The sequence below is a fragment of the Streptomyces sp. NPDC098781 genome, assembly GCF_044759995.1.
GTDB lineage: Bacteria > Actinomycetota > Actinomycetes > Streptomycetales > Streptomycetaceae > Streptomyces.
The window spans coordinates 224,321-337,156 of sequence record NZ_JBIWAK010000002.1 but is presented as its reverse complement, the minus strand read 5'-3'; the positions used below and the strand labels follow the sequence as shown (position 1 = coordinate 337,156).

Below are 112,836 nucleotides of genomic sequence, written 5' to 3'. Positions count from 1 at the left end.
GGTGATCGACAACGCCGGGTTCTTCCACGCCGGTTCGGATCCGCGGACCGTCTCCGACGCCGAGCTGTACGACCGGCTGGTCGAGGAGTTCCCGAAGTGGCTGGTGGCGGCGCGGGCGCAGGGGATCGTACGGCCCTCCTGACCGGGAGGTTCGGCCCGTCGGCCCTGTTGGCTCAGCCCCTACCGCCGTGTAACCCTGAGGTGATCCGGCGGGAAGGCGACGACGTATGGACGGCGCACGAACGGGGAACGAGGCGGCGGCGCGGCGGTCCGCGCCGCCGGGCAAGGGCGAGCGGGTCGCCGACTGGGCCGACGGGCGGCTCGGGCTCTACGCGCTGGCCAAGGCCAACATGCGCAAGGTCTTCCCGGACCACTGGTCGTTCATGCTGGGCGAGGTCTGCCTCTACAGCTTCCTGGTGCTGATCCTCACCGGCGTCTACCTCACCCTGTTCTTCGAGCCGAGCACCGCCGAGGTCGTCTACAACGGCACCTACGAGCCGCTCAACGGCGTGCTGATGACCAGGGCGTACGAGTCCACGCTCGACATCAGCTTCGATGTGCGCGGCGGGCTGCTGATCCGGCAGATCCACCACTGGGCGGCGCTGGTCTTCGTCACCGGCATGCTGGTGCACATGATGCGGGTGTTCTTCACCGGCGCCTTCCGCAAGCCGCGCGAGCTGAACTGGGTGTTCGGCTGGACGCTGCTGATGCTCGGCATCATCACCGGCCTGACCGGCTACTCCCTCCCCGACGACCTGCTCTCCGGCACGGGCCTGCGGTTCGCGCACGGCGCGATCCTGTCCATCCCGATCATCGGGACGTACGCGGCGTTCTTCCTCTTCGGCGGGGAGTTCCCCGGGGAGGACTTCATCGCGCGCCTCTACCCGATCCACATCCTGCTGCTGCCCGGGATCATGCTGGCGCTGGTGGCCGCCCATCTGATCCTGGTCTTCTACCACAAGCACACGCAGTACCCCGGCCCCGGACGCGACCAGAAGTCCGTCGTCGGCATGCCCTTCCTGCCGGTGTACATGGCCAAGGCGGGCGGCTTCTTCTTCCTGGTCTTCGGTGTGCTCGCGCTCATGGGCGGCGTCGCCAGCATCAACCCGGTGTGGGCCTTCGGGCCCTATCGCCCCGACCTGGTGACCACGGGCGCTCAACCCGACTGGTATCTGGGCTTCTCCGAGGGCCTGATCCGGGTGATGCCGGGATGGGAGCTGAACGCCTGGGGCCACACGCTGGAACTGGGCGTCTTCATCCCCTTCTCGCTCTTCCCGCTGATCCTGCTCGCGCTCGGTCTGTATCCCTTCCTGGAAGCCTGGATCACCGGCGACAGACGCGAGCACCACATCCTCGACCGGCCGCGCAACATGCCCGTGCGCACCGGGCTGGGCGCGGCCTGGCTGAGCCTGTACGCGGTGCTGCTGATCGGCGGCGGCAACGACATCGTGGCCACGCATCTGCATCTGTCCATCAACTCGATCACCTGGTTCGTGCGGGTCGCGGTGTTCGTGGTGCCGGTCGTCACCTACTCGGTGACCAAGCGCATCTGTCTCGGACTCCAGCGCCGGGACCGGGACAAGGTGCTGCACGGCAGGGAGACCGGCACCATCAAACGGCTCCCGCAGGGCGAGTACATCGAGATCCATGAGCCGCTCTCCCAGGGCGAGCTGTTCACCCTCACCCAGCACGAGGAGCATCCGCCGTACGAGATCGGCCCGCGGGTCGACGCGAACGGTGTCCGGCGGCGGGTCACCGTGCACGAGCGGGTGCGGGCGAGACTGGCGGAGGCGATGTTCGGTCCCCGGTCGCGCATCCCCAAGCCGACTGAGGAGGAGTACCGGGAGATCACCAGCGGCGATCACCACCACTGAGCACCGTGTCCCTGCACTCGTCCGGGCTGCCCCAGGAGGTGCGCAGGGCTCGGGCCTTGGTCAGCCACAGCGACAGGTCGTACTCCGCCGTGTAGCCGATCGCGCCGTGCAGTTGGAGCGCGGTGCGGGCGGTGGCGTACGCGGCCTCGCAGGCGGCGATCTTGGCGGCGGCGACATCGACCGGGTCCAGGGTGAGCGCGGCGCCGAGGACGAGGGGCCGGGCGAACTCCAGGCCGACCTTCGCGTCGGCGAGGCGATGCTTCACGGCCTGGAACGAACCGATGGGGACGCCGAACTGGGTGCGCTGCTTGACGTACGCGACCGTCCTGTCGAGCAGGGCGAGTCCGACGCCGAGAGCCTGGGCGCCGGTGGTGAGACGGGCGAGGGTGAGAGCGTGGGCGGTGGGCGGGTCGGCGCTGATCAGTTCGCCGCCGGGGGTGAGGGGGGTGAGGCGGCGGGCCGGGTCGAGGGAGGCGCGCACGGGGCCATGGCCGGGGGAGAGGTACAGCCCGTCGGGGGTGAGCGCGAGGAGGGTGGTGGCCGCGTCACCGTCCAGCGCGTACGGCGCCGTCCACGCCAGCGTCGCCATGACGTCCCCGGCCGCCAGCGCCGGCAGGAGCCGCTTGGCCGGGCCGGGGTCCGGCAGCCCGGCCAGCAGAGCCGCCGCCGTGACCGTCTCCACCAGTGGTCCCGGTACCGCGTGCCGTCCTAACTCCACGAAGGCGACGGCGAGTTCGACGGGCCGGGGGCCCATCCCCTCGTAGGCTTCGGGAACGGCCAGCGCGAACACCCCGGCCTCGGCGATACGGGACCACAGCGCACGACCACCGGCATGCTCGCCCCGGCTCCACGCCCGTACGACCGCCGGGGTGTCGGCCGCCGTCAGCATGGCGTCCAGGGAGTCGGCGAAGGCGCGCTGCGCGGTGTCGAGGAGGAATCTCATCAGCGTCGGCCCTTCGGCAGGCCGAGCAGGCGCTCGGCGATGATGTCGCGCTGGATCTCGTTCGTCCCCGCGTAGATGGGGCCGGCCAGGGCGAAGACATACCGCTGAGACCAGTCGGTGTCGGCCGGCTCGCCCTCGGCGCCGAGGAGGTCGAGGGCCGTCTCGTGCAGGGCGATGTCGTACTCCGACCAGAAGACCTTGTTCAGGCTGGACTCCGGGCCGAGCGACTCGCCGTCGAGGAAGCGGGAGGCCGCGGCGTAGGTGAAGAGCTGGTAGGCGCGGGCGCCGATCAGGGCGTCGGCCACCCGGCCCCGCGCGCCGTGCGGGCTGCCCTGGGACCGCCACAGACCGTGCAGACGGTCGGCGCTCGCGAGGAAGCGGCCGGGGGAGCGGAGCATCAGCCCCCGCTCGTTGCCCGCCGTCGACATCGCGATCCGCCAGCCCTGGCCGGGCGCGCCGATCACGTCCTGGTCCGGCACGAACACGTCGTCCAGGAACAGCTCGGCGAAGGCGGGCTTGCCGTCGAGGCGGGCGACGGGGCGGACGGTGACGCCGGGGGCGCGCAGGTCGAACATCAGGTAGGTCAGGCCCTGGTGGGGCTTCGGGGCGTCCGGATCGGAACGGAACAGGCCGAACGCGCGGTCGGCGAAGGCGGCGCGCGAGGACCAGGTCTTCTGGCCCGACAGCAGCCAGCCGCCGTCCGCGCGCACGGCCTTCGACCTGAGCGAGGCCAGATCCGAGCCCGCCTCCGGCTCCGACCAGGCCTGCGCCCAGATCACCTCGCCGGTCGCCATCGGCGGAAGCACACGGGCGCGTTGCTCCTCGGTGCCGTGGTCGAAGAGGGTCGGGGCCAGGAGGCTGACGCCGTTCTGACCGACGCGGCCCGGCGCGCCCGCCGCGTAGTACTCCTCCTCGAACAGCAGCCACCGCACGAGTGAGGCGTCCCGGCCGCCGTACGCCGTCGGCCAGTTCACCACCGACCAGCGCTCCTCGGCCAGCTCGGCCTCCCACGCCCGGTGCGCCGCGAAGCCCTCCTCGGTCTCCAGGGAGGGAAGCGGATCGGACGGCACATGCGCGCGCAGCCAGGCGCGGGCCTCGGCGCGGAACGCCTCGTCGGCGCCTGAGTGGACCAGGTCCACGGTCGCCCTCCCCCTCGGAGCCCTGCGGGTCTTCCCTAACAAGTGTTTGGTAGGTTAGCGTGCCGCTATGACAAACGTCGAGGCGCCGGCGTACGTTCCCGGGCACGGAGTGCTCCGCGGACGCACCGCCGTCGTCACCGCGGCGGCCGGTGCGGGCATCGGTGGGGCGACCGCGCGCCGCTTCCTCGAAGAGGGCGCCCGCGTGCTGATCAGCGACGCCCACGCCCGGCGCCTGAAGGAGTGCGAGGCGGAGCTGGCCCGGGAGTTCGAGGGCGCGGTCGCCTCCGCGGTGTGCGACGTCACCGACGAGGCGCAGGTGCGGGCACTGTTCGACACCGCCGTGCGGGCACACGGCCGGCTCGACGTCGTCGTCAACAACGCGGGCCTGGGAGGGACTTCGACGCTCGTGGACATGACCGACGAGCACTGGTCGAGAGTCCTCGACGTCACCTTGAACGGCACCTTCCGCTGCACCCGGGCCGCCCTGCGCCGCATGCGCGACACCGGCGGCGTGATCGTCAACAACGCCTCCGTCGTCGGCTGGCGCGCCCAGGCCGGGCAGGCCCACTACGCGGCGGCCAAGGCGGGCGTGATGGCACTGACCCGGTGCGCCGCGATCGAGGCCGCCGAGTACGGGGTGCGGGTCAACGCGGTCTCCCCGAGCCTCGCCATGCACCCGCACCTCGCCAAGGTCACCACCCCCGAGCTGCTGGAGGAACTGACCGCGCGCGAGGCGTTCGGACGCCACGCCGAGCCCTGGGAGGTGGCCAACGTGATCGTCTTCCTGGCCTCCGACTACTCCTCGTACATGACGGGAGAGATCGTCTCCGTCAGCAGTCAGCGCGCCTAGGACGACAATGGACCCGTGCCGACCAAGAAGAAGCCCCAGGTGACCGCCGCGGCCGCCCGGCGCCGCGAACTCCTCGAAACCGCCGCCGAGGTCTTCGCCGAGCAGGGCTACAACGCCACCACCGTACGCAAGATCGCCGACCACGCGGGCATGCTCGCGGGCAGCCTCTACTACCACTTCGACTCCAAGGAGTCGATGCTGGAGGAGATCCTGCGGACCTTCCTCGACGAGCTGTGGAACGGCTACGACGCCGTCCTGGAGGCCGAGCTGGGCCCGCGCGAGACGCTTCAGGCGCTGGTCACCGAGTCGTTCCGGGAGATCGACCGGCACCGGGCCGCCGTGGCGATCTACCAGAAGGAGAACCGCCAACTCGTGGCGCAGGAGCGGTTCGCGTTCCTCGCCGAGTCGCAGCGCAGGTTCGAGAAGGCGTGGCTGTCCACGCTGGAGCGCGGGGTCGCGGCCGAGGTGTTCCGGGCCGATCTGGACGTCCGGCTCACCTACCGGTTCGTGCGGGACACGGTGTGGGTCGCCGCGTCCTGGTACCGGCCCGGCGGACAGCACAGTCCCGAGGAGATCGCCCGGCAGTACCTGTCGATGGTGCTGGACGGGATCGCCGTACGCACCTAACCCACTGTTCCCATCCGGGAGTTGCCATGGCCGAGGCCTACATAGTCGAAGCGGTCCGTACGCCCGTCGGGCGGCGCGGAGGAGGGCTCAGCAAGGTCCATCCGGCCGACCTGGGCGCGCATGTGCTCAAGGAACTCGTCTCGCGGGGCGGTGTGGACCCGGTGGCCGTGGAGGACGTCGTCTTCGGCTGTCTCGACGCGGTCGGGCCGCAGGCCGGGGACATCGCGCGGACCTGCTGGCTGGCGGCGGGGCTTCCCGAGGAGGTGCCGGGGGTGACCGTGGACCGGCAGTGCGGGTCCTCGCAGCAGGCTGTGCACTTCGCCGCGCAGGGCGTGCTGTCGGGCACCCAGGACCTCGTGGTCGCCGGTGGGGTGCAGAACATGTCGATGATCCCGATCGCCTTCGCCACCCGGCAGGCCGCCGAGCCGCTGGGGCTCACCGCGGGGCCCTTCGCGGGCAGCGAGGGGTGGCGGGCGCGGTACGGGGACAAGGCGGTCAACCAGTTCGTCGGCGCCGAGATGATCGCCGCCAAGTGGGGGATCAGCCGGCGGGACCAGGAGGAGTTCGCGCTGCGCTCGCACCGGCGGGCGCTGCGGGCCGTTGACGAGGGGCGCTTCGAGCGGGAGGTCGTGCCCTACGGGCCGGTCGCCGTGGACGAGGGGCCGCGCCGGGACACCTCGCTGGAGAAGATGGCCGGGCTGAAGCCGGTCATCGACGGCGGCACGGTCACGGCGGCCTGTTCCTCTCAGGTCTCCGACGGCGCGGCGGCGATGCTGCTGGCCTCGGAGCGGGCAGTACGCGAGCATGGGCTCACGCCCCGGGCCCGGGTGCACCACCTCTCGGTGCGCGGTGAGGATCCCATCCGCATGCTCACCGCCCCCATTCCCGCCACCGCCCACGCCCTGAAGAAGACCGGACTGTCGATCGACGACATCGACCTCGTGGAGATCAACGAGGCGTTCGCGCCGGTCGTCCTGGCCTGGCTGAAGGAGACCGGCGCGGATCCGGAGAAGGTCAATGTCAACGGCGGCGCGATCGCGCTGGGCCATCCGCTGGGCGCGACCGGAGTGCGGCTGATGACGACCCTGCTGCACGAACTGGAGCGTACGGGCGGCCGGTTCGGGCTCCAGACGATGTGCGAGGGCGGGGGACAGGCCAATGTGACGATCATCGAGAGGCTGTGAGGCGCCGGCAGGTGTCCTCGGCCTCCTTCATGATCCGTTCCACCAGCTCCGCGCACGACGGCAGGTCGTCGATCACCCCGGCGACCTGCCCGGACGCCATCACCCCCAGATCCGTACGGCCGTCCACCATGGACGCCTTCAGCAGCATCGGGGTGTTGGCGGCGAGCAGGACCTGGCTCCAGGTCAGGTCCTTGCCGTGGCGGAGCGCGCGGCCGTCCTGGACCATCCGGCGCCAGGTCGTGCCGGACAGTCCGCGGTAGCCCGCCGCTCTGCGGATCGCCTGGAGGAGGGCCCTCGCCCGGCCGGAGCGCTCCAGGGCGTCGACCAGGTCCGTGCGCAGCATGCGGTGGGGCAGCCCGTCCACCGCTGTCGTGACCGTGACGTCCTTGACCGTCGCCGCCAGATACCGCGCCTTCACCGCGTCCGGCACCGTCGAGTCCGAGGTGAGCAGGAACCGCGTGCCCATGGCGATGCCGGCCGCTCCGTAGGCCAGCGCCGCGACCAGTCCCCGTCCGTCGAAGAAGCCGCCCGCCGCCACCACCGGTATCTCCACGGCGTCGACCACCTGCGGCAGCAGCACCGTCGTCGCCACCTCGCCGGTGTGCCCGCCGCCCTCCCCGCCCTGCACCAGCACCGCGTCCGCGCCCCAGGCGGCGACCTTCTCGGCGTGCCGCCGGGCGCCGACCGAGGGGATGACGACCACGCCCGCGTCCGTGAGCTCGGCCATCAGCTCACGGGACGGCGCGAGGGCGAAGGAGGCGACCCGCACGCCCTCGGCGATCAGGACGCCCACCCGGTCACCGGCGTCCGAGGCGTCCGCCCGCAGGTTCACCCCGAACGGCGCGTCCGTACGGGACTTGACCTCCCGTACGGCCTCCCGCAGCCGGTCGACCGTCATCGTCGCGGAGGCCAGAATGCCCAGCGCCCCGGCGTTCGCCGTCGCCGAGACCAGCCGTGGGCCCGCCACCCAGCCCATTCCCGTCTGGACGATCGGGTGGCGGACGCCGACCAGGCGGGTCAGGGGGGTCGGCATCATGCGGCGACCTCCCGGGCGCGGGTGTTGTCCGGGTCGATCACCTCGCGGATGAGGCGGAGTTCTTCCGCGGTGGGGGGCCGGGTCTGCGGCACCTCGGCCGGGACGGTCAGCTCGAAAGCCGTTGCCTCCTTCACCTGGTCCAGGGTGACGCCGGGGTGCAGCGAGAGCAGGCGCATCGTGTGGTCGGGGGTGGCGAAGTCGAAGACCCCGAGGTCGGAGACGACGCGTGGAATGCGGTGGTAGCGGGCGTCGCCCGCGTGGTCGTATCCGACGCCGCACACCATGTCGACCTTCTCGACGAAGACCCGCCGGGAGTGCTTCGGGATCCAGTAACTGGTGGGGTTGTTCAGCGTGTTGACCGGCGCTCCGCGCACCCCGAGCAGCTGGCGCTTCGGCTTCGCCCAGTCGCCGATGCAGGAGATGTTCTGGTTGCCGTACCGGTCGATCTGGCTCGCGCCCATCATCACGTGCCGTCGGCCGCCGGTGACCAGGGCGAGGTGCTGCCGGTACGGCAGCCAGCCCTCCACCGTGCCGTCCGGAGTGACGAGCATCGCCTCGCCGTCGGTCAGCAGCAGGTCCGGCGAGAAGGTGCGGCGCGCGAGCCGGGCGCCGGCGGACGGGATCAGGCCCATCGGGCTCGCCAGCACCTCCCCGTTGTCCCGCCAGGCCTCGGCGCAGGCGATCACGCAGTACTCGGCGCGGGTGACCTCCGTCATGAGCCCTCCCCGAGAGCCGCTTGGTACCTCTGCTCGTCCCCGCCGAGATACCGCTCCGCGAACTCCGGCCAGGGCGTGGTGGCGTACGTCTTCTGGAAGGCCTCGTCCCGGCCGTAGTCGGGGGCGCAGGACGTGAAGTGGGCGCCGTTCGGGGCCTCGACGACACCCGTCACCGTGTGCCGCTTGATCAGCAGCGACTGCGGGGGCGCCTCCTTCGTCAACTCGGCCGTGTCGACGATCCGTTCGCACGAGACATAGGCCGTGTCGGCGGCCTCGCAGAACAGGTCGTCGAAGTACGGGTCGGGCCCCAGATAGCGGCCGTTGCCCTGTTGGTCGGCCCGGCTGACGTGCACCAGGGCCGCGTCGAGACGCAGGGCCGGCATCGCGACGAACGTCTCCGCGTCGTCGTACGGCGATGTCACCGTGCGCAGACCCGGGTTGACCCGCATGACGTCCGAACCGATCCCCGCGCGCACCGGCAGGAACGGCAGCCGGTGGGCGGCGGCGTGCAGCCCCCACATGAACATCGCCTCGTCGATCTCCATCAGCTCGAAGGCGCCGCGCTCGCGGGCCGCGCGGTAGTGCGGTTCCAGCGGGATGGAGTCGAGGGTGACGAAGGCGGTGACCAGCTTCCGGATGCGTCCGGCGGCGGCCAGCATGCCGACGTCGGGGCCGCCGTACGAGACGACGGTGAGGTCGGTGACGTCGGAGCGCAGCAGCGCCCGTATCAGGGCCATCGGTTTGCGGCGCGAGCCCCAGCCGCCGATGCCGAGGGTCATGCCGCTGTGCAGCCGGGACACGGCCTGGTCCGCGGTCGTCGTCTTGTCGCTCACTCGGTCACCGTCCTCTGCGAATCTCTCCCGAACCCGTCCCTGACCCGGTCGGCCACTCCGCTCAGGCCCGCCTCGAAGGTGAAGCCCTGCTCGAAGCGGTAGCCGCGGCGGACGTCGACCGGGTCGATGCCGTTGATCGCGGCCTTCGCCAGACGCAGCAGCTGCCCGTCCTTCGCGGCGATCTCCCGCGCCAACTCCAGCGCGGCAGTGCGCAGTTCACCGCGCGGCACGACCCGCCACACCGAGCCGTGCGTGTGCAGCTCGGCCGCGGTCGCCGTGCGCGAGGTGTAGTACAGGGCGCGCATCAGGTGCTGGGGGACCAGCCGGGCCAGATGGGTGGCCGCGCCCAGTGCACCCCGGTCCAGCTCCGGCAGCCCGAAGGTGGCGTCCTCGCTCGCCACGATCGCGTCCGCGTTGCCCACCAGGCCGATGCCGCCGCCCAGGCAGAAGCCGTGCACCGCCGCGACGACCGGGACCTCGCAGTCGTAGACCGCGGCGAAGGCGTCCGCGCAGGCGTGGTTGACGCCGATCAGCGCGCTGTTCCCGTCCCGCTGCAACTCCTTGATGTCCACGCCCGCGTTGAAGCCGCGCCCCTCCGCCATGAGTACGACGCAGCGGACCAGCGGATCGCGGCCCGCCGCCCGCACCGCGTCGGCCAGGGCGAACCAGCCGGCCACCGGCAGGGCGTTCACCGGGGGGAAGTCGACCGTGACGACGGCGATTCCCGTCTGCTCGGACCCCTTTTCCGGGGACGAGGTGGAGACACCCATGGCCGCATCAGCTACCTTTCCACCAAACATTTGTTAGGTGGAGGGTAGCCGCGAATGGGGCTGGACGGAAAGGTAGTTGTCGTCACGGGGGGTACGCGGGGCGTCGGCGCCGGGGTGGCGAGGGCGTTCGCCGAGGCCGGCGCCACGGTCGTGACCTGTGCCCGCCGACCGCCCGAAGTCCCCCTCGCCGGGGCCGAGTTCAGGCCGCTCGACCTGCGCGATCCGGACGCGGTACGGGCCTTCTTCGCGGCCCTGCCCCGGGTGGACGTCCTCGTCAACAACGCGGGTGGCACACCGTACCGGCGGTTGACGGACGCGGATGCGGAGCGGCACGCGCGCGTGATCGAGCTGAACCTCGTGGCCCCGCTGACGGCGTCCCTGGCCGCCCACGAACAGTTGGAGCGTGTGCGGGGCTCGGTGGTGATGATCGGCAGCGTCAGCGGGGGCCGGCCGTCACCCGGGTCGGCGGCGTACGGGGCGGCCAAGGCCGGCCTGGAGAGCCTGGCCCGCTCGATGGCGGTCGAGTGGGCGCCGCGGGTCAGGGTCAACACGCTGGTCGTCGGCATGGTCCGCACCGAACTGGCCCACCTCCACTACGGCGGCGAGGACGGCATCGCGGGCGTCTCCCGGACCGTCCCGCTCGGCCGCCTCGCCGAACCGGCCGACATCGGCGCGGCCGCCGTCTTCCTCGCCTCGGACGCCGCCGCGTACATCAGCGGGGCGAGCCTGCTCGTGCACGGCGGGGGTGAGCGGCCCGCGTTCCTGGACGCCGCGACGGTCAACAAGGAGGCATGACATGAGCCGCATGTGTGAAGGACGGGTCGTCGTCGTCACCGGGGCGGGCCGCGGGCTCGGGCGCGCGCACGCGCTCGCGTTCGCGGCCGAGGGGGCGAAGGTCGTCGTCAACGACCTCGGCGTCGGGCTCGACGGCACCCCGGCCGCGGACAGCCCGGCCCGGCAGGTGGTCGACGAGATCCGCGCGGCCGGCGGTGAGGCCGTCGCGCACGGCGGCGACGTGGCGACCGGTGCCGGCGCCGCCTCCCTGGTGGCGGCCGCGGTGCAGACGTACGGCCGGCTCGACACGCTCGTCAGCAACGCCGGGTTCCTGCGCGACCGGATGCTGGTCAACCTCGACGAGGACGACTGGGACGCTGTCGTACGCGTCCATCTCAAGGGCCACTTCCTGCCCCTCAGGCACGCGGCGGCGTACTGGCGGACGCAGGCCAAGGCGGGCCGTGCACCCCTCGCGCGGGTCGTCAACACCAGCAGCGGAGCGGGGCTGTTGGGCTCCCTCGGGCAGGGGAACTACAGCGCCGCGAAGGCCGGGATCATCGGGCTCACCCTGGTCGCGGCGGCCGAACTGGCCCGCTACGGCGTCCAGGTCAACGCGATCGCCCCGGCGGCCCGCACCCGCATGACGGAACGCACGTTCGCGCAGACGATGACGGCCCCCGACTCCGGCTTCGACGCCATGGCTCCGGAGAACGTCTCCCCGCTGGTCGTCTGGCTGGGCTCGGCCGCGAGCGAGGGAGTGACGGGCCGGGTCTTCGAGGCGGAGGGCGGCCGGATCACGGTGATGGAGGGGTGGCGGTCGGGGCCGACGGCGGACAAGGGAGCGCGGTGGACGCCGGAGGAGGCGGGGGAGACCGCTCGGAAGCTGTTGGGAGAAGCGCAGGCGCCGGGGCCGGTGTACGGGGCTTAGCCCGGGTGGCCTTCTCGGGCGCGGAGAACCGCCCGACCAGCCACAACAAACCCCCGCCCGCCCGACAACATCAAATGCCACCCCAACAGGCACTCACGTGTCGCACTCCAACACGGTCCGGCACAACCCGCAGCGCGCGCGGACGCGCCCCCGCACCGACACCCGAATCAGCTGCTGACACGTAGGACACGGAAACGACACCCGCAACGGCCCCCGGGCGTCCGGCGTGAACGCATACGGCACCCCCGGCTGGGGCCCGGCCCCGTGCTGCTCCTGCGCATGCCGCCGGTCGCGGGCGTAGCGGCGCCGACCCGCCCAGCCCGCCGCCGTCAGCGGGGGCTGCTGTTCGTCGCGGCGGGCCTCCGCCATGCCCTTCCCGTACGCCGTGTAGGCCTGGGGGCTGGTGAACCACACCGACGGGTCCTCGGCGAAGACCAGCGCCCGCTTGGCGAGGACGTACCCGAACTCCTCCGGCGTCAGATAGCCCAGCTTCTGCGAGGACGCCGAGTCCTCCCGGTAGGCGTCGAGGAGCAGCCAGCCCGCGCCCAGATACGTCGTCGCCGTGTCCGTGAGGATCTCGTTGTCGCGCGTGCCCGGGAAGGACAGTCCGAGGCGGTGCAGATACACATGCATCACCTCGTGCGCGAGGGCCGCGCCGATGTCCCGGCGATGGGTGCGGAAGCGGTCGTTCAGCTCGATGAAGTACTCCGGTCCGGCGGCGAGTTCGACGTTCGCCGCATGGGACATCTCCCGGAAGCTGACGATCATCCGGGCGTCCGGCAGCCGGTAGTGCCGTACCAGCTCATGGGCCACCCGCTGCGCGCCCAGATGGAGATCGTCCGTGTCGCAGAAGGCCACGTCGGCCGGCGCCACGCTGGTCGCGAAGGTCTGGACGGTGTCGTAGGACAGCCGTCTGTAGAGCGCGGTGATCGAGGCCCGCACCGTCTCCAGGTGCGGGAAGCCGTGCTGGACCGGTCCGCCGTTCGCCACGCCCATACCCCCAAGACGCCGTGAACCCGATTCCACTCTACGGGGATGTGAGGGGTTTTTCCCTGGTGGGGTTCCCTGCCCGGGACGTGAGATCCGTCCTTGTCATGCACGCCGTTCGATCTTCATACTCCGGGGTCGCTCAACCCCCCACGAAAGGACGAATGTTGAGCCATCACATATCCCGGAGAAACGGCATCACCCTGGCCAGGAGAGCCGCGGCGGTCGGCGCCGTCGCGCTCGCGGTGGCCTCCCTCCAGCCGGTCAGTGCGCAGGCCGCGTCCACCCGCATCGTCGGTGGGACGACCGCCGCGCAGAACGAGTTCCCGTTCATGGTCCATCTGTCCATGGGCTGCGGAGGGGCGCTCTACAAGAAGGACGTCGTGCTGACCGCGGCCCACTGCATGGAGGGGTCCGGCAACAACACCAGCATCACCGTCACCGCGGGCGTCAACGACCTCAACTCGTCCGCGGCGATCAAGGTCAAGTCCAAGAAGGTCAAGGTGGCGCCGGGCTACGAGGGCAGCGGCAAGGACTGGGCGCTCATCAAGCTCGCCCGGCCCATCGACAAGCCGACGCTGAAGATCGCCACCACGGACCAGTACAACCGCGGCACGTTCACCATCGCCGGGTGGGGCGACATGGAGGAGGGGGCCAACACGGGCACGACCAAGCTCCGTAAGGCCACCGTTCCCTTCGTCGCCGACCGCGTCTGCAAGCGGCACTACGGGAACCGGCTGGTGTCGAAGGAGGAACTGTGCGCCGGCTGGCAGAGCGGCGGCATCGACACCTGCCAGGGCGACTCCGGTGGCCCCATGTTCCGCAAGGACGATGCCGGTAAGTGGATCCAGGTCGGCATCGTCAGCTGGGGCGACGGCTGCGCCCGCACCGGTGTGCCCGGCATCTACACCGAGGTCAGCCACTTCGCCAAGGACATCGCCCGAGCGGCGTCCGCCCTGTAGGCGACCGGCGCGCGCAGGTGCGTCAGACGGCCCGGAGCACCGGGGCACCGGCCTCGCCGGAACCCCGCCGGGCCGTCCCCTCCAGCTCCAGCACCCACACCTCGTTGCGGCCCTCGCGCAGCACGGGCCCGGGGACGTACAGCGAACGCTGGGGGCCGGCCGACCAGTAGCGGCCGAGACCGAAGCCGCCCACCCATACGAACCCGCGGGTCCAGCCCGGCAGCTCCAGGCGCGCGTCCCCGACGCCCCGCACCGTGACCGTGCCCCGGTACAGCCCCGGGGCCCCGTCCCCGGGCAGCTCGCGGGAGGGCACCGCCCGGACCCGCTCGCCGTCGTCCAGCGCCTCCAGCCGCAGCCCACGCGCGCGTACGCCGTGCAGATACTGCCGCTCGTGCAGCACGCCCCCGGTGATCCCCTTGGGCTCGCCCAGCCGCGGCCCGTAGTTGACCCGCCCCAGCGACTCCACCCACAGCCGCACGCGCGCGTGCCCGGCGACGGGCTCCTTGAGGCACGCCTCGTCCTCGGACAGCACCCCGGCCCGCTCCCCGTCGACGTACACCACCGCGAGGTCCCGCAGCCCGCGCACCGTCAGCGCATACGGCTCCCTCGGCCCCGGCACCGTCACCTCGTACCGCACCAGGCCCCGCTCGACGCCCAGTTCCTCGAAGGTCGGCGGCACGGGACCGGACGACTCCGGGCCGCCCAGCGCCTCCAGTACGTCGTCCAGGGCCGTCCACGCGGTCAGGGCCACCTCGGCCCGCTCGCCCAACGGCGCGGGCGCGGGCGGGACTTCGGGCAGCGGACCGTAGGCGTACTCGGCGAGGACCTCGCGGAAGGCCCAGAACTTCTCCGTGGGGCGGCCGTACTCGTCGACCGGGGCGTCGTAGTCGTACGACGTCACATCGGGCTCCAGCGGACCGTCGTGCAGCGCGCCGCCGCCCCGGTTGGCGCCCGCCCAGCCGGCGAAGCTCGTGCCGCCGTGCGCCATGTACAGATTGACCGAGGCCCCGCACTCCAGGATCTCCCGCAGGGCCGCCGCCGCGTCCCCGGGCTCCCGTACCGCGTGCTCGCCGCCCCAGTGGTCGAACCAGCCGCACCAGAACTCCATGCACATCAGCGGCCCTTCGGGGCGGTGCCGGCGCAGGGTCTCGAACGCCTCGCGCGCGTGCGAGCCGAAGTTCACCGTCGCCAGGACGCCCGGCACCGAGCCGCCGGAGAGCATGTGGTCCTCCGGGCCGTCCGAGGTGAACAGCGGGACCGTGACGCCGAGTTGGCGCAGCAGGCCGGCCAGGCGGCGCAGATACCCGGCGTCCGAGCCGTAGCTGCCGTACTCGTTCTCGACCTGCACCATCAGCACCGGTCCGCCGCGGTCGATCTGCCGGGGCACGATCTCGGGCAGCAGCCGCCCGAACCAGCTCGCCACATGCTCCACATAGCGCTCGTCACGGGTACGCGCGCGTGCGCCCACCTCGGCCGTCAGCCAGTACGGCAGCCCGCCGTTCTCCCACTCGGCGCAGATGTACGGCCCCGGACGCACGATCGCCCACAGCCCCGCCTCCCGGGCCGCGTCCAGGAACCGGCCGAGCGCCGCCACGTCCCGGACCCGGCCCGGCGCCGGCTCGTGCAGGTTCCACGGCACGTACATCTCCACGCAGTTGAGGCCCATCGCCCGCAGCATCGCCAGCCGGTGCCCCCACTGCGCCTCGTGCACCCGGAAGTAGTGCAGCGCGCCGGACAGCAGCCGCACCGGCCGCCCGTCCAGCAGGAAGTCCTCGTCCCCCACCCTGAACTCGCTCATACGCCCCACCCTCGCCCCTGGCGCGGTCCGGGGTCCATGGACAAAGATCGGCGCTGCTTGGACCGAAGGACGCGGAAGGGAAGCGGGACGGAGGCTGCCGGATGTACCGCACCTGGATGCGCTTCTTCACCCCCGGCCCCGCCCACCACCGCCTCGGCCTGGTCTGCCTCGGCGTCGGCCTCCAGTACGGCGCCCTGCCCACCGTCGGGCCCAGGGTCCTCGACCACCATGTGGCCGTCGTGATCAGCGCCGGCGGCGGATGGTACGCCGACCCCGGCGGCCGCCGTACGACCGTCACCGCACCCGCCCTGCTGTGGCTCACCCCCGGTGTCCCGCACCACTACGCGCCCGACCCCGGAACCGGCTGGGACGAAGGCTTCGTGGACTTCACCGGCCCCGCCACCGCCTCGTACACCGACCTCGGCTACATCGAGCCCGACCGCCCCGTCGTGCCGCTCTCCGACGCCTCCGGACCGCGTGCCGTCATCGGCCGCACGGCCCGCGCCGCCCGCCGCGACAACCCCCTCCTGGAGGTCGAGACCGGCGCCGCCGTCCACGAACTCCTCGTCGCCCTGCGCCGCGCCCGCGCCGACCTCACCCCGGACGGCGACCTCGTCCTCAAGGCCCTCGCCCGCGACGCCTGTCTGCCGCTGACGGTCGCCGACCACGCCGCCCGGCACGGCATGACCCCCGCCGAACTACGCACCGCCGTGCGGCGCGGTGCCGGATGCAGCCCCAAGGACTATCTGCTCGGCATCCGCCTGGGCCGCGCCAAGGAACTCCTCGCCGCAACCGAGCTCCCCGTCGCCGCCGTCGCCCGCCGTGTCGGCTACGACGACCCCGCCTACTTCTCCCGCCTGTTCACCCGCCGTGTCGGCATCGCGCCGGTCCGCTTCCGCGCCCAGCAGGGCCGCGCCGTGCCCGGCGGCTGGAGCGACCGGGTGCCCGACCCCGAGGACCCGCCCAGGATCGAACGGACGACCGGGCATGACGGCCCCGTAGGCTGACCCCCTATGACCAGCAACATGTCCCCGGGCGACGTCGACCCCGCGGTCCGCGAGGAGCTCGCCCGGCTGCGCGACAGCATCGACAACATCGACGCGGCCGTCGTCCACATGCTCGCCGAACGCTTCAAGTGCACCCAGCAGGTCGGCCACCTCAAGGCCCGCCACCAGCTGCCGCCCGCCGACCCCGACCGCGAGGCCCGCCAGATCGCCCGGCTGCGCACCCTCGCCGAGAACGCCAAGCTGGATCCGGCCTTCGCCGAGAAGTTCCTCAACTTCATCATCGCCGAGGTGATCCGGCACCACGAGAGCATCGCCGAGGACACGGTCAACGACGCTGCGCCCACGGCGAACTGACGCCCACCGGCCCTCCCGGGGGAGTGACACCACGGCCCGCGAGGGGCATGCTGCGCTGTGCACTCCAAGCCAACTGACAAGCACTCCCCGTCAGCGCCCGGACATACTCTGTATGTCCACGCGGGAGGGACGTCGGGCCATGCCGTCGGATGCCAAGATCCTCATCGTCGACGACCACGAGGAAACGCTGTACGCCCTGGAGAGCACCCTGGCTCCGCTGGGCTACCGGCTCGCCCGCGCCACCAGCGGTGACGAGGCACTCAAGCAAGTGCTCCGCGGCCAGGTCGGCCTGCTGCTCCTGGACGTCCGGATGCCCGGCGTCAGCGGGCTGGACGTGGTGCGCTACATGCGGCGCGTCGAGCAGACCCAGAACATACCGGTCATCCTGCTCACCGGCTTCGGCGCCGACCACGAGCTGACGGCCACCGCCTTCGGCCTCGGCGTCGCCGACCTGGTCATGAAGCCCACCGACCCCTGGGCGCTGCGCACCAAGGTCCGCTACCTGTACGACGCCTACCAGCGCCACCGCGCCCTGGAGGCGGAGGTCCGGGAGTTACGTGCCCTGGTCAAGGGGCACGCCGACGCCCCGGAACCCCCGTCGCGCCCCGCCCTGCCCCACCCCGGCACCCGGGTCCCGCCCCAGCGCGACAGCCCCGCCGCGACCTCGGCCAAGGACCTGACCTGAGCCGGGCCGCACCCGGCGCCCGCCGCCGCGGACGTCGGGAACCGGACAGAACGGCGACGGAGCGGCGGCAGACCGGCGGAAGACCGGCGACGGGGAACCGGACGACGAGGAACCGGACAAAGCGCACGTAGTGATCCGGCCCTGTGCCATGTCGGCGCCATCAGGCAGCATGTCCTGCATGTCCGTACTCACGCGCGACGAAGCGCAGACCCGTGCCCAGCTCCTCGACGTCCATCGCTACACGATCGAACTCGATCTGACGACCGGGCACGAGACCTTCGACTCCCGCACCGTCATCGCGTTCACGGCACACGCCGACGCGGACACGTTCGTCGAGATCAAGCCGGCCGAGTTGCGCTCCGTCACGCTGGACGACCAGCCCCTGGACCCGCGGACCCTGGACGGGAACAGACTGCCCCTGAACGACCTCACCGCGGGTGAGCACGTCCTGCGCTTCGACGCGGCCATGCGCTACTCCCGCACCGGCGAGGGCATGCACCGCTTCACCGACCCCACCGACGGCGAGACGTACGTCTACACCCAGCTGTTCATGGAGGACGTCCAGCGCGTCTTCGGCGCCTTCGACCAGCCCGACCTCAAAGCCGTCTTCGAGCTGTCCGTCACCGCCCCCGAGGGCTGGACCGTCCTCGCCAACGGCATCACCGAGCACCTCGGCGACGGCCGCTGGCAGGCCGCGGCCACCCCGCCGATCTCCACCTACCTCGTCGCCCTCGCCGCCGGCCCCTGGCACTCGGTGCGCACCGAGCACCGCGGCCTGCCCTTCGGCATCCACTGCCGCCGCTCCCTCGCCCCCCACCTGGACGCGGACGCCGACGAACTCCTCCAGGTCACCCGGCAGTGCTTCGACCGCTTCCACGAGAAGTTCGACGAGCCCTACCCCTTCGACTCCTACGACCAGGCCTTCGTGCCCGAGTTCAACGCCGGCGCCATGGAGAACCCCGGCCTCGTCACCTTCCGCGACGAGTTCGTCTACCGCTCCGCCGTCACCGACAACGAGCGGCAGACCCGCGCCATGGTCATCGCCCACGAGATGGCCCACATGTGGTTCGGCGACCTCGTCACCCTGCGCTGGTGGGACGACATCTGGCTGAACGAGTCCTTCGCCGAGTACATGGGCTACCAGATCTGCGCCGAGGCGACCCGCTTCACCGACACCTGGGTCGACTTCGGCGTCGCCCGCAAGTCCTGGGGCTACGACGCCGACCAGCGGCCCTCCACCCACCCCGTGGCCCCCGAGGCCGTCGACGACACCGCCTCGGCCATGCTCAACTTCGACGGCATCTCCTACGCCAAGGGCGCCTCCGCGCTGCGCCAGCTCGTGACCTGGCTCGGCGAGAAGGACTTCCTCGCCGGCATCAACACCCACTTCGCCCGGCACAAGTTCGCCAACGCCACCCTCGCCGACTTCATCGACTCCCTCGCCGCCAACACCGAGCGCGACGTGCACGCCTGGGCCGACAGCTGGCTGCGCACCACCGGCGTCGACACCCTCACCCCGGCCGTCACCCGCGGCGACAACGGCACGTACACCCTCACCGTCGACCGCACCGGCAGCCGCCCGCACCGCGTCCGCGTCGGCCTGTACACCCGGGACCACGGCGACAACGAGGGCCAACTCGCCCTGCGCGAACGCCTCGACCTCGACATCCCGCAGGCCGCCCCGCAGCCCGTCGGCAAGCGCCCCGCCCTGCTGCTGCTCAACGACGGCGACCTGACCTACGCCAAGGTCCGCTTCGACGCCGAGTCCTTCGAGACCGTCCTCGCGAGCCTGTCCGGCCTGCCCGACCCGCTCACCCGCGCGGTCGTCTGGAACGCGCTGCGGGACGCCGTCCGCGACGGCGAACTGGCCGCCACCGCCTATCTGGAGGCCGCCCGCGCCCACCTGCCGCGCGAGCGGGACCTCGCCGTCGTCCAGGGCGTCCTCGCCTTCGCCACCACCCAGGTCGCCGACCGCTACCTCAGCCCCGAGGAGCGGCCCGCCGCCCTGGCCACCCTCTCCGCCCTGTGCCGCGACCTGATCCGCCGCACCGAGGACGGCGACAACCCCGGCCTGCGCCTGATCGCCGTGCGCCACTTCATCGACGCCGCCGCCCACCCGGACACGATCGCCGCCTGGCTCGCCGACGGCACCGTGCCCGGCGGACCCGAGCTCGACCCCGAGCTGCGCTGGCGGGTCCTGGGCCGGCTCGCGGTGCTCGGCGCCGTCGACGAGGCCGCCGTCGCCGCCGAGCTGGAGCGCGACCCGAGCGCCACCGGCCAGGAGGGCGCCGCGCGCTGCCGGGCCGCCCTGCCCGACGAGGCGGCCAAGGCGCGGGCCTGGGAGGCCATGTTCGCCACCGACGAGAGCACCGACCTGTCCAACTACCTCTTCAGCGCCACCGCCCGGGGCTTCTGGCAGCCCGAACAGGCCGAGCTGGTACGGCAGTACGTGCCGCGCTTCTACAAGGACGCCATCGCCGTCGCCGCCCGCCGCGGCCCCGCCATCGCCGACGCCGTCGGCCGCTACGCCTTCCCGGCGTACGCCGTCGACGCCGACAACCTGCGGCTGGGCGAGGAGTGCCTGCGCGACGGCGAACCGATCCCGGCGCTGCGCCGCAGGCTGGCCGACCAGCTCGACGACCTGGCACGGGCGTTGCGGGTGCGGGAGGGCTAGGCCCTGCGATGTAGGGCGGCACTGGGTCCCACGGCCGATGCGGTGGGCTGATCCTCCTTCCTAGGCTCGCAGGAGTCCGAAGGACGATCAGACCCGCCAAGGAGGAACCCGTGATCGCAGTGACCGGCGCCACCGGCAACGTCGGCCGTGCCCTCGTCGGACGTCTCGCCGCCGCGGACCGGCCGGTACGGGCCCTGACCCGTGACCCGGCGCGTGCCGCACTGCCCGCCGGCGCCGAGGTGGTCCGCTTCGACCCCGAGCGGCCCGCCGCCATGTTCGAGGGCGCGACCCGGCTGTTCCTGTACGTCCAGGCCGTCGGCGAGCAGACCGGGGCCCTGCTGGCGGCGGCCCGTTCGGCCGGCGTCAGGCACGTCGTCCTTTTGTCCTCCGGGATCATCCAGGAGGGCGCCGACGAGACCCATCCCATCCACGTCATGCACGCCACCGCCGAACGGCAGGTCCACGCCAGCGGCCTCGCGTGGACCTTCCTGCGCCCGAACGCCTTCGCGCTGAACGCACTCCAGTGGGCGCCGCAGATCCGGGCCGGCGACCGCGTCCGGGGTGTCTTCGCCGAGGGGATGGCCGCGCCGATCCACGAGGACGACATCGCCGCCGTCGCCGAACGCGCCCTGCTCGACGACGGCCACGAGAGCGCCGTCCACCGGCTCACCGGACCCGAGGCGATCTCCAACGCCGGTCAGGTCCAGGCGATCGGGCGGGCTCTCGGCCGCGACCTGGACTTCCACGAGGTGCCGCCGAACCAGGTGGGCCCGGACCTCTTCCCGTTCGCCCCGCCGCACATGATCCCGGCCCTGCTGAAGGCTTTCGCCGCCACGGTCGGCACGCCCCCGGAGATCACCGACACGGTGCACCGGATCACCGGCAGCCCCGCCCGCACGTTCGCCCGCTGGGCCGAGGACCACTCGGGGGACTTCCGGGACTGAGCCGGGAACGGGACGACCGTACGGACCGGGACTCGCGGGATTGAGCCGGCGCCGAGGCGGCCGTACGCACCGAAGCGCTTCTCCGCTCCGGCACCCCCGCCCCTCTACTCCCCGCCCCTCTACTCCGCTCCCTCGACACCCGCCCTCCGACACGCGTTCCCCGTACGGAAATACCCCCTTTCGGGTTCTGATCATTGGGCTTTTCGGGCGCGACCGTGCATCCGCGTACAAGCTGGAAGTCCCTCATGCCCAGCGTCCGGGAGGCCCCGATGAGCACGTCGCCGTCGCTCGCTTCAGGCCCCGAAGGTCCCCACGCCCTGCGGCCGTTGCTCGACACCGTCGTCGGCGCGCTGAGCGAGGGTGCCCGGGCGCGCGGGGGACCGCTGCCGGCGGGCGGGCCGGACGCGGTCGCCGCGCGGATGCGGGAGGCGGCAGGCGACGTACTGCCCGCCGACGGCGATCCGGACGCCCTCCACACCCTCGTCCGCGCCCTCGCGGCCACCGCCGCCGACCCCGCGGACCCCCTCTGCGCCGCCCACCTCCACTGCCCGCCGCTCGCCGTCGCCACCGCCGCCGACCTGGCGGTCTGCGTCCTGAACCCGTCGCTGGACTCCTGGGACCAGGCACCAGGCGCATCCGAGCTCGAAGGGCTGGTGACCGAGGCGTTCGCGCTGGAGGTGTACGGCACCCGGACCGCCGCCCCGGCGAGCCCGGCCGGCGCCACCCCCGCCGCCCTGATCACCACCGGCGGCACCGAATCCAACCAGCTCGCCCTCCTCCTCGCCCGCGAGGCACACGGCGCCGGCGTCCGTCTGGTGCACGGTGCCAACGCCCACCACTCGCTGCCCCGCGCCGCCTGGCTGCTCGGCCTGCCCGAACCCGTCGTCGTCCCCGCGCCGGCCGGTGCCCTGGACCCCGCCGCCCTCGACGAGGCCCTCACCGAACTGCCCGGCCCCCACCTCGTCGCCGCCACCGCCGGCACCACCGACGCCGGGATCATCGACCCCCTCCCCGAGATCGCCGCCCTGTGCGAGGCCCACCGCGCCCGGCTGCACATCGACGCCGCCTACGGAGGCGGCCTGCTCCTCAGCGGCCGCTACCGCGAGAGGCTCACCGGCCTCGACGCCGCCGACACCGTCACCCTCGATCTGCACAAACTCGGCTGGCAGCCGGTCGCCGCCGGCCTCCTCGCGGTCCGCGACCCGAGCGATCTCGCCGTCCTGCACCACCACGCCGAGTACCTCAACGCCGACGACGACACCGAGGCGGGCCTGCCCGACCTGCTCGGCCGCTCCCTGCGCACCAGCCGCAGACCCGACGTCCTGAAGATCGCCGTCACCCTCAAGACCCTCGGCCGCACCGGCCTCGGCCTACTGGTCGAGCAAGTCTGCGACACCGCCCGCGAGTTCGCCGCCCTCGTCCACGACCACCCCGGCTTCGAGCTCTACGACCGGCCCACCCTCAGCACGGTCCTGTTCCGGCCCGCACACGCCGCCGACGACACGGTCGCCGCCGTACGCCGCCGGCTCCTCACCGACGGCCGCGCCGTCCTCGGCCGGGCCCGCATAGACGGGCGCCTGTGGTTGAAGGTGACCCTCCTCAACCCCCGCACACGCCCGGACGACCTGGCCGCCCTCCTGAAACTGGTGGAAGGAAACACCCCCGGATGAGCCCGCAGAGCCCCCAGTCGAACCCCCTTGCCGACCCGCACACCGACCCCCCACGCCAGCACCCCGACACCCCCCGGGACCTCGTCGGCATCGGCATCGGCCCCTTCAACCTCTCCCTCGCCGCCCTCGCCCAGCCCCTCGCCGAACTGGACGCCGTCTTCTACGAACAGCGCACCGCCTTCGCCTGGCACCCCGGGCTCCTCATCGACGGCTCCCGCCTCCAAGTCCCCTTCCTCGCCGACCTGGTGACCCTCGCCGACCCCGCCAGCCCCTGGTCCTTCCTCAACTACCTCAAAGCCCGCGACCGCCTCTTCCCCTTCTACTTCGCCGAGCGCTTCCACATCCAGCGCGCCGAGTACGACGCCTACTGCCGCTGGGTCTGCGAGAACCTCACCGCACTGCGCTTCGGCCACCAGGTCGACGCGGTCCGCTTCAACCCCGAACGCGACGTCTTCGAGGTCGACTTCACCCGTATCGCCCCCGACGGGGAGGCCGAGGCCCTCGGCCGCACTTACGCCAGGAACATCGTCCTCGGCATCGGCACCGAGCCCCATGTCCCCGACCCGCTGCGGCCCTTGGTCGAGGCGCCGAACGTGCCCGTCATCCACGCCGCGGACTACCTCGAACACCGCGAGATGCTGCTCGCCGCCGAACACATCACCGTCATCGGCTCGGGCCAGTCCGGCGCCGAGATCTTCCTGGACCTGCTGCGCCTGCGCCCCGCCGGCCGCGAGAAGCTCCACTGGCTCGGCCGTACCGCCGCCTTCGCGCCCATGGAGTACTCCAAGCTCGGCCTGGAGCACTTCACCCCCGACTACACCCGCTACTTCCACGCCCTCACCGAACCGGTCCGCGACAAGCTCCTCGCCTCCCAGTGGCAGCTCCACAAGGGCATCGACGCCACCACCCTGGCCGCCATCCACGACGAGCTCTACCGCCGCACCCTGCACGGCGGCTGGCCCGACACCGTCCTCACCCCGGGGGTGCGGGTCCGCACCGCCGGCCGGGTCGCCACGACCAAGGTCGAACTCCACCTGGAGCACGTCCACCAGAACACCCGCTCGCGGATGACCACCGACGCGGTGGTCCTCGCCACCGGCTACCGCGAGCGCTCCCTCGACCGCATCCTCGCCGGCCTCGACCCCTACCTGCGCCGCGACAGCCGCGAACGCCCCCGCGTCGACGACCAGCACCGCCTGGTCATGGACCCGTCCGTCACCGGCGCCGGCTGCCAGGTCTACGTCCAGAACGCCGAACGCCACACCCACGGCATCGGCACCCCCGACCTCGGCCTCGCGGCCTGGCGCAGCGCCGGCATCCTCAACTCCCTGACCGGCAAGGAGACTTACCCCCTCCCCACCCGTACGGCCTTCACCACCTTCGGCCTCCAGGGGCAGGAACCCAGGATCCCCTCCGCGCGCCAGGCACCCGTGCTCACACCCCTGGTCGACATCCGGTAGGAGAAGAGTCCGTCGTCCTGTGCACCGCCCCTCCCGTCACATCGACCACAGCGCTTTCGACGCCTGTGCGATTCAAGTGAAGAAGTATGGAAGAGGGCGCGGAAAGAGCCACGTGAATATCCCAAGCATCTCCCCTCCGCCTGGGCACGCTGATATCTTCCGATTCATGTGGTGCCAACGGGGGTTCGGTTCGGCGAAGAAAGATCACTCCATTCGATTAGCAAGCGAATCACCGGTGCCGCCGGGCCGCGGGAACCCGGCCCGGGCGGTCCGGCAGCGGCTGGACTACGCCGATCACATGGGTACGGCCGCTCGGGGCGGACGGGTGGCGCCGGGTGCCTCCTCGAATCCCGGAATTCACCCGCACGTCTCTCGTTCACTTTCCGCCGACGCGCCTCCGAGCCCCGAAATGGCCGAAACGGACCGCGCCCAAACGATCTCGACGGCCATAAGGAAGCTCATAGGCGAGCTCATAGGCGAGGCCATGGACGAGGTCATGGGCAAGGTCATGTGCGCGGCCGCCGGAAATGCCACCGGAAATAGGGCATCGCGAATTCCACCGCCGCTCTCGAAAGCCGTCCGCCGTCGTATCGGCACGACCACGCACGACCGGCACGGCCCGCCCGCACGACCCCGGATCCGACCGGCCCCCATCGACGCCCCGGAACCGGCACGGCACCGTCCCATCGCACCCATCCGTACGCCGAGAGGAGGCAGACAGCCATGACCGCTCCCACCCTCAAGTGCCCGCGCTGCCAAGCGGACAACGACCCCACCTACACCACCTGCGCCCACTGCGGCACCGAACGCGCCGTCCGCTCGATGGCAGGGACGACCCCTTCCCTGTCCACCGTCCCCGCCCCGCCCGCACCCTCCCACGCCCCCCTGACGACCGCAGGCTCCCGCTTCGCCCCCGACATCACCCGGTACCTGTGCACCGCCGTGCACACCGACACCAGGTTCGCCCGCCGGGCCGTCGAGCAGATCGTGGAGGAGCCGCGCCGCGCGGTCGCCTCGTCGCCCGGCGTCGACCTCGGCTGCGTCCTCCGGCACGCCCTTGCGGCCCGCCGCCGTCAGGTCGTGAGGGACGTCCTCCTCGCCGTGCTGCTCCTGATCGTGGTGATCACCCTGCCGATCACCTTCGGCACGGCGATCGTCCTGGGCTGGCTCGCGGCCTGGATCATTGTCGCCGTCGAATCGCTCTCGGTGCACTACGGCGTGGTCGCCAAACAGCTCAGCCGAGAGAACTTCGCGCCCGACCGGGCCCCGCGGCCGACGGGCGAAGAGAACCGGCGGCGCATCGCGGAGATCGAGAAGCGCGACCGGGGCAACGTCGTCGTCTCTTCGCTGTACGCCCCCTTCGTCGGGTACGGCGCGCCCATCAGCACCTGGTCGTTCGCACTCGACACCGCGCGCCCCGAAGAAGGCAAGGACGTCCTGCCCTTCACCGTCCACGAACTCAACGACCACCTCGCCGCCCGGGTCGGTGACCTCAAGCTGCCGGGCGTCCATGTCGAGAACCTGCTGCTGGTCAACGGCAAGGACCTGCTGTACGAGGTGGACGACCGCACCCGCGCCGAACTGCTGCCCGACCCCGCCGGACCGCCCAGCGCCCGGGTCTCACCGGAGCTGCTGCGGGCCCTGCGCGAGGACGGCAAGGGCCGCGCCCGCCCCTACCTGGCGATCCGCGTCACCGGCTGGAGCGGCGAGCTGGCCGTCACCTTCTTCCTGCGATGCGCGCTGATGTCCGACCGCAAGATGCTTTTCATCGAGGGCAGCAGCTCCCTGCTCGCACCGGTGCGCGAGCGCTACCGCATCGCGGACCAACTCCTCGAATCCCCGACCTTCCGCCAGTGGTGGACCCTGGTGAGCCAGGCCGCATTCCGCGCGCCCCTGCTGCTCATCGGATCGCCGGTCTCGGTCATGGCGGGCCTGTTCGCACCGCTCAACCAGGGCAGCAAGCAGCGCCGCCAGGCACTGGAGATCCGCCACCGCACCTTCGACTACGGAGCGTCCTTCAGCCTCCGGGACGCCGCCAGCGACCAGCTCTACTACCGCTACTTCCAGCAGCTCGACCGGGAGTTGTACGCGAAGACGGTCGAACACCGGGTGCTGGACGCCCTGGTGGAGTTCCTGGAGGACCACAACATCGACACCAACGAACTGATGCAGCGACAGACCACCATCTTCAACTCCGGCCTGTACGCAGGCGGCGACGTCACCGTCAGCGGCTCGGCCGTCGGCGTCGGCGGCAGTGTCGCCGGAGTCTTCCGGCGCGGCCAGGCGGCGGGCGGCCCCGGACAACCGCCGTCGGCCGCCGCCCCCGGGGCGGCCCCGCCCGCGAACCGAGGAAGGTGACGTCATGTCAGAGACCGTTCCGAACAACAGTGGCATCCAGGCCGGCGGCGACATCCGCATCGACGACAGCGCGGTCGCCGTCAACCGCTCGACCGCGAGCACCACCGCGCCGGCCGACCCCGACCGGGAGGCCGCCATCGCCGAACTGCGCGCCGCAGCACGGCTGCTGCTGGAGCAACTGCGCACCCACCAGGACCAGTACGAGGACGGCGAGGATCTCGTCCACGCCGCCGAACAGGTCGACGCCGAACTCACCCGGGACGAACCCCGCCGCAACGCCCTGCTGCGCTGGCTGGGCTTCATCGCCCCCGGCGTCGAGGCCACGGCCGCGATCGCGGGTGACGTGGCGGCCATTCAGAACAGCGTGACCAGCATGCTCTGACCTGCTCCGGCCTGCTCTGACCTGCCCTGACACGGAAGGCCGGCGGCGCCGCCACCGGCCTTCCGTGCTCGTGCCCTGGAAGACGTGTGCCCTGGAAGAGTCGTGCCTGGAAGACGCGTGCCTAGAAGACAGGCGTACCGTTCCGCGTCAGCTTCCAGTCCACCGACGCGAAGTCCTTCGGGTCCAGCACACCCTTCGCAGTCACCCACTCCGCGATCCGGGTGCGGATCTCCGTCGACTCCGACCACAGCTCCTGCGCCGACGCCACATGCGGGAACGCGCCGCCGCCGTTGGCCCGGTAGTTGTTCACCGCGAACACGAACTTCCGGTCGTCCGCGAGCGGGGCACCGTCGTAGGCCAGGTTCTTGATCCGGGACCCCGGCGCCTGCGCGATGTCGATCTCGTACGACAGCCCGGACACGTAGTCGTAGTTGTAGTCCGGGCGGTTGCCGGCGTTCGTCAGCTTCTCCACGTCCACGGCCGCGTCGGGGGCGGTCTGCACGAAGTACTCCGCCGAGTACTCCAGGTACGCCTTGAGCTGCGCGCCCGTCATCAGCTTCGCGACCAGCGTGTTGTCGTACACGTACAGGCTCGACAGATCCCGGATCGTCACCTCGCCGGCCGGGATCTCCGAGGTACGCGAGAAGGGAGAGGCCTGCGCGATGACGGGCAGCGAGGCGTGCTCGGTCCCCGCCAGCGCCGCCTTGACCACGTCCTCCTGCACCTTGGTGATCAGGTCGATGATCGGGGCGTCCTGGTAGCGGGCCTCGACCGTGGTCAGCGTCTGCGTCGCGGTGCCGACGACCTGGTTGACGTACGCGACGACCTTGTCGTGCTCGTCCTTCAGCAGCTTGGTGATCTTCGGGTCGTCGGCGACCGTGTTGGAGTTGAGCACCGACGCCGCCACCTTCTCGACCGACCAGCGGCCCTTGGCGAAGGTCAGCTCGATGTCGAACAGCGACAGCCGCTCCGCGTAGGCCAACGGCTCCGACAGCACGACCGTCCTGCCGGTCTTGTCGTTGGTGACCTTCAGCTCCGGGATCTCCACGTGCGCGTGGCCGACCAGGATCGCGTCGATGTCCGGCACCTGCTGCGCCACCAGCGCCGCCGAGTTCTCGATGTACGGCAGCTGGTCACCGTAGGACGAGCTGCCCGAGGAACCGGAGTGCGCCGAGACGATCACCACGTCCGCGCCCATCGCCTTCAGCTTGGGCACCCACTTCGCCGCCTGCTCCTCCAGACCGGGGAAGGTCAGCTTGCCCTGCACATAGGCCTTGTCCCAGATCGCGATGCCGGGGTTGGTCAGACCGAGGACGGCCACCTTCACGGCCGGCGCGCCCGGCACCCGGAACTTCTTGATGAAGTAGGGCGGGAAGGCGGGCTTCAGCGTCTTGGCGTCCAGCGCGTTCGCACCCAGCAGCGGGAAGCGGCACTGCTCCTCGAACTTGCGCAGCGTCTCGATGCCGTAGTTGAACTCGTGGTTGCCCAGCGCCACCGCGTCGAAGCCGATGGCGTTCATGGCCTGCGCCATCGGGTGCACCGGGCCGCCCTCGGCGGTGATCGGGTCGACCTTGGCGTAGTAGTACGTCAGCGGGGTGCCCTGGATCGTGTCGCCGGCGTCGATCAGCAGCGTGTTGCGGCGGCCCCGCTCCTCACGGATCCGGTTCACCAGCGTCGACACCCGAGCCAGACCCTGCGCGTTGCCCTTGGCGTCGGTGTACTCGGCGTCCTTGAAGTAGTCCCAGTTGAAGACGTGCCCGTGCAGGTCGGTCGTGCCCATCACGGTCAGCGAGTACCGCTTCTCGCACTTCCCGGCCGCCGCCGGGACCTGAGCCGCCTGCGCCGCCGGAGCCGCAGCACCGGCGATCGCCACCCCCGCTCCGGTCACGGCGGACTTCTTCAGGAACTTCCGGCGGTTCAACGGCATGAGTGCTTCTCCTGGGCGAGTGGTCAACAGCGCACGGTTCAACAACGCGCGTAGATTCTGACCTGCTCATGGCGAGTGGGAACAGTCCTCGCAGGTTTCGATCTGATGACCCGAGGGCGCCGTAACCCAGCAAGCGATGACAGAGTGGGACGTATGACCGCCCCCTCAGAGGAACTTCAGCCGGCCGTCCCCTACGGCACCCCCGACGCCCCGCGCATCGCCGTCCGCGGCGAGGCCCACCTGGAGGTCGATCCGGAGATCGCCCGCATAGGCGTCACCGTTGCCTCCCGCGGCAAGGACCGCCGCGCCGCCCTCGACGACCTCACCCGCCGCAACGCCGCCGTCCTCGACCTCATCAAGAGCTACGGCGACGCGGTCGAACGGGTGGAGACCGGCGCCCTCTCCATCAGCCCCGAGCTCAAGGACAAGGGCCGCGGCGAACGCGTCCACGCCTACCACGGCCGCGTCCACATCACCGCCGTACTCGCGGACTTCACCGCCCTCGGCGAACTCACCACACGACTGGCCGACTTGGACCTCACCCGCGTCGACGGCCCCTGGTGGGCGCTGCGCCCCGACTCGCCGGCCCACCGGGAGGCCCGGCAGCAGGCGGTACGCGAGGCCGTGCAGCGCGCCCGGGAGTACGCCGAGGCGCTGGGGGCATCCCTGGCCGCGCTGGTCGAGCTCGCCGACATCGGCGCGGAGAACGCCCCGCCGTCCTATCCGCAGGCCCCCGGCGGCCGAATGCGCTCCATGGCCTACGGCGCCGCCGAGGACGCCGCCGCGGCCCCGCTCGACCTCGAACCGCAGCGTCAGCATGTCCACGCCCAGGTCAACGCGCGCTTCACGATGACACCGCCGCGACTCTGACGACGCGGCAATTCGAATTCCTATACGAATGCAAAGGAAGGGTGACGCGGTACGGGGGATGCTTCGAACGCTCATCGGAGCACCCCTCCGCACAATTCAACACTTGTCAATAGCCCTTCACGCAAAGGTTGTTGAGTGGTCATGCCGGACCAATTCTCTACCCGCCGGTAAGTCATAGAGTCGAAACATGCGCCGAGCGAAAATCGTCTGCACCCTGGGCCCCGCCACCGACTCGTACGACCAGATAAAGGCACTGGTCGACGCGGGAATGGACGTCGCCCGATTCAACCTCAGCCACGGCGGCCACGCCGACCACGAGGAGCGCTACCAGCGCGTGCGAAAGGCCTCCGACGAGACCGGCCGCAGCGTCGGCGTCCTCGCCGACCTTCAAGGCCCGAAGATCCGCCTCGGCCGCTTCACCGAAGGACCTGTACTCCTTGAACGCGGAGACACCTTCACCATCACCGTCGAGGAAGGCGCCGAAGGCGACCGCCACCAGTGCGGCACCACCTACTCCGGCCTCGCCGCCGACGTCAGCCCCGGCGAACGCATCCTCGTCGACGACGGCAAGGTCTGCCTGGAGGTCACCTCCGTCGACGGCCCCCACGTCCGCACCACCGTCGTCGAAGGCGGCATGGTCTCCGACAACAAGGGCCTCAACCTCCCCGGCGTCGCGGTGTCCGTACCCGCGCTGTCGGAGAAGGACGAGGCGGACCTCCGCTGGGCGCTGCGCACCGGCTTCGACGTCATCGCGCTCTCCTTCGTCCGCTCCGGCCGCGACATCGAGGACGTCCACCGGATCATGGACGAGGAGGGCCGCCGCCTCCCCGTGATCGCCAAGGTGGAGAAGCCGCAGGCCGTCGACGCCATCGACGACATCGTCGCCGCCTTCGACGGCATCATGGTCGCCCGCGGTGACCTGGGCGTGGAGATGCCGCTGGAACAGGTCCCGATCGTCCAGAAGCGCGCGATCAAGCTCGCCAAGCGCAACGCCAAGCCGGTCATCGTCGCCACCCAGATGCTCGACTCGATGATCGACAACTCCCGACCGACCAGGGCGGAGGCCTCGGACGTCGCCAACGCCGTCATCGACGGCACCGACGCGGTGATGCTGTCCGGCGAGACCAGCGTCGGCAAGTACCCGATCGAGACCGTGCGCACCATGGCGAAGATCGTCGAGGCGGCCGAGGAGGACATCCTCGCCAAGGGGCTGCCGCCCCTGACCGAGCGCAACAAGCCCCGCACCCAGGGCGGCGCGGTGGCCCGCGCGGCGGCCGAGATCGGCGACTTCCTGGGCGCGAAGTTCCTGGTCGCCTTCACCCAGTCCGGCGACACCGCCCGCCGCCTGTCCCGCTACCGCTCCCCGATCCCACTGCTGGCCTTCACCCCCGAACCGGCGACCCGCTCGCAGCTGAATCTGACCTGGGGCGTCGAGACGTTCCTCGGCCCGCACGTGGACTCCACGGACGCGATGGTCGAGCAGGTGGACGAACTGCTGCTGAAGTACGGCCGCTGCCAGAAGGGCGACACGGTCGTCATCACGGCCGGCTCCCCGCCCGGGGTGTCGGGATCGACGAACCTGGTCCGGGTACATCACATCGGGGAGGACGACAGCCCCAAGTAGTCGGCGCAGGGCCCCTCTTGAGGAGGGGCCCTTTGCTGTTGGTCAGTGCTTGGGGCCTACGTGGGTGTCCATGAGGGCGACGGAGGCTTTGCGGGCGATGGAGACATTGCGGGCGTTCGCCGGCTTCCACTCGACACCCACCTGGTCCAGTGTCGTGGTGAAGAGCCGCATGATGTCGCCCGACAGATTGGTGAAGAAGTACCGGGGGTATTCGTAGCGCTTTGGCTCGCCGCCTACGACACGGGTGGTCCAGTTGGTGATGCGGCACCCGTCGGAGTGGATGAGACCGCGGATGAACTGCCAGGGGTGGGCTTCGACGATTTCCTGCTGCCAGGGTTCGAGGGTGATGGAGCGCTCGTGCTTCTTGCCGGGGCCGTGCTGTGGGAAGAGGCTGGGCCAGTGTCGCGAGTAGCTGGTCACCATGCTGTATCCCTGTTTCTGGAGGGTGTAGACGCCGATGCCAGGACGGACCTGCTTGATGGCGTCGCGGCATTGTCGGAGAAGGCCGGGCCAGGCATCAGCGCAAGCGATGCGGAGGTGGTAGCCGGTACCGCGTGCGTGCCTGCTGATGCAGCCGTCACCGAGGTAGAGGCCGAGCAGGTAGGCGTACGCGCAGTTGTCAGCGGGCGGCCCGGGATCCGGAGTTGCCATACGGGGCATCGGCTCAAGACGGTGCTGCCAGGAGCGGATGGCAGCCCGGGATATCCCCGTCTCCTTGCTGACGGAGTTCAAGCTGCGCCCTTGGTCGACCAGCGTGAGGGCTCGCTTGCGTGTGCTGATGTCATACATGCGGCTACTGTGAGTCACTGATCGTTGCGGCGCGCAGCAAAAAGCGGATGTTCACGAGAACGTGGACATCCGCCTGAGGATGGTGACCTTCGAATTGAAGGAAAAGTGCCCCGGGTCGGACTCGAACCGACACTGTATGGGTTTTGAATCCATTGCCTGCTGCCAATTGGGCTACCGGGGCCCGGTGAATCGAAGGTTGACCTCGACCCGCTGCCCGTCCACCTTACCGCAGCTAGGTAGTCTCTTGTCAGCAGCACCCTGCCCCTGAACGAGGAGCCCCCGTGACCGCCCCCGAGTCGCCCCAGCCCGTAGACGCGCCCGACGACGACAAGTCGCACGTGCCTCCGCTGACGACCCGTGTCGTCATTGCCGAGGACGAGGCGCTGATCCGGCTCGATCTCAAAGAGATGCTCGAAGAAGAGGGGTACACCGTCGTCGGTGAGGCCGGTGATGGTGAGCAGGCCGTGGAGCTGGCCCGCGAGCACAAGCCGGACCTTGTCATCCTCGATGTGAAGATGCCGAAGCTGGACGGGATTTCCGCGGCGGAGAAGATCGCCGAGGAGTCCATCGCGCCGGTGCTGATGCTGACGGCGTTCTCGCAGCGCGACCTCGTTGAGCGGGCCCGGGATGCCGGTGCCATGGCGTACCTGGTCAAGCCGTTCAGCAAGAGTGACGTGGTGCCGGCGATCGAGATGGCCGTGTCGCGGTTCACGGAGCTGAAGGAGCTGGAGAAGGAGGTCGCCGACCTCACTCTGCGTCTGGAGACGCGGAAGTTGGTGGATCGGGCGAAGTCGATTCTTCAGACGGAGTACGGGCTGACCGAGCCGGCCGCGTTCCGGTGGATCCAGAAGACGTCGATGGATCGCCGGATGTCGATGCAGCAGGTGGCCGAGGCGGTCATCCAGGATGCCGACGAGAAGAAGGCCGGCAAGGGCTGACGTTCCCCGAGCCGCATGCATGAGTGAGGCCCGTGCCCCTGACCGGGGGGCACGGGCCTCACTCGTGGGGGCGGGGGTCAGTCCTCGCCGAGGTATGCCTTGCGTACGGACTCGTCGTGCAGGAGGTCCTGTCCGCTGCCGGAGAGGACAATCTTGCCGACCTCCATGACGTGGCCGTGGTCGGCCAGGGAGAGCGCGGCCTGGGCGTTCTGCTCGATGAGCAGGATGGTGGTGCCCTGGGACTTGAGCTCCTTGATGGTGGACATGATCTTCTGCATCATGATCGGCGAGAGGCCCATGGAGGGCTCGTCGAGCATGAGCAGTTTCGGCCGGGACATGAGCGCCCGTCCCATGGCGAGCATCTGCTGCTCACCGCCGGACAGGGTGCCGGCGGCCTGCTTCCGGCGTTCCCCGAGGATGGGGAACAGGTCGTAGGCGCGCTTGATGTCCTTTTCGATGGCCTCCTTGTCGGTGCGCAGGAAGGCGCCGAGGCGGAGGTTGTCCTCGATCGTCATGCGGGGGAAGATGTGCCGCCCCTCGGGGGAGTGGGCGAGTCCCAGTGAGACGACCTTGTGGGCGGGGATCTTCTTCAGCGACTTGCCGTCGAACTTGATGTCGCCGGACAGCGGCTGGAGGAGGCCGGACAGGGTGCGCAGGGTGGTGGTCTTGCCGGCGCCGTTGGTGCCGATGAGGGTGACGACTTCGCCCGCGTTCACCTTGAACGAGATGCCCTTGACGGCCTCGATCTTGCCGTAAGCGACCCTGAGGTCCTCGACCTCGAGCAGTGCGGTCACTTGTCATCCCCTTCCGTGGTGCTCTGCGCGTCGGCCTCCGCGGCCTCGACCTCGGCGGCTTCCGCGGTGCCGGGCTCGCCCTCGAAGGGTGTGCCCAGGTAGGCGGCGATGACGCGTTCGTCGGCCTGGACGACCTCGGCGGGTCCCTCGACGATCTTCTCGCCCTGGACCAGCACGGCGACCCGGTCGCAGAGGTTCATGATGAACCGGATGTCGTGCTCGATGACGAGGACGGCGATGCCCTGGTCCCGGATGGCGAAGATGAGCTCTTCGGCCGCCCGGGTCTCCTGCGGGTTCATGCCGGCGGTCGGTTCGTCGAGGAGGAGCAGTCCGGGCTCGCTCGCCAGTGCCCGGGCGATCTCCAGCTTGCGCTGTTCGCCGTAGGGCAGGTTGCGGGCGAGGTGGTCGGCCTTGGCTGCGAGACCGGTGAACTCCAGGAGTTCCATGGCGCGGGCCCGGGACGCCTCCTCGGCCTTCCTGAAGCTGGGCAGCCGCAGCAGGGCGGACCAGAGGCCTTCCTTGGTCCGGGTGTGCCGTCCGACCAGTACGTTCTCCAGAACGGTCATGTTGGCGAAGAGCCGGATGTTCTGGAACGTACGGGCGATGCCGGCCTGGGTGACCAGGTGCGGCTTGGGCGGCAGGACGGTGCCCTTGTAGGCGACCTTGCCCTCGGTCGGGATGTACAGGCCGGTGAGGCAGTTGAAGAAGGTCGTCTTGCCGGCGCCGTTGGGGCCGATGAGGCCGACGATCTCGCCGCTGTTGACGGTGAGGTTCACGTCGCGCACGGCGGTCAGGCCACCGAAGCGCATCGTGACGCCGGTGGCGTCGAGCACCGTTGTGGTGGTGGGTGCGGTCGTGGTGGTGGTCATGGCGGTCACGCCCCTGCCTTCGCGACGCCGGTCGCGCCTTCGGGCAATGGCTTGTCCTCCGGTACGTCGAGCTGTCCGGTCTCGTGGAATTCGAGCTGCTTCCTGCGGTCGGCGACCAGGCCCTCGGGGCGGAAGCGCATCAGCAGCATCAGCGCGATGCCGAAGAGCAGCAGCTGGTACTCCGCCATGAACTGGAGCTTGGCCGGGATCAGGTAGAGCAGCGCGGCGCCGATCAGCGGGCCGCTGATGGTGCCCATACCGCCGAGGATGACGGCGGCGAGCAGGAAGGCCGAGTTCGGCGGCACGGAGCCGGCGAACTGGTACTGCTCGGGGGTGACGCTGTACGACACGTGCGACTGCACGGTGCCCGCGAGACCGGCGAGGGAGGCGCCGAGTGCGAAGGCGAGGAGCTTGAGGCGGAAGCCGTTGATGCCCATCGCGGTCGCGGCGGTCTCGTCCTCGCGGATGGCCACCCATGCGCGGCCGATGCGGGATTCCGCCGAGCGGCGGAAGACCATTACGACGATTGCCGTGAACACCAGCATCAGCAGGTAGTAGTTGGCCGAGCGGGTCAGCTCGTGGCCGAGGACGTTGTGCGGGACTCCGAGGTTGAAGCCGAAGATCTCCAGGTCGGGGATCTGCGGGATGCCGTTGGAGCCGTTGGTGACGTCCGGGCCGCTGTTGCCGTTCAGGTTGTTCATGGTGATGCGGAAGATCTCACCGAAGCCGAGCGTCACGATGGCGAGGTAGTCGCCGCGCAGTCGCAGGGTCGGGGCTCCGATCACCACGCCGAAGATCAGCGAGGCGGCGGCGCCGGTGAGGACGGCCGCCCAGAACGGGAACTGCACGCCGATGGTGGACGACGGGGAGCCGGAGACCAGGGCGGCGGCGTAGGCGCCGACGCCGAGGAAGGCGACGTATCCGAGGTCGAGCAGGCCGGCGAGGCCGACGACGACGTTGAGACCCAGGGCGACCGTGGCGAAGATCAGGATGTTCGCGCCGATGAGGGCGAACTGGTCGTTGGTCTGGGTGAAGGGGAAGCAGATCGCCGCCGCGAAGGCCGCGCCGAGGGTGACGTTGCGGTGCTTGGCGGTCAGGGCCGACAGTCGCTTGAGCAGTCCGGCGCGGGTGACGGCGGTGAAGCCGAACGCCGCGACGATCAGGAAGCCGATGAACAGCTCGGAGTACTCGGTGCTGATGCCGTACGCGAAGACGTACAGGCCGACGCCGAAGCCGGCGGCGATGATCAGGATCTCGACCCAGGAGGAGAGTTCCTTGGCCCGGCCGGGGTCGGGGGCGGTGAGCGAGTGTCGGACACGGCCCCAGAGGTTCGGGTTCGGGTCCGACGCGTCGTAGGGCTGGTCGACGGGGAGGCCGAGGGCGCCGATCACGGCGACGAGCGCGCCGATGCCGGAGACCCAGGCGCCGGGCTCCAGGTTGACCAGGCCGCCGAGTTCCTGGGTGATGGCGCCGATGGCGTAGCCGGTGGTGCCGAACACGCCGAGGGCGGCGAGCAGGACGGGGCTGTTCTTGCCGCCGGGGGTGAGCCAGCCCAGGCCCTTGATGCCGTAGCCGGAGAGGGCGAACAGCAGGGTGAGCACGGAGCCGAAGAGGGTGAGGACCTGAAGGCCGCCCGGGTAGCCGGTGACGGTCAGGTTGCCCGGGAACTCCTCGGTCCAGGTCCAGGCGAGGAAGGTGCCTATGAGGGCGAGGGCGGAGCCGCCGACCACCAGCCCGCGGGCCGCGACCTGCGGCAGCGGGATGATGGGGGTGGCATCGGCCGTGGACACCTTGGTGGTGTCGGTGGTCTTGTCCATGGGGATCTCGGTGGTCATGTGCATCACGCCCGATCCGCGACGCGTTCGCCGAGCAGGCCTTGTGGCCTGAACAGCAGGACGAGGATGAGGAGGCTGAACGCCCACACGTCCTTCCAGGCGCCGCCGCCGAAGAGGTCCATGCCCGGGATCTCACCGACGTAGCCGGTGGCGAGGGATTCGGCGACGCCGAGGACGACACCGCCGAGCATGGCGCCGTAGATGTTGCCGATGCCGCCGAGGACGGCCGCGGTGAAGGCCTTCAGGCCCATCAGGAAGCCCATGCGGAAGCCGACCTGACCGTTTTTCAGGCCGTAGGCGACGGCGGCGATGGCGGCGAACGCGGCACCGATGGCGAAGGCCATGACGATGATGCGGTCGGTGTTGATGCCCATCAGCTTGGCCGTGTCGGGGTCCTGGGCGGTGGCCTGCATGCCGCGGCCGGAGCGCGTCTTCGTGACGAAGAGGCCCAGGGCGATCATGCACAGCGGGGCGGCTATGAGGACGAAGAGGTCACCGCGCTGGATGTTGGCGCCGAGGATCTCGATGGGTCCGCCGTGGAACTGCGGGAAGGGGTGGTCCTTCTTCGCGTCCGGGTACCACATCCACACGGCCTGCTGGAGGACGATGGACAGGCCGATGGCGGTGATGAGGGGCGCCAGTCGTGGCGCGGTGCGCAGGGGGCGGTAGGCGAACCGTTCCGCCGCTGTGCCGACGGCGACCGAGACGAGGACGCCGCCGATGATCATGAGGGGGACTGCGGCCCCGAGGCCGAAGCCCTCGGGGAGTACCAACCAGACGGTGAGGGCCCCGAAGCCCCCGACCATGAAGATCTCGCCGTGGGCGAAGTTGATGAGCTGGACGATGCCGTAGACCATCGTGTAGCCGATCGCGATGAGTCCGTACATCGCGCCGAGGATGAGTCCATTGGCCAGCTGTTGCGGCAGTTCGTTCACCGCAGGGCCTCCGTGGAGTGGTTCGGATATGGCGCCGCGCGGGAGCGCTGATGGGTGCTCCCGCGCGGCCTGGATCAATGTGTGATGGGGGAGTTTTCTCTACTCGTCCTCTGCTAGCCCAGCTTGGGCTCGCCGCTGAACTCCGGCGCCCAGGCGTTGTCCTTGACCTTGTACGCGGTCATCGTGTGGTTCGTGGTGTCACCGAACTCGTCGAAGGAGATGGTGCCGGTGACGCCGTCGAACTTGACCTTGGCCATTGCGTCCAGGACCGCCTTGCGGCCGTCCTCGGGGAGCTTGCCGTCGTTGCCCTCGACCGCCAGCTTGACGGCCTCGATGATCGACCAGGTGGCGTCGTAGGTGAGGCCGCCGTAGGCCTCGTAGTCGTCCTCGTAGCCGCCCGCCTCGTAGTCCTTGATGAACGTCTTGGCGGAGTCGAGCTGCTCGACCGGCTTGCCCACGGAGGTGGCGAGGTCGCCCTCGGCCTTCTTGTTCAGCTTCGGGAACTCACCGGAGTAGATGCCGTCGCCGCCCATGAGCGGGATGTTCTGGCCGCTGTCCTTGAGCTGCTGGCTCAGCGGGCCGGCGGCCGGGTACTCGCCGCCGTAGTAGAGGGCTTCGGCGCCGGTCTTCTTGATCTTGGCGACCACGGCGTTGAAGTCACGGTCGTCGGGGTTGATGTGGTCGGTGCCGACGATCTGGCCGCCGAACTTGGTGAAGTTCGCCTTGAAGGAGGCGGCGAGGCCCGCGCCGTAGGTCTTCTGGTCGTCGATCAGGTAGACCTTCTTCAGCTTCGCCTGGTTGTACAGGTAGTCGGCTGCGAAGGCGCCCTGGATCTCGTCCGTGGTGGCCGTGCGGAAGAAGGTCTTGAACTGGCGGACCGACTCGCCGGTCTTCCAGCCGTCGCCCTGGGTCAGCTCGGTGCCGGTGTTGGCGGGGGAGACCTGGGTGAGGCCGGCGTCGTTGAACGGCTTCTGCATCTGCTGCGAGACGCTGGAGTTCAGCGGGCCGACGACGCCGAGGACGTCCTTGTTGCTGATGAACTTCTGGGCGTTCTGCTGGCCGACGGTGGGCTGCGCCTGGTCGTCGAGGGGCTCGATCTTGAACTCGACGCCCTTGACGTACTCCTTCTTGTTGGCCGTCTTGGCGGCCAGGTCGGCGGAGTTCTTGATGCCGAGGCCGAGGGCCGACAGGTCGCCGGTCAGCGGAGCGTCGACACCGATCACCACAGTGGTCTTGTCGCCGTTGCTGCTGCCGCCGTCGTCGTCACGCGACCCACAAGCCGTGAGTGTCAGCGATCCCGCCGCGAGCGCGGCGGTTATGGCGATGATCGAACGTTGACGCACGAATCAGGTCCTTTCCCTGGCACGGCGGCTCCCCGTGGAACGCGCCGAGTCGAGCGCTGGGTCGAAGTGACTTCGAATCCGGTAGCTCGGTGACTGGCGGTGACTCTAAGCGCGTGCGGGGAACATGGAGGAGGGCCTGACCAAGGCTGTGACGCTCTTGTTATGACACGGGGTAACGCAGAGCGGTACTCGGTGGGGGGAAGAGCGGATTTCCGGCCGATTCGCCCTGTCCACATGGTGAGAACTCGCAGCGTTCGCGCGTAGCTTCTTCACGAGTGTTCACATGTTTTGGTGATTACCAGGGTCGTTGCTGGAGGCTACCAGGGGGTCTCCGGTGAAAGTTGATCGCCCTGGAGGAACTGTTGGTTCGTATTGCACCCGTATTACGCTGGGTTACGAATGTGGGCGGTGGTTCCCGAATCCAGGACTTTCATGTAGAGGGCATCGAAAGCGGAATCGCGAATTTCTCCCTCAGCCCCATGGACCCCCGGTCGGCTCGCCCTTCCGGTACCGCCGCTCGCACAAGTCCCGTGCCCTGTGGTCGATCAGGCGGTCGGCCGCCTGTGCTCCGGCGCGCTCACGCTCGGTCCGGGCCGCGTCCACGACCTCGCGCAGGATCTCGTACTGCCCGTCGGACAGCCCCATCGACTGGTAGTCGCCGTAGGTGTCGCCGGTCAGTGACCGCCGCGACCAGTAGCCGATGACACTGGTGCACAGCCGCGCGGGCGAAGTCGCCGACGGGGAGGGCGAGTTGGCGCTCGCCCCGGTCCCGGGCGCACCGGCCCGCGCGTCCGAATCGGCGCAGCCGGCCGTCAACGCGGTGGCCAGCAACGCCAGTCCGAGCGCGACCCCCCTCCGGCGGGGTCCTCCCGTCGTCATGCCTCGACGTTATGCCGTGCGGCACCCGGGTTTCAACGGCAGCCGGGAGCAAGGCGGTTGGTGGTCATGTCGTCGTCGCCGGGGCGTCGGCCTCAGTTCGTCCGCAGGTGCTCCCCGTCGCCCGGCCGAACATCCCGCAGCAGACACGTCAGCCGCGCGCTGCACACCCGCCGCCCCTGATCGTCACTGATCACGATCTCGTACGTCGCCGTCGAGCGGCCCTGGTGCAGCGGTGTGGCCACCCCGGTGACGAGGCCGGAGCGCACACCCCGGTGATGGGTGCAGTTGAGGTCGACGCCGACCGCGATCTTGGAGGTGCCGGCGTGCAGCATCGAGCCCACCGACCCGAGCGTCTCGGCGAGCACCGCGGACGCGCCGCCGTGCAGCAGCCCGTACGGCTGGGTGTTCCCCTCGACCGGCATGGTCCCCACGACCCGCTCGGCGGAGGCCTCCAGAATCTGTACGCCCATGCGCGTCCCGAGGTGTCCGGCGGAGAACAGGGCCGGCAGGTCGACGCCGAGCGCGGCGTACTCGTCGATGACCTCTTGCGGGAACTTCACGTGCTGCTGCTCGCCCATGGGTCGGCTCCGTTCGGGGTGCTCAGTCGGTACGGGTCGACTGAGCAAACGCTCAGTCGGTCGCCGATTGTTCCAGACGCACCACGACGGACTTGCTGGCCGGGGTGTTGCTGGTGTCCGCGGTGGAGTCCAGCGGGACGAGCACGTTGGTCTCCGGGTAGTAGGCGGCGGCGCAGCCGCGGGCCGTCGGGTAGTGCACGACACGGAAGCCGGGCGCCCGCCGCTCGACGCCGTCCCGCCACTCGCTCACCAGGTCGACGTACGAGCCGTCGGCGATGTCCAGCAGGCGGGCGTCCTCGGGGTTGATCATGACCACCCGGCGGCCGTTCCTGATCCCCCGGTAGCGGTCGTCCAGGCCGTAGATCGTGGTGTTGTACTGGTCGTGCGACCGCAGGGTCTGGAGCAGCAGCCGGCCCTCGGGCACCGCCGGGTACTCGACCGGGGCGGCGGTGAAGTTGGCCTTGCCGGTCGCCGTCGGGAAGCGGCGCTCGTCGCGCGGGGCGTGCGGGAGGGTGAAGCCGCCGGGGCGGGCCACGCGCGCGTTGAAGTCCGCGAATCCGGGGATCACGCGCGCGATGCGGTCGCGGACCGTCGCGTAGTCCTTCTCGAACTCCTCCCAGGGCGTGCGGGATTCGGAGCCGAGGACCCGGCGGGCGAGCCGGCAGACGATCGCCGGTTCGGACAGCAGCTGCGCGCCCGCGGGCTCCAGCCGGCCCCGGGAGGCGTGCACCATGCCCATGGAGTCCTCCACGGTCACGAACTGCTCGCCGCTGCCCTGGAGATCGCGCTCGGTGCGGCCGAGCGTCGGCAGGATCAGCGCGCGGGCGCCCGTGACGGCATGGCTGCGGTTGAGCTTCGTCGACACATGCACGGTGAGCCGTGCGCGCCGCATGGCCGCCTCGGTGACGTCGGTGTCCGGGGTCGCGGAGACGAAGTTGCCGCCCATCGCGAAGAAGACCTTCGCTTCGCCGTCGCGCAGCGCGCGGATGGCCCGTACGACGTCGAAGCCGTGCTCGCGCGGGGGCGCGAAGCCGAACTCCTTCTCCAGGGCGTCCAGGAAGGCCGGGGCGGGCCGCTCGAAGATGCCCATCGTGCGGTCGCCCTGCACGTTCGAGTGGCCGCGCACCGGGCACACGCCCGCGCCCGGCCGGCCGATGTTTCCGCGCAGCAGCAGGAAGTTGACGACCTCGCGGATGGTCGGCACGGAGTGCTTGTGCTGGGTGAGGCCCATGGCCCAGCACACGATCGTGCGCCGTGAGGCCAGGATCATGGCCATCGCCTTGTCGATGTCCGTGCGCGTGAGACCGGTCGCCGTGAGGGTCTCGTCCCAGTCGGCGGCGCGGGCGGCCTCGGCGAACTCCTCGTAACCGTGCGTGTGCTCGCGCACGAACTCCTCGTCGACGGCGCCGGACCCCGCGCCGGCGGCGCTGTCGTGCTCAGCCAGGATCAGCTTGTTCAGGAGCCGGAAGAGGGCCTGGTCGCCGCCGATGCGGATCTGGAGGAACAGATCGGTGAGCGCGGCACCCTTGAGCATGCCCTGCGGGGTCTGCGGGTTCTTGAACCGCTCCATGCCCGCCTCGGGCAGCGGGTTCACGGTGATGATCTTCGCGCCGCCCGCCTTCGCCTTCTCCAGGGCGGAGAGCATGCGCGGGTGGTTCGTGCCCGGGTTCTGGCCGGCGACGATGATCAGGTCGGCCTTGTAGAGGTCCTCCAGCAGGACGCTGCCCTTGCCGATGCCGATGGTCTCCGACAGGGCCGACCCGGACGACTCGTGGCACATGTTCGAGCAGTCCGGCAGGTTGTTGGTGCCCAGCTCGCGCGCGAACAGCTGGTACAGGAACGCGGCCTCGTTGCTGGTGCGGCCCGAGGTGTAGAAGACGGCCTCGTCGGGAGAGCCGAGAGCAGCGATCTCCTCGGCGACGATGTCGAAGGCGCGCTCCCAGGAGATCGGCTCGTAGTGCGTGCCGCCCTCGGGGAGATACATGGGGTGGGTGAGCCGCCCCTGCTGCCCCAGCCAGTACCCGCTCCTGGTGGCGAGGTCGGCGACGGAGTGCGCGGCGAAGAACTCCGGGGTGACCCGGCGCAGCGTCGCCTCCTCGGCCACCGCCTTCGCGCCGTTCTCACAGAACTCCGCCGTGTGCCGGTGCTCCGGCTCGGGCCAGGCGCAGCCCGGGCAGTCGAAGCCCTTCTTCTGGTTGACGCTGAGCAGCGTCAGCATGGTCCGCTTCACGCCCATCTGCTGCTGCGCGATCCGCAGGGTGTGGCCGATGGCCGGCAGCCCGGCAGCCGCGTGCTTCGGCTCGGCGACCTGCGGCGCGTCCTGAACCGGATCACCCTTGGGCGGCTTGGTGGCCATCGCGCACTCCCCTTCACGTACACGTGTGAGCTACATCTCCGATCCTCGCACGTGGGACCGACAACACGGCGGGGGGTCCCGGGACCTGAGATCCCCCGCCGCACGGGCCCGCACATCCCCTCCACAGGGCCGCGCCCCCGATGGGGACCGACTGTCAGTGGGGCGTGGCAGGATCGGGGGCGTGGCAGAAACAGCATCGAAGAAGACCGACAGCAACCCCGGCGGCAGCCGGCCCCGCCTGATGCTCATGGACGGGCACTCGCTGGCCTACCGCGCGTTCTTCGCGCTGCCCGCGGAGAACTTCACGACCGCGACGGGCCAGCCGACGAACGCGATCTACGGCTTCGCGTCGATGCTGGCCAACACGCTTCGCGACGAGGCGCCCACCCACTTCGCCGTGGCGTTCGACGTCTCCCGCAAGACATGGCGCTCCGAGGAGTTCACGGAGTACAAGGCGAACCGCTCCAAGACCCCGGACGAGTTCAAGGGTCAGGTCGAGCTGATCGGCGAGCTGCTCGACGCGATGCACGTCTCGCGGTTCGCCGTCGACGGCTTCGAGGCCGACGACGTGATCGCCACCCTCGCCACCCAGGCCGAGGCCGACGGCTTCGAGGTGCTGATCGTCACCGGCGACCGTGACTCCTTCCAGCTGGTCAGCGAGCACACCACGGTGCTGTACCCGACGAAGGGCGTCTCCGAGCTGACCCGCTTCACCCCGGAGAAGGTGTTCGAGAAGTACGGCCTGACGCCCGCGCAGTACCCCGACTTCGCGGCGCTGCGCGGCGACCCCTCCGACAACCTGCCGGGCATCCCGGGCGTCGGCGAGAAGACCGCGGCGAAGTGGATCAACCAGTTCGGCTCGTTCGCGGAGCTGGTCGAGCGCGTGGAGGAGGTCAAGGGCAAGGCCGGGCAGAACCTCCGCGACCACCTGGAGTCGGTGAAGCTCAACCGCCGGCTGACCGAGCTGGAGCGATCCGTCGAGCTGCCCAAGACCGTCGCCGACGTCGCGCGCGTGCCCTACGACCGCAAGGCCGTGGCGATGATCCTGGACACCCTGGAGATCAGGAACCCGTCCCTGCGCGAGCGGCTCTTCGGCGTCGACCCCGGTGCCGAGGAGGCCGAGGTCACCCCGATCGCCACCGACGGCGTGGAGATCGACGGCTCGGTGCTCGGCACCGGCGAGCTGGCGCCCTGGCTCGCCGAGCACGACGGCGAGACGCTCGGTGTGGCCACCGTTGACGCCTGGGCGCTGGGCGCGGGCTCGGTCGCCGAGGTCGCGCTCGCGGCGGCCGACGGGGCGGCCGGCTGGTTCGACCCCGCACAGCTGGACGAGGCCGACGAGAAGGCGTTCGCGGCCTGGCTGGCCGACGCCGCGAAGCCCAAGGTCTTCCACAACGCCAAGGGCGCGATGCGGGTCTTCGCCGAGCACGGCTGGAGCATCGAGGGCGTCCGCATGGACACCGCGCTCGCCGCGTACCTGGTCAAGCCGGGCCGCCGGTCCTTCGACCTGGACGCGCTGTCGCTGGAGTATCTGCACCGCGAGCTGGCACCGGCCGCCGCGGCCGACGGTCAGCTGGCCTTCGGCACGGACGACGGCGCCGAGGCGGAGGCGCTGATGATCCAGGCCCGCGCGGTCCTCGACCTCGGCGAGGCCTTCGAGGGCCGGCTCCAGGAGGTCGGCGCCGCGGACCTGCTGCGCGACATGGAGCTGCCGACGTCCGCCCTGCTGGCCCGCATGGAGCGGCACGGCATCGCGGCCGACCGGGCCCACCTGGAGGCCATGGAGCAGATGTTCGCGGGCGCCGTCCAGCAGGCGGTGAAGGAGGCGCACGCGGCGGCCGGGCACGAGTTCAACCTCGGCTCGCCCAAGCAGCTCCAGGAGGTCCTCTTCGGTGAGCTCGCGCTGCCCAAGACGAAGAAGACGAAGACCGGCTACACCACGGACGCCGACGCCCTGGCCTGGCTGGCCGGCCAGACCGACAACGAACTGCCGGTCATCATGCTCCGCCACCGTGAGCAGGCGAAGCTGCGCGTCACCGTCGAGGGCCTGATCAAGACGATCGCGTCGGACGGCCGTATCCACACCACCTTCAACCAGACGGTGGCGGCGACGGGACGCCTCTCCTCGACGGACCCGAACCTCCAGAACATCCCGGTCCGCACCGACGAGGGCCGGGCGATCCGCCGGGGCTTCGTGGTCGGCGAGGGCTTCGAGTCCCTGATGACCGCCGACTACAGCCAGATCGAGCTGCGGGTGATGGCCCACCTCTCCGAGGACGAGGGCCTGATCGAGGCGTTCACCTCGGGCGAGGACCTGCACACCACGGCCGCCTCCCAGGTGTTCGCGGTGGAGCCCGGCGCGGTGGACGCGGAGATGCGCCGCAAGATCAAGGCGATGTCCTACGGCCTGGCGTACGGCCTGTCGGCATTCGGTCTCTCCCAGCAGCTGAACATCGACGCGGGCGAGGCCCGGGCCCTGATGGACGCCTACTTCGAGCGCTTCGGCGGTGTCCGGGACTATCTGCGCCGCGCGGTCGACGAGGCCAGGGCGACGGGCTACACGGCGACGCTCTTCGGCCGCCGCCGCTACCTCCCCGACCTCAACAGCGACAACCGGCAGCGGCGCGAGGCGGCCGAGCGCATGGCCCTGAACGCCCCCATCCAGGGCACGGCGGCGGACATCGTCAAGATCGCCATGCTCAATGTGGACCGGGCCCTGCGCGAGGAGAACCTCACCTCCCGCATGCTCCTCCAGGTGCACGACGAAATCGTCCTGGAGATCGCCCCCGGCGAACGGGACGCGGCGGAGGAACTGGTCCGCCGGGAGATGTCCGACGCCGTCCACCTGAGCGTCCCGCTCGGGGTATCGGTCGGCGTGGGCGCGGACTGGGAGTCGGCGGCGCACTGATCACCGCGATGCCGGGCCGGACGTCGATCCGGCCCGGCATGCACCGCCCCCCCGGGCGACGGTGTGTGGCTCAGCCGCGCGCGTGATCAGCGAGAACGAGCCGGCGGTGCCCAGGACCCCTGGTCACCGCGGACAGCGAGACCCGGCCCCGTTGCGCGGGCAGCGAGACCCGGCCTCCTTGCGCGGGCAGCGAGACCCGGCCTCCTTGTGCGGGCAGCGAGACCCGGCCCCCTTGCGCGGGCAGCGAGACCCTTCCCACCGCACAGCGAGCCCCGTCCCACCCCGGAGGGACCCGTCACTCGCGTGGCCCCCGCAAAAGCGCCGCCCGCATGTCACGCCCGTAAGGATGCGGGCATGGGTATACGCACGCTTCACCGCCGGACGGCCCCCGCACCGGCGAACGTGAACACCGAAGACGCCCGCTCCACCGCACCGCCCTCGGTACCGCCCTTCGCCGCCGACGCGAGCACCGCCCGCATCCCCGCCGATCTCATCGGCCCCCTGCGGCGCACGGCGACAACCGTCCGTGGCTGTCTGGCCCTCGCCCGCACCGTGCTCCCAGGGTCCCGTCCCGTCCGCAGAGTCATCGTGTTCATCGGGACCGTCACCGAGCCGCAGGCCGGCTCGGCTCCCTCCCGGCCGCATCCGAGCCGGCACTGTCAGGGCCCGGAACCGGACGCCACACCCTGACGCCCACGGCGTAGAGCAGCAGCCCCAGGGCGAGCCCCGCGCCGGCCCCGAAGCACAGGGTCGGAATCAGCTCCCAGTACTTGGCGGTCGACCCCCAGTACGCCCACCAGCGCGACGCCCGGTGCAACGCGGCGACCGTGGCCAACCCGCCGATCACCGCTCCGGCCAGCCAGCGGTCCCGTACCGAGAGCACCGGGATCCCGACCGGTGCCACGGCCGGGGCCCGCCGTAGCGCCACGATCAAGAACGCGGTGATGACGACGGCCGCCACCGCCGAACCGCCGTACTGGAGATACCAGTACAGCGGTGACCCGGCGACCTCCTCGCCCAGCACGGGAAACAGCCGCATTCCCCAGCGGTCGAGATGGGTGAACGCGTCCCACACGACATGCGTCAGCCCGCCCAGCACGGCGGAGACGTACCAGCGCAGCGCGAGCGAGGGACGTACCCGCGCGCGTGGCGCCCCGCAGCGCAGCAGCGCGGCCGGGCGCGGCCGGCGCCGTGCCGGCAGCAGTGCCACCAGTGGTTCACGCAGCAGGAGCCACAGACCCACCAGCGCCCAGGCGATCACCACGTCGACCGTGAACACGCCCGCGAACGAGTGCGTGACATCGCCGAACTCCATCGCCCCGTCCAGGACACTCGCCGCGTAATAGGTCATGTCGGGAGCGAAGGAACCCGCCACCAACACGGCCGGTACGAGCGTGCTCCGGCCGGTTCCGTCGGTGCGTACGGCGGGCAGTACGGCCGCCGCATGGCTGAGCGTGAACGGCAACGGGGCTCCTCGCGGGGGGTCGTGAAGGGGCGGGGCGGCCCCGGTGTCGGCGCAGCCAGTATGAGGGACATACGACGGACAGCTCCCACATGGCCAAGCGGTAAAAATCGGGCGCCAACGGGTGACCGTGCAAAGGAAGTTGTCGTAGGGTCGCCTGGGTCGCCGCACCGGGGGGATAGCGGTCGAACAGATGAACAGCGACGAACGTGCGCCGTGAGGGCAACTGTCGCGGCGGGTCGATCGTCCCTACCAAGGGCGGGCACGGCCGGCTCGGCAGAAACAGACGGGCGCTCGGGCGTCCACGGGAGGGGTTCATTCCATGTCGGCGCAATTCGGCAGGCTCCGCAAGGGCGCGGTGAACACCACGGTCGCCGCCGTCGTCGTAGCGGCACTGGCGGCCTCGCAGGCTCCGGGAGTGACCACCGACGACGCCGGCAGAAGAGTCACCACCGGCACCCAGCCCTCACCCGACGCGCCCGCCGAGGACAGCGCCACCGGCAACTCGCCGTACTACACGGACCTGCCGCCGCTCAAGAGCCCCAACCCCTCGCCCAGCGCCGGCGCCACGCCCGTCACCCCGGGCGAGAGCGAGGCGGGCATCCCCGCGACCGTCCTCGACGCCTACAAGAGGGCGGCGACCGCGTTGCAGCAGGACAAGCCCGGCTGCAACCTGCCCTGGGAACTCCTCGCCGCCATCGGCAAGGTGGAGTCCGGTCAGGCCCGCGGCGGCCGGGTCAGCGCGGACGGCACCACGCTCTCCCCGATCCTCGGCCCGCAGCTCAACGGCGTCGGCTTCGCGAACATCAGCGACACCGACGACGGCGCGTACGACGGGGACAGTTCGTACGACCGGGCTGTCGGCCCCATGCAGTTCATCCCGTCGACCTGGGAGTGGGCCGGCCGCGACGGCAACGGCGACGGCAAGAAGGACCCCAACAACGTCTACGACGCCGCGCTCGCCGCCGGCCACTACCTGTGCCGCTTCGACTGGGACCTGTCCACCCAGGCCGACCTCGACAGCGCGATCCTCAGCTACAACAACTCGCAGGACTACCTCAACCTCGTCCTGACGTGGCTGGAGTACTACCGCAAGGGCACCCACCAGATCCCGGACGGCTCGGGCACCCTCCCGACCGACCGCAGCGACGACGCGGTCGGCACGGGTCCTTCGCCGTCGCCCACGGGCCCGAAGTCGCCGACGACGCCGAGCACCGAGCCCGGCGGCACCACCGGCCCCAGCCCGAAGCCGTCGCCGCCCGGCTCGTCCAACCCGACGCCCACGCCCACCCCGACCGACACGGTCCACCACCTGGAGAACGCGGGCACCGCGAAGCTCACCGCGATGGCGGGCGACAGCTTCACCGAGCGGATCAGCACCCGCGCCGAGACCAGGGTCGGCACCCCTGTCGCCAAGGTCCGCGTCCGCTTCACGATCGTCGGCTCCACCGACACCGTCTTCAGTACGGGTGAGAAGTACGCCACGGCCGTCACCGACGCCACCGGTCAGGCCAAGGCGCCCGCGCTCAAGGCGGGCGAGACGACCGGCGAGTTCGTCGTCCGCGCCACCCTGGTCGGCCGTTCGGTCACCCTCGACTACAAGGCCACGGTCACCGAGCGCGCCGCCGACGCCCTGGCCCGCACCAGCGACACCGCGCTGACCTGTACCGCGGGCGGCGAGTTCGCCGACCAGGTGGAGGTGAAGGCGACCTACAAGGGCGCCGTCGCCGATAAGGTCGCGGCCACCGCCACCCTCGTCAAGGCGGCGGACGACCCGGCCGAGAACGACAAGGGCCCCTACTTCAAGGACGCCGACGGCAAGACGGTTCGCACCCTGACCGGCCTGACGACCGACGCGAACGGCCTGCTCAAGCTGCCCAAGCTGTACGCCGACGACACCGCGGGCACCTACCTGCTCCGCGTCACCACGGCGGGCGGCGCGACGTTGACGGTGGAGCTGAAGGTGGAGGCCGCGCCCTCGCCCAGCCCGACCCCGACCCAGTCGGAGACCGCCTCGCCCTCGGCGAGCCCGTCCGCGTAGAGCTCACGCGAACCGACACAGGGGGCGCTCCTCCGCACCGGCGGACGGGGCGCCCCTCGTCTGTGTGTGCAACGTGTTCTCATCTCGCCCGCCCGTTGCTACGGTGCCGGACCTGACGACGTATCAGATGCGTCGGAAGTGTCGGCTCCGGAAGGCCGGGAGGCCCGTATGCGCGCCCTGATCGCCGCCGCGACCGGTCTCGCCGCCGCGCTCGCCCTGGTGTTCACCCTCACCGCGCTCGGCAGCCCGGCCGGCGAGACATCCCCGAAGCCGCTGCTGACGACGGTGCCCGCACACCCGTAACCACCCCGTCCGGGAGGGAGGCCGAGATGCGCCGCAAGGCCAGTCTGCTCCTGCTCGCCCTCGCCGTGTTCTTCGCGGCGCTGTCCCCGCTGCTGCGCTGGTACGCCTTCCCGCGCCTGGCCAAGATCCCGGCGAACCAGTACCAGGACATGGTCCTGGAAGCGAAGGACGCCACCCTCCTCGACTACGGCACCATGAAGGCCCGCAAGGTCTCCAAGGTCACCATCGTGCAGACGCTGAAGGGCAACGTCGAGGAGTCGGAGAAGATCGAGAAGACGGCCGGCAAGGACGTCGTCGTCTGGGACGGCCTGTCCTATGTCGTGGGCCCCGACGGCAAGATGGTCTCCAAGATCCCCGAGCGCTACATCTTCGACGCCCACAGCCAGGAACCCGTGCACGCCACCGGCGAGATGGTCGACGGCGATCCGGTCAGGCGGCAGGGCATCGAGTTCAAGTGGCCCTTCCTGACGGAGAAACGGGACTACGAGTACTTCGACGCCCAGGCGCGGATCACCGCCCCCATCCACTACAAGGGCACACAGGACTTCCGCGGCGTCGAGGTCTACTACTTCGAGCAGACCATCCCGTGGACCAAGGTGACGTTCCCCAGGACGATGCCGGTCGAGGGCATCACCCCGGAGTCCGTCGCCAAGACCGGCACGACCCGCTGGTACACCACGGTCCGCAAGTTCTGGGTCGAACCGCTCACCGGCGCCCCGGTCTACGGCGAGGAGATCCACCAGGAGGAACTGCGCGGCGGCAGCCTGCTGGGCGGCCGCGACAAGGTGACCGCGTTCGCCGGCCACGTGAAGATGCGCGAGGACTACATCGACCACACCGTGGACCTCGTCAAGTCCAACCGCACCCTGGTCCTGCTGCTGACGTCGTACCTGCCCTGGGGCTTCCTGGCGCTGGGCCTGCTGCTCCTCGCTCTCTCCCTCTACCTGGAGGCACGCGGCCGCCGCCCCGGCGACCCGGAACCGACGAAGGACACCGAACCGGAACCGGTCACCGCCTGAGCCGCGCGTTGGTGTGCCGGGTCGGCTCGGCGCCGGCGGGGTCCTCGGGCCACGGATGCTTCGGATAACGGCCGCGCAGCTCCGCCCGTACGCCGTTGTAGCCGTCCTTCCAGAAGGAGGCGAGGTCGGCGGTGACGGCGGCGGGCCGCCCGGCGGGGGAGAGCAGATGCACGAGCAGCGGAACCCCCGCCACGGCCGGCGATTCGTGCAGCCCGAACATCTCCTGCAACTTCACGGCGAGGACGGGCTGTTCGGGGTTTCCGTAGTCGATCCGGATTCTGGACCCACTCGGTACGGCGATGCGCTCGGGCGCCAACTCGTCGATCCGGCCCGCCTCCCCGGACGCCCACGGCAGCAGCCGGCCGAGCGCCTGCCCCGCGTCGATCCGCCCGAGATCGGCCCGCCGCCGGGCCCGCCCCAGCTCGGGCTCCAGCCACTCGTCCACGCGCGCGTGCAGCGCCTCGTCGGATACATCGGGCCACGGCTCGCCGAGGTGCAGACGCAGGAAGGCGAGCCGCTCCCGCAGTACGCCGGCGTCGGGCGTCCACCGCAACAGGCCGAGCCCTTCCTGCCGCAGCCCGTCGAGGAGGGCGTTCCGTACGAGGACGGGGTCGGCGTCGCGCAACGGCCGTGCCGTCAGCTCGATCGCCCCCAGTCGCTCGACCCGTCGTGCGACGACATCACCGTCGGCCCAGTGGACCTCCTGGCTCTCGCGGTACAGCGAGGCCGCCGCCGACCGGGCCGTGTCCTCGTCCACCGCGGCGGCGAGCCGCACGCGCGCGTGCCCCTTGCCGACGGGCCGGTCCGCCACGGCCACGGCGATCCACGGGGCACCGCGCAGCGAGCCGGCGTCGGCGAGTTCGGCGCGCGTGCCCGAGGCCATCAGGTAGGAGCCGCCGTCGGCCTTCGCGACCCGCTCGGGGAAGGCGAGGGCGGCTACGAGGCCCGCGTCGCGGTCGTTCGCCTCGGCCGCCGGCGCGCTCCCGGCGCCCGCCCGCAACCGCCGCACCTCGGCACGCCACCGCCCCGCATAGGCGTCTCCGCCCCGCCGAGCCGCCCGCAGAGCGGCCGCCAGGTCGTCCCCGTACTCCCTCGGGGGCTCCTCGCTCAGCAGCGCGACCACCTCGGCGCCCGCACCCGGCGTGTCCAGCAGCGCCCGCCCCAACCGGGGATGCAGCCCCAGCCGGGCCAGCGCGGCGCCCCGCGCCGTGGCCCGCCCCGCCTCGTCCACCGCCCCGATCGCCGTCAGCACACTCCGCGCCGCCGCCATCGCCCCGCCCGGCGGCGGATCCAGCAGCGCCAGGCCGGATGCCTCCGGATCGCCCCAGCACGCCGTCTGCAACGCGAACGCCGTCAGGTCGGCCACCTTGATCTCCGGGGACGGGAAGCGCGGCAGACGCGCGTCCTCCGCCTCCGCCCAGCAGCGGTACACCGCGCCCGGCGCCTCACGCCCGGCCCGCCCCGCACGCTGCCGCCCCGCGGCCTGCGAGGCCCGCACCGTCGTCAGCGCGCTCAGCCCGCGCGCGTGATCGACGCGGGGCTCCCGCGCCAGCCCGGAGTCGACGACCAACCGCACCCCCGGCACCGTCAGCGACGACTCCGCCACCGACGTCGCCAGCACCACCCGGCGCCGCTCCCCGCCGGCCAGCACCGCGTCCTGCACGGCCGCCGGCGCCCGTCCGTGCACCTGGAGCACCTCGACGTCCCCGAGCTCGCCCAGCTGACCGGCCACACGCGCGATCTCGCCCACACCCGGCAGGAAACACAGCACGTCCCCCGCCCGCTCGGCCAGCGCCCGCCGCACCACCGACGCCACATGCGTCAGCAGCGCCGGGTCGACCCGCATCCCGTGCGGCGGCCGTACGGGACGCGTCGGCGGCGCCCACACCACCTCCACGGGATGCGAGACGCCCTCCGCCTCGACCACCGGCGCCTCGCCGAGGAGCCGCGCCCAGCCCTGCGCGTCCGTCGTCGCCGACGCCGCCACCAGCCACAGCTCCGGCCGCAGCGTCTGCCGTACGTCCCACAGGAACGCCGCCACCGTGTCCGCGTCCAGATGCCGCTCGTGGCACTCGTCGAGGATCACCGCGTCCACGCCCGCGAGCTCCTGGTCGCGCTGCAACCGCTGGAGCAGCACACCGGTCGTGACGACCTCCACGCGCGCGTGCCGTCCGACGACCCGCTCCCCGCGCACGGTGTAGCCGACGCTCTCGCCGACCTTCTCGCCCAGCAGCCACGCCATCCGCCGCGCGGCGGCCCGTGCGGCGATCCGCCGCGGCTCGGCGACGACGACCCGCCGCGCCCGCCCCTCGCCCAGCAGCCCGGCCAGGGCGAGCGGCACGAGGGTCGTCTTGCCGGTGCCGGGCGGCGCGACCAGCACCGCGGTGCCGTGCCCGTCGAGGGCGTCGCCCAGACCGGGCAGGGCGCCGCGTACGGGCAGCGCGTCCAGGGCGTCGTAACGGATCACGCTCTCAGTCTCTCCCTAGCCTCCGGCCGGGGGTGCCCCGATCTCGCTTCGCTCGCAGACGAAGATCGCCGTCCCGGGGATCAGGTTCCCGCGCAGCGGCGACCAGCCGCCCCACTCTGCGGTGTTCCAGGCCGGCCACTCCGGCTCGACCAGGTCCACCAGCCGGAACCCCGCCGCCACGATGTCGCGCACCCGGTCGCCGATGGTGCGGTGGTGCTCGACGTAGACCGCGCCGCCGTCGTCGCCCTGCTCGACGTAGGGCGTGCGGTCGAAGTAGGAGGCGGCGACGGACAGGCCCTCCGGGCCCGGCTCGTCGGGGAAGGCCCAGCGGATGGGATGGGTGACGGAGAAGACGAAGCGTCCGCCGGGGCGCAGTACGCGGCGCACCTCCCGCAGGACCAGCACCGGGTCGGCGACGAAGGGCAGCGCCCCGTAGGCGGAGCACGCCAGGTCGAAGGAGGCGTCGGCGAAGGGCAGCGCAGAGGCGTCGGCACACACCAGAGGGAACGCGCCCCCGATGCGCAACGCGTGCTGGAGCTGGCGGTGGGAGAGGTCCAGGGCGACCGGGCGGGCACCCTGCGCCGCCAGCCAGCGCGAGCACTGGGCCGCGCCGGCGCCGATCTCCAGGACCTCCTTGCCCTTGAGGTCCTCCGGCGGGCCGAGCAGCTCGGCCTCCACCTCGTCCAGGCCCTCGGGACCCCATACGAAGCGGTCGTCGCCCAGGAAGGTGCCGTGCTCGATCTGGTACTCGTCCGCGTTGCGGTCCCACCAGCCCCGGTTGGCTCGGGAGCTCTCGGCGACACCGGCGTCGCGCCGGGTGGCCTCGGGTTCGGACGCTTCGGGCTCTTGGATGATCGGCTCCCTCGTCGTACTCTTCCGTCCAGCCGTCCAGGTGGTCCCACGAACGCGGCCAGAGCGCGTCTGCGTGGCCTCGGGAGACGGGACTTGTGCCGGGTATGCGGCCTTCCGCCCCGCGTGGGCGGCTTCGCGCATTGACCATGTCCGGCTGCCCCCGTATGCTACAAGTTGCGCTGCGGGCCTGCGCACCTCAGACGTAGCAGGCTGCGCTCGCATCTGTTGTATGTCCCCTCGGTTGTCGAGGCGCCGCCGGCTTTTTCGGGTGGCGCTTCCTAGGCTGTCCGGCTTCATCAGAGCGAAACGGGCTCCCGGCGTAAGCAGTACCTACGACTTCAATGTCCGTACCGGAGCCCTTTCCCACATGACGAGCAGCACCGAGACCACCGCCACCACCCCGCAGGTTGCGGTCAACGACATCGGTAACGAGGAAGCATTCCTCGCAGCGATCGACGAGACGATCAAGTACTTCAACGACGGCGACATCGTCGACGGCGTCATCGTGAAGGTCGACCGGGACGAGGTCCTGCTCGACATCGGTTACAAGACCGAAGGTGTCATCCCGAGCCGCGAGCTCTCGATCAAGCACGACGTCGACCCGAACGAGGTCGTCGCCGTCGGTGACGAGATCGAGGCCCTTGTCCTCCAGAAGGAAGACAAGGAAGGCCGCCTGATCCTCTCGAAGAAGCGCGCCCAGTACGAGCGTGCCTGGGGCACCATCGAGAAGATCAAGGAAGAGGACGGCATCGTCACCGGTACCGTCATCGAGGTCGTCAAGGGTGGTCTCATCCTCGACATCGGCCTCCGCGGCTTCCTCCCGGCCTCCCTGGTCGAGATGCGCCGTGTTCGCGACCTCCAGCCGTACGTCGGCAAGGAGCTCGAGGCCAAGATCATCGAGCTGGACAAGAACCGCAACAACGTGGTCCTGTCCCGCCGTGCCTGGCTGGAGCAGACCCAGTCCGAGGTCCGCCAGACGTTCCTCACCACCCTCCAGAAGGGTCAGGTCCGTTCCGGCGTCGTTTCCTCGATCGTCAACTTCGGTGCCTTCGTGGACCTGGGTGGCGTCGACGGTCTGGTCCACGTCTCCGAGCTGTCCTGGAAGCACATCGACCACCCGTCCGAGGTTGTCGAGGTCGGCCAGGAAGTCACCGTCGAGGTCCTCGACGTCGACATGGACCGCGAGCGTGTCTCCCTGTCGCTGAAGGCGACCCAGGAAGACCCGTGGCAGCAGTTCGCCCGCACCCACCAGATCGGCCAGGTCGTGCCCGGCAAGGTCACGAAGCTGGTTCCGTTCGGTGCGTTCGTCCGCGTGGACGAGGGCATCGAGGGTCTGGTCCACATCTCCGAGCTGGCCGAGCGCCACGTGGAGATCCCGGAGCAGGTCGTCCAGGTCAACGACGAGATCTTCGTCAAGGTCATCGACATCGACCTCGAGCGCCGTCGCATCAGCCTCTCGCTGAAGCAGGCCAACGAGTCCTTCGGTGCCGACCCGGCCTCGGTCGAGTTCGACCCGACCCTGTACGGCATGGCCGCGTCCTACGACGACCAGGGCAACTACATCTACCCCGAGGGCTTCGACCCCGAGACCAACGACTGGCTCGAGGGCTACGAGACCCAGCGCGAGGCGTGGGAGACCCAGTACGCCGAGGCGCAGCAGCGTTTCGAGCAGCACCAGCAGCAGGTCATCAAGAGCCGCGAGGCCGACGCTGCTGCCGCTGCCGAGGGCGGCGACGCCGCCGGTGCGGCTCCGGCCGCGTCCGGTGGCGGTTCGTACTCCTCCGAGGGCCCGGACAACTCCGGTGCGCTGGCCTCGGACGAGGCGCTGGCCGCGCTGCGGGAGAAGCTGGCTGGTGGGCAGAGCTGACGCCCACTGAGCCATAGCTCTTGACTGAGGGGCCGTACCTTTCGAGGTGCGGCCCCTCAGGGTTTGCAGGTCGTCTCTCGGCTGACCGGCCGGTGGGGGTTTGTCGCGCCCCGCGGCGGAGCCGCACATCGAGACAGCCCCGCGCCCCTGAAGGGCGTTCTCCTGCCCGGCGTGATCATTTGTCCCTCCTTCGGGAATGCCCCCGTGCGTAAGGGCGTTGTGACTTATGGACACGAGGAGGAGCGGTCACAGTGCTTGATCCGCAGGGTTTGTACGCATGGGAGCCGAAGGGCCTCGCCGTGGTCGACATGGCGCTCGCCCAGGAGTCGGCCGGTCTTGTCATGCTCTACCACTTCGACGGATACATCGACGCGGGTGAGACCGGCGACCAGATCGTCGACGGGCTCCTGGACTCGCTGCCCCACCAGGTCGTCGCCCGGTTCGACCACGACCGGCTGGTGGACTACCGCGCCCGCCGCCCGCTGCTGACGTTCAAGCGCGACCGCTGGGACGGGTACGAGGTGCCCGCGATAGAGGTGCGGCTCGTCCAGGACGCCACCGGAGCTCCCTTCCTGCTGCTGTCCGGGCCCGAGCCGGACGTGGAGTGGGAGCGCTTCGCCGCGGCCGTCAAGGAGATCGTCGAGCGGCTCGGGGTGCGTCTGTCGGTGAACTTCCACGGCATCCCCATGGGCGTCCCGCACACCCGCCCGGTCGGCCTCACCCCGCACGGCAACCGCACCGACCTCGTCCCGGGCCACACCAGCCCCTTCGAGGAGGCCCAGGTGCCCGGCAGCGCCGAGTCCCTCGTCGAGTACCGGCTGATGGAGGCCGGACACGACGTCCTGGGCGTCGCCGCGCACGTCCCCCACTACATCGCCCGCTCCTCGTACCCGGACGCGGCCCTGACCGTCCTGGAGGCGGTCACCGCGGCGACCGGACTGGTCCTGCCCGCCGTCGCGCACTCCCTGCGCACCGAGGCCCACCGCACCCAGAACGAGATCGACCGCCAGATCCGCGAGGGCGACGAGGAGCTCACCAACCTCGTCGAGGGCCTGGAGCACCAGTACGACGCCGTCGCCGGCGCCGAGAGCCGCGGCAACATGCTCGCCGAACCGGTGGACATCCCGTCGGCGGACGAGATCGGCCGCGAGTTCGAGCGGTTCCTGGCGGAGCGCGAGGGCGAGGGCTGAGCGGAGCCGGTCCTGCCGGGCGCGTTGTCACTGGCAGGGCCTAAGCTTCGACGCATGCTGAAGGTGGGCCTGACCGGGGGCATCGGTGCCGGTAAGAGCGAGGTGTCGCGGCTGCTCGTGCGGCAGGGGGCCGTGTTGATCGACGCGGACCGGATCGCGCGGGAGGTCGTCGCGCCCGGCACCCCCGGGCTCGCCGCCGTCGTCGAGGCGTTCGGCGAGGAGGTGCTCGCGGACGACGGCGGTCTCGACCGGCCCAAGCTGGGGTCGATCGTCTTCGCCGACCCCGAGCGGCTCGCCGTGCTGAACTCGATCGTGCACCCCCTCGTCGGCGCCCGCTCCCACGAGCTGGAGGAGGCCGCCGCCGAGGACGCAGTCGTGGTGCACGACGTCCCGCTCCTCACGGAGAACGGCCTCGCACCGCTGTACGACGTCGTGGTCGTCGTCGACGCCAGCCCCGAGACCCAGCTCCACCGGCTGGTCACGCTGCGCGGCATGACCGAGGACGACGCACGCGCACGCATGGCCGCGCAGGCGACGCGGGAAGGACGCCTGAAGATCGCGGACATCGTGATCGACAACGATGTGCCGCTGGAGGAGCTCCAGCAGCGGGTGAAGGACGTGTGGGACGAACTCGTGCGGCGGGCCCACGGGGCGCAGGCCGCCCGGTGACCTACTGATGACGGGACCGGGCGAGGAACGGCCGGGGACGGCCCAGGAATAGCCGTGTTCCGTTCGCGCGTTTAATCCTCCCAGCGAGGGAAGGACTCTGCCGTGCCCGAGACCAGCGGTTCGACCGGACGTACTCCGGAGACGCATGTCATCGACTTCCGCGCCGCCGAGCAACTGCTCGCCGCGCGGGATCCGCGGGGCGCGGTGAAGCTGCTCGACGGAGTCATCGCCGTGCACCCGGAAAACACCGCGGCGCGCTTGCTGCGCGCGCGTGCCTTCTTCGCCGCCGCGCAACTGCGGCCCGCCGAGCTGGAGTTCACCATCGTCCTGGAGCGCGAGCCGGACAACGCCTTCGCGCACTTCGCGCTCGCCCGCACCTATGAGCGCCAGGGCCGGCCCGAGCAGGCGAAGCGCCATTTCCGGCTGGCGGCAGCGCTGGACCCGAACCCCCGATACCTGAAGGCGGCACGGTTCGAGGCGTGAGCGGCCACCGGGGCGGCCGGCCCTCGGGACGCCTAGGGGTAACGGTCCTGCGGCGGGGACCCGGGAGGGCGCTGGTCGGTCGGCGGGCGGTGAGGCCGGCTCTCCGGCGGAGCGTACGGCGGGATGTCGCGGCCCGGCTGGTAGTGCGGGCCCTGGCGGATGTGCCTGAGCACCATGGCCAGGTCGATCGTGATCACCAGCCACAGCACCCCGCACGCGATCGCCCAGCCGGGACGCCCGGCGAGGGTGAAGGCAACGGTGCCGAAGACCGCCCAGACCACACCCCACACGCACAGCCAGAAACGGACCCGCAGCGCACTGCGTGCCGTCGTAGGCTCACTGCCCGTACGCATCCACCTCACCGCTCCTTCTTGAAACGTACTCCTCGTACTCCCCGTACCCCTCGTTCCCTTCGTTCTCCTCACAGGGGGCCCCGTGCTGCCGGACACCGATGAACTGGCCGAGGTGCTGCTCGACCTCTCCGTCCCGCACGAGGACGTCAACGACCTGGTGCGGATGGGCCGGCGGGTGACGGACGACCCGGAGCTGCGGCAGTTCCTGGAACGGTCCGTCGACGAGCTGGTCCGGGGGATGGGGGAGGTCGGCGGGCCGGTCGACCTGCCCGACCTCGACTGGGCCTCGGGCCCCCTGCGGCGCTGCTTCCCCGTGTACGTGTTCGTCGCGGCGCTTCCGTACACCCGCGCCTACCATCGCGAGCGCGGCATCCCGGCCGATGTCTCCCGGCGCACCCTCGCCGACCTCGGGCGGAACATGGCCGTACACCGCAGGCGGCACGGCCGGGCCGGCCTTCAGGCCCCGTGGTGGCTCATCCATCACTTCCGCGGCGAGCTGTACCAGCTGGGCCGGTTGCAGTTCGAACGGGCGCGGCTCGGGCAGCGTGCGGGAACGCGGCACGAGGCGGCCGGGCACGGCCTCGGCCCGGACTCGCCCTGTCTCCACGTGCACATACCCGACTTCCAGGGGCCGATGTCCCCGGCCGCCGTCGAGCGGTCGCTGGCGCTGGCCCGGGAGTTCTTCCCGCGGCACTTCCCCCGGGAGCGGTACCGCGTGGCGACCTGCCACTCCTGGCTGCTGGACCCACAGCTCAGGGAGTACCTTCCGGCGGACTCCAACATCGTCCGCTTCCAGGAGCGTTTCCACGTCAGCGTCGAGGACCGGGAGCCGGCCGACACCGAGCCGGTCCAGTTCGTCTTCGGCGACCCGGAGCTGCCGATCGAGAGCCTGCCACGGCGGACGGCCGTGGAGCGGGCCGTCGGGGACCATCTGCGGGCGGGCGGACACTGGTACGTGGGGCACGGGTGGCTGCCGTTCGACGGATCCGGGTGACATCCAGGCAGGAATTCCCCTCCTACGGCGATGAGTTCGGCGGGGAGTGCCGGTCTACCTCTGTGACAGCACCACGGACCGCTGAACACAGGAGACCCCCATGTCCGAGACCACCGCCTCCGCCACCACCGTCGCCGCCGGCACCTCCCGCACCGTCATCGCCGAGTCCGCGACGCCGCGTGGCCGCCGCGCACGGATCGCCCTGCGCGGACTTCAGATCGTGCTCGCCCTCTTCTACGGGATCGCGAGCGCCCTGCCCAAGCTGATCGCGCACCCGTCGGCCACCGAGGGCTTCGACGAGCTGGGCTGGGGCAGCGCGGGGATGTACACCATCGGCGCACTCGAACTCGCCGGTGCCGTGGCGCTGTTGATCCCGGTGCTCCAGTCGGTGGCGGCGATGGCGCTCAGCGCGCTGATGGTGGGCGCGTTCATCGTGACCGTCACCGCGTTCGGCGGCGAGAACGCGGCGACACCGCTGATCCTGATCGTGCCGCTCACCCTGATCGCGTGGGCGCGGCGGAGTTCGAACGCGGATCTGCTGCGGCTGGTGCGACGACGCGCGTGAGCCCAAGTCGACAAGTCGGCGTGCGCCGATGGCGTCCGGCAGGCCGAGAAGGCCGAGCCGGACGCCATCGGCGCATGTCAGCGTCCGTGCGGGCGTCCCGCGCCGCCGCCCATGAGGCCGCGCAGGCGTTCCAGCTCGCGCCGGTCCCGTTTGGTCGGGCGACCCGCGCCACGGTCGCGGATACCGGCCGGGGCGACGGCCTCGCGCGGCGGGGGAGGGGGTGAGTTGTCGACATAGCACTGAACCGCCACCGGGGCGCCCACCCGCTTGCGGATGAGCCGCTTGACGATGACGATCCGCTCCCGGTTCTCCTGCCGCAGCCGGACCTCGTCGCCGACGCGCAGGGAGTGGGAGGGCTTCACGTTCTGGCCGTTCACCCGCACATGCCCGCCCTTGCAGGCGGTGGCGCCCATGGAGCGGGTCTTCACCAGGCGTACGGCCCAGATCCAGCTGTCGACGCGCACGGACTCGCCGCTCTGCGGACCGGCGGCCTCGGCCGCGGCTACGGCGGCGGCGATCTTCGGGTCCACGGCCTGCTCGGCGTCCGCCGCGTCCGGGCGGCGCCCCTCGGCCGCGTCGCCGCCCTTCTCCTCGTCGTCCTCCAAAGCCATGCCTCGACCTTAGTCCCCGGACGCGGGCCACGGCCCCGTACCGATCCACGCAGGCCTTACGGTGGAGCTGTGGACGCCCTCGCCGATCTCGACCTGCGGGTCTCGGGCTGCCGGGCCTGCCCACGGCTGGTCGACTGGCGTGAAGAGGTGGCCCGCACCAAGCGCGCCGCCTTCGCCGACCAGACGTACTGGGGCCGCCCGGTGCCCGGCTTCGGCCCGCCGGACGCCCGGCTGCTGATCGTCGGGCTCGCTCCGGCGGCCCACGGCGGCAACCGCACCGGCCGGATGTTCACCGGGGACCGCTCGGGCGACGTGCTCTACCAAGCGCTGTACGACGTGGGGCTCGCCTCGCAGCCCACGTCCGTCGCCGCCGACGACGGCCTGGAGCTGCACGGCGTCCGGGTGACGGCCCCCGTGCACTGTGCCCCGCCCGAGAACAAGCCCACCCCGGGCGAGCGGGCGACCTGCCGGCCGTGGCTCGTGCAGGAGCTGCGGCTGCTGCGGCCGACGCTGCGCGCCGTCGTCGTACTGGGCGCCTTCGGCTGGCAGGCGACGCTGCCCGCGCTGGCGGAGGCCGGGTGGCGGGTGCCCAGACCGCGGCCGGCGTTCGCGCACGGGGCGCGGGTCGCGCTCGACGGGCTGGAGCTCTTCGGCTGCTTCCACGTCAGCCAGCGCAACACCTTCACCGGCAGGCTCACGCCGGAGATGCTGCGGGAGGTGCTGGGGGCGGCGGCGCGGGCGGCCGCGCTCGGTGAGGTTCCTCGCCCTGGCCGAAGAGGTGCCGGACCGTAGAGCGGTAGTTGGCCCGTACGTGGCTGAGGGTGTGGACGCGGGCGCGCTCCGGGTCGCCGGAGGCGATCGCCTCGTACAAGTCCTTGTGTTCTTCGAGGAGTTGGGGCCACTCCTCGTTCTGCCGGGTGAGCCGGCGCAGGCGGCCGTCGACCGGTTCCATGACCGAGGTCAGCAGGCTGTTGCCGGCCATGGCCAGGATTTTGTTGGCTGGGGGTTCCGGTGGTCGACGGGGTCGGCGCGGCCGTCAGACTCGCCGAGTCACTGGTGAGGTTGGGGCTGCGGACGAGTCGGGCCGGGGGGTATGCGAGGCCGTTGCCGAAGCGCCGGAGGTGGGGCTGGGGCGCTCAGGCCGACTGAGCCTGTTCCGGCCGCCAGTCGTACCGCACGTCCGGCTCCCGCTCCTCGTTCCCGCTGCCGTCCGTGTACTCGACGGGGACGAAGCCATGCCGCTCGTAGAAGCGGTGGGCGGGCTTGTTGACCTGAAAGGTCCACAGGCTCAGCCCGCCCGGCCGGCTCCGCTTGGCCAGGTCGACGAACCGGTCGCCGAGGCCGCGCCCGCGCCAGTCCGGGTCTAGGTAGAGCTGCGAGAGCACGTCGCCGTCGAGCACCATGAGCCCGACGACCCGGTCGGCCGCCTCGGCCACCCAGGTCTCCCGCAGCGGCACCACGACCTCGCGGAAATACGTCCGCACCTCGTCGTCGGAACGCCGCCGGACGACCGTCGGCAGCGCCGCGGCGAACGAGAGCAGCCAGACGTCGGCTGCGGCACCGGCGTCGGCGGGCAGGGCGCGGCGCAGGGCGACGGCGGTCATGACCGGGCCCTCTCCGCACTCTCGCCGGGAACGACGGCGGTGGCGGTGATCTCCACCAACTGCCCGGTGTAGCCGAGGCAGGCGACCCCGAGCAGTGTCGACGAGTGCGGCCCCACGCTGAGCCCGGACGCCTCGACGACCTCCCAGACGGCCGACAGCACGGCCGTGTCGCTGCTCACGACGTACACGTCGGTCGACAGGACGTGCGCCAAGTCGCTGCCGACGCAGCGGAGTTGCTCGTCGAGGTTGGCGATCACCTGCTCGGCCTGCCGTACGGGGTCCCCCTCGCCGACCAGGTTCCCGTCGCCGTCGAGCGGCACGGAACCGGCGAGAAACGCGATCCTCGCGCCCGCCTCCACGATCGAGGCGTGGGAGTAGGTGGGGGGAGGGAAGAGCGTGGGGGACGTGACGCGGCGGATCATGCGGGCTCCTGGTGGGCCGACGAGCCATGGTCCGGCCCGTCGAGGCCCCATGGCGTACAACTCGCCGATCATCCGTGCCCGTTCGACCGCGCGCATTCGAATTTCCGGTCCCGGCCCGTGCCGGCCGACCCGCTCCAGGGGCAAGTGGGCACCGAGGATGACGAATTTCTCCGGCCGGCAGTGCGATGCCGGCCGTGACTGCGGCTCCTGACCAGGTGATGGGGACGAGGGACCAGGTGATGGGGACGAGGGCGCGGACCCTCGGGCGAGGCCGACCGTTGCCTTAATGCGTGAATGCCCCACGGGCACCTGCCTACCCTGCACGCATGCCCTCTCGCGACGACGTCTCCTTCCTCGACACCACGGCCGACCGCCTGGCCGCCCTCCCCACCGTCCGAGCCGTCGCCCTCGGCGGGTCCCGTGCCGAGGGCACCCACCGCCCCGACAGCGACTGGGACCTTGCCGTCTACTACCGCGGCGCCTTCGACCCGGCGGACCTGCGCGCCCTCGGCTGGGAGGGCGAGGTGTCGGAGGTCGGCGGCTGGGGCGGTGGCGTCTTCAACGGGGGAGCGTGGCTCACGATCGAGGGGCGGCGGGTCGACGTCCACTACCGCGATCTCGACGTGGTGGAGCGGGAGTTGGCGGAGGCAAAGGCGGGGCGGTTCCGGGTGGAGCCGTTGCTCTTCCATCTCGCCGGGATTCCCAGCTACTTGGTGGTGGCGGAGCTGGCGATCAACCGAGTGCTGAGGGGAGCGCTGCCCCGACCGGCCGACTATCCGGAGAAGCTGCGGCGCGCGGCGAGCGAGCGCTGGTACGGCACGGCCCGGGCGACCCTGGCGTACGCGAAGGCCAACCATGCCCCCGCCGGCCGCCTCACCGAGGTCGTGGGCGCCCTCGCCACGGCCGCCGTACACACGGGGCACGCGGTGCTGGCGGCGCGGGGTGAGTGGGTGACCAACGAGAAGCGGTTGCTGGAGCGGGCCGGGCTGCGTGCCGTCGACCGCGTCGTGGCCCAAGTGGGCGGAACCGGCGCCGATTCCCTGACGGCCGCCGTCGCCGAGGCCGAAGCGCTCTTCCGTTCGGCAGTGCTCGCCGCTGCTCCTTGACCGGCGCAAGCCGGGAACGCCGCCGTTCCGCGATTGCGTTCATAAAGAACGTGGCGTTTCCAGGCATCGTCACATCCCCGCAACCCGAACGCCCCATCCCCACCAGGTTTCACCCCTACCGTGGACACCACCGGCCGCAACCGCACGGCCGACGCCCCGCCCGGCCACCGTCGCCCGAAGGCACCCACCCCCGCCCTCGCCCCGACTGGAGCCCTGTGACCCGCCCCGCACGTCCGGTTCTCGCCCTTCCGCCCTGGCTGGCGCACGCTCTTCGTGCCCAGCGCGGACCCGTGCCGTGGAGTGCGGTCACCCGTGGGGCGCTGGCGGCCGGGCCTCTGCTCCTCACCGCCGTACTCACCGGCCACACCACCCTCGGTGTCGTCGCCGCCATCGCCGCGATGCTCGCCGGCATCAACGACCGTCCCGGCAGCCGCCGTGTCTCCGTTCAGCGGCTCGGGGTGCCCGCCGCGGTGGGCGCGGTCGGGCTGCTCGGTGGGACGTATGCCGGGGATCACCTCGGAGTCGTGCCGCTCACCCTCGTGCTCACCGGGCTCGGCCTCGCCGCCGGCGGCATCAGTGCCGTCGGGCCCGTGGCCTCCGCCGCCGGTACGCAGCTTCTCGTCGCCGCCGCCATCGGGGCCGGGATGCCATTGCCCGACAGCGGGTGGGAACGGGCCGCGGCGTATCTCGTCGGTGGCGCCTGGCTGCTCGTGCTGCGGCTCGCCCTGCCCACGCCCGGGTCCCTCGTCGGCGACTTCCGGTTCGACGGGGAACGCGACGCCGTCGCCGAGGTGTACGACGCCGTCGCCGGGCTCCTTGACGCCGTCGGCACCCCGCACGCCACCGCCCGCCGCGTCGCCCTCACCGCCGCCCTCGACCATGCCCAGGACGCCCTCACCGGGCCCCGGCTGCGACGGTACGCCTCCTCCGGCGCCGAGCGGCGGTTGCACGCGCAGTACGCCGCCGCCCTGCCGCTCGCCGAGGCCGCCACCGCGCTCGCCTGGGCCGGGGAGCCGGTTCCGGCCCGTGCCTCCACCGGGCCCCGCCGGCTCGCCGCCGCCGTACGCGGCAACACCCACACCGGCCCGCTCCCCGCGCCCTCCCGTTCCGCGCCCGCCCTGCGGGCCCTCGACGACGCCCTGCTGCACGCCGCCGAGGCGTTCGACCGGGGGCGGGGGGACCGGGACCTGCACACGAGGCGTCGTACGGCCCGCGAGCTGGTCCGGGCCGTGTTCGGGGCCGGCGGACGGGAGTACGGACTGCGCGTCGCCCTCTGCTTCGGCGCCAGTGCCGGAATCGCCCAGGCCCTGCACCACGCCCGGTGGTACGGGCAGCACGAGCACTGGTACTGGCTCCCGGCCACCGCCGTCTTCCTCGTCAAGCCCGACCTCGGGCCGCTGGTGTCGCGGGTGCTGTGCCGGGCCGCCGGCACCGTGCTCGGCGCCCTGCTGTTCGCCGGGTTCGCGGCCGTGCTGCCCCGGCCCGAAGGGCTCGTCGCGCTCGTGGCGCTCAGCGGTGCCCTGATTCCCGTCGCGACCCGGCACTTCGCCGCCCAGACCGCCGTGGCGACCGTCCTGGTGCTGGCCCTGGTCATGGTGGGCGGCGAGCCGCAGGCCTCCGTGAGCCGGATCGGGGAGACGTCGCTGGCCTGCGCGATCGTGCTCGTGGTGGGGCATCTGCCGATGCCGGGGCAGCGGGGCGGGGGCGTGCGGGCGCGGCTCGGGGCGGCGGGGCGCGCGGCCTACGCCTACCTCGCCCATGTGCTGAGTGAGGCCGAGGGCGCCGACTCCCGCGCCCACCGCTGGACTCTGCGCCGAGAGGCCTATCGCGCGCTCGCCGAGGCCCGTACCGCCATCGCTCTCGCCGCCGCCGAACTGCCCGCGCTCGCCCGGCACACGCAGGGCGCGGACGAGGTCGTCCACACCCTGGAACGGCTCGTCGACGCCACCACCGCCTGCGCCGTGCACCTCGACGACTCGGGCCGGCTCACGCCCCGACACACCGCCCAGCTCACCGAGTTGCTGGCGGAACTCGCGGCGGAACGCGACCGGGTCGGGCTACGGATCCCCGAGGTCCCGGAACTGTCCGACGTGCGCCTCGCCGGCTGACGTCGGCAGCGTGGCCCGGACGCACACCAGCGCGTTCCCGCCGCCGGTCACCCCTGTCCGCACCTCCGTCACGAACCCCCGCGCCGCCACGACCGCCGCCGCCTTCCCGGCGATCTCCTCGGCCCGTCCGGGGCCGGGCGGCTCCCAGCACAGGCAGAGCGCGCCGCCCGGCGCCAACCACCGCCTCAGCGCCGCCAGTTCCCTCTCGGGTGACCGGACCCAGAACAGGTTCACGTTCACCGCGAAGATCTTGTCGAAGGACGCGGCGGGGAAGTCGGCCTCCTCCACCGCGGCCGTCCGGACGACCGCCCGGCCCGCCGCCACGCACCGCGCGTTACGGCGCCGCGCCTCCTCCACCGCCGTACTCGACCGGTCGATCGCCGTGACCGTGCCCGAGGTCAGCCGCTCGCAGACCAGGGTGATGGCGACGCCCCGCCCGCAGCCGATCTCCAGCACTCGGTCCCCGGGCCCGAGGTCCAGGTTCTCCACCGCCCAGGTCAGGCGCTCCGGGACCGGCGCCACGGCACCTACCGGTCCCCGACCCGCACCCAGACCGGCGCGTGGTCCGACCCCGCCTCGCCCCGCCGGTCCTGTGGATCCGCCCCGACCGACGGCAGGTCCGGAGCGCCGGCCCCCGGCGCACCCGTGCCGGCCGCCGTCACCCGGTGGATCAGACGATGGCTGCACAGTATGTGGTCGATCAGCTCGCGCCGGCCGGAGTTGACGCGCGAGAACCGCTGCTCGGCGGGGATCAGCGGTGCCACGTTCCACAGACGGGCCGCGTCGCCCTTGTCCTTCACCTGGAAACCGGGCGTGCCGATCTCCGAACCGGGTGGGCCCAGCAGGATCTGGGTGGTAGCCGCCTGCACCTCGTCGTTCAGGTCGCCCACGACCGCCACGTCGTGTTCGCGTCCGTCGCCCGCCAGCAGCACGTCCGCCAGCGCGCGCAGGGCCGTCGCCTCGGCCGCCCGCCGGTAGAGGGCGTACGCCCCGTAGCGCGCCCGTTCGCCCTCGTCCCGCGGCTGGAAGCGCCCGCCGGGATACGACAGCAGCTTGGACTTGAGGTGGGCCACCGCTGCTCGTATCGGCCCGCTCCCCGTCTCCGTCTCCACCGCGAGGAAGCCCCGGCCCGACCGGGATGTCGCCCCGCCCTCGTCGTCCGTCTGCACCGGAATCAGCTTCTTCGGGAAGGCGGACACGTCGTGCAGCACCCGCAGCTCCGTACGGCCGAGGAAGCCGACCCTGATGCCCCGGCCGTCCGGGTGCTCGGAGAGCGCCAGGTGCCAGTCGCCGCCCAGCATCCCGGCCAGGTCCCGCAGGGCCTGAGGGTCACCGACCTCCTGCACGCCGAGCAGTGCCGGGTCGAGATCGTCGACGACCGCCGCCAGTGCCGCGAGCTTCGTCTCGTACGCCGCCTTGTCCTTGGGGCCGAACTCGCCGCCGGGCCGGTAGAGGTTCTCCAGGTTCCAGGTGCCGAGGAGCATGCCGGGCTCCTTCCAGAAGCCGTGGGGCAGGGGGGCCGTCAAGCCGTCTCGCCGGCCGTGGTGGGGCCAGCGTGCCCGGGCGGCGGGGCCCTGCGACAGACCCGCGACCGGATGCGCGGTTCACCTCACGCGCGTCGACGACCGCGTCGTACGTTGGCGTGATGACGCCTTCTCCCGCAGAAGCTCCCGCCGACCTCATCATCACCGGATGCACCGTCCTCGTGCACGACGAGCAAGAGCGGATCGGGTTCCAGGAGGACGCCGCGATCGTCGTGCGCGAGGGCGTCGTCGAGTCCGTCACGACCGCCGGGGCCGTACGCGCGCGGGCCGCCGTCGAGCGGCTCGACGCCGCTGGTCAGGTCGCCCTGCCCGGCCTCGTCAATTGCCACAGCCACGCCCCGATGGTGGCCCTGCGCGGTGTCGCCGAGGACCTGCCGATCGAGGAATGGTTCAACGACGTCGTGTGGCCCGTCGAGTCCAACCTCGCAGAGAGAGACGTGGAGTTGGGGGCGCGGCTCGCCTGCGCCGAGATGATCCGGGGCGGCGTGACCTGTTTCGCCGATCACTACTTCTCCATGGACGCCGTCGCCGCCGTCGTCGAGGACTGCGGGATGCGGGCACATCTGGGGGAGGCGTTCTTCTCCTCCCAGGGCGCCGAGGGCCGGGAGCGGTCACTGGACTTCGCGCTACGGCATCGCGGGGGCGCCGGCGGCCGTATCACCACCACCCTCGCCCCGCACGCCCCTTACACCGTCGACGACGCCGACCTCGCCGCCACCGCCGAACTCGCCCGCGACCACGGCCTGCCCGTCCATCTGCACGCCGCCGAGAACCGCGACCAGGCCGACGCCAGCCTCGCCCGTCACGGCGTCACCCCCATCGAGGTCCTGAGGCGCACCGGAATCCTCGACACCGACGTCCTCATCGCCCATGGCACCGGCATCCTGGACCGCGATCTGCCCGCGCTCCGGAACGCCTCCGGCCGGGTCGCCGTCGCCACCGCCCCGCGCGGCTACCTCAAGTTCGCCTGGCCCACCACCACACCGGTACGCGCCCTGCACGACATCGGCGTCCCGGTCGGCCTCGCCACCGACGGCGCCGCCTCCAACAACTCCCTCGACGTCTGGGAGGCGATGGCCCTCACCGCCCTCATCCAGAAGTCGGCCACCGGCGACCCACGCTGGCTGACGTCCCGTCAGGCCCTGCACCACGCGACCCTCCAGAGCGCCCGAGCGGTCGGCCTGGGGGAGACGATCGGCAGCATCGCACCCGGCCGCCGCGCCGACATCGTCCTCATCGACCTCAGCGGCCCGCACACCCAGCCCGTACACGACCTCGCGGCCACCCTCGTACACAGCGCCCGCTCCTCCGACGTCCGCACGACCATCGTGGACGGACGGATCCTGATGCGCGACCGGGAGCTGCTGACGATCGATGTGCCCGCGGTGGTGGGGGAGTTGGAGGAGCGACTGCCGGCACTGTTGGACCGCGGCCATGGGGGGCGGATCCAGGAGTACGACGCCTGAGAATCGGCCTGACAGCAGCCCTTTGACGCCAACCGTCGGCAACCGCGCGGTCGCGCCGGGTGGTTTCGCGTTACATGTGAGAGCCGGGACGCAGTCGTCTGACGGGAGGGCCGGCCGGGTGGAGCTGTCGATAGACGTGGCGGTGTTGCTCGCCGTGATCATCGTGCTGCGTCTGGGGCGACGAACCCAGGCTCGCAGCCGGAACGACGAGAAGTTGACCGTGGTCATCGTGCTGGTGTTCGGGATCCTGATCGCCCCGACGGCCTTCGGTCACGGGGTCGTGGATGTGGTCGGCCAACTCGCCCAGGGTGTCACCCAGTCCAACACCCCTTGATCCCCCCGTCACTAGGCTGGTCCCCATGGACCCCGCCGACGGACTCATCGACCACCCGTACGACGTGTACCGGCGCCTGCGCGAGAGTGCGCCGGTGTGTCGGATCGCCGGGCCCGACGGCAGTCCCGCCTGGCTCGTCACGCGGTACGGCGATGTCCGTGAGGCGCTCGCCGACGTGCGGCTCTCGCTCGACAAGAGGAACGCGGCGCCCGGAAGTTACCGGGGCTTCGCGCTGCCGCCCGCGCTCGACGCCAACCTCCTCAACATGGACCCGCCCGACCATGCCCGTATTCGTCGACTGGTGGGCCGCGCCTTCACCCCGCGCCGCGTCGAACAACTCCGTGGTCCCGTACGGCGGACCGCCGACCATCTCCTCGACGCGCTCGGCCCGCACGGCACCACCGACCTGGTCGCCTCCTACGCCGCACCCCTGCCCATCATCGTCATCTGCGACCTGCTCGGCGTCCCGGACGCGCACCGACGGGACTTCCGGGAGTGGACCGACGCGCTGGTCGCCCCGGACCCCGCCCGTCCGGGGGCCGCGAAGGAGGCGGTCGGCGCGATGCTCGGGTTCTTCACCCGGCTCCTCGCGGACAAGCGGGCGAAGCCGGCCGACGACCTGCTGTCCGACCTGATCGCGGTCCGCGACGGCGGCGACCGGCTGAGCGAGGACGAGTTGATGTCCCTCGCCTTTCTGATCCTGTTCGCCGGCTACGAGAACACCGTGCAGCTCATCGGGAACGCCGTGCTGGCCCTGCTGCGGCACCCCGGCCAACTCGCCGCGCTGCGCGAGGACCCCGCGCGACTCCCGGCCGCCGTGGCGGAGCTCAGCCGCTACGAGGGGCCCGCCCTGCTCGCCATCCGCCGTTTCCCCACCGAGGACGTCACCATCGGCGGCGTCACCGTCCCGGCCGGCGAGACCGTCCTGCTGTCCCTGGCCGCCGCCAACCGCGACCCCGCCCGCTTCCCCGACCCCGACCGTCTGGACCTCGCCCGCGACGCCTCCGGCCACCTGGCCCTCGGTCACGGCATCCACTACTGCCTGGGCGCGCCGCTGGCCCGCGCCGAGACCGAGATCGCCCTGGCCGCCCTGCTGGAACGGTTCCCCGAACTCGCCCTCGCGGACACGGACGTACGGTGGCGCCGCTCGCTGCGCGCTCGTGGCCCGGCCGCGCTGCCGGTGTCGTACTCCGAGAAAGTTTCCTGAAATTCTCCGCGGCGGCGATGAGTTCCGCTCCTGACACCGGTCACCACCCCGAACGGACCGTTGTACAGGAGGGGCGCCCCATGTCGCTTCCGGAGATCGTCTCGCGCGAGCAGTGGCGCGCGGCACGCGAGGAACTGCTGGTCAGGGAGAAGGCGGCCACGCGCGCGCGTGACGCGCTCAACGCGGAGCGGCGCAGACTTCCCATGGTCGAGATCGAGGAGGAGTACCTCTTCGAGGGCGGCGACGGCAAGGCCACCCTCCTCGACCTCTTCGAGGGGCGGCACCAACTCGTCGTCTACCACTTCATGTTCGCCCCCGAGTGGGACGCCGGCTGCCGCAGCTGCTCGGGATTCCTGGACCAGATCGGGCACCTGGCCCATCTCAAGGCCCGCGGCACGACCCTGGTCGCCGTCTCCCGGGCGCCGTTCACCCGGATCCTGCCGTTCAAGGCCCGTATGGGCTGGACGCTGCCCTGGTACTCGTCGTACGGCACCGACTTCAACCACGACTTCGAGGCGACCCTGGAGCACGAGGGGGAGCCGGTGGAGCGGCCCGGGATCAGCTGCTTCCTGCGGGACCGTGACCGGGTCTTCCACACCTACTCGACCTACGAGCGCGGCCTCGACGGACTGGGTTCGACCACCGGCTTCCTGGACCTCACCGCCCTGGGCCGGCAGGAGGAGTGGGAGGAGCCCAAGGGGCGCGCGTCGGCGCTCGGGGCGCCCGCGGGCAGCGAGCGCGTCAGGTATCACGACGAGTACGAGGAGTGAGAGAGGCGCCACGAGGGGTGGCGTTTGATCATCCAGCGTGATCAGGCGCTCACACATCGCCGTGAACGAGTGTCAACTACGTCTCAGTCCCGTCACCGACCGAGGCCTTTCACCTCCGCCAGGCGTTAACTCCTACAAGTACGACGCTTATCGGAGGTCAGGATGGTGAACGGGCGAACAGTGCTCGAACGCTTTCCCGCCGGCGGGCCGCGAGGATCGTGGCCGGCGGAGGAGTTCGCACACGCGCGACGCATGGAAGGGCTGCCCGCGGAGGTCGTGATGGACCTCGCGACGGACGCGTTCCTGGTGGTCGTCAGCGGTGACGGGACGGTCGACGCCGCCGCGTGAGCCCTCGGCGGGCGCGGCCCGGTCAGCCCGCCTTCGGCGCGGGCACCCGTGCCGTGAACTGCTCGGCCTGGAGCGAGTACAGCTCGGCGTAGACGCCACCGGTGGCCAGCAGTTCCTCCGGTGAGCCCGACTCCACGAGCCTGCCCTGGTCGAGGACGTGCACCAGATCGGCGTGGCGGACGGACGCCAGCCGGTGGGTGATCAGGACGACGGTCTGGCCGGTGGAGGCCAGTGCGCGGATCTTCTCGAAGACCTCCAGTTCGGCCCGCGCGTCCAGCGCCGCCGTCGGCTCGTCCACGATGAGGATGCGCCCGCGCCGGTAGGCGGCCCGGGCGATGCCCAGCCGCTGCCACTGCCCGCCGGACAGCTCGTGCCCGCCGTTGAACTGACGGGCCAGCAGGGTGTCCAGGCCGCGCGGCAGATCGGCCACCACCTCCTCGGCGCCCGCCTCGGCCAGCGAGGCCGACAGCCGCTCCTCGGTGAGGGGAGCGGAGGAACGGCCGACGGCGACATTGACCCGGGCGGTGAACGGCCAGCGCTTGAAGTCCTGCGCCACCATCGCGATGCGCTCGGCGAGTTGGTGCCGGTCGGCGCCGGCCGCGTCCACGTCGTCCCACAGGACGCGGCCCCGGTCCGGTGTGTAGAGCCCGGCGAGCAGTTTGACCAGGGTCGTCTTGCCGGAACCGTTCTCGCCGACCAGCGCGACGATCCGGCCGAGGGGGAGGGTGAGCGTGACGTCGTCGAGGGCGGGGCGGGCGGATTCACCCGGGTAGGAGAAGGTGACGTTCTCGAAGCGGATCTCCTGCGGGTCGTCCGGCAACGCGGCTCCCCCGACCGGGATCGCCCGCTCGGCCGCCTCGACGTACAGCCGCTGGAGATCGCCGACGAAGAGGGCCTCCTCGTGGAGCGCGTTGACCTCCAGGACCAGGCTGTCGAGGCTGGAGGACCCGGTCCGGATCGCGATGACGGCCGTACCGGCCACCGACAGCGCCATGGCGCCGGCGAGCAGCAGCCCGCCGAGCGTCGCGTACGTCGCCACCGTCGCGAGGCCCGTCCAGGCCGCCGCGATCAGCCCGGTGCGCGCCGCGAGCCGGGCCAGCCGGGCCTGCTCGGCCTCCGCCGTCTCCGACATCGCCCGGTAGTGGCGCAGCAGGAACGGACCCACACCGTGCACCCGGATCTCGGGGGCGGCGGCGGGCTCGGTGAGCAGCCCGCTGATCAGATGGCCGGCGCGGGCGTGCTGCACCCAGGTGTGGAAGGACTCGTAGCGGCGCCGGGCGTTGGTGAGCGCGCTCCAGGCGCTGGGCAGCGTCATGGTGGCGAGCAGCGGGAGCAGGGCGGGGTGCAGCACCGTGAGCACACCGGCCGCGGCGATCAGCGAGATGGCCGCGTTCACGACACGGGCGCTGTACGAGATCATGCGGCGGGCGGAGGCGGCGCCGTACTGGGCGGTGTCCAGCAGCTTGTGGAAGGCGTGGTCCTCGATCGCGGCGAGCTCCACGGCGGCGGCCCGCTCCAGATACAGCTCGGTCGCCACCCGCTCCACCTTGGGCTCCAGTCGCCCCGTGGCGTACGTCGACGCGGCCCGCAGCAGCGTGGAGACCACCATCACGGCGGCCATGGCGACCAGCGCCGGAACCGTGCCCCGCAGCCGCTGCGCCAGTTCCCCGCCCTCGATCAGCCGCCCCAGCACACTGTTGACGGCGAGCAGTCCGACCGCCTGCGCCAGCCCACGGCCCACCTCGGCCACCAGCACGGTCCGCGCGGCCCGCCGGTCGGCCTGCCAGGCGAGCCGGAAGCTCGACCCGAGCAGCGACGGCAACCGCGTCACCATGGCCCTGAAGCTCAGCTCCAGAAAGGCGTCCCGGTGCTGGTTCCACCCCATGTCGTAGCGCAGCGGACCCCCGAACAGCAGCCGCTCCGACTCCGAGACCCGCGGTTCACCGGCATCACGCTTCTTCCCCACCCTGCATCTCCCCCGACGGCCGCCCGTGACGGAGGGCCACTATGGCGGGGCGGGGGCGTTCCGGGGAGGGCGCGAGTAGCGGTGGGGGGTGCGCGCGGGCGTGCGCCTGGAAAGAGGCGGCGGACGGAACTCTAGGCGCTGATCTGCCTGGACCAGGTCGGCGTGGTCCCGGTGACCCGGCACAGCGCCAGATACAGCGGAATCGGCGGGGTGTACGGCACGTTCCCTTGCGGCCGGTGGATCAGCCGGGGAACGTCCGCGACGACCGCCCCCGTCAGGTACCGCACCGACGGCGGCCACTCCAGCGCGTAGTCGGAGTCGGACGGGACGATCCACCACCAGTGCGCGTCGTCGGCGTACACGCACCCCACCCGCGGCAGTCGCGGCATGATCAGCGGACCGAAGCGGGCGGGAACCGCCACCGCGTCGCAGCCCAGGGGAGCGGTCATCCCCTCCGGAACGGGCAGTCGGCGCGGGGCGGCCGCTGTGCGCATGCCGCGGCGAAGGCGGACCAGCGTGTCCAGGCTCAGCACCTGACCGCCGCCCAACGCGCCGCTCACAGCCATGCGGATCCCGTTCCCCCGTCGTGTCGGCCCTGTGCCTCGTCCTCGTCCGAACCGCCGGGCGGACCCGGTTTGGGCCGCGAGCCCCAGCCGAGGTCGTTGTACGGCCCGGTGGCGCCCCCGGAGTCGGCCCTGCGCGGCAGATCGGCCCAGACGACCAGTCCGGAGGCGTGCTCCAGGGCGCCCCAGGAATGACAGAGAGCCTCGATGAGGAGCAGTCCCCTCCCCTGCTCGTCCTCGGGCCGCGCGGGCGACGGATGCGGCTCACCCGGAGCGCACCCCTCGTCACGCACGGCTATTCGCAGCAGTTCGGGACCGTCGTGCAGTTCGCAGACGATGTGTTCGCTGGCGGTGTGCACGATCGCGTTGGTGACCAGCTCGGACACGACCAGGGCGGCCGTGTCGCAGGTGTCCTCGCACACCGCCCACCCGTTCAGGCGTGCCCGGGTCAGTCGTCTGGCCTGGGCCGGGGACCCCGGATGAGCGGCCAGTTCGAACCGGAACCGGCGCTCGGCACCGGCGCCCCGCTGGGGGCCGATTCCCGTGCCGACACCGAGGTTGTGGGGAACCGCAGCGGCGTCTGTTCCTAAGGGCGGGGACGGAATCACGCTTGCCACTATCGCCCCGGCGTGAACACTTGGCAAGTGTCACTCTGAAAAATGCAGAGTGCTGTGTGACTCTCTGGAAGGCCGTGGCACACTGCTCGCAACAGCATGTCGAACGGCGCCAGTTGGGATCACCGAAGATCCATCCCGATCTTCGAATAGATCTTCGAATGGCGCCGTCGGCCTGTCAGCGTTCGGTGGCTCCGCCGGGGTTGCGACCGTCTGTCAACATCAGTCGGTCTGTACGGATACGGATACGTGGTCCTGCGTATCCGTGGTCATGCGCATCGGCAGCGATGCGCAGCCATAGCGATGCTTGGTTCTCATTCGTGGAGGTGGAGCGTGAGCGAGCCGCGGTCCGCGCCGACGGTCGGTCAGGTGGTCCTGGGGCGGCGCCTGCTGGACCTGCGCGAACGTGCCGGGCTCAAGCGCGAGGAGGCCGCCCGGATCCTCCGTGTCGCCCCCGCCACGGTCCGCCGTATGGAGATGGCCGAGGTCTCGCTCAAGATCCCGTATCTCCAATTGTTGCTGAAGGCCTACGGCGTCTCCGACGAGGAGGCCGAGGGTTTCGTGCAACTTGCCGAGGAGGCCAACCGGCCCGGCTGGTGGCAGCGGTTCCACGACATCCTGCCCGGCTGGTTCTCGATGTACGTCAGCCTGGAGGGCGCGGCCGCGCTCATCCGGTCCTACGAACCCCACTTCGTGCCCGGTCTGCTCCAGACCGAGGACTACGCCCGCGGGGTGCTGCGGTCGGGCGCGATCGGCCAGACCAGCCCGGACGACATCGAGCGCCATGTCGCCCTGCGGATGCAACGCCAGCAACTGCTCACGCGTGAGGACGCGCCCCGGCTGTGGGTCGTGATGGACGAGACCGTGCTGCGCCGCCCGGTGGGCGGCCCGGAGGTGATGCGTGCCCAGATCGGCAGACTGCTCGACGCCACGAAGCTGCCCAACGTGACGCTCCAGGTGGTCCCGTTCGCGAACGGGCCGCACCCCGGCACGTACGGGCCCTTCGTGCTGTTCCGATTCGCCATGTCAGAACTGCCGGACATGGTCTACAGCGAGTACCTGACCGGCGCCGTCTATCTCGACGCGCGCGCCGAGGTGGCGACCCATCTCGAGGTCATGGACCGCATGGCGGCGCAGGCCGCTACGGCACATCGCACGAAGGAGATCCTGCGGGATCTCCGCAAGGAGCTGTGAATGGATCGCATCAAGCCGCGCATACGCGTCTACAACGGCATGCCCGCGCGGGACTTGGGCAGCGAGGGCTGGCACAAGCCGTGGAGCGGCGGCAACGGCGGCAACTGTCTGGAGGCGATGAAACTCGCCGACGGCCGCATCGCCGTTCGCCAGTCGACCGATCCGGACGGGCCGGCGCTGATCTACACCACGGACGAGATGCTGGCGTTCATCGAGGGAGCCAAGGCGGGGGAGGCGGACTTCCTCCTGTCCTGAGCCGTTCCAGCCCTTGCCCGACTCGCTGTCTCTCGTACAACTACCTTGACTTGGTGCTTAGTTGATAATCCATTGCGTCTTACGGAGTGCCCTGTGACCGAGATCGACACCAGCAAGCCGCATCCCGCCCGGATGTACGACTGGTATCTCGGCGGGAAGGACAACTATCCCGTCGACGAGGCCATGGGCCGGCAGATGCTCGCCCTCGACCCGCGCGTCCCGGTGATGGCACGGGTCAACCGCGCCTTCATGCACCGCACCACCAACTGGCTGGCCCAGCAGGGCGTACGGCAGTTCCTGGACATCGGCACCGGTATCCCCACCGAGCCGAACCTCCACCAGATCGCCCAGCGCGTCGCCCCCGACGCGCGTGTCGTCTACTGCGACAACGACCCCATCGTGCTGGCCCACGCGGCCGCCCTGCTGCGCGGCACGCAGGAGGGCACCACCGAGTATCTGCAAGCCGATGTGCGCGACCCCGACGCGATCCTCGAAGGCGCCCGGAAGATCCTGGACTTCGGCCGCCCGGTGGCTCTCTCGCTCATCGCGCTGCTGCACTTCGTCAGCGACGAGGACGGCGCGCACGAACTGGTCGGCCGGCTGCTGTCCGAACTCCCCTCCGGCAGTCATCTGGTGGTCACCCACGCGAGCGCCGACTTCACTCCCGAGGAGTCGAAGGCGGCGACGGAGAAGCTCAAGGCGGCCGGTGTGACGCTGGCCCTGCGCTCCCGCGAGGAGTTCACCCGCTTCTTCGACGGCCTCGAACTCGTCGAGCCCGGCGTCGTGGTGCCCCACCACTGGCACCCCGAACTGGGCGAGCCCGTGCCCGGGCAGGACGACGGGGTCATTCCCGGGTACGGGGCGGTGGGACGCAAGCCGTAACGCCACGGCTTCCAGGTCGCCTACAGGTAGGACATGATGCGCCGCGGCGCGTCCACCAGGTCGCCTACAGGTACGACATGATGCGCCGCGGCGCGTCCACCAGGCGGCTGACCACCAGCACCGGCAGCGGCGGTTGCTCCGCCTTGGCCGGGCTGAGGTTCAGCCCGTAGAAGATCTGCTCGATCGAGGGCGGTCCGACCGCGAGGTTGCGCCGGACCGCCTGCGACGGCGACTCCTCACCGGTGTTCACGAGGTACGCGGCGACCATCGCGCCGGTACGGCCGACACCCGCGCCGCAGTGCACGAACACCGGGCCGGACGCCGACGAGACGACGTCGAGGAAACGCTGCACCTGCTTCGGCGCCGGCGTCTGACCGTCACGGATCGGCAGGCGTACGACATTCAGCCCCGCCTCGCCCGGCTCGGCCAGTTCGGATGCGCTCATCCGCTCGGCCCGCAGGTCGACGACGGTGGTGATGCCCATGCCGGCCAGGGCTCGGTAACCGGCCGGGGAGGGCGCGGAACCGCGCCACAGGCGGCCCTCGGAGTCCACCGGCTGGAAGTGGTTCACGCCCTGGACGGCGTGTGTCCCGGCGGGTGCGGGGGTCTCCGCCCGGGCCAGGTACGAAAGGCCCAGGATGCCGCCGGCGCCGACCGCCCACACCACGAGGTAACCGATCACGATGCCGACGAGCACCCGCAGTGCGCGCTGCGACAGCGGGCGTCGGCGGAGGGCAGGGCGGGGCAGAGCAGTGGAGAGGACAGCCATGGGCGACCCGGGGGACTAGGGGACGTGGGCGCAGAGGGAAGAGTACCCCGGGGATTGCGATCAATGGGTACTATGTCCGTTTTTGTGCCACACATCTCACTTGTCATGTCCGGCCGTCCGGGCGGCTCCCCACGGTCACCGTGAGTCGTCGCCCGACTCCATGTCATTGACGGCGACCACGGTGAGATGGGCGCGCTCCAGCGTCGCGTCCTCCAGGCAGCCGCGCAGCCTCATCAGGTCGTGGTCGGTGAGCGCGGGTCGCACGACGCCGGCGAACATCCCGTTGCCCAGGTCGCCGAGCGGGGCGTGCCGCAGCGGCATCGACGTGGAGTCGCGGCAGCGCTCCCAGATCTGCTGCGCGGCCAGTGCCTTGCGGGCGGCCGACACGTCCGTGCCCCGCAGGTCGACCTGGACCAGCATTGAGGTCGCCTGGTGCTCGTTCTTCTCCTCCGCCCGGGTCTGCGTGAGGTCCGCGAGGCTCACGACCAGCGCGGCGACCAGGGCGACGGACAGCACGGCGGCGCTGGTCACCCGTGCCCTACGGCGGCCGGGACCGGTGCCCGGCGCGGGCAGGTCCTCCAGATCGCCGGGCGCCGCCGGATCGGGCGCGGACAGCACGGCCAGCCGCCCGGCCAGGCGCCGCTCGGCCGGTCTGGCGGTGGCTGTGGCGACCTTCTGCACCACCCAGGCGAGCCCGGACAGCACCACCCCGGCGACCATCAGCACCGGCACGAAGACGTACGACCGGTCCGCCGGGTCCTCCAGCCAGCGGAACCGTGTCTCCTCCCGGGCCAGGGCCGGCTCGCGCAGCCGCGTCAGCACGTCCTCCTGGCGGGCGTCCAGCTCCCGCTGCCGCCGGTCGCTGTCGCGCAGCCGCTCCTCGATCCGGTTCAGCCGCCCCAGCGTCACCAGGCCGAACAGCATCACCTCGATGACCAGGAGCAACACTCCGCAGATCAGGGCCCGCTGCCACTGCCATCGATACAGATAGACGATCAGGTACGTGCCCGCGCCGGTCGCCGCGAGGGCTGCGAAGGCATACGCGATCTTCCTCATGGCGCGTCCCCCAGTCCGACGTCACCGGCGGTCCCGTCGACCGTCAGCCGCGAGCCCGGCGGGAAGCGGCGCACGGCGTCCCTCACGCCGACGACCGCGGGGAGCCCGAACTCCCGCGCCAGAACGGCCAGATGCGACAACGGGCTGCCGGTCTGCGCGACCAGACCGGTCAGGCCGGGCAGCAGCGGGGCCAGCGCCGGGTCCAGGGTGCGTACGATCAGCACGGCATCCGCGGGCCGCGGGCCCGTCCCGTCCCATACGGTCCCGACGGCACGCCCCGCGGACACGCCCCGCACGCCGTCGCTCCGGCGGGTGTCACGTTCGGCGACGACCACCTGGCCGTCCGCGAGCCGGAACTCGTCCGGCAGCGGGGGCGACGCGGGTCGCGGCGCGCGCTCGTGGAGGTCGTCGGGCAGCCAGCCACCGTCCAGTACGTCGGCCAGTTCAGCCCAGCGCAACAGGCTGACCCGCTCGACGCCGGTCCCCAGCCGCCGCGCCGCGTCACGGACCAGCCGTACCTGTAGTTCCTGCACCCAGCGGACCCTGAGGCGGAGGGCTTCGCGGGGTGGGAGGGCGGCGATCGGGAGGGGGTGGGGGGCGAGGGCGGTCGCCCGGGGGTGGGGTGTGGCCCGAGTCGGCCTAGTGGTGCCTGTGAGCGCGGCGGCGTACAGGGCCAGTCGTGCGTCATGTGTCGTGCCCGGCGCCGGCGCGGAGAGCGTCGTTCCAGGTCCGGGCGCGGGCGGAAGGGGCGTCTCCGGCAGTCGCCCCCGCCCCCGCAGGCTCGGTGCGCTGAGGGCCAGGACGACCGGATCCGACGCCACCACCTGGTCGTCGGGTACGCCCCGGGCGCGGGCGTCGGCGAGGGCGGTGAGGGCCGTGCCGGCCGCTGTGCGGGTGTCCGGCGGTTCGTGCAGAAGGGCGCCCGCGAGAGCCTCCTGGGCGTGCAGCGCGACCAGGGCCCGGCGGGTCCAGCGGAGCTCCGCGGCGAGGGAGGAGCCGGAGAGCGCGCCGGGCGACGGGATCTCGGCGAGGCGGCGGTCGACGTCGGCGGCGAGGTCGGTGGCCAGCCCGGGCAGGGCGGAGGCGAGGCGGCCCACCCGCCAGGCGGCGGAGAGCCGGCGCGCTCCGGGCGCCGGGTTGAGCAGCGCGAGCCAGCGGTGCCGTGGCGGCACGGTGCCGAGCAGACGCAGATCGGCTGCCGCGCGTCCGCCGACGGTCGTGACCACGGGCACCGACCTGAGCAGCCGACGAGGTGCCGTGCCCCCGATGTCGAGCGCGGCGGCGAGGCCGCGGGCCATCGGCGCCACCCAGAGGTCCTCCTCCAGCGGCGCGAGCTGTTCGGGCAGCGTCTCCGCCACCGGACCGGGCCCGAGCAGCCGGGCCGCGCGCGCCGGCCGGGTCGCCATCGCGGTGATCGGCCTGCTCTGGAACAGCCACAGCCGCCCGTCCGCGTCGAACCCGAACTCGACGTCCTGCGGCCCGCCGAACACCCGCCGCACCCGCCGCGCGAGCCGCGCCAGGCGGAACAGGTCCGCGCGCGAGAGCAACGAGCCGACGCCCGTACGCCTCACTCGGCGGTCCGACGGTGGGGCGGGCGGCGGTACCGACTCGGCCGGCGGTTCCGCCGGCGTGACCGGAGGCTCTCCCGCGGCCTCCGTCCACGCGTCCTCGCCGGACTCGGTGCGCAGCAGTCTTCCTCGTTCGCTCAGCCAGTAGCTGATGCCCGACCGGGTACCGCCGACCAGGCTGTCCGGTCCGCCGCGCACCGCGCTGACCAGCATCCGGTCGGCCCGCCCGGCGACCGGGTCGGCTCCGAACATCACCCCGCCGACCTCGGCGACCAGCATGGGCTGCACCAGCACCGCCATGGGCGCCGTGGATCCGTCGGACCGCCGCGCCGAGTCCAGCACGGTCTGTACGGCCGTGAGGAAGTCCCGCCAGCCTCGTACGTCCAGCACCGACGCGAACTGACCCGCCAGGGACGACTCCTCGGTGTCCTCCTGGGGCGAGGAGGAGCGTACGACGAGCGGGCGGGACCCGCCGTCGGAGAGTTCGTCCCAGGCTCGTCGCAGGGCGATCGTGTCGCCGCGAGCCTGGTGCGGGATCACGAAGCCGGGCAGTACGGGCAGTCCGGCGCGAGCCGCGCGGGCGAGGTTCGCGGCCTTGGAGCCCATGATGCGGGGAAGCGCGGTGCCGGGCTCGTCCAACGGGACCACGGCCGGGCGGTGCACCTCGGCACGGCCGAGGGCGACGTCGCCCTGGTGCTCTTCCCTGTCGCGGGCACCTTCTCCATGACGTTCATCCACCGTCGTCATCGCACACCCTCCAGGACCGACCGCCAACAGGGGGGACGCGCGGGGTGGACCCTGCGCCTGACGACGGAACGAAGGATGGGGGCGAGCCGCCACCGGCCCGATCAGGGTGCGACTACAGCACGCCTCCTGCTCCGATGATCCCACTCCTGTTCGACTGCATGTAGCCCGGAAGCCACTTTTCGGACAGATAGGAGAACAAATCCGAGCGCGGCAGTATGCCGGGTGAGGACGACTCGTCCGGCGGCAGCGGGCCTCCGGATCCTCCGGAAGCAGGACCGCGCTCGGGGCGGTCTCCTCCGGGGGGACGATCCGGTGCGGCGTTCGGTGCGCACGGGGCCTCGCGGAGTGGCTGTCAGACGCGTACCGCTGTGCCGCCCGTGCCCTGCGAAGATTGGCGGAGAGTCTACGCACCGCCCTCTACGGCACCGTCCGGCTCCTCACGTGGCGGCAGCACCTCGCACAACGCCTCCAGCGCGGCCCCGTACGCGTGCTCCGAGGGCGTGGCGTAGCCGACGACCACGCCGTCGCGGACCGGCATGTCCGCCTGTGCCGCCTCCGGGTGCCGGAACTCGGCGAGTCCGTCCAGGGCGACGCCCTGCCAGGTGGCCGCCTTGACCGTGGACCGCTCGCTGCCCGGCGGCAGCCGCAGCACCGCGTGGAGGCCGGCGGCGACACCCGTGACCTCGACGTCCGGTGCGTGCGCGGCGAGCGCGGCCACCAGCCGGTCGCGGCGGTTCCGGTAGCGCTGCCGCATCCGCCGTACGTGGCGGTCGTACGCCCCGGAGACGATGAAGTCGGCGAGGCTCAGCTGATCGAGGACGCTCGCCCATGCCTCGCGCTCGCCCTTGGCCGCGAGCACGTCACCGACGTGACGCTCCGGCAACACCATCCACCCGAGCCGCAGCGCGGGCGACAGGCTCTTGCTCACCGAACCGATGAAGATCACCCGCTCGGGGTCGAGCCCCTGGACCGCGCCGACGGGCTTGCGGTCGTAACGGAACTCCCCGTCGTAGTCGTCCTCCAGGACCACGCCGCCACGCGCGCGTGCCCAGTCGATCACGGCCGCCCGCCGCTCGGGATGCAGCGGGCCGCCGGTCGGGAACTGGTGCGCGGGCGTGAGCAGCACCGCTCGCTCGCGGTCCAGCCGGTCGACGCGGGCGCCGTTCTCGTCGAGGGGGAGCGGGACGGTCCGTACGCCCGCCGCGGCGAGCAGTTCCCGGTGGAAGCCCAGTCCGTACGCCTCCACGGCCAGCGGGCCGCGCAGCACGCCGCCGCCTCCCGCCCTGTCCCGGCCGATGTCCTGGCCGAACAGCAGCCGCAAGGCGTGCGCGAAGCCGGAACAGATCACGATCCGGCCCGGCTCCGTGCGCACGCCACGCGCGCGGGCCAGGTAGTCGGTGAGTGCCTCCCGGAGTTCGAGACGGCCGGCGGGATCGCCGGGGCCGAACACCTCGTTCGGCGCCTGCTGAAGAGCCCGCCGGTAGGAGGCCAGCCAGGCCGCGCGCGGGAACGCCGACGCGTCCGGCGTGCCCTGCCGCAGGTCGTACCGGGGGCCACGCGCGCGAGGCGGCGCCTTCCGCGGCACCCGCTCCGCGCGCCGCAGCGGCTCGGCACGCTCCGCCACTCTCGTCCCCGAGCCCTGCCGCGCGGTGAGCCAGCCCTCGGCGACCAGCTCCGCGTAGGCGTCGGCCACGGTGTTGCGGGCCACCCCGAGGTCGGCGGCGAGCGAGCGGTACGGCGGCAGGCGGGTGCCGGGCGCGAGCCGCCCGCCGCGCACGGCCTCGCGCAGCGCACGGATCAACGCGGCCCGCCGCCCGCCGGGTCCCGGCGACGCCGAGAGGTCCAGGTGCAGGTCGGCGCCGATGCGCTCCGCGGACTCGGTCCATGAATTGACCCACGAATCAGCCATGGAAATGCACCCTACAGTCGGTCTTTGGGCGCCATAGATTTACATGCATGACGACGAACACGACTGCTCTGAACGGCACTTCCGACATCGCCTCGGCTAACGACTCCGCGATCGACTCCGAGATCGACTCCGCCATCGCCGCGGCCGAGGCCGCGAGGACCCGCCTGGACTTCGCGAAGGCCGCCCCGAAGGTCTTCCGCGCCATCGTCGGCTTCGACGCCGCCGCCCGCGCGGGCCTCGACCCCGCACTGGTCGAGCTGATCCAGATCCGCGCCTCGCACCTCAATCACTGCGCCTACTGCCTCCACCTGCACACCAACGACGCCCGCAAGGCCGGCGAGAGCGAGGACCGTCTGCACCTCGTCGCCGTCTGGCGCGAGGCCCGCCACTTCTTCACCGAGAAGGAGCAGGCGGCCCTCGCCCTGACGGAGGCCGTGACCCTGGTGGCCGACGGAGGGGTGCCGGACGAGGTCTACGCCCAGGCGGCGGCTCAGTTCGACGACGGGGAACTGGCTCATGTCCTCGCCCTGATCATGACGATCAACACCTGGAACAGGGTGGCGCTGGCCACGGGGAAGGTGGCCGGGACGGACGAGCGGCGCCAGGTCGCGCCGGGGCGGTAGCCCGTGGTCCCTGAGCCGGCGGTCTCTGGTCGGCGGCCCACGTGTCGGCGTCCCTGTGCCGGCGGTCCCCGTGTCGCCGGTCCCTGTGTCGGACGGTCCTCAGACCGTCATCGGCCGGTCGTACGGCGAGATGGGCGTCGGCAACCGCGAACTCCCCGTGAGATAGCGGTCGACGGCCGCCGCCACCGCCCGCCCCTCGGCGATCGCCCACACGATGAGCGACTGCCCCCGGGCGGCGTCCCCCGCGGCGAACACGCCGGGCGCGTTCGTCGCGAACCCGGCGTCCCGCGTGATCGTGCCGCGCGGCTCCATCTCCAGCCCCAGCTGGTCGATCAGTCCGTCCGCGCGGTCGGGCCCGGAGAAGCCGAGGGCCAGCAGCACCAGGTCGGCCGGCAGCGTCCGCCCGGTGTCCGGCAGCGGGCGGCGTCGCTCGTCCACCTCGACCAGGTGCAGCGACCGCACGTGCCCGTCGGCGTCGCCCGTGAAGTGGAGCGTGGACGCCGCGAACAGCCGAGCGTCCGCGTCCGCCGCGGGCGCGGTCTCCAGTTCGCCCGCCTCCTCGTGAGCGGCCGAGAGCCGGTAGATCTTCGGGTACGTCGGCCAGGGCTCGGCGTCCTCGTCGCGCTCGGCGCCCGGCTGGGCGTAGATGTCCAGCTGGGTCACGGACGCGGCGCCCTCCCGCACCGCGGTGCCCAGACAGTCGGCCCCCGTGTCCCCACCGCCGACGATGACGACATGCTTGCCGGCGGCGGACATGGGGGACGTCTCCAGATCCCCCTCGCGCACCCGGTTGGACAGCGGCAGATACTCCATCGCCTGCTCGATGCCGCTCAACTCCCGCCCCGGCACGGTGAGTTCACGCCAGGCAGTCGCCCCGGTGGCGATCACCACCGCGTCGTAACGCGACCGCAGCTCGTCCGCCCCCACGTCCCGCCCGACCGCCGTCGACGTACGGAACTTGGTCCCCTCGGCCCGCATCTGCTCGATCCGCCGATCCAGATGGTGCTTCTCCATCTTGAACTCGGGGATGCCGTACCGCATCAGCCCGCCGATCCGGTCGTCCTTCTCGTAGACGGCGACGGTGTGACCCGCCCGGGTCAGCTGCTGCGCCGCCGCGAGCCCCGTGGGCCCCGAGCCGATGACCGCGACCGTCCGTCCCGACAGCCGGTCCGGCGGCCGAGGCGGCGCGAAGCCGTCCTCCCAGGCCCGGTCGGCGATGGCGCACTCGACGTTCTTGATGGTGACGGCCGGCTGGTTGATCGCCAGCACACAGCCCGCCTCGCACGGCGCCGGACACAACCGCCCGGTGAACTCGGGAAAGTTGTTGGTCGCGTGCAACCGGTCCGCCGCGGCCCGCCAGTCCTCCCGGGACACCAGGTCGTTCCAGTCGGGGATCAGATTGCCCAGCGGACAGGCGTCGTGGCAGAAGGGGATCCCGCAGTCCATGCAGCGGTCGGCCTGCTTGCTGATGATGGGCAGCAGCGCCCCCGGGACGTACACCTCGTCCCAGTCCCGCACCCGCTCCTCCACGGGCCGGCGGGGCCAGTCCTGGCGGGGGGTGGTCATGAAACCCTTGGGATCGGCCATGGCCGTCTACCTCGTGCGCGTGGGGCGTATGGAGCCGTGTGACGTACTGAGCCGTGTGACGTACTGAGCCGGACGGCGTACGGAGTCATGCGACGTACTGGAGCCGTGGGACGTGGCTGCTGGAACTGTGTGACGTGGCTGCCGGCGCTCCGAGGCCCGCTGAAGCCCTGAGATCTGCCGAAGTCCTGAGGCCTGCCGGAGCCGCGGGACGTGCCGATGCCGTGCGTCGTCGTGCGGCGCTCTTTTCGCAACGATACGTCCCGTCGGCCACCTGCGCAGAGTGGGCGGACAGCGCTTTCTCCCGCCGATCCGCCGCGGAAGGGTGGTCACTCCCCGCCGCCCGGGTCAGGCGATGGCCAGCACGTACAACACCGTCGCGGCGGCCGAGGCGACCGTCCGGACGTGGTTCCACGCAGTCCACTCCCGCACATACGTCGGCCAGTAGGCGGCGGCCTCCTGGGTGCCCGGCTCCAGCTTCAGCAACGCGTTGTTGCGGGGCACGTTCGCCACCATGGTCACCCCGAACGAACCGAACAGATACAGCGCGCTGCCCAGCAGCAACTCCACCGTCCCCTCGTCTGGCCAGAGCACGAACGTCACCACGGCGATCACCGCGCACAGCACCGCCGAGCCGAGGAACACCAGCATGAACGCCGGCATCAGCGCGGTCACATTGATCGCCCTCATCGCGGCGACACCCTGCGCGGGCGGCAGCGAGGCGAGCCCGCGCATCACGAAGGTCGAGAAGGCGCAGAACACCCCGGCCACAAGGCCGGTCCCGACCACACCGATCACGACCAGAACGAAGTACGGCCCATCGATCATGTCAACGTCAACTCCCGCATCCCGCCGGGATCCCTGCCCGGCCCATCCGTCACCTCAAGTGAAATCCTGTACGAGAACGGTGACCATGGCCGAGCGGCGCGAGCACATACGCGAGAGTCCAGTCGGGGCAGGCACGTCCACCATCAGCCGACCTCGGACACCTCCGCCCGCCATCCCCGCAACCTCGTCTCCACCGCCGCCATGATCCGCCGCCGAGCCTCGTGCCGGGGCACCCCGCTCATCAGCAAGTGGTCGTACGGCGTGTCCAAGTGCCGCACCGACGCCACGACCGCCGACGTCACCGCCACCTCCGACAACGCCCGCCCCGCGGCACTCCGCCCCACCCGGCCGCTGCCCCGCACCGAGGCATGCGCGGCGATGTCCCGTGCCCGGTCCGCCGGACACCCCGGGAACAGCCGCAGGATCTCCGTCGCGAACGCCTCCGCGAACCGCACGTCCTCCAGCGCCCGGCGCCGCGCATCACGCGACCGGCGCCGCCGCCGGGCCTCCGCGTCCGCGAGGCACCGCTCCTCGGCCCGGGCGAGCCCCGCCTCCTCCACGAGAACGCCCTGCCGCTCGTAACGTCCCTTGCGCCGGTTGAACCGTACGACCACCGCCGACAGCCCGCTCTCCTCCCGGGACCGACGTGTCAACGCCGTGTCGCCGCGCGGCAGGAACACCAGATGCCCGAGGTCGGCACAGTCCAAGCACCGAGGCGCCCCCTCCTCCAGCACCAGCATCTGCAACGGCCCCGCATGGCACTCCGCGCAGAGCCGCCGCTTGAGGGGCTGGATGACGAGAAGGCCGGTGCGGGGCGGGGGAGTTGTGCGCGGTGCCATAAGGGGTTCATTCCCCTCGGGCCAGGGCCGGGGAACTCCTGGACGAACGCCCCTTCCCGCCGACCGCAAACGCACCCCGCCCCCGCCCTGTCGCATCATGGGCCGTGTGCGACTGGAAGCGATCACCTGGGACCGGCTCGGCGATCTGCTCGCCGAGCGGCTGCTCGACCTGAAGCCGGCCGACGGCAGCCCTTGGCCGCGCGTCGCCTTCGACGGAGCCCCGGCCGCCCGCCCGGGCCATCTCGCCGAGCGGGTCGCGGATGCGCTGCGCGTACGAGGCCGTCCCTCGCTCGCCGTCGGCATGGAGGGCTTCCTGCGCCCCGCCTCGGTGCGCCTGGAGTACGGGCACCGGGACCTGGAGGCCTACTACAACGGCTGGTACGACACCGGTGCCCTGTGGCGCGAGGTCTTCGGTCCCCTCGAACCCGACGGCGACGGCCGTGTCCTGCCCGACCTCTGGGACCCGGTCACCGACCGGGCCACCCGCACCCCCTACGTCCAACTCCCGCCCGGCGGCTTCCTGTTGCTGCACGGTCCCCTCCTGCTGCGCCACTGGTTCCCCTTCGACCTGTCCGTCCATGTCCTCCTCACGCCCGGCGCCCTGCGCCGTCGCACCCCCGAGGCCGAGCACTGGACCCTCCCCGCCTACGAGCGCTACGACGAGGAGACCGACCCGGCCGGCACGGCCGACGTACTGGTGCGTGCCGACGACCCCCGGCACCCGGCGTGGAACGGTGGAGGAACGTGATCCACCAAGCCCCGTCGGCCGAGCCCGACGACGACACCCACGTGATCATCCGCGTCGTGCCGCACAGGATCGTGCGGCGTGATGCCGTACAAGATCGTGCGCTTCCCAGCACCTGATCACCGCCCGCAGCCTGCCGCCCACGGTCGTTACCGCTCGGTTCCAGGTGCAGGGGCCGGACGCCACGGCGAGAATGAAGGGCGCCGGGACTAGCGGTGCGTCCCGCGCCGCGCCGGCCGTCCGGCATCGGGAGGTAGTCCATGACCACCGCCGGAGACATCATGCACCGAGGCGCCCAGTGGATCCCGGCTCACGAGACCCTGGACCGCGCCGCTCAGTTGATGCGCGAGCTGGGCGTCGGAGCCCTGCCCATCAGCGACGAGAACGAACGGCTCTGCGGCATCCTCACCGACCGCGACATCGTCATCGGCTGTGTGGCCATGGGCCACGACCCGAGCAAGGTCACCGCCGGCGAGATGGCTCAGGGCACCCCGCGCTGGATCGATGCGAGCGCCGACATCAGCGAAGTGCTCCAGGAGATGAAGGAGCACCAGATCCGTCGGCTTCCCGTCATCGACGACAAGCGCCTGGTCGGCATGATCAGCGAGGCCGATCTGGCCCGGAGCCTGTCCGAGGGCGACGTCGGTCTCTGGGCCGAGAGCGTCTACGCCCTGACCGGGGCGCCGTCGAGGCACTGAGCCGGCGACGGACTGCCCTGCCATCTCGGGTGCCGTTCGGCTGCCGTTCGCGTCCGGCCGTCCGGTCGTCCGGTCCGCGACTGGTCGGTCGTACGGTCAGTCGTCCGGTCGGCGGCCGGCCGGTCCCGGTGGGCCGCTGGCCGGTCGTCCGGTGGGCTGCTGCTCGGTCGTCCGGTTGGCGGCTGGCCGTGCCGGCCTAGGACGACGGGCCGCAGGTGGTCGCGTGGTCGCCCTCAGAGCAACGCATCGCGCCCTCAGAGCCACCCATTGCGCCGGAAGCCCCGGTGCAGCAGTACGCACGCCACGGATATCACGCCTATGACCAGTGGATAGCCGAACGTCCAACGCAGCTCCGGCATGTAGTCGAAGTTCATGCCGTAGACCCCGCACACCATCGTCGGTATCGCGATGATCGCGGCCCAGGCCGTGATCTTCCGCATGTCCTCGTTCTGCGCGACGGTGACCTGCGCCAGGTGTGCCTGGAGGATCGAGTTGAGCAACTCGTCGAAGGCGGCTATCTGCTCCTTGGCCCGCGTCAGATGGTCTGACACATCGCGGAAGTAGGCCTGTATCTCCGGCTCGACGACCCTGATCGGGCTGGTGGCCAACTCCTCCAGCGGCCGGCTCAGCGGAACCACGGCCCGCTTCAGCTCCAGCAGTTCCCGCTTGAGCTGGTAGATCCGTCCGGGATCCGCCCGCGCTCCGTTCTCCGCGAAGACATCCGTCTCGACCTCGTCGATGTCCTCCTGCACCGAGTCCGTGACGTTCAGGTAGTCGTCGACCACATGGTCCGCGACGGCGTGCAGCACTGCCGCCGGTCCCTTGGCGAGCTGCTCGGCGTTCGACTCCAGCCCCTCGCGCAACGGGCCCAGTGAGCCATGCCGTCCGTGGCGGACCGTGATCACGAAGTCCTTACCGACGAACACCATGATCTCGCCCGTGTTCACGACCTCGCTCGTCGCCGTGAGCTTCTCGTGCTCGACGTAGCAGACGGTCTTGAACACCGCGAACAGCGTCTCGTCGTACCGCTCCAGCTTGGGTCGCTGATGTGCCTCGACCGCGTCCTCGACCGCCAGCGGATGCAGGTCGAACAACTCGGCGATGCCCGCGAACTCCTGGTCCGTGGGCTCGTGGAGGCCGAGCCAGACGAAGCCGCCGCCGCGCTTGCGCACCCTCTGCACGACGTCGACCAGATCGCCGGTCTCCGGGACCCGCACGCCGTCCCGGTACGTTACGCAGTTCACCACGGAGGAGCCCAGCGGGGACCTGGCGGGGTGGCTGAGGTCGACGCGGGGGCGGCGTCGAGTCAGCCGTGCCACCTTGCGCAGGCCGCCGACCTTGCTGAGGCCCGTGACCTTTCGCAGATTCCCTGCCATGGACATCTGGATCTCCTTGTGTGGATCCCTCGCGCCGCATCTCTGCGCCTTGGCCTGCCAGTTTGCCAGCCGGAAGTGAGTGACGGGTAAGCCTGTGGGAACAGCGGATTCCGCCTTGTTCCCGCCTGTGGACAACCGGCCCACCGAGGGAGGACGCGGCGGCGGACCGTTCGGATGCGGAGGGGGAGTTGTGGTGCGGTCGGGCGAGTGTCGGGAGCGTGGTGTGTGGCCGGATAGTAGTCGGGAGCCGTGGTGCGTGGCTGGGACGGATGCCGAGGGACCGTAGCGCGAGGCCCTACATCCGCCATCTCGCCCTGGCCGCCGCGTCGCCCCCTCCTCGCGAGCGGGACAACTGGGATGATCGCGGCATGACGCGAAACGACGGGTATCTCCTCGACAACCGCCAGACCGAGGCGGGCGAGCGTTTCGACGCCTTCGCCACCCTCTTCGACCCCACGACCTTCCGGCACCTCGAAGGATTCGGCATCGGACCCGGCTGGCGCTGCTGGGAGGTCGGCGCCGGTGGCACGTCCGTCGTGACCTGGATGGCCAAGAAGGTCGGCCCGACCGGCAAAGTCGTAGCGACCGACATCGAGACCTCGCAGCTCGCCCCCGCCGCCCGGCCGCCGGTGGAGGTCCGCGTCCACGACGTGAGCGCCGAGGAACCGCCGGGGGAGGGGTTCGACCTGGTCCACGCCCGGCTCGTGCTCGTCCATGTGCCGGACCGGGAACGGGCGTTGCGCTCGATGATCGAGTCCCTGCGCCCCGGCGGACGGCTCCTGGTCGAGGACGCCGACCCCGCCCTCCAGCCGCTCATCTGCCCCGACGAGCACGGCCCCGAGCAGCAACTGGCCAACCGGCTGCGCCACGGCTTCCGCAAGCTCCTCGCCGACCGGGGTGCCGACCTCTCCTACGGTCGCAGGCTTCCGCGTCTGCTTCGCGAGGCCGGTCTGCGCCAGGTGACCGCCGACGCGTACTTCCCGGTCACCTCGCCTGCCTGCGCCGCCCTGGAGTCCGCGACGATCCGGCAGATCCGCGACCAACTCGTCACCGCGGGCATCGCCACCGACCAGGACATCGACCGCCACCTCGCGAACGTCGCGTCCGGCACGATGGACCTGGCCACGGCACCGCTGATCTCGGCGTGGGGGCGCAAGGCGTAGTCGGCGCGGCGTGTGGCCTGGGCAGCTGGTCAGTGCGCAGGGTTTGCCGCCGGGGTCTCGGGTCCCGCCGGGGTCGGTTCGTCCGGTGGCGGTGCCCCAACGCCGACCGACCCTCACCGCGGACGTCACACCGCCCACCCTCAAGCGCGCGTCATCCCAGCCGAGGCGGCCTCCCCCCGACCCGCTCCACCGCCAGCGCCCCCTCCCGGCAGCCCGCCCGAGCCGCCTCCTCGGGCGTCGTACCGGAGAGCAGGGCGGCGAGGAAAGCGCCGGTGAAGGCGTCCCCCGCTCCGGTCGTGTCCGTCGGTGTCGCCGGTACGGCGGGGACGTTGGCGCTCACGGCGCCGGATCGTGCCACCAGCGCGCCGTCCGCGCCCTGCTTCGCGACCACGAGCGGTACCTGGCGGCTCAACTTGGCCGCCGCGTCCGCCGCATCCGGCAACCCCGTGAGCAGGCACGCCTCGTCACGGCTCGGCAGCAGGACGTCCACGCCCCCCACCAACGCCAGGAAACGGTCCACCCCCAGCTCGACCAGGAACCCGGCCGACGCCGGATCCAGGCTGACCGGCACCCCACGCGCGCGTGCGGACGCGAGCGCCACGGTGACCAGCGCGCGGCCCTGCTCGGAGAACAGCAGATAGCCCGACAGATGCAGCCATGCGACACCGTCGAGGAGCGCGTCCGACCAGTCGCCCGGGTCGAGCCGCAGCGACGCACCGCTGTCGGTCAGGAACGTCCGCTCGGCGGCGGCACCCGTGTCGACCAGGCAGATCACCGTGCCGGTCGCCGCCTGGGGATCGACCACCAGACAGGGCCGCACACCGCTCGCGGTCAGTTCCCGCTCATGCCACTCGACGGCCTCGGCACCCACCCGTCCCAGCAGGCGGACTTCCGCGCAGCCCCGATACGCGGCCCAGCAGGCCACATTGGCGCCCGCGCCGCCCGGCACCGTCAGGATCGCCGCCGCCGTGTCCGTACCCGAGGCGAGCGGCCCCCGATGCCGGGCGATGACGTCGGTCACCACATCCCCGACGACCAGCAGCGCTCCCTCGCGGGCGCCGCCGGACGCGCTCGGTCCGCTTCCCGATCCGTCGGACAATGTCCCGCTCACGTCCCGGCCCAGGCCGCCGCGATCCGCCCCGCCAGCCGCACATTGCCGCGTACGGCCGCGAGATTCGCGCTCAGTGAGGCACCGTCCGTGTGACGTACGAGGTAGTCCAGCAGGAACGGCGTGACGGCCTGCCCGGTGATCCCTTCCTCCCCGCACGCGTGCAGCGCGTCGGCGAGCACGCGCGCGTGCAGCCCGGGATCCAACTGCTCCGCCTCAGGCACCGGATTGGCGACGATCAAAGCCGACTCCGGCCCGTCGAGGGCGTCCTGAGCGCGCATCACCTCGGCCACCTCCGCCGGCGAGCCGAGGGTCCAGTCGACGGGGTGCCCCGAGTCGGAGAGGTAGAAGCCGGGGAACCGCTCGGTGCGGTAGCCGGCCACCGCGACGCCGAGCGACTCCAGCCGCTGCAAGGTCGCCGGGACGTCCAGGATCGACTTCACCCCGGCGCACACCACTGTGATCCGGGTACGCGCGAGCAGCCCCAGGTCGGCCGACTCGTCCTGCGTCACCGTCCACTCCCGGTGCACACCGCCGAGCCCACCGGTCGCGAACACCCGGACGCCCGCGAGAGCCGCCAGCAGCGCCGTCGCCGACACCGTGGTCGCCCCGCTCGCCTTGGAGGCCACGGCGAGCGGCAGGTCCCGGTGCCCCAGCTTGCGGATCCCGTCCTCGTTCGCGATCCGCTCCAGCTGCTCCTTGTCCAGCCCGACGTGGGGCCGGCCGTCCAGCACGGCGATCGTCGCCGGAACAGCACCCTCCCGCCGTACGACATCCTCCAGCTCCCGCGCCACCTGAAGATTGCGCGGGCGCGGCAGCCCGTGCGCGATGATCGTGGACTCCAGGGCCACCACGGGTCGACGCGCGTCGATCGCCTCCCGCACCTCTTCCGACACCATCAGCACCACGCGCCTGCCTCCTGTCCGTCGGTCTTCCCTCATCTCTGGCGGGCGCCGCGCCCGATCAAACCCCTTGCAGCCTGTGGGACACGACACCAGCCTTGGACGTATGACGGACAACACTGCACGTCTCGACCATGTCGTCCTCTGGGTGAGTGACCCGGTGGCGTCGGCCGACTTCTTCGAGAAGGCGGTCGGCATGGAGCCGGTCAGGCTCCCGGAGTTCTCCGCGGGGGCCGTCCCGTTCCCCTCCGTGCGCCTCAACGAGGAGACGATCCTCGACCTGATGCCGCTCACCATGGCGGAACGCATGAAGATGCTGCCGGGCGCCGCCGAGAGCGCCGGGCACCCGGTCAACCACGTCTGCCTGGCACTGCCCGGCGACGACTTCGACGCCCTGCGCGCACGCCTGGAGGAGCGCGCCGCACCGGTGTCGGACATCTCCCACGACTCCTTCGGCGCCCGCGGCAAGGCCAAGCGCAGCTTCTACTTCCGCGACCCCGACGGCAACGTCTTCGAGGCCCGGCACTACGACTAGCGGCCGCGGCGGCGAAGGGGGCCACGCGCGCGTGGCCCCCTCCGGAGTCGTCGTCCTGTCCGGTCCGATGTGCAGACCTCAGACCGGCTGTACGCCGTCCAGCACCCCATGCGGGTTCAGCACGTACTTGCGGCTGGCGCCCTGATCGAACTCGGCGTAGCCGCGCGGTGCGTCCTCGATCCCGATCACGGTCGCGTTGACCGCCTTGGCGATGTGCACCCGCTCGTGCAGGATCGCCTGCATCAGACCCCGGTGGTACTGCATCACGGGGCACTGCCCGGTCGTGAAGCGGTGGCTCTTGGCCCAGCCGAGGCCGAGCCGGACCTTCAGCGTCCCGGACTTCGCGTCCGCGTCGATCCCTCCGGGGTCGTCCGTGACGTACAGGCCGGGGATGCCGAGGGCACCGCCCGCGCGTGTGATGCCCATCAGCGAGTTGAGGACCGTCGCGGGCGCCTCCTGGGCGTCCGGGCCGTGCCCGCGCGCTTCGAAGCCGACCGCGTCGACCGCGGCGTCCACCTCGGGCTCACCGAGGATCTGCGCGATCTGTTCGCCCACGTCGCCACGCGAGACGTCGACGGTCTCGCAGCCGAAGCTCCGCGCCTGGGCGAGGCGTTCGGCGTTCAGATCGCCGACGATGACGACCGCGGCACCCAGCAGATGCGCAGAAGCGGCCGCCGCGAGCCCGACCGGGCCCGCCCCGGCCACGTACACGGTCGATCCGACACCCGCGCCCGAGGTCACCACTCCGTGGAAGCCGGTCGGGAAGATGTCCGACAGCATGGTCAGGTCGACGAGCTTCTCGCGCGCCTGGTCCGGGTCGGGGAACTTCAGCAGGTTGAAGTCCGCGTACGGGATCATGACGAACTCGGCCTGTCCGCCGACCCAGCCGCCCATGTCGACATAGCCGTACGCCGCTCCGGGACGGGCCGGATTGACGTTCAGGCAGATACCTGTCTTGCGCTCCTTGCAGTTACGACACCGCCCGCAGGCGATGTTGAACGGTACGGAGACGATGTCGCCCACGTCGATGGTCTCGACGTCCGGCCCCCGTTCGACGACCTCTCCGGTGATTTCGTGTCCGAGGACCAGCCCTTCCGGCGCGGTCGTGCGCCCGCGCACCATGTGCTGGTCACTGCCGCAGATGTTGCTGGCCAGTACCTTGAGGATCACCCCGTGCCGGCACTTGCGGCCGATGTTCGCGGAGGCGACTCCCGGTCCGTCCTGAAGCTCGAGCGTCGGATAGTCGATGGTCCTGACCTCGACCGTGCCCGGCTTCAAATACGCCACTGCCCTGTTTCCGCTCATGCGTGATCGCCGTCCCTTCGGCTCCGTGTCTTCCGGATGCCAGTCGGATGCCAGCGGCTGTGCGCACGGTGGAGTCTGCTACCGGCGCCCCGTTCCGGCCAGCCTTCGCGTGGCTACCCGGAGGACACACCCGGCCTCCGGCTTCCCAGGCAGAGCGGGGCGTAACGTCAGTCGCCCGCCGGAACGTCCTGCGCCCGTCCGCCTCGTGTGAAGAGCGCCAGGGCGGCCAGTGGGAGCAGCAGGCACGCCGCCGCGAGGTTCAGCCAGCCGTAACTCGCCTGTGCGACCACGAGCCCCGCGGCGGCCCCGCCGATACCCGCCGACGCGTTCATGACGAGGTCGGACAGCCCCTGCGCGGCGGCCCGCGCGGGCTGCGGCACGGAGTCCGTGAGCAGCGCCGAACCGGACACCAGCGCCGCCGACCAGCCGAGGCCCAGCACGAAGAGCCCGACGGCCGTCTGCTCATGGCTGCCGCCCGCCGTACCGGCGAGGAACACCGCGCAGGCCAGCAGGCCCACGGCGAGACCGATCCCGGACAACCGCCCCAGCCGGTCCGACAGCCGCCCCATCAGCGGGGCGAACGCGTACATGCCCGCGATGTGTCCGCTGATGACCAGCCCGATCAGGTCGATGCCCGCGCCGTGGTGCGCGAGGTCGACCGGGGTCATCGACATCACCGACACCATCGCCGTATGGGCCACCGCGACCGTCACCACCGCGAGCCGTGCCCGCGGCGAGGCGGCCACGGCGGCCATCCCGGCGCGCAGCGAACGCGCCGCGGGCGAACTGTCCTCGGGCGGCGCCAGCGCCCGCGCGGTCAGCAGCGGGTCGGGCCGCAGCAGTACGGCCACCACGACCGCGGATATCAGGAAGATCCCGGCCGCCCACAGGAACGGACCCGCCGTCGCAGGTATCCCGAGGCCCGTGACACTGCGACCGGCGGGCGCGGCTATGTTCGGACCGAGGACCGCGCCCAGCGTCGTCGCCCACACGACGAGGGAGATGGCACGGGCCCGGTGCTCCGGCTCGGCCAGGTCCGCCGCCGCGAACCGGGCCTGGAGATTCGCCGAGGAGGCCGCCCCGAATGCCGCCATCCCGCACAGCAGCAGCGGAAAGCTTCCGACGCGGGCCGCGACCACGGTGACGACGGCGCCCAGAGCCCCGATGAGATAGGCCAGGACGAGCCCGGGACGGCGTCCCCGAGCGGTCATCAGCGCCGCCAGTGGCATCGACAGCACCGCCGTACCGGCGACGGTGGCGGTGGGCGCGAGCCCGGACAGCGACTCGGTGCCGCTGACCTCCTTGGCCAGCACGGCCGCGAGCGCGATCCCGGTGGCGACGCCCAGGCCGCCCAGGATCTGCGTGGTGATCAGCACGGCGGAGATTCGGCGCCGCAGGGCGGGCAGCCGGTCGGCCGGGACCGACACGACGACCTGCCGCTCGACGGCGGTCACGCCGCACACCCGGTACTACGAGGCCTCCGACCGGCCGGCCGGGGACAGCACAGCGGACCGGCCGCAGACATGTGGGTGAAAGGTGTCGTCACAGGCGCAGTCTCCCCCCTGATCTCCTGCCTGCCCACCCCGCGAAAAGCGGGGAGCTCTCGATAGCGGAGCCCTCAGAACAGGGGCTCCGGCAGTACTCCCTCGAGCGCGAGCAGCTTCCGCTTGGTCTCCAGGCCGCCCCCGAACCCGCCGATTCCGCCGTCGCTCTCCACGACCCGGTGACAGGGCACGACGACCGGCAGCGGGTTGGCGCCCATCGCCATGCCGACCGCCTGGGCCGCGCCCGGCTGCCCGACCCGCCCGGCCAGATCGCCGTAGCCGACGACCGTGCCGAAGGGGACACCGGACGCCAGCTCGCGCAGCACCTGCCGGTTGAACCCGGAGATCAGCGACCAGTCCAGCGGCAGCTCGAAGTCACGTCGCGTACCCGAGAAGTACTGCTCCACCTGATGTATCGCCTCGGCCAGCAGTGGAGAGTCGGGCGCCTCGACCGGCTCGACACCCAGCCGGGACGCGAGGTGGTCGACCATCTTGTCGCGCACCTGCTGCGTGGCGTGGAACACGACGCTGACCAGGCCGTCGCGGGTCGCGGCCAGCATCAGCGGGCCGATGTCGGTACCGACGACGGTCCACACGACCTGCTGCTCGTACTGCCCATGGCTGTCCATGCGCCCACCGTACGACCCGGCACTGACAACGCCGCCGGGCTCGGGCGCGGTGCGGGACCTGCGGGGGACGGTTCGGGCCGGTCGAGGACCGTTCGGGCCGTTGGGGAACCGTTCGGCCCGGTGGGCGCGGGTGTGGGCCTTGTGTGCCTCACTTCGCCGGCAGGGCGTCCCGCACCACGTCCGGAGTGTTCGTGATGATCCCGTCGACCCCGTACCCGGCGACCAGCCGGGCGTTGTTCGCGTCGTTCACGGTCCAGACGAACATCTCCAGCGGCTTGCCGTGCGGCCCCTCGACCGAGTGGACCGAGGCGACGTAGCCCATGGAGACGGTGCCGTACGAGGGGTTGATCTGGTCGGCGAAGTCCGCGTACCGGTCCAGGTCCGCCACCGGCGGCGTCCCCAGGAAACCGGTCTTCACAGCCGGCTTGAGCTCATGCACGGTCCGCACGCTGTCGGCGCTGAAGCTCTGCACGATCAGCCGGGTCGCCAGATGGGGCTCGTCGAGCCACCCCTCGTTGCCCAGGACTTTGAGCGTCTGCTGTTCGATGCCCGGGTACAGCTCGGGGTTCTTGATCTCCAGGAGCAGCTTCTGGTGGTGCAGCTCCACGCGGTCCATGTACTGCTTCAGCGTCGGCACGCGCGCGCCCGCGTAGTCCGGGCCGAACCAGCCGCCCGCGTCCAGGCGCGCGATCTCGGCGGCCGTGAAGTCCTTCACCTTCCAGGGAGCCCGGTCGGGGAAGACCTCCTCCACATCTGTGGTGCGCCTGAGGTTGTCGTCGTGAAGGACGACCAGCTCGCCGTCCCGGGTGCGCTGGACGTCGTTCTCGACCCAGTCGACGCCCAGCTCGGCGGCCTTGTCGACGGCGACGAGCGTGTTCTCGGGGGCGTAGGCGGAGGCCCCTCGATGGGCGATGACCGTGGGCCGCTCGGCGCCGGCCCGGGCGTCGGGGGCGGGAAGGAGAAGAGCGGCGGTTCCCAGGAGCGCGGTCGTCGTGGCGGCCACAGCGCGCGCGTGCATGCGTACTCCTCGCGTCGGACGATCACGAACAGCTCAACTGTGACAGCAGAGGGTCAACGGCGGAGGAGTACAGAATGACCACAGATTGAATGGAGTTGCCCATGCCCGCTCACGCGTGCGGCACAACTGGGGCAAGGCCGTGTTTCTTTGCCGGAAAATCGTTCGACCATTGCGGTGGGGGTTACCCTCAGCCTCAACCCTGGCCGCTCGGGCGGTTCCGGGAGGGGGGCATTTCACGGAGTTCCGGGACGTAAGTGGGCGGGAAGGGCAACCGCGTATGCAGGGCACGATCGACGGATTCAGCTACGGACTCGTCACACCGCTGGTGGCATACGTCATGGCCTGCCTCGGCGGCGCACTCGGCCTTCGCTGCACCACCAGATCGATGCTCGTCTCGCAGTCCTGGCGCCCTGGCTGGCTCGCCCTCGGCTCGGCGGCCATCGGCTCCGGCATATGGACGATGCACTTCGTCGCGATGATGGGGTTCACGGTCGAGGAGACCCCGATCCACTACGACAAGGCGATGACGTTCGCCAGCCTGGCCGTCGCCATCGTCATGGTGGGCGTGGGGATCTTCATAGTCGGTTACAGAGGAGCCCGCGGAGCGGCCCTGTTCACCGGCGGCACCATCACCGGTCTGGGCATAGCCTCGATGCACTACCTCGGCATGGCCGGCATGCAGCTCAACGGCAAGCTGGAGTACAACACGTTCACCGTGAGCGCCTCCGTCGTCATAGCGATGGGCGCGGCCACCGCCGCCCTGTGGGCCGCCGGACAGGTCAGGGGCGTCATGTGGAGCGTGGGCGCGAGCCTCGTCATGGGCCTCGCCGTCAGCGGCATGCACTACACCGGCATGGCCGCCCTCAGCGTCCATCTGCACGGCACGGACGCTCCCGCCACCGGCGACTCGCCGGCCGGCCTGCTCGCCCCGATGCTGGTCGGCCCGCTCGCGTTCCTGCTGCTCGCCGGGGCCGTGGTGCTCTTCGACCCCAAGATGGTCCTGGGACAGCCCACGGTGACCCCCGTCGAGCACAAGCCGGGCGTCCCCGCCCATGCCACCGTCCCGCACCAGGCCCGCCGTCCCTCGCTGCGCCCCCGCCGCACCGTCGGAACCCGAGGCTCCAGGACCCCGCAGAACCACTGATCGGACCGCGTTGTCAGTGGGGGGTCGTACGGTGGATCCATGCGGCCCGTTTCCAGCATCGAACGCACGGTGGCGCCCTTCGAGGTCGTCAGTCCCTACCAGCCCAGCGGCGACCAGCCGACGGCCATCGCCGATCTCGCCCGGCGCATCGAGGCCGGTGAGAAGGACGTCGTCCTGCTCGGCGCGACCGGCACAGGCAAGTCCGCCACCACCGCGTGGATGATCGAGAAGCTTCAGCGCCCCACCCTGGTGATGGCGCCGAACAAGACGCTGGCCGCCCAGCTGGCGAACGAGTTCCGCGAGCTGCTGCCGAACAACGCCGTCGAGTACTTCGTCTCGTACTACGACTACTACCAGCCCGAGGCCTACGTCCCGCAGTCGGACACCTACATCGAGAAGGACTCCTCGATCAACGAGGAGGTCGAGCGCCTGCGCCACTCCGCGACGAACTCACTGCTCACCCGCCGTGACGTCGTCGTGGTCGCCTCGGTCTCCTGCATCTACGGCCTCGGCACGCCGCAGGAGTACGTGGACCGAATGGTCCCCCTCAAGGTCGGCGACGAGGTCGACCGGGACCAGCTGCTGCGCCGTTTCGTGGACATCCAGTACACGCGCAACGACCTCGCCTTCAGCCGCGGCACGTTCCGCGTGCGCGGCGACACCATCGAGATCTTCCCGGTCTACGAGGAGCTCGCCGTCCGCATCGAGATGTTCGGCGACGAGATCGAGGCGCTCTCCACGCTCCACCCGCTTACCGGCGAGATCATCAGCGACGACGAGCAGCTGTACGTCTTCCCGGCCACCCACTATGTCGCGGGCCCCGAGCGCCTGGAGCGGGCCGCCAACGACATCGAGAAGGAGCTCGGCGAGCGCCTGTCCGAGCTGGAGAACCAGGGCAAGCTCCTGGAGGCCCAGCGCCTGCGGATGCGCACGACCTATGACCTCGAGATGCTGCGCCAGATCGGCAGCTGCTCCGGTGTCGAGAACTACTCGATGCACTTCGACGGCCGCTCGCCCGGCTCCCCGCCGAACACACTGCTGGACTACTTCCCCGACGACTTCCTGCTCGTCATCGACGAGTCGCACGTCACCGTGCCGCAGATCGGAGCCATGTACGAGGGCGACGCCTCCCGCAAGCGCACCCTCGTCGACCACGGCTTCCGCCTGCCCTCCGCCCTCGACAACCGCCCCCTGAAGTGGGAGGAGTTCCAGGAGCGCATCGGGCAGACGGTCTACCTGTCGGCGACCCCGGGCAAGTACGAGCTCTCCCGCGGGGACGGCCACGTCGAGCAGATCATCCGCCCCACCGGCCTCGTCGACCCGGAAGTCGTCGTCAAGCCCACCGAGGGGCAGATCGACGACCTGGTGCACGAGATCCGGGAGCGTGTCGAGAAGGACGAGCGCGTCCTGGTGACCACCCTGACCAAGAAGATGGCCGAGGACCTCACCGAGTACTTCCTGGAGCTCGGCATCCAGGTGCGCTATCTGCACAGCGACGTCGACACCCTGCGCCGTGTCGAGCTGCTGCGCGAGCTGCGCGCCGGCGAGTTCGACGTCCTCGTCGGCATCAACCTCCTCCGTGAGGGCCTCGACCTTCCCGAGGTCTCCCTGGTGGCGATCCTCGACGCCGACAAGGAGGGCTTCCTGCGCTCCGGTACGTCCCTCATCCAGACCATCGGCCGCGCGGCACGCAATGTCTCCGGCCAGGTCCACATGTACGCCGACAAGATCACCCCGGCGATGGAGAAGGCCATCGACGAGACCAACCGCCGCCGGGAGAAGCAGGTCGCGTACAACACGGAAAAGGGCATCAACCCCCAGCCGCTGCGCAAGAAGATCAACGACATCGTCGCGCAGATCGCCCGCGAGGACCTCGACACCGAGCAGCTGCTGGGCACCGGCTACCGCGCGAAGAAGGACGGCCGGGGCACCAAGGCTCCCGTGCCTTCCCTCGGCGACAAGGCGGCCAAGGGTGCGAAGGCGGCCAAGTCCGCCAAGGGCAGGACGAAGGAGACGGTGCCGACCGACCGTCCGGCGGCCGATCTCGCCGAGCAGATCGAGGAGTTGACGGAGCGGATGCGCGCCGCCGCCGCGGACCTCCAGTTCGAGATCGCGGCCCGGCTGCGCGACGAGGTGTCCGAAATGAAGAAGGAACTACGGCAGATGAAGGAGGCCGGTCTGGCCTGACAGGCCGGCGAACGGGCGGCGGCAGACCTCCCGGTACTCGCTGTGTTGCAAGACCGACACAAAGTGGGGACCGGGGTACGTCACTGTCAGTGCCTCTGCGTAGGGTTCTCGTCATCCGCGGGGTCCGCGGCCAACAGGGGAAAGCTCGAGAGGGGAAACAGCACGTGACCGTCAACATGACCAAGGGTCAGGCAATCAGTCTGCAAAAGAACGACGGAGGCAGCCTGACCGCGGTGCGCATGGGTCTCGGCTGGCAGGCGGCTCCCCGGCGCGGCCTGTTCGGCACGCGCACGCGGGAGGTCGACCTCGACGCCTCGGCCGTCCTGTTCGCGGACAAGCAGCCGGTCGATGTCGTCTTCTTCCGCCACCTGGTGAGCGACGACGGCTCGGTCCGCCACACCGGGGACAACCTCGTCGGCGGTGTCGGCCAGGGCGGCGACGACGAGGCGATCCTCGTCGACCTCGCGCGCATCCCGGTCCACATCGACCAGATCGTCTTCACCGTGAACTCCTTCACGGGCCAGACCTTCCAGGAGGTGCAGAACGCGTTCTGCCGCCTGGTCGACGAGACCAACGGCCAGGAGCTCGCCCGCTACACGCTCGCCGGCGGCGGCGCCTACACGGCCCAGATCATGGCCAAGGTGCACCGCGCGGGCTCGTCCTGGAACATGACGGCCCTCGGTACGCCGGCCAACGGCCGTACCTTCCAGGACCTGATGCCGGCGATCCTGCCGCACCTGTAGGACCCGCGAGGCGGCACGGCGAGCCGCACACGACACGACAACTGACGCAGGGGGACGAAGGCATGACGGCCGAGCTGGTGCGGGGGCAGAACCACCCGCTCTCCCAGGCCCGTCTGGAGATCCGGGTCTCGGCCGGTGTGCCGATGGTGGCCGCGGCCACGCTCGGCGACGAGCAGGGAAAGATCCACGGCGTCGAGTGGGTGGCCCACCCCGGCGCACCGACCCTGCCCGGCCTCGAGGTCTCCCGGCAGGCGGCCGCCGACCATCGCCTCGCGGTGGATCTGGACGCCATGCCGGAGGCCGTCCACCGCGTCAGTGTGCTGCTCGCCCTGCCGACCGGGGTCGGCGGCCCGACCAGTTTCGGAGCCGTCCCCACCCCCTTCGTCGCGGTCACCGGCCTCGACGGCGCCGAGGTCGCCAGCTACACCGTCACCGGCCTGGCGGCCGAGTCCGCCGTCGTCGCCCTGGAGCTCTACCGCCGCCAGGGTGCCTGGAAGGTGCGCGCCATCGGCCAGGGGTACGCCGGTGGCCTCGCCGCCCTCTTCACCGATCAGGGCCTGCCCCAGGCGCAGCAGCTCGCCGGCGGCATCAACGAGGCGGTGGCCCAGGGGGTGGCCCGCTCGATACCGGCGCCTCCGCCACGGGCGGACGGCGACCGCTCCCGGCAGGCACCCGCACCGGCGCACGGCCCGGACCAGGGCGGCGGCCCCGCGCAGCAGGGCGCGGCGACCCCGCAGCCGACGTCACCCTACGGACCCGGCCAGCCGACACCGCCGAACTCCCCGTACGGCGGCCAGGCACCCGGAATGCCGGGCGGGCCCGTGCAGCCGCCGTACCAGGGCGGCGCCGACCCGACCGACCCCACCCAGCCGTCCGCTCCCACGGCCGGCGGCCCGATCAACTACAGCCATCCGGGCCGGCAGAACGCGGCTCCGCCGCCGCCCCCGCCGACCGCGCCCCCGGCTCAGCCCGGACAGCCCGCGCAGCCCGTCGCGGGCGACGCCACCGGCTGGTCCATGGACGAGCGGCTCTACAACCAGGTGTGGGGCATGTTCGAGGACCTGGCCCGCTCGACCGCCGCGTACCGCAGCGCGGTCGACTTCGCCGACTCGCGCATGGAGAAGGAGCTCGACCAGGTCCTGTCGGACCCGCGCAGCCGGATCGGCGGACAGGGCGACGCCGCGCGCGAGGCGGCCCAGGCCAAGCACACCCAGCTCGTCAGCCAGGCCAGGGCGACGCTCGACCGTGACCTCGCCCACCTGGTGGCGGAGTCCGATGTCGTCGAGCCCGCGCTGCCGGCCGCCTACGCGCGCTGGGACAACCCCGTCTGGCACGGCTACCGCGTGCCGATGGAGATCCCCATGGCCCTGCGCCTGGGCGACCTCCACCTGCCGGAGAGCGAGGGGTTGCGTATCCCGATGCTGATCCGGCTGCCGCTGGAGCGCGGCCTGTGGATCGACAGCGGACGCGGCGCGTCACTCGACGGTTCGTTCACGGACTCTCATGACCTGCGGCGCCTCGCGATGGAGACGGCGGTGGCGCACGCGGCGCGGCTGCTCGCCGTCTATCCGGCGGACGAGTTCACCGTGCATGTGATCGATCCGGCCGGTTCCGGCGCCCAGGCGCTCGCGTCACTGGTGCAGACCGGCGTGCTGGCGGCCCCGCCCGCGATGGGCGCGGCCGGAGTCGCGGACGTCCTCGCGCGGCTCACCCAGCGCGTCGACCTGGTGCAGATGGCGCTGCGCGCCGGAGCGCCCGACTCCCTGCCGCCCGACTTCGACACCTCCCAGCAACTGCTGATCGTCAACGACTTCCCGCACGGCTTCGACGACAGGGCCGTGAACCAGCTGCGTTACCTCGCGGACGAGGGGCCGGCGGTGGGCGTCCACCTGATGATGGTCGCGGACCGCGAGGAGGCCTCGGGCTACGGCCCGCTGCTCGACCCGCTGTGGCGGGCGCTGATGCGCCTGACCCCGGTGCCGGACGACCACCTCGCCGACCCCTGGGTGGGCCACGCATGGACCTACGAGCCCCCGGTGGTGCCGCCCGGCAGCCAGGTCCTCCATCAGGTGCTCACCCAGGTCGCGGCAGCTCGGGCCAAGTACCGGTAAAGAGCCTCTGACCTGCTGACTTGGCACTTCTTTTGCCAAGCGCTTTACCTTTCCTTGGTGATTGGGGTACTCTTCTTCACACGGAGGGGAGTACTCCCTGTCTGCTGCGGCGTACCCGTCAATACGGATCCGGCCAGATCCCGGGGCGTCGGCCCATCATGGGTGGAAGAGACCTCCGGCGCGCGACGACGCTGACATTTGCCGTTACGACTGCCGGAGGCGCAGTGGAAGTTTCCACGACCCTATGGGTCCTGACCATCGTGGGCCTTGCCGCCCTGATCGCGGTCGATTTCTTCATCGGCCGCAAGCCGCATGACGTCTCGATCAAGGAAGCCGGAATCTGGACGATCGTCTGGATCGCCCTGGCGGGCCTTTTCGGGCTCGGCCTGGTGATCTTCGGCGGCGGACAGGCCGGCGGCGAGTTCTTCGCGGGCTTCATCACCGAGAAATCGCTGAGCGTGGACAACCTCTTCGTCTTCGTTCTGATCATGGCGAAGTTCGCGGTGCCGTCCCAGTACCAGCAGCGGGTGCTGCTGGTCGGTGTCCTCATCGCCCTGGTGCTGCGGGCCATCTTCATCGCCGCGGGCGCCGCGATCATCGCCAGCTTCTCGTGGGTGTTCTACATCTTCGGCGCCTTCCTGATCTGGACCGCCTGGAAGCTCATCCAGGAGGCCCGCGCCGACGAGGACGACGAGGAGTACGAGGAGAACAAGCTGCTCAAGGCCGCCGAGCGCAGGTTCGGTGTCGCCGACCGCTACCACGGCACCAAGCTGTGGATCCAGGAGAACGGCAAGCGGGTCATGACCCCGATGCTGGTCGTGATGCTGGCGATCGGCACCACCGACGTGCTCTTCGCCCTGGACTCCATCCCGGCGATCTTCGGCCTGACGCAGGACCCGTACATCGTGTTCACGGCCAACGCCTTCGCGCTGATGGGTCTCAGGCAGCTGTACTTCCTGATCGGCGGTCTGCTGAAGAAGCTGGTCCACCTCAGCTACGGCCTGTCGATCATCCTCGGCTTCATCGGCGTGAAGCTGGTGCTGCACGCGATGCACGAGTCCGGGGTCCATGTCCCCGAGATCAGCATCCCGGTCTCGCTCGGTGTCATCTGCTCGGTCCTGATCGTCACCACGATCACCAGCCTGAGGGCCTCCAAGAAGCAGGCGGCGCAGGAGGGGAGCGAAAGCGCTCCGAAGGACAGCATCGACGTCTGACCACGTCGGACGTAGGAAGAACCACCACCAGGAGTGGTGCCCGGCGAATTGCCGAGCACCGCTCCCGGTGCTTCGTTGGGTGCTGGGTGTCCCCGGCCGGGGACACCACGGCCGGGGTGGAGGCACCTGTGGACGCACCCATGAAGTTCATGCAGATCATCGACTTCGAGACCGAGCGCATCGAAGAGATGCGAGAGCTGGCCCGCGAGTCGGAACAGCGCCTGGCGGGCAGCAACGGCGGCCCCACGCGCCGATTCGTCCTCAAGGACCGGGGCCAGCCGAACCGCTACCTCGTGGTGATCGAGTTCGACTCCTACGAGGACGCCATGCGCAACAGCGACGACCCCGAGACGACCAAGTTCGCGGAGCAGATGGCCGCGCTGTGCACCCGGCCGCCGTCTTTCACGGACTGTGACGTACAGGAGATGACCGATCTCGCGTAGCGACATACGACGTGCAGGGGCCCCGCATCCCGAGGGCGCGGGGCCGCCTGACCACCATCCCGAAAAGCCCACGGACCGGAGTGCGAACCCCCGACCCCTCTGCGACGATCGCTCCATGATCGATCGGCTCAGGTCGCTCACGACAGGGTGGACGTACCTCGCGCCGATGCTCGCGGTCGTCCTGCTGGCCTTCACCTGGGGACGGGACCTGCCCGGCGCGCTCGTCGCGGTGGTGACGCTGGTTCTCGCGGGTGCCGTCCTGGCCGCCGTACACCACGCCGAAGTGGTCGCGCACCGCGTGGGCGAACCCTTCGGCTCCCTCGTCCTCGCCGTCGCCGTCACGATCATCGAGGTCGCCCTGATCGTGACCCTGATGGCCGACGGCGGGGACAAGAGCTCCACCCTCGCCCGGGACACGGTCTTCGCGGCCGTCATGATCACCTGCAACGGCATTGTCGGCCTGTCTCTGCTGGTCGCCTCGCTGCGGCACCGCACGGCGGTCTTCAACCCGGAGGGCACCGGTGCCGCCCTCGCGACCGTCGCCACCCTGGCCACGCTCAGCCTGGTGCTGCCGACGTTCACCACGAGCAAGCCCGGCCCGGAGTTCTCCAGCGTGCAGCTGACGTTCGCCGCGATCTCCTCGCTGATCCTGTACGGCCTCTTCGTGACGACCCAGACCGTGCGGCACCGTGACTACTTCCTCCCCATCACCCGGCAGGGCGAAGTCATCACGGGGGACGACCACGCCGACGCGCCCTCCGCCCGCACGGCGCTGTTGAGCCTGGGGCTGCTGGGCCTGGCCCTGATCGGCGTGGTCGGCCTCGCCAAGGGGGTGTCGCCCACCATCGAGTCCGGAGTGGCGGCCGCCGACCTCCCTCATGCCGTCGTCGGTGTGATCATCGCCCTGCTGGTGCTGCTCCCCGAGACGATCGCCGCGCTGCGTTCCGCCCGCCGTGACCGAGTGCAGACCAGTCTGAATCTCGCGCTCGGCTCGGCGATGGCCAGCATCGGACTGACCATCCCGGCGGTCGCCCTGGCCTCCCTCTGGCTCTCGGGGCCGCTCGTCCTCGGCCTCGGCGCCACCCACATGGTGCTGCTCGCCCTCACGGTGGTGGTGAGCTCGCTGACGGTCGTGCCGGGTCGGGCGACGCCGCTCCAGGGCGGCGTCCACCTCGTGCTGTTCGCGGCGTATCTGGAGCTCGCGATCAATCCGTAGCCGCTGCCCCCGCCGCTGTCGTTGCGGAGCCCGTCACCCGGTGGCGGGCTGCGCCGCGGTGGCCGGCACCGGACGGGTCTCCGGCAGCAGCACGAAGCACGCCAGGGAGAGCAGTGCGACTCCCGTCAGATAGGCCCCCACGCCCCAGGGCACCCGGCCGCCCTGCTCGACGAGTGCGGTCGCCACGATCGGCGTCAGCGCGCCGCCGAGGACACCCCCGAGGTTGTAGCCCACGGCGGCGCCCGTGCACCGCACCCGGGGCTCGTACAGCTCCGGCAGATACGCGGCGATCACGGCGAACATCGTGATGAAGGCGATCATCGCCCCGAGGAAGCCCAGGAACATCAGCAGCGGCTCGCCCGTGGCGAGCAGCGCGACCAACGGGAACATCCACAGCGCCGACGCAGTGCACCCGATCAGGCACAGCGGACGCCGCCCATAACGATCACCGAGGATCGCCACCAGCGGGGTGAGCGAGCCCTTGACGACCACCGCGCCCATGATGCACGTCAGCATGACACCGCGACTCACGCCCAGCCGTTCCGTGGCGTAGGCAAGGGACCAGGTCGTCACGGTGTAGAAGATCGCGTATCCGACCGACAGGGCCCCCGCGGTCAGGAGTACGAGCCGCCAGTGGTCGCGTACGACCTCGGCGAGCGGCACGCGCGCGTGGTCGTCGAGTTCGAGGAACCGGGGACTTTCGGTGAGCGACGACCGCAGCCACAGTCCCACCGCTGCCAGCACACCCGCCGCCCAGAACGGCACCCGCCAGCCCCAGGCGGCGAACTGCGCGTCGGACAGCGTCGCCGACAGCCCCAGCACGACACCGTTGGCGAGCAGAAAGCCCAGAGCGGGCCCGACCTGCGGAAAGCTCGACCACAGTCCGCGCCGCCCGGCCGGCGCGTGCTCCACGGTCAGCAGCACGGCCCCGCCCCACTCGCCGCCGAGTCCGAGCCCCTGGAGGAAGCGCAGCACGAGCAGCAGCAGGGGAGCCGCCACACCGATCGTCCCGTACGTCGGTACGCAGCCGACCGCGACCGTGGAGGCCCCGGTCAGCAGCAGTGAGGCGACGAGCACCGGCCGGCGTCCGTGCCGGTCCCCGATGTGCCCGAACAGCACCGAGCCCAGGGGCCGTGCCACGAATCCCACCCCGAACGTGGCGAAGGCGGCCAGGGTTCCCGCCACCGGCGAGAACGTCGGGAAGAACAGTGGCCCCAGAACCAGCGCCGCCGCGGTCCCGTAGACGAAGAAGTCGTAGAACTCGATGGCCGTCCCGGCGAGCGAGGCGGTCGAGAGCCGCAGCATGGAAGGGGGTGTCTTTACTGTGCGTACATCGTGCATGCTGCGTCAACTACCCACAGTGATCGCTAGTTACGGGGGCGTACGGGCGCGCTGGAGCTCGGTCCGTACATGACGGCGATGCGCCGGGCGCGGCCGTCGACGTGGACCAGACCGTCGTAGGGGATCACGAGTTGGGGGTCGGTGTGCAGCAAGCCGACGATCTCCAGGCGACCGCCCCCAAATCGTAGGGGCGTCAAGGGGAATGGGGCGCGGCGCGGCCGGTGCCCCGTGATAAACCGGGTCTGAGCAGCGGTCATCGACGGACCGCCGCACCTCGAACGGACCGGAGGAACCGTGCCCCGCACCCTGGCCAACGCCCCGATCATGATCCTCAACGGCCCCAACCTGAACCTGCTCGGCCAGCGCCAGCCGGAGATCTACGGCTCCGAGACGCTCGCCGATGTCGAGGCCATGTGCGCCAAGGCGGCGGCCGCGCACGGTGGAACGATCGACCTCCGGCAGTCCAATCACGAGGGCGAACTGGTCGACTGGATCCACGAGGCACGGCTGAACCACTGCGGGATCGTGATCAACCCCGGCGCCTACTCGCACACCTCCGTGGCCATCCTGGATGCGCTCAACACCTGTGATGGGCTGCCTGTGTTGGAGGTCCACATCTCCAACATCCACAAGCGCGAGTCCTTCCGGCACCACTCCTACGTCTCGCTGCGCGCCGACGGGGTCATCGCGGGGTGCGGTGTGCAGGGGTACGTGTTCGGGGTGGAGCGGGTCGCGGCGCTGGTGGGGGCGGGGCAGGCGGACACCTGACGTACACGGACAGGACGGAGGTGTAAGGACCGCTCGCCCAGGTGGGCGGTCATTACAGCCGTCCGGCCTCCACGATGCGCCGCAGGAAGCGCTGCGTACGGTCCTGCTGCGGATCGCCGAAGATCTGCTCGGCCGTGCCACGCTCCAGCACCACGCCTCCGTCCAGAAAACAAACCTGGTCGGCGACGTCCCTGGCGAACCCCATCTCGTGCGTCGCCAGCACCATCGTCATTCCGTCGGCCTTCAAGTCGCGCACCACGGCGAGGACTTCACCCACGAGCTCCGGATCGAGGGCGGCGGTGATCTCGTCCAACAGCAGCAGCCGGGGACGTACGGCCAGGGCGCGGACGATCGCGACCCGCTGCTGCTGGCCCCCGCTCAGCCGGTCCGGGTACTCGCCCGTCTTGCCGTCGAGCCCGAGCCGCTCCAGCAGCTCACGCGCGCGTGCCTCGGCCTCCGCACGGGACAGTCCGTGCACCCGGCGCGGGGCGAGGGTGATGTTCTCCAGGACCGTCATGTGCGGGAACAGGTTGTACGCCTGGAACACCACGCCGATACGGCGGCGTACGGCATCCTGGTCGACGCGCGGATCGGTGATCTCCTCGCCGTCCAGCCAGATGGCTCCGTCGTCGATCTCCTCCAGCAGGTTGGCGCACCTGAGCAGGGTGGACTTGCCGGAGCCGGAGGCACCGATCAGCGCTGTCACCGTGTGCGGGGCGACCTCCAGGTCGATGTCCCGGAGTACGACAGAGTCGCCGAAGGTCTTGCGGACGGACTCCATCCGCAGCACGGGTGCGGCGCCGGCAGATGCGTCGCTCACAGGGTTCCTCCTTGGGCGCGTCGGCGGTCCATCCGGGCCGTCACCCAGTCCGTGAGGCGGGTCATCGGAATGGTGAGCGCCACGAAGACCAGGCCCGCGACGATGTACGGCGTGTAGTTGAGGCTGCGACCCACGATGATGTCGGCCGCCCGTACGGCGTCCACCGCGCCGCCGATCGACACGAGGCCGGTGTCCTTCTGAAGCGACACCAGGTCGTTCAGCAGCGGTGGCACCTGACGACGTACGGCCTGGGGCAGCACGACATGGCGCAGTGCCTGCCGGTTGGTGAGGCCGAGGGAGCGGGCCGCGGCGCGCTGCGAGGGGTGGACGGACTCGATGCCGGCGCGGAACACCTCGGCCACATACGCCGAATACGTCAGCGTGAGCGCCGTACCGCCCAGCAGCACCGGATCGACGGTCACGCCCTGAAGGCGCAGCGCGGGCACGCCGAGGACGACGATCATGAGGTTGATGATGAGCGGAAGGCCCCGGAAGAAGTCCGTGTACGCGGCCGCCAGCGCCCGTAGCGGGAAGAACACCGGGCCGCGCAGCGTCCGGGCGACGGCGATGAGCATGCCCAGGACCAGTACGGCAGCCCCGCATATGAGCAGCAGCCGGACGTTGAGCCAGAGGCCTTCGAGGACCTTGGGGAACGCCTCGCGCGCGTAGCCCCAGTCGAAGAACGTCTCCTTGGTGCGCGGCCAGCCCGGTGCGTTGACCACGACCAGATAGAGGACGAGTCCGGAGACCAGGGTGGAGAGCGCGGCGACGGCCGTGGCGCGGCGGGCGCGGGCCCGCTTGTAGCGCTCGCGGTCGAGACGTCGTCGCGAGGGGACGTAGTCGTCGCCCGCGCCGGACGTGCCGTCGTCGTCCGCGCCCTCCTGGCCGGACTCCTCCTTCGTGACCGTCACTTGAGCACCGGGGCGTCAACGGCGTCGGACAGCCACTGCTGTTCGAGCTTGTCCAGGGTGCCGTCCTCGCGCAGGGCGTCCACCGCATCGGTCACGCACGAGGTGAGCGCGCTTCCCTTGTCGAGCACGAGGCCGAACTGCTCAGGCGTACCGCCCTGGTTCTCGAACTGGCCGACGATCGTCGCGTCCGTCACCTCGGCCGCGGTGATGTAGAAGGCGGTCGGCAGATCGACCACGACGGCATCGACCTGACCGTTCTTCAGCGCGGACTTGGCCTGGTCGTTCTTGGCGTACGCGGCGGCCTGCTGGGTCGGCTTCACCACCTCGTCGATGTAGTCGAGGCTGGTGGTGCCGACCTGTGCGCCCAGCTTGAGGTCCTTCAGGTCGGCGACGCTCTTCGCCTTGGCGGCCTTGTTGTCCTTCAGGGCGATGACGGCCTGACGGACGTCGTAGTAGCCGGACGAGAAGTCCACGGCCTTCTTGCGCTCGTCGCTGATCGACACCTGGTTGATGTCGAAGTCGAAGGTCTTCTCGCCGGGCGCGAAGGCCTTGTTGAACGGGACGCTCTGCCAGACGACGGCGGCCCTGTCGTAGCCCAGTCGCTCCGCCACCGCGTACGCGACCGCCGACTCGAAGCCCTCGCCGTTCGCGGGCTTGCCGTCCTTGAACCACGGTTCGTAGGCCGGCTCGTCGGTGGCGATGGTCAGTTTTCCGGCGGACTCGGTGGCCAACTCGCCCTTGACGCAGGTCTTCGCGGCCGGGCCCGAGGGCGCGTCGGCGGCCTTCCCGTCCGGCTGCGGGGCGCAACCGAGAGCGGTGGCCAGCAGGGTGGTGATCGCGAATGCGGCGGCGCGGCGCGGGGTGCGGGGGGCAGGGTGCATGGCGCGAGATTGGCAGCGCGTCCTCGCCCTTGTCGAGATCGCGACGGTGAAAGTCCGCATAGTGGGAACGGGTGTTGCGGCCCTGTGAACGGGGCACTCTGAACGCGACCCTCGGCAGATCGCCGGGGCCGCCGGTCGAGGGCGGGGATTGGGACCGGCGGCCCTTTCCGCTCAGGAGCCGTCATCCTGTGCGGGGCTGCTTCCAGTTGACCGCGCAACGACGCGCGCCGGGAGCGCGTGTGCGGTACCAGCGCGTGTGAACGATTCACACGGGGCGCGTGCGCGGGGCGCGAGGCCATCGACCACGCGCCCCGGCTCCGCTCAGCGGGGTCGGCCCGTGGTTCACCAGCCTCGCGCGTGCCACTCCGGCAGATGCGGACGCTCGGCGCCCAGCGACGTGTCGTTGCCGTGTCCGGGGTAGACCCAGGTCTCGTCCGGCAGCATGTCGAAGATCTTGGTCTCGACGTCGTGGATCAGGCTGGCGAACGCCTTCGGATCCTTGCGGGTGTTGCCCACCCCACCCGGGAAGAGGCAGTCCCCGGTGAACACATGAGGATGTCCGTGCGGGTCGTCGTAGACCAGGGCGATCGAGCCCGGCGTGTGGCCGACCAGGTGGCGAGCGGTGAGTTCCACGCGCCCCACCCGGATGGTGTCGCCGTCGTCGACCAGGACGTCGGTCGGCACCGGGATGCCGTCGGCGTCGTCCCGGCCGGCGTAGGTGCGCGCGCCGGTGCCATCGACGACCGCGGCGAGCGCCTGCCAATGGTCCCCGTGCTGGTGCGTGGTGACGACGGACGCGATGCCGTCGTCACCGATCATGCCGAGCAGGGTGTCCGCGTCATTGGCGGCGTCGATCAGCAGTTGCTCGTCCGTGGCCCGGCAGCGCAGCAGATAGGCGTTGTTGTCCATCGGGCCGACCGCGATCTTGGTGATCATCAGGTCCTTGAGCTCGTGCACGTCGGCGGGGCCACCGACCGTCACCTGTCCGCTGTACGTCATGGCGGCAGCCTATAGCGGCAGAGCGGTACCTGGGCCGTACAGGCGCCATGGGCCTACGAGCAGCCCAGGCACCGTGCGCTTCCGAGGCCCGGGTACCGCCCAGGTGCTACAGCGGGGGAAGCGACGGCAGCGTGCCCCCCTCGGCGGTCAAGCCGGATCCGTCGCGGCGCCCGGCGAGCCAGCCGAGCAGGTCGGGTGCCGTGCCGCGAACGGTGATCTCCGCAGCGTCCGCCTCCCGCCCCGTGCTCCACGC

General features: G+C 71.1%; 106 protein-coding genes, 1 tRNA gene and 2 pseudogenes (2 of these 109 only partly in view). 55 read left to right on the top strand and 54 right to left on the bottom strand.

Going from position 1 to position 112,836, the window contains the following annotated elements:
- Nucleotides 1-142, top strand: partial view of a vWA domain-containing protein gene (locus ACIQWG_RS07605; protein ID WP_404091639.1) — the 3' portion only. 584 nt of this gene lie to the left of the window's left edge; 142 of the gene's 726 nt are visible here — the last part of the coding sequence; its start codon lies off the left edge, out of view; it ends in the stop codon at nt 140-142.
- Between the two features lie 85 nt (nt 143-227).
- Nucleotides 228-1,874 (top strand): cytochrome bc complex cytochrome b subunit, encoded by a 1,647-nt coding sequence (locus tag ACIQWG_RS07600; RefSeq protein ID WP_404091636.1) that lies wholly within the window; start codon nt 228-230, stop codon nt 1,872-1,874.
- Here the strand turns inward: ACIQWG_RS07600 and ACIQWG_RS07595 are convergent.
- Both ACIQWG_RS07595 and ACIQWG_RS07590 read right to left on the bottom strand, forming a co-directional pair.
- On the bottom strand, nt 1,849-2,817 hold the full coding sequence (locus ACIQWG_RS07595; RefSeq protein WP_404091633.1) for an acyl-CoA dehydrogenase family protein: 969 nt from the start codon (nt 2,815-2,817) through the stop codon (nt 1,849-1,851). The genes ACIQWG_RS07600 and ACIQWG_RS07595 overlap by 26 nt on opposite strands.
- A complete protein-coding gene (locus ACIQWG_RS07590) occupies nt 2,817-3,956 on the bottom strand; it encodes an acyl-CoA dehydrogenase family protein (RefSeq protein WP_404091629.1) in 1,140 nt (379 codons plus the stop codon). Before ACIQWG_RS07590 ends, ACIQWG_RS07595 begins: the two co-directional genes overlap by 1 nt.
- A 67-nt stretch (nt 3,957-4,023) precedes the next feature.
- Between ACIQWG_RS07590 and ACIQWG_RS07585 the strand changes: the two genes are divergently transcribed.
- Genes ACIQWG_RS07585 through ACIQWG_RS07575 form a run of 3 tightly spaced genes read left to right on the top strand, consistent with a single transcriptional unit; the run spans nt 4,024 to nt 6,617 of the window.
- Nucleotides 4,024-4,806, top strand: coding sequence for an SDR family oxidoreductase (locus ACIQWG_RS07585; protein WP_404091626.1), 783 nt, complete (start codon nt 4,024-4,026; stop codon nt 4,804-4,806).
- Nucleotides 4,807-4,821: 15 nt separating this feature from the next.
- On the top strand, nt 4,822-5,433 hold the full coding sequence (locus tag ACIQWG_RS07580; protein WP_404091623.1) for a TetR/AcrR family transcriptional regulator: 612 nt from the start codon (nt 4,822-4,824) through the stop codon (nt 5,431-5,433).
- A 26-nt stretch (nt 5,434-5,459) separates the two neighbouring features.
- Nucleotides 5,460-6,617 carry an acetyl-CoA C-acetyltransferase gene (locus ACIQWG_RS07575; protein ID WP_404091621.1) on the top strand — a complete coding sequence of 386 codons (1,158 nt, stop codon included), beginning with the start codon at nt 5,460-5,462 and terminating at the stop codon, nt 6,615-6,617.
- Here the strand turns inward: ACIQWG_RS07575 and ACIQWG_RS07570 are convergent.
- Genes ACIQWG_RS07570 through ACIQWG_RS07555 form a run of 4 tightly spaced genes read right to left on the bottom strand, consistent with a single transcriptional unit; the run spans nt 6,601 to nt 9,972 of the window.
- A complete protein-coding gene (locus ACIQWG_RS07570) occupies nt 6,601-7,650 on the bottom strand; it encodes an NAD(P)H-dependent flavin oxidoreductase (protein WP_404093486.1) in 1,050 nt (349 codons plus the stop codon). The genes ACIQWG_RS07575 and ACIQWG_RS07570 overlap by 17 nt on opposite strands.
- Nucleotides 7,650-8,369, bottom strand: coding sequence for a CoA-transferase subunit beta (locus ACIQWG_RS07565; protein WP_404091618.1), 720 nt, complete (start codon nt 8,367-8,369; stop codon nt 7,650-7,652). Before ACIQWG_RS07565 ends, ACIQWG_RS07570 begins: the two co-directional genes overlap by 1 nt.
- A complete protein-coding gene (locus ACIQWG_RS07560) occupies nt 8,366-9,202 on the bottom strand; it encodes a CoA transferase subunit A (protein WP_404091615.1) in 837 nt (278 codons plus the stop codon). Before ACIQWG_RS07560 ends, ACIQWG_RS07565 begins: the two co-directional genes overlap by 4 nt.
- Nucleotides 9,199-9,972: an enoyl-CoA hydratase family protein gene (locus tag ACIQWG_RS07555; protein WP_404091612.1), complete on the bottom strand. Its 774-nt coding sequence runs from the start codon at nt 9,970-9,972 to the stop codon at nt 9,199-9,201. The genes ACIQWG_RS07560 and ACIQWG_RS07555 overlap by 4 nt, the downstream gene beginning before the upstream one ends.
- Nucleotides 9,973-10,026: 54 nt before the next feature.
- Between ACIQWG_RS07555 and ACIQWG_RS07550 the strand changes: the two genes are divergently transcribed.
- Both ACIQWG_RS07550 and ACIQWG_RS07545 read left to right on the top strand, forming a co-directional pair.
- Nucleotides 10,027-10,767, top strand: a complete 741-nt coding sequence (locus ACIQWG_RS07550) for an SDR family oxidoreductase (protein WP_404091610.1) — start codon at nt 10,027-10,029, stop codon at nt 10,765-10,767.
- Between the two features lies 1 nt (nt 10,768).
- Nucleotides 10,769-11,674, top strand: a complete 906-nt coding sequence (locus tag ACIQWG_RS07545; protein ID WP_404091607.1) for an SDR family oxidoreductase — start codon at nt 10,769-10,771, stop codon at nt 11,672-11,674.
- Nucleotides 11,675-11,767: 93 nt separating this feature from the next.
- Here the strand turns inward: ACIQWG_RS07545 and ACIQWG_RS07540 are convergent, their stop codons facing one another.
- On the bottom strand, nt 11,768-12,664 hold the full coding sequence (locus tag ACIQWG_RS07540; protein ID WP_404093483.1) for a hypothetical protein: 897 nt from the start codon (nt 12,662-12,664) through the stop codon (nt 11,768-11,770).
- Nucleotides 12,665-12,825: 161 nt separating this feature from the next.
- Between ACIQWG_RS07540 and ACIQWG_RS07535 the strand changes: the two genes are divergently transcribed.
- Entirely contained in the window at nt 12,826-13,623 is a 798-nt protein-coding gene (locus tag ACIQWG_RS07535) for a S1 family peptidase (protein WP_404091604.1), read from the top strand.
- Nucleotides 13,624-13,645: 22 nt separating this feature from the next.
- On the opposite strand, the gene ACIQWG_RS07530 is transcribed toward ACIQWG_RS07535, so the two are convergent.
- A complete protein-coding gene (locus ACIQWG_RS07530; RefSeq protein ID WP_404091602.1) occupies nt 13,646-15,421 on the bottom strand; it encodes a beta-galactosidase family protein in 1,776 nt (591 codons plus the stop codon).
- A gap of 101 nt (nt 15,422-15,522) precedes the next feature.
- Here ACIQWG_RS07530 and ACIQWG_RS07525 point away from each other — a divergent pair, with 101 nt between their 5' ends.
- From ACIQWG_RS07525 to ACIQWG_RS07485, 9 genes are all read left to right on the top strand, one after another.
- Nucleotides 15,523-16,428 (top strand): helix-turn-helix domain-containing protein, encoded by a 906-nt coding sequence (locus tag ACIQWG_RS07525; protein ID WP_404091599.1) that lies wholly within the window; start codon nt 15,523-15,525, stop codon nt 16,426-16,428.
- A gap of 6 nt (nt 16,429-16,434) precedes the next feature.
- Nucleotides 16,435-16,782 (top strand): chorismate mutase, encoded by a 348-nt coding sequence (locus ACIQWG_RS07520; RefSeq protein ID WP_404091597.1) that lies wholly within the window; start codon nt 16,435-16,437, stop codon nt 16,780-16,782.
- Between the two features lie 139 nt (nt 16,783-16,921).
- A complete protein-coding gene (locus ACIQWG_RS07515; protein WP_404091594.1) occupies nt 16,922-17,467 on the top strand; it encodes a two-component system response regulator in 546 nt (181 codons plus the stop codon).
- A gap of 178 nt (nt 17,468-17,645) precedes the next feature.
- Nucleotides 17,646-20,141, top strand: coding sequence for an aminopeptidase N (pepN, locus tag ACIQWG_RS07510; protein WP_404091591.1), 2,496 nt, complete (start codon nt 17,646-17,648; stop codon nt 20,139-20,141).
- A gap of 110 nt (nt 20,142-20,251) precedes the next feature.
- Entirely contained in the window at nt 20,252-21,085 is an 834-nt protein-coding gene (locus ACIQWG_RS07505) for an NAD(P)H-binding protein (protein WP_404091590.1), read from the top strand.
- A 269-nt stretch (nt 21,086-21,354) separates the two neighbouring features.
- On the top strand, nt 21,355-22,755 hold the full coding sequence (locus ACIQWG_RS07500; protein ID WP_404091587.1) for a pyridoxal phosphate-dependent decarboxylase family protein: 1,401 nt from the start codon (nt 21,355-21,357) through the stop codon (nt 22,753-22,755).
- Nucleotides 22,752-24,215, top strand: coding sequence for a lysine N(6)-hydroxylase/L-ornithine N(5)-oxygenase family protein (locus ACIQWG_RS07495; RefSeq protein WP_404091584.1), 1,464 nt, complete (start codon nt 22,752-22,754; stop codon nt 24,213-24,215). The genes ACIQWG_RS07500 and ACIQWG_RS07495 overlap by 4 nt, the downstream gene beginning before the upstream one ends.
- 723 nt (nt 24,216-24,938) lie before the next feature.
- Nucleotides 24,939-26,573 (top strand): zinc ribbon domain-containing protein, encoded by a 1,635-nt coding sequence (locus tag ACIQWG_RS07490; protein ID WP_404091581.1) that lies wholly within the window; start codon nt 24,939-24,941, stop codon nt 26,571-26,573.
- A 4-nt stretch (nt 26,574-26,577) separates the two neighbouring features.
- Nucleotides 26,578-26,955, top strand: coding sequence for a hypothetical protein (locus tag ACIQWG_RS07485; RefSeq protein ID WP_404091578.1), 378 nt, complete (start codon nt 26,578-26,580; stop codon nt 26,953-26,955).
- 121 nt (nt 26,956-27,076) lie between these two features.
- Here ACIQWG_RS07485 and ACIQWG_RS07480 read toward each other — a convergent pair whose 3' ends face one another.
- The gene (locus ACIQWG_RS07480) at nt 27,077-28,882 is read right to left on the bottom strand and encodes a bifunctional metallophosphatase/5'-nucleotidase (RefSeq protein ID WP_404091576.1); all 1,806 of its coding nucleotides are present in this window, start codon (nt 28,880-28,882) and stop codon (nt 27,077-27,079) included.
- A gap of 153 nt (nt 28,883-29,035) precedes the next feature.
- Here ACIQWG_RS07480 and ACIQWG_RS07475 point away from each other — a divergent pair, with 153 nt between their 5' ends.
- Nucleotides 29,036-29,752 carry an SIMPL domain-containing protein gene (locus ACIQWG_RS07475; RefSeq protein ID WP_404091573.1) on the top strand — a complete coding sequence of 239 codons (717 nt, stop codon included), beginning with the start codon at nt 29,036-29,038 and terminating at the stop codon, nt 29,750-29,752.
- A 187-nt stretch (nt 29,753-29,939) separates the two neighbouring features.
- Nucleotides 29,940-31,376 carry a pyruvate kinase gene (gene pyk / locus ACIQWG_RS07470; RefSeq protein ID WP_404091572.1) on the top strand — a complete coding sequence of 479 codons (1,437 nt, stop codon included), beginning with the start codon at nt 29,940-29,942 and terminating at the stop codon, nt 31,374-31,376.
- Between the two features lie 42 nt (nt 31,377-31,418).
- Here the strand turns inward: pyk and ACIQWG_RS07465 are convergent, their stop codons facing one another.
- The gene (locus tag ACIQWG_RS07465; RefSeq protein WP_404091569.1) at nt 31,419-32,165 is read right to left on the bottom strand and encodes a helix-turn-helix domain-containing protein; all 747 of its coding nucleotides are present in this window, start codon (nt 32,163-32,165) and stop codon (nt 31,419-31,421) included.
- Between the two features lie 106 nt (nt 32,166-32,271).
- A tRNA-Leu gene (locus tag ACIQWG_RS07460) sits at nt 32,272-32,346 on the bottom strand.
- A 100-nt stretch (nt 32,347-32,446) separates the two neighbouring features.
- Here ACIQWG_RS07460 and ACIQWG_RS07455 point away from each other — a divergent pair.
- Nucleotides 32,447-33,103, top strand: a complete 657-nt coding sequence (locus ACIQWG_RS07455; protein ID WP_404091566.1) for an ANTAR domain-containing response regulator — start codon at nt 32,447-32,449, stop codon at nt 33,101-33,103.
- A gap of 77 nt (nt 33,104-33,180) precedes the next feature.
- Here the strand turns inward: ACIQWG_RS07455 and ACIQWG_RS07450 are convergent, their stop codons facing one another.
- The 8 genes from ACIQWG_RS07450 to ACIQWG_RS07415 all read right to left on the bottom strand — a co-directional run bounded on the left by ACIQWG_RS07450 (nt 33,181) and on the right by ACIQWG_RS07415 (nt 42,692).
- Nucleotides 33,181-33,897 carry an ABC transporter ATP-binding protein gene (locus ACIQWG_RS07450; RefSeq protein ID WP_404091565.1) on the bottom strand — a complete coding sequence of 239 codons (717 nt, stop codon included), beginning with the start codon at nt 33,895-33,897 and terminating at the stop codon, nt 33,181-33,183.
- The gene (locus tag ACIQWG_RS07445) at nt 33,894-34,766 is read right to left on the bottom strand and encodes an ABC transporter ATP-binding protein (protein WP_404091562.1); all 873 of its coding nucleotides are present in this window, start codon (nt 34,764-34,766) and stop codon (nt 33,894-33,896) included. Before ACIQWG_RS07445 ends, ACIQWG_RS07450 begins: the two co-directional genes overlap by 4 nt.
- 5 nt (nt 34,767-34,771) lie before the next feature.
- Nucleotides 34,772-36,583, bottom strand: coding sequence for a branched-chain amino acid ABC transporter permease (locus ACIQWG_RS07440; protein ID WP_404093482.1), 1,812 nt, complete (start codon nt 36,581-36,583; stop codon nt 34,772-34,774).
- 23 nt (nt 36,584-36,606) lie between these two features.
- A complete protein-coding gene (locus ACIQWG_RS07435) occupies nt 36,607-37,536 on the bottom strand; it encodes a branched-chain amino acid ABC transporter permease (RefSeq protein ID WP_404091559.1) in 930 nt (309 codons plus the stop codon).
- A gap of 113 nt (nt 37,537-37,649) precedes the next feature.
- The gene (locus tag ACIQWG_RS07430; RefSeq protein WP_404091556.1) at nt 37,650-38,879 is read right to left on the bottom strand and encodes a branched-chain amino acid ABC transporter substrate-binding protein; all 1,230 of its coding nucleotides are present in this window, start codon (nt 38,877-38,879) and stop codon (nt 37,650-37,652) included.
- Nucleotides 38,880-39,350: 471 nt separating this feature from the next.
- Nucleotides 39,351-39,758, bottom strand: a complete 408-nt coding sequence (locus ACIQWG_RS07425) for a hypothetical protein (protein WP_404091553.1) — start codon at nt 39,756-39,758, stop codon at nt 39,351-39,353.
- Nucleotides 39,759-39,850: 92 nt separating this feature from the next.
- Nucleotides 39,851-40,336 (bottom strand): hotdog fold thioesterase, encoded by a 486-nt coding sequence (locus tag ACIQWG_RS07420; protein WP_404091550.1) that lies wholly within the window; start codon nt 40,334-40,336, stop codon nt 39,851-39,853.
- A gap of 52 nt (nt 40,337-40,388) precedes the next feature.
- Complete coding sequence (locus ACIQWG_RS07415; protein ID WP_404091547.1) at nt 40,389-42,692, bottom strand: FdhF/YdeP family oxidoreductase; 2,304 nt, start codon at nt 42,690-42,692, stop codon at nt 40,389-40,391.
- A gap of 181 nt (nt 42,693-42,873) precedes the next feature.
- Here ACIQWG_RS07415 and polA point away from each other — a divergent pair, with 181 nt between their 5' ends.
- The gene (gene polA / locus ACIQWG_RS07410; RefSeq protein WP_404091546.1) at nt 42,874-45,600 is read left to right on the top strand and encodes a DNA polymerase I; all 2,727 of its coding nucleotides are present in this window, start codon (nt 42,874-42,876) and stop codon (nt 45,598-45,600) included.
- A gap of 371 nt (nt 45,601-45,971) precedes the next feature.
- Here polA and ACIQWG_RS07405 read toward each other — a convergent pair whose 3' ends face one another.
- Entirely contained in the window at nt 45,972-46,094 is a 123-nt protein-coding gene (locus ACIQWG_RS07405) for a hypothetical protein (RefSeq protein ID WP_404091545.1), read from the bottom strand.
- A 110-nt stretch (nt 46,095-46,204) separates the two neighbouring features.
- Nucleotides 46,205-47,065: a DUF4184 family protein gene (locus tag ACIQWG_RS07400; protein ID WP_404091542.1), complete on the bottom strand. Its 861-nt coding sequence runs from the start codon at nt 47,063-47,065 to the stop codon at nt 46,205-46,207.
- A 319-nt stretch (nt 47,066-47,384) separates the two neighbouring features.
- Between ACIQWG_RS07400 and ACIQWG_RS07395 the strand changes: the two genes are divergently transcribed.
- The 3 genes from ACIQWG_RS07395 (at nt 47,385) to ACIQWG_RS07385 (ending at nt 50,425) form a co-directional block, all read left to right on the top strand.
- Nucleotides 47,385-49,103: a lytic murein transglycosylase gene (locus ACIQWG_RS07395; protein WP_404091539.1), complete on the top strand. Its 1,719-nt coding sequence runs from the start codon at nt 47,385-47,387 to the stop codon at nt 49,101-49,103.
- Between the two features lie 168 nt (nt 49,104-49,271).
- Complete coding sequence (locus tag ACIQWG_RS07390) at nt 49,272-49,406, top strand: SPW_0924 family protein (protein WP_383416684.1); 135 nt, start codon at nt 49,272-49,274, stop codon at nt 49,404-49,406.
- Nucleotides 49,407-49,432: 26 nt separating this feature from the next.
- A complete protein-coding gene (locus tag ACIQWG_RS07385; protein ID WP_404091536.1) occupies nt 49,433-50,425 on the top strand; it encodes a DUF3068 domain-containing protein in 993 nt (330 codons plus the stop codon).
- Here the strand turns inward: ACIQWG_RS07385 and hrpB are convergent.
- Both hrpB and ACIQWG_RS07375 read right to left on the bottom strand, forming a co-directional pair.
- Entirely contained in the window at nt 50,415-52,892 is a 2,478-nt protein-coding gene (hrpB, locus tag ACIQWG_RS07380; protein WP_404091533.1) for an ATP-dependent helicase HrpB, read from the bottom strand. The genes ACIQWG_RS07385 and hrpB overlap by 11 nt on opposite strands.
- 15 nt (nt 52,893-52,907) lie before the next feature.
- Entirely contained in the window at nt 52,908-53,885 is a 978-nt protein-coding gene (locus ACIQWG_RS07375; RefSeq protein ID WP_404091530.1) for a class I SAM-dependent methyltransferase, read from the bottom strand.
- 226 nt (nt 53,886-54,111) lie between these two features.
- Here ACIQWG_RS07375 and rpsA point away from each other — a divergent pair, with 226 nt between their 5' ends.
- From rpsA to ACIQWG_RS07355, 4 genes are all read left to right on the top strand, one after another.
- Nucleotides 54,112-55,611 carry a 30S ribosomal protein S1 gene (rpsA, locus tag ACIQWG_RS07370; RefSeq protein ID WP_404091527.1) on the top strand — a complete coding sequence of 500 codons (1,500 nt, stop codon included), beginning with the start codon at nt 54,112-54,114 and terminating at the stop codon, nt 55,609-55,611.
- Nucleotides 55,612-55,862: 251 nt separating this feature from the next.
- Nucleotides 55,863-56,801 (top strand): PAC2 family protein, encoded by a 939-nt coding sequence (locus ACIQWG_RS07365; protein ID WP_404091524.1) that lies wholly within the window; start codon nt 55,863-55,865, stop codon nt 56,799-56,801.
- Between the two features lie 54 nt (nt 56,802-56,855).
- A complete protein-coding gene (gene coaE, locus ACIQWG_RS07360) occupies nt 56,856-57,470 on the top strand; it encodes a dephospho-CoA kinase (RefSeq protein ID WP_404091521.1) in 615 nt (204 codons plus the stop codon).
- A 102-nt stretch (nt 57,471-57,572) separates the two neighbouring features.
- On the top strand, nt 57,573-57,953 hold the full coding sequence (locus tag ACIQWG_RS07355) for a tetratricopeptide repeat protein (protein WP_404091519.1): 381 nt from the start codon (nt 57,573-57,575) through the stop codon (nt 57,951-57,953).
- Between the two features lie 32 nt (nt 57,954-57,985).
- Here ACIQWG_RS07355 and ACIQWG_RS07350 read toward each other — a convergent pair whose 3' ends face one another.
- Nucleotides 57,986-58,306, bottom strand: a complete 321-nt coding sequence (locus ACIQWG_RS07350) for a DUF6343 family protein (protein ID WP_404091517.1) — start codon at nt 58,304-58,306, stop codon at nt 57,986-57,988.
- A gap of 82 nt (nt 58,307-58,388) precedes the next feature.
- Between ACIQWG_RS07350 and ACIQWG_RS07345 the strand changes: the two genes are divergently transcribed.
- A complete protein-coding gene (locus tag ACIQWG_RS07345) occupies nt 58,389-59,300 on the top strand; it encodes an acyltransferase domain-containing protein (RefSeq protein WP_404091515.1) in 912 nt (303 codons plus the stop codon).
- 100 nt (nt 59,301-59,400) lie between these two features.
- Nucleotides 59,401-59,865, top strand: coding sequence for a DoxX family protein (locus tag ACIQWG_RS07340; RefSeq protein ID WP_404091514.1), 465 nt, complete (start codon nt 59,401-59,403; stop codon nt 59,863-59,865).
- Nucleotides 59,866-59,942: 77 nt separating this feature from the next.
- Here the strand turns inward: ACIQWG_RS07340 and ACIQWG_RS07335 are convergent, their stop codons facing one another.
- Nucleotides 59,943-60,476, bottom strand: coding sequence for an RNA-binding S4 domain-containing protein (locus tag ACIQWG_RS07335; protein ID WP_404091511.1), 534 nt, complete (start codon nt 60,474-60,476; stop codon nt 59,943-59,945).
- Nucleotides 60,477-60,545: 69 nt separating this feature from the next.
- Here ACIQWG_RS07335 and ACIQWG_RS07330 point away from each other — a divergent pair, with 69 nt between their 5' ends.
- Nucleotides 60,546-61,268, top strand: a complete 723-nt coding sequence (locus tag ACIQWG_RS07330) for a uracil-DNA glycosylase (RefSeq protein WP_404091509.1) — start codon at nt 60,546-60,548, stop codon at nt 61,266-61,268.
- Here the strand turns inward: ACIQWG_RS07330 and ACIQWG_RS07325 are convergent.
- Nucleotides 61,171-61,473: pseudogene (locus ACIQWG_RS07325) on the bottom strand (FCD domain-containing protein); the annotation flags it as partial. The gene ACIQWG_RS07330 and the pseudogene ACIQWG_RS07325 overlap by 98 nt on opposite strands.
- 2 nt (nt 61,474-61,475) lie before the next feature.
- Here ACIQWG_RS07325 and ACIQWG_RS07320 point away from each other — a divergent pair.
- Nucleotides 61,476-61,625 (top strand): annotated as a pseudogene (locus tag ACIQWG_RS07320) (Asp/Glu/hydantoin racemase); the annotation flags it as partial.
- On the opposite strand, the gene ACIQWG_RS07315 reads toward ACIQWG_RS07320, so the two are convergent.
- Both ACIQWG_RS07315 and ACIQWG_RS07310 read right to left on the bottom strand, forming a co-directional pair.
- Nucleotides 61,613-62,080: a GNAT family N-acetyltransferase gene (locus tag ACIQWG_RS07315; protein WP_404091506.1), complete on the bottom strand. Its 468-nt coding sequence runs from the start codon at nt 62,078-62,080 to the stop codon at nt 61,613-61,615. The pseudogene ACIQWG_RS07320 and the gene ACIQWG_RS07315 sit on opposite strands and share 13 nt — an antisense overlap.
- Entirely contained in the window at nt 62,077-62,502 is a 426-nt protein-coding gene (locus ACIQWG_RS07310) for a RidA family protein (RefSeq protein WP_404091503.1), read from the bottom strand. Before ACIQWG_RS07310 ends, ACIQWG_RS07315 begins: the two co-directional genes overlap by 4 nt.
- Before the next feature lie 326 nt (nt 62,503-62,828).
- Between ACIQWG_RS07310 and ACIQWG_RS07305 the strand changes: the two genes are divergently transcribed.
- Nucleotides 62,829-63,608, top strand: coding sequence for a nucleotidyltransferase domain-containing protein (locus ACIQWG_RS07305; RefSeq protein ID WP_404091500.1), 780 nt, complete (start codon nt 62,829-62,831; stop codon nt 63,606-63,608).
- Between the two features lie 215 nt (nt 63,609-63,823).
- Complete coding sequence (locus tag ACIQWG_RS07300) at nt 63,824-65,716, top strand: FUSC family protein (RefSeq protein WP_404091498.1); 1,893 nt, start codon at nt 63,824-63,826, stop codon at nt 65,714-65,716.
- Here ACIQWG_RS07300 and ACIQWG_RS07295 read toward each other — a convergent pair.
- Together ACIQWG_RS07295 and ACIQWG_RS07290 are read right to left on the bottom strand one after the other, a co-directional pair.
- Nucleotides 65,666-66,238 carry a class I SAM-dependent methyltransferase gene (locus tag ACIQWG_RS07295; RefSeq protein WP_404091495.1) on the bottom strand — a complete coding sequence of 191 codons (573 nt, stop codon included), beginning with the start codon at nt 66,236-66,238 and terminating at the stop codon, nt 65,666-65,668. The two genes, ACIQWG_RS07300 and ACIQWG_RS07295, sit on opposite strands and share 51 nt — an antisense overlap.
- A 5-nt stretch (nt 66,239-66,243) precedes the next feature.
- Nucleotides 66,244-67,200, bottom strand: a complete 957-nt coding sequence (locus ACIQWG_RS07290) for an endonuclease/exonuclease/phosphatase family protein (protein WP_404091492.1) — start codon at nt 67,198-67,200, stop codon at nt 66,244-66,246.
- A 161-nt stretch (nt 67,201-67,361) separates the two neighbouring features.
- Between ACIQWG_RS07290 and ACIQWG_RS07285 the strand changes: the two genes are divergently transcribed.
- From ACIQWG_RS07285 to ACIQWG_RS07265, 5 genes are all read left to right on the top strand, one after another.
- A complete protein-coding gene (locus ACIQWG_RS07285) occupies nt 67,362-68,726 on the top strand; it encodes an amidohydrolase (RefSeq protein ID WP_404091489.1) in 1,365 nt (454 codons plus the stop codon).
- 118 nt (nt 68,727-68,844) lie between these two features.
- Nucleotides 68,845-69,060, top strand: coding sequence for a hypothetical protein (locus tag ACIQWG_RS07280; protein WP_404091487.1), 216 nt, complete (start codon nt 68,845-68,847; stop codon nt 69,058-69,060).
- A gap of 25 nt (nt 69,061-69,085) precedes the next feature.
- Complete coding sequence (locus ACIQWG_RS07275; protein ID WP_404091485.1) at nt 69,086-70,267, top strand: cytochrome P450; 1,182 nt, start codon at nt 69,086-69,088, stop codon at nt 70,265-70,267.
- 80 nt (nt 70,268-70,347) lie between these two features.
- The gene (locus ACIQWG_RS07270) at nt 70,348-71,037 is read left to right on the top strand and encodes a DUF899 domain-containing protein (RefSeq protein ID WP_404091483.1); all 690 of its coding nucleotides are present in this window, start codon (nt 70,348-70,350) and stop codon (nt 71,035-71,037) included.
- A 162-nt stretch (nt 71,038-71,199) separates the two neighbouring features.
- Nucleotides 71,200-71,385, top strand: a complete 186-nt coding sequence (locus tag ACIQWG_RS07265) for a hypothetical protein (protein ID WP_404091481.1) — start codon at nt 71,200-71,202, stop codon at nt 71,383-71,385.
- A gap of 22 nt (nt 71,386-71,407) precedes the next feature.
- On the opposite strand, the gene ACIQWG_RS07260 is transcribed toward ACIQWG_RS07265, so the two are convergent.
- The 3 genes from ACIQWG_RS07260 to ACIQWG_RS07250 all read right to left on the bottom strand — a co-directional run bounded on the left by ACIQWG_RS07260 (nt 71,408) and on the right by ACIQWG_RS07250 (nt 74,531).
- Complete coding sequence (locus ACIQWG_RS07260) at nt 71,408-73,351, bottom strand: ABC transporter ATP-binding protein (RefSeq protein ID WP_404091478.1); 1,944 nt, start codon at nt 73,349-73,351, stop codon at nt 71,408-71,410.
- 131 nt (nt 73,352-73,482) lie between these two features.
- Nucleotides 73,483-73,917, bottom strand: a complete 435-nt coding sequence (locus tag ACIQWG_RS07255) for a hypothetical protein (protein ID WP_404091476.1) — start codon at nt 73,915-73,917, stop codon at nt 73,483-73,485.
- A complete protein-coding gene (locus ACIQWG_RS07250) occupies nt 73,908-74,531 on the bottom strand; it encodes an ATP-binding protein (RefSeq protein ID WP_404091474.1) in 624 nt (207 codons plus the stop codon). Before ACIQWG_RS07250 ends, ACIQWG_RS07255 begins: the two co-directional genes overlap by 10 nt.
- A gap of 330 nt (nt 74,532-74,861) precedes the next feature.
- Here ACIQWG_RS07250 and ACIQWG_RS07245 point away from each other — a divergent pair, with 330 nt between their 5' ends.
- From ACIQWG_RS07245 to ACIQWG_RS07235, 3 genes are all read left to right on the top strand, one after another.
- The gene (locus tag ACIQWG_RS07245; RefSeq protein WP_404091471.1) at nt 74,862-75,722 is read left to right on the top strand and encodes a helix-turn-helix transcriptional regulator; all 861 of its coding nucleotides are present in this window, start codon (nt 74,862-74,864) and stop codon (nt 75,720-75,722) included.
- A complete protein-coding gene (locus tag ACIQWG_RS07240; protein ID WP_404091469.1) occupies nt 75,723-75,977 on the top strand; it encodes a DUF397 domain-containing protein in 255 nt (84 codons plus the stop codon). It abuts the gene before it with no gap.
- Between the two features lie 93 nt (nt 75,978-76,070).
- Complete coding sequence (locus tag ACIQWG_RS07235) at nt 76,071-76,859, top strand: SAM-dependent methyltransferase (RefSeq protein ID WP_404091467.1); 789 nt, start codon at nt 76,071-76,073, stop codon at nt 76,857-76,859.
- Between the two features lie 64 nt (nt 76,860-76,923).
- Here ACIQWG_RS07235 and ACIQWG_RS07230 read toward each other — a convergent pair whose 3' ends face one another.
- The 4 genes from ACIQWG_RS07230 to ACIQWG_RS07215 form a co-directional block, all read right to left on the bottom strand.
- Entirely contained in the window at nt 76,924-77,628 is a 705-nt protein-coding gene (locus ACIQWG_RS07230; RefSeq protein WP_404091464.1) for a dual specificity protein phosphatase family protein, read from the bottom strand.
- A gap of 135 nt (nt 77,629-77,763) precedes the next feature.
- Nucleotides 77,764-78,684 carry a hypothetical protein gene (locus ACIQWG_RS07225; protein WP_404091462.1) on the bottom strand — a complete coding sequence of 307 codons (921 nt, stop codon included), beginning with the start codon at nt 78,682-78,684 and terminating at the stop codon, nt 77,764-77,766.
- Nucleotides 78,681-80,999 carry a PEP/pyruvate-binding domain-containing protein gene (locus ACIQWG_RS07220; RefSeq protein ID WP_404091460.1) on the bottom strand — a complete coding sequence of 773 codons (2,319 nt, stop codon included), beginning with the start codon at nt 80,997-80,999 and terminating at the stop codon, nt 78,681-78,683. Before ACIQWG_RS07220 ends, ACIQWG_RS07225 begins: the two co-directional genes overlap by 4 nt.
- Before the next feature lie 403 nt (nt 81,000-81,402).
- Nucleotides 81,403-82,908 (bottom strand): PLP-dependent aminotransferase family protein, encoded by a 1,506-nt coding sequence (locus ACIQWG_RS07215; protein ID WP_404091458.1) that lies wholly within the window; start codon nt 82,906-82,908, stop codon nt 81,403-81,405.
- Between the two features lie 47 nt (nt 82,909-82,955).
- Between ACIQWG_RS07215 and ACIQWG_RS07210 the strand changes: the two genes are divergently transcribed.
- The gene (locus ACIQWG_RS07210) at nt 82,956-83,531 is read left to right on the top strand and encodes a carboxymuconolactone decarboxylase family protein (RefSeq protein ID WP_404091455.1); all 576 of its coding nucleotides are present in this window, start codon (nt 82,956-82,958) and stop codon (nt 83,529-83,531) included.
- A 99-nt stretch (nt 83,532-83,630) separates the two neighbouring features.
- On the opposite strand, the gene ACIQWG_RS07205 is transcribed toward ACIQWG_RS07210, so the two are convergent.
- From ACIQWG_RS07205 to ACIQWG_RS07195, 3 genes are all read right to left on the bottom strand, one after another.
- On the bottom strand, nt 83,631-85,118 hold the full coding sequence (locus ACIQWG_RS07205) for a glutamate synthase subunit beta (RefSeq protein ID WP_404091452.1): 1,488 nt from the start codon (nt 85,116-85,118) through the stop codon (nt 83,631-83,633).
- A gap of 345 nt (nt 85,119-85,463) precedes the next feature.
- Nucleotides 85,464-85,943 carry a DUF1772 domain-containing protein gene (locus ACIQWG_RS07200; protein WP_404091449.1) on the bottom strand — a complete coding sequence of 160 codons (480 nt, stop codon included), beginning with the start codon at nt 85,941-85,943 and terminating at the stop codon, nt 85,464-85,466.
- Nucleotides 85,944-86,086: 143 nt separating this feature from the next.
- The gene (locus tag ACIQWG_RS07195) at nt 86,087-86,782 is read right to left on the bottom strand and encodes a DUF2293 domain-containing protein (RefSeq protein ID WP_404091446.1); all 696 of its coding nucleotides are present in this window, start codon (nt 86,780-86,782) and stop codon (nt 86,087-86,089) included.
- A 106-nt stretch (nt 86,783-86,888) separates the two neighbouring features.
- Here ACIQWG_RS07195 and ACIQWG_RS07190 point away from each other — a divergent pair, with 106 nt between their 5' ends.
- Both ACIQWG_RS07190 and ACIQWG_RS07185 read left to right on the top strand, forming a co-directional pair.
- Entirely contained in the window at nt 86,889-87,530 is a 642-nt protein-coding gene (locus ACIQWG_RS07190) for a uridine kinase (protein WP_404091443.1), read from the top strand.
- Nucleotides 87,531-87,787: 257 nt separating this feature from the next.
- Nucleotides 87,788-88,225 carry a CBS domain-containing protein gene (locus tag ACIQWG_RS07185; protein WP_404091440.1) on the top strand — a complete coding sequence of 146 codons (438 nt, stop codon included), beginning with the start codon at nt 87,788-87,790 and terminating at the stop codon, nt 88,223-88,225.
- Nucleotides 88,226-88,479: 254 nt separating this feature from the next.
- Here the strand turns inward: ACIQWG_RS07185 and ACIQWG_RS07180 are convergent, their stop codons facing one another.
- The gene (locus ACIQWG_RS07180; RefSeq protein ID WP_404091438.1) at nt 88,480-89,607 is read right to left on the bottom strand and encodes a magnesium and cobalt transport protein CorA; all 1,128 of its coding nucleotides are present in this window, start codon (nt 89,605-89,607) and stop codon (nt 88,480-88,482) included.
- Between the two features lie 362 nt (nt 89,608-89,969).
- Here ACIQWG_RS07180 and ACIQWG_RS07175 point away from each other — a divergent pair, with 362 nt between their 5' ends.
- Nucleotides 89,970-90,764: a methyltransferase domain-containing protein gene (locus ACIQWG_RS07175; RefSeq protein WP_404091435.1), complete on the top strand. Its 795-nt coding sequence runs from the start codon at nt 89,970-89,972 to the stop codon at nt 90,762-90,764.
- A 151-nt stretch (nt 90,765-90,915) separates the two neighbouring features.
- On the opposite strand, the gene ACIQWG_RS07170 is transcribed toward ACIQWG_RS07175, so the two are convergent.
- Both ACIQWG_RS07170 and ACIQWG_RS07165 read right to left on the bottom strand, forming a co-directional pair.
- Nucleotides 90,916-91,863, bottom strand: coding sequence for a carbohydrate kinase family protein (locus ACIQWG_RS07170; RefSeq protein WP_404093479.1), 948 nt, complete (start codon nt 91,861-91,863; stop codon nt 90,916-90,918).
- A gap of 8 nt (nt 91,864-91,871) precedes the next feature.
- The gene (locus tag ACIQWG_RS07165) at nt 91,872-92,780 is read right to left on the bottom strand and encodes a pseudouridine-5'-phosphate glycosidase (protein WP_404091433.1); all 909 of its coding nucleotides are present in this window, start codon (nt 92,778-92,780) and stop codon (nt 91,872-91,874) included.
- 100 nt (nt 92,781-92,880) lie between these two features.
- On the opposite strand from ACIQWG_RS07165, the gene ACIQWG_RS07160 reads away from it, so the two are divergent.
- Nucleotides 92,881-93,309: a VOC family protein gene (locus ACIQWG_RS07160; RefSeq protein WP_404091430.1), complete on the top strand. Its 429-nt coding sequence runs from the start codon at nt 92,881-92,883 to the stop codon at nt 93,307-93,309.
- A 78-nt stretch (nt 93,310-93,387) separates the two neighbouring features.
- On the opposite strand, the gene fdhA is transcribed toward ACIQWG_RS07160, so the two are convergent.
- The 4 genes from fdhA to ACIQWG_RS07140 form a co-directional block, all read right to left on the bottom strand.
- Nucleotides 93,388-94,614 (bottom strand): formaldehyde dehydrogenase, glutathione-independent, encoded by a 1,227-nt coding sequence (gene fdhA / locus ACIQWG_RS07155; protein WP_404091428.1) that lies wholly within the window; start codon nt 94,612-94,614, stop codon nt 93,388-93,390.
- A 167-nt stretch (nt 94,615-94,781) separates the two neighbouring features.
- Nucleotides 94,782-96,068: an MFS transporter gene (locus tag ACIQWG_RS07150; RefSeq protein WP_404091425.1), complete on the bottom strand. Its 1,287-nt coding sequence runs from the start codon at nt 96,066-96,068 to the stop codon at nt 94,782-94,784.
- 164 nt (nt 96,069-96,232) lie between these two features.
- The gene (locus tag ACIQWG_RS07145; RefSeq protein WP_404091422.1) at nt 96,233-96,787 is read right to left on the bottom strand and encodes a methylated-DNA--[protein]-cysteine S-methyltransferase; all 555 of its coding nucleotides are present in this window, start codon (nt 96,785-96,787) and stop codon (nt 96,233-96,235) included.
- Between the two features lie 148 nt (nt 96,788-96,935).
- Nucleotides 96,936-97,805 (bottom strand): glycerophosphodiester phosphodiesterase, encoded by an 870-nt coding sequence (locus tag ACIQWG_RS07140; RefSeq protein WP_404091420.1) that lies wholly within the window; start codon nt 97,803-97,805, stop codon nt 96,936-96,938.
- A 277-nt stretch (nt 97,806-98,082) separates the two neighbouring features.
- Between ACIQWG_RS07140 and ACIQWG_RS07135 the strand changes: the two genes are divergently transcribed.
- The 7 genes from ACIQWG_RS07135 to ACIQWG_RS07105 all read left to right on the top strand — a co-directional run bounded on the left by ACIQWG_RS07135 (nt 98,083) and on the right by ACIQWG_RS07105 (nt 106,863).
- On the top strand, nt 98,083-98,949 hold the full coding sequence (locus tag ACIQWG_RS07135; protein ID WP_404091417.1) for an MHYT domain-containing protein: 867 nt from the start codon (nt 98,083-98,085) through the stop codon (nt 98,947-98,949).
- A 39-nt stretch (nt 98,950-98,988) separates the two neighbouring features.
- Nucleotides 98,989-101,136, top strand: coding sequence for an excinuclease ABC subunit UvrB (gene uvrB, locus ACIQWG_RS07130; protein ID WP_404091415.1), 2,148 nt, complete (start codon nt 98,989-98,991; stop codon nt 101,134-101,136).
- Between the two features lie 164 nt (nt 101,137-101,300).
- Nucleotides 101,301-101,879, top strand: a complete 579-nt coding sequence (locus tag ACIQWG_RS07125; protein ID WP_404091412.1) for a TerD family protein — start codon at nt 101,301-101,303, stop codon at nt 101,877-101,879.
- A 62-nt stretch (nt 101,880-101,941) separates the two neighbouring features.
- Nucleotides 101,942-103,990, top strand: a complete 2,049-nt coding sequence (locus ACIQWG_RS07120) for a TerD family protein (RefSeq protein WP_404091409.1) — start codon at nt 101,942-101,944, stop codon at nt 103,988-103,990.
- A 224-nt stretch (nt 103,991-104,214) separates the two neighbouring features.
- Nucleotides 104,215-105,204: a TerC family protein gene (locus tag ACIQWG_RS07115; protein WP_404091406.1), complete on the top strand. Its 990-nt coding sequence runs from the start codon at nt 104,215-104,217 to the stop codon at nt 105,202-105,204.
- Nucleotides 105,205-105,344: 140 nt separating this feature from the next.
- Nucleotides 105,345-105,647 carry a hypothetical protein gene (locus ACIQWG_RS07110; protein ID WP_404093476.1) on the top strand — a complete coding sequence of 101 codons (303 nt, stop codon included), beginning with the start codon at nt 105,345-105,347 and terminating at the stop codon, nt 105,645-105,647.
- 115 nt (nt 105,648-105,762) lie between these two features.
- Entirely contained in the window at nt 105,763-106,863 is a 1,101-nt protein-coding gene (locus tag ACIQWG_RS07105; RefSeq protein ID WP_404091403.1) for a calcium:proton antiporter, read from the top strand.
- 33 nt (nt 106,864-106,896) lie between these two features.
- Here ACIQWG_RS07105 and ACIQWG_RS07100 read toward each other — a convergent pair whose 3' ends face one another.
- Together ACIQWG_RS07100 and ACIQWG_RS07095 are read right to left on the bottom strand one after the other, a co-directional pair.
- Nucleotides 106,897-108,168, bottom strand: coding sequence for an MFS transporter (locus ACIQWG_RS07100; protein ID WP_404091401.1), 1,272 nt, complete (start codon nt 108,166-108,168; stop codon nt 106,897-106,899).
- A gap of 62 nt (nt 108,169-108,230) precedes the next feature.
- Entirely contained in the window at nt 108,231-108,356 is a 126-nt protein-coding gene (locus ACIQWG_RS07095) for a hypothetical protein (RefSeq protein WP_404091398.1), read from the bottom strand.
- Between the two features lie 142 nt (nt 108,357-108,498).
- On the opposite strand from ACIQWG_RS07095, the gene aroQ reads away from it, so the two are divergent.
- A complete protein-coding gene (gene aroQ, locus ACIQWG_RS07090) occupies nt 108,499-108,972 on the top strand; it encodes a type II 3-dehydroquinate dehydratase (protein WP_404091396.1) in 474 nt (157 codons plus the stop codon).
- 52 nt (nt 108,973-109,024) lie between these two features.
- Here aroQ and ACIQWG_RS07085 read toward each other — a convergent pair whose 3' ends face one another.
- The 5 genes from ACIQWG_RS07085 to ACIQWG_RS07065 form a co-directional block, all read right to left on the bottom strand.
- Nucleotides 109,025-109,753, bottom strand: coding sequence for an amino acid ABC transporter ATP-binding protein (locus ACIQWG_RS07085; RefSeq protein WP_404093475.1), 729 nt, complete (start codon nt 109,751-109,753; stop codon nt 109,025-109,027).
- A 35-nt stretch (nt 109,754-109,788) separates the two neighbouring features.
- A complete protein-coding gene (locus ACIQWG_RS07080) occupies nt 109,789-110,703 on the bottom strand; it encodes an amino acid ABC transporter permease (RefSeq protein ID WP_404091394.1) in 915 nt (304 codons plus the stop codon).
- Nucleotides 110,700-111,584 carry an ABC transporter substrate-binding protein gene (locus ACIQWG_RS07075; RefSeq protein ID WP_404091392.1) on the bottom strand — a complete coding sequence of 295 codons (885 nt, stop codon included), beginning with the start codon at nt 111,582-111,584 and terminating at the stop codon, nt 110,700-110,702. Before ACIQWG_RS07075 ends, ACIQWG_RS07080 begins: the two co-directional genes overlap by 4 nt.
- Before the next feature lie 342 nt (nt 111,585-111,926).
- On the bottom strand, nt 111,927-112,583 hold the full coding sequence (locus tag ACIQWG_RS07070) for an MBL fold metallo-hydrolase (protein WP_404091390.1): 657 nt from the start codon (nt 112,581-112,583) through the stop codon (nt 111,927-111,929).
- A 106-nt stretch (nt 112,584-112,689) separates the two neighbouring features.
- Nucleotides 112,690-112,836, bottom strand: partial view of a maleylpyruvate isomerase family mycothiol-dependent enzyme gene (locus ACIQWG_RS07065; RefSeq protein WP_404091387.1) — the 3' portion only. 540 nt of this gene lie beyond the right edge of the window; only the last 147 of its 687 coding nucleotides appear in the window; its start codon lies off the right edge, out of view — the gene reads right to left on this strand; it ends in the stop codon at nt 112,690-112,692.

Coding starts and splice junctions, on each gene's coding strand:
- ACIQWG_RS07600 (WP_404091636.1), top strand. CDS start 228: ATGGACGGCGCACGAACGGGGAACGAGGCGGCGGCGCGGCGGTCCGCG.
- ACIQWG_RS07595 (WP_404091633.1), bottom strand. CDS start 2,817: ATGAGATTCCTCCTCGACACCGCGCAGCGCGCCTTCGCCGACTCCCTG.
- ACIQWG_RS07585 (WP_404091626.1), top strand. CDS start 4,024: ATGACAAACGTCGAGGCGCCGGCGTACGTTCCCGGGCACGGAGTGCTC.
- ACIQWG_RS07575 (WP_404091621.1), top strand. CDS start 5,460: ATGGCCGAGGCCTACATAGTCGAAGCGGTCCGTACGCCCGTCGGGCGG.
- ACIQWG_RS07570 (WP_404093486.1), bottom strand. CDS start 7,650: ATGCCGACCCCCCTGACCCGCCTGGTCGGCGTCCGCCACCCGATCGTC.
- ACIQWG_RS07565 (WP_404091618.1), bottom strand. CDS start 8,369: ATGACGGAGGTCACCCGCGCCGAGTACTGCGTGATCGCCTGCGCCGAG.
- ACIQWG_RS07555 (WP_404091612.1), bottom strand. CDS start 9,972: ATGGGTGTCTCCACCTCGTCCCCGGAAAAGGGGTCCGAGCAGACGGGA.
- ACIQWG_RS07550 (WP_404091610.1), top strand. CDS start 10,027: ATGGGGCTGGACGGAAAGGTAGTTGTCGTCACGGGGGGTACGCGGGGC.
- ACIQWG_RS07545 (WP_404091607.1), top strand. CDS start 10,769: ATGAGCCGCATGTGTGAAGGACGGGTCGTCGTCGTCACCGGGGCGGGC.
- ACIQWG_RS07535 (WP_404091604.1), top strand. CDS start 12,826: ATGTTGAGCCATCACATATCCCGGAGAAACGGCATCACCCTGGCCAGG.
- ACIQWG_RS07530 (WP_404091602.1), bottom strand. CDS start 15,421: ATGAGCGAGTTCAGGGTGGGGGACGAGGACTTCCTGCTGGACGGGCGG.
- ACIQWG_RS07525 (WP_404091599.1), top strand. CDS start 15,523: ATGTACCGCACCTGGATGCGCTTCTTCACCCCCGGCCCCGCCCACCAC.
- ACIQWG_RS07520 (WP_404091597.1), top strand. CDS start 16,435: ATGACCAGCAACATGTCCCCGGGCGACGTCGACCCCGCGGTCCGCGAG.
- ACIQWG_RS07515 (WP_404091594.1), top strand. CDS start 16,922: ATGCCGTCGGATGCCAAGATCCTCATCGTCGACGACCACGAGGAAACG.
- pepN (WP_404091591.1), top strand. CDS start 17,646: ATGTCCGTACTCACGCGCGACGAAGCGCAGACCCGTGCCCAGCTCCTC.
- ACIQWG_RS07500 (WP_404091587.1), top strand. CDS start 21,355: ATGAGCACGTCGCCGTCGCTCGCTTCAGGCCCCGAAGGTCCCCACGCC.
- ACIQWG_RS07495 (WP_404091584.1), top strand. CDS start 22,752: ATGAGCCCGCAGAGCCCCCAGTCGAACCCCCTTGCCGACCCGCACACC.
- ACIQWG_RS07490 (WP_404091581.1), top strand. CDS start 24,939: ATGACCGCTCCCACCCTCAAGTGCCCGCGCTGCCAAGCGGACAACGAC.
- ACIQWG_RS07485 (WP_404091578.1), top strand. CDS start 26,578: ATGTCAGAGACCGTTCCGAACAACAGTGGCATCCAGGCCGGCGGCGAC.
- ACIQWG_RS07480 (WP_404091576.1), bottom strand. CDS start 28,882: ATGCCGTTGAACCGCCGGAAGTTCCTGAAGAAGTCCGCCGTGACCGGA.
- ACIQWG_RS07475 (WP_404091573.1), top strand. CDS start 29,036: ATGACCGCCCCCTCAGAGGAACTTCAGCCGGCCGTCCCCTACGGCACC.
- pyk (WP_404091572.1), top strand. CDS start 29,940: ATGCGCCGAGCGAAAATCGTCTGCACCCTGGGCCCCGCCACCGACTCG.
- ACIQWG_RS07465 (WP_404091569.1), bottom strand. CDS start 32,165: ATGTATGACATCAGCACACGCAAGCGAGCCCTCACGCTGGTCGACCAA.
- ACIQWG_RS07445 (WP_404091562.1), bottom strand. CDS start 34,766: ATGACCACCACCACGACCGCACCCACCACCACAACGGTGCTCGACGCC.
- ACIQWG_RS07440 (WP_404093482.1), bottom strand. CDS start 36,583: ATGGACAAGACCACCGACACCACCAAGGTGTCCACGGCCGATGCCACC.
- ACIQWG_RS07425 (WP_404091553.1), bottom strand. CDS start 39,758: ATGACGACGGGAGGACCCCGCCGGAGGGGGGTCGCGCTCGGACTGGCG.
- ACIQWG_RS07420 (WP_404091550.1), bottom strand. CDS start 40,336: ATGGGCGAGCAGCAGCACGTGAAGTTCCCGCAAGAGGTCATCGACGAG.
- ACIQWG_RS07415 (WP_404091547.1), bottom strand. CDS start 42,692: ATGGCCACCAAGCCGCCCAAGGGTGATCCGGTTCAGGACGCGCCGCAG.
- ACIQWG_RS07405 (WP_404091545.1), bottom strand. CDS start 46,094: ATGAGATCGGCGGGGATGCGGGCGGTGCTCGCGTCGGCGGCGAAGGGC.
- ACIQWG_RS07395 (WP_404091539.1), top strand. CDS start 47,385: ATGTCGGCGCAATTCGGCAGGCTCCGCAAGGGCGCGGTGAACACCACG.
- ACIQWG_RS07390 (WP_383416684.1), top strand. CDS start 49,272: ATGCGCGCCCTGATCGCCGCCGCGACCGGTCTCGCCGCCGCGCTCGCC.
- ACIQWG_RS07385 (WP_404091536.1), top strand. CDS start 49,433: ATGCGCCGCAAGGCCAGTCTGCTCCTGCTCGCCCTCGCCGTGTTCTTC.
- ACIQWG_RS07375 (WP_404091530.1), bottom strand. CDS start 53,885: ATGCGCGAAGCCGCCCACGCGGGGCGGAAGGCCGCATACCCGGCACAA.
- rpsA (WP_404091527.1), top strand. CDS start 54,112: ATGACGAGCAGCACCGAGACCACCGCCACCACCCCGCAGGTTGCGGTC.
- coaE (WP_404091521.1), top strand. CDS start 56,856: ATGCTGAAGGTGGGCCTGACCGGGGGCATCGGTGCCGGTAAGAGCGAG.
- ACIQWG_RS07350 (WP_404091517.1), bottom strand. CDS start 58,306: ATGCGTACGGGCAGTGAGCCTACGACGGCACGCAGTGCGCTGCGGGTC.
- ACIQWG_RS07340 (WP_404091514.1), top strand. CDS start 59,401: ATGTCCGAGACCACCGCCTCCGCCACCACCGTCGCCGCCGGCACCTCC.
- ACIQWG_RS07335 (WP_404091511.1), bottom strand. CDS start 60,476: ATGGCTTTGGAGGACGACGAGGAGAAGGGCGGCGACGCGGCCGAGGGG.
- ACIQWG_RS07315 (WP_404091506.1), bottom strand. CDS start 62,080: ATGACCGCCGTCGCCCTGCGCCGCGCCCTGCCCGCCGACGCCGGTGCC.
- ACIQWG_RS07310 (WP_404091503.1), bottom strand. CDS start 62,502: ATGATCCGCCGCGTCACGTCCCCCACGCTCTTCCCTCCCCCCACCTAC.
- ACIQWG_RS07305 (WP_404091500.1), top strand. CDS start 62,829: ATGCCCTCTCGCGACGACGTCTCCTTCCTCGACACCACGGCCGACCGC.
- ACIQWG_RS07290 (WP_404091492.1), bottom strand. CDS start 67,200: ATGCTCCTCGGCACCTGGAACCTGGAGAACCTCTACCGGCCCGGCGGC.
- ACIQWG_RS07285 (WP_404091489.1), top strand. CDS start 67,362: ATGACGCCTTCTCCCGCAGAAGCTCCCGCCGACCTCATCATCACCGGA.
- ACIQWG_RS07275 (WP_404091485.1), top strand. CDS start 69,086: ATGGACCCCGCCGACGGACTCATCGACCACCCGTACGACGTGTACCGG.
- ACIQWG_RS07270 (WP_404091483.1), top strand. CDS start 70,348: ATGTCGCTTCCGGAGATCGTCTCGCGCGAGCAGTGGCGCGCGGCACGC.
- ACIQWG_RS07265 (WP_404091481.1), top strand. CDS start 71,200: ATGGTGAACGGGCGAACAGTGCTCGAACGCTTTCCCGCCGGCGGGCCG.
- ACIQWG_RS07255 (WP_404091476.1), bottom strand. CDS start 73,917: ATGGCTGTGAGCGGCGCGTTGGGCGGCGGTCAGGTGCTGAGCCTGGAC.
- ACIQWG_RS07240 (WP_404091469.1), top strand. CDS start 75,723: ATGGATCGCATCAAGCCGCGCATACGCGTCTACAACGGCATGCCCGCG.
- ACIQWG_RS07230 (WP_404091464.1), bottom strand. CDS start 77,628: ATGGCTGTCCTCTCCACTGCTCTGCCCCGCCCTGCCCTCCGCCGACGC.
- ACIQWG_RS07225 (WP_404091462.1), bottom strand. CDS start 78,684: ATGAGGAAGATCGCGTATGCCTTCGCAGCCCTCGCGGCGACCGGCGCG.
- ACIQWG_RS07220 (WP_404091460.1), bottom strand. CDS start 80,999: ATGACGACGGTGGATGAACGTCATGGAGAAGGTGCCCGCGACAGGGAA.
- ACIQWG_RS07215 (WP_404091458.1), bottom strand. CDS start 82,908: ATGGCTGATTCGTGGGTCAATTCATGGACCGAGTCCGCGGAGCGCATC.
- ACIQWG_RS07210 (WP_404091455.1), top strand. CDS start 82,956: ATGACGACGAACACGACTGCTCTGAACGGCACTTCCGACATCGCCTCG.
- ACIQWG_RS07205 (WP_404091452.1), bottom strand. CDS start 85,118: ATGGCCGATCCCAAGGGTTTCATGACCACCCCCCGCCAGGACTGGCCC.
- ACIQWG_RS07200 (WP_404091449.1), bottom strand. CDS start 85,943: ATGATCGATGGGCCGTACTTCGTTCTGGTCGTGATCGGTGTGGTCGGG.
- ACIQWG_RS07195 (WP_404091446.1), bottom strand. CDS start 86,782: ATGGCACCGCGCACAACTCCCCCGCCCCGCACCGGCCTTCTCGTCATC.
- ACIQWG_RS07185 (WP_404091440.1), top strand. CDS start 87,788: ATGACCACCGCCGGAGACATCATGCACCGAGGCGCCCAGTGGATCCCG.
- ACIQWG_RS07180 (WP_404091438.1), bottom strand. CDS start 89,607: ATGTCCATGGCAGGGAATCTGCGAAAGGTCACGGGCCTCAGCAAGGTC.
- ACIQWG_RS07175 (WP_404091435.1), top strand. CDS start 89,970: ATGACGCGAAACGACGGGTATCTCCTCGACAACCGCCAGACCGAGGCG.
- ACIQWG_RS07160 (WP_404091430.1), top strand. CDS start 92,881: ATGACGGACAACACTGCACGTCTCGACCATGTCGTCCTCTGGGTGAGT.
- fdhA (WP_404091428.1), bottom strand. CDS start 94,614: ATGAGCGGAAACAGGGCAGTGGCGTATTTGAAGCCGGGCACGGTCGAG.
- ACIQWG_RS07145 (WP_404091422.1), bottom strand. CDS start 96,787: ATGGACAGCCATGGGCAGTACGAGCAGCAGGTCGTGTGGACCGTCGTC.
- ACIQWG_RS07140 (WP_404091420.1), bottom strand. CDS start 97,805: ATGCACGCGCGCGCTGTGGCCGCCACGACGACCGCGCTCCTGGGAACC.
- ACIQWG_RS07135 (WP_404091417.1), top strand. CDS start 98,083: ATGCAGGGCACGATCGACGGATTCAGCTACGGACTCGTCACACCGCTG.
- uvrB (WP_404091415.1), top strand. CDS start 98,989: ATGCGGCCCGTTTCCAGCATCGAACGCACGGTGGCGCCCTTCGAGGTC.
- ACIQWG_RS07120 (WP_404091409.1), top strand. CDS start 101,942: ATGACGGCCGAGCTGGTGCGGGGGCAGAACCACCCGCTCTCCCAGGCC.
- ACIQWG_RS07110 (WP_404093476.1), top strand. CDS start 105,345: ATGAAGTTCATGCAGATCATCGACTTCGAGACCGAGCGCATCGAAGAG.
- ACIQWG_RS07105 (WP_404091403.1), top strand. CDS start 105,763: ATGATCGATCGGCTCAGGTCGCTCACGACAGGGTGGACGTACCTCGCG.
- ACIQWG_RS07100 (WP_404091401.1), bottom strand. CDS start 108,168: ATGCTGCGGCTCTCGACCGCCTCGCTCGCCGGGACGGCCATCGAGTTC.
- ACIQWG_RS07085 (WP_404093475.1), bottom strand. CDS start 109,753: ATGGAGTCCGTCCGCAAGACCTTCGGCGACTCTGTCGTACTCCGGGAC.
- ACIQWG_RS07075 (WP_404091392.1), bottom strand. CDS start 111,584: ATGCACCCTGCCCCCCGCACCCCGCGCCGCGCCGCCGCATTCGCGATC.
- ACIQWG_RS07070 (WP_404091390.1), bottom strand. CDS start 112,583: ATGACGTACAGCGGACAGGTGACGGTCGGTGGCCCCGCCGACGTGCAC.